The 113,876-nt window shown below is 62.8% G+C and carries 106 protein-coding genes, 1 pseudogene and 1 riboswitch (1 of these 108 running past the window's edge); of the genes and pseudogenes, 50 read left to right on the forward strand and 57 right to left on the reverse strand.

Going from position 1 to position 113,876, the window contains the following annotated elements; translation table 11 throughout:
• The first annotated feature begins 199 nt into the window (after positions 1-199).
• Positions 200-502, forward strand: coding sequence for a hypothetical protein (locus AC1RTB_RS15420; protein ID WP_492879936.1), 303 nt, complete (start codon positions 200-202; stop codon positions 500-502).
• Between the two features lie 129 nt (positions 503-631).
• Here the strand turns inward: AC1RTB_RS15420 and AC1RTB_RS15425 are convergent, their stop codons facing one another.
• Positions 632-1,630: a helix-turn-helix transcriptional regulator gene (locus AC1RTB_RS15425; RefSeq protein WP_492879935.1), complete on the reverse strand. Its 999-nt coding sequence runs from the start codon at positions 1,628-1,630 to the stop codon at positions 632-634.
• A gap of 122 nt (positions 1,631-1,752) precedes the next feature.
• Between AC1RTB_RS15425 and AC1RTB_RS15430 the strand changes: the two genes are divergently transcribed.
• The 3 genes from AC1RTB_RS15430 (at position 1,753) to AC1RTB_RS15440 (ending at position 7,579) form a co-directional block, all read left to right on the forward strand.
• Positions 1,753-2,664: an acid phosphatase gene (locus AC1RTB_RS15430; RefSeq protein WP_492879934.1), complete on the forward strand. Its 912-nt coding sequence runs from the start codon at positions 1,753-1,755 to the stop codon at positions 2,662-2,664.
• A 194-nt stretch (positions 2,665-2,858) separates the two neighbouring features.
• Positions 2,859-3,866, forward strand: coding sequence for a DUF1254 domain-containing protein (locus AC1RTB_RS15435; protein ID WP_492879933.1), 1,008 nt, complete (start codon positions 2,859-2,861; stop codon positions 3,864-3,866).
• A gap of 446 nt (positions 3,867-4,312) precedes the next feature.
• Positions 4,313-7,579 carry an autotransporter family protein gene (locus AC1RTB_RS15440; RefSeq protein ID WP_492879932.1) on the forward strand — a complete coding sequence of 1,089 codons (3,267 nt, stop codon included), beginning with the start codon at positions 4,313-4,315 and terminating at the stop codon, positions 7,577-7,579.
• 98 nt (positions 7,580-7,677) lie between these two features.
• On the opposite strand, the gene AC1RTB_RS15445 is transcribed toward AC1RTB_RS15440, so the two are convergent.
• From AC1RTB_RS15445 to AC1RTB_RS15455, 3 genes are all read right to left on the reverse strand, one after another.
• Positions 7,678-10,509 (reverse strand): autotransporter family protein, encoded by a 2,832-nt coding sequence (locus tag AC1RTB_RS15445; protein ID WP_492879931.1) that lies wholly within the window; start codon positions 10,507-10,509, stop codon positions 7,678-7,680.
• A 318-nt stretch (positions 10,510-10,827) separates the two neighbouring features.
• Complete coding sequence (locus AC1RTB_RS15450; protein ID WP_492879930.1) at positions 10,828-12,306, reverse strand: DUF1254 domain-containing protein; 1,479 nt, start codon at positions 12,304-12,306, stop codon at positions 10,828-10,830.
• Between the two features lie 11 nt (positions 12,307-12,317).
• The gene (locus AC1RTB_RS15455) at positions 12,318-13,718 is read right to left on the reverse strand and encodes a DUF1254 domain-containing protein (RefSeq protein ID WP_492879929.1); all 1,401 of its coding nucleotides are present in this window, start codon (positions 13,716-13,718) and stop codon (positions 12,318-12,320) included.
• A 344-nt stretch (positions 13,719-14,062) separates the two neighbouring features.
• Between AC1RTB_RS15455 and AC1RTB_RS15460 the strand changes: the two genes are divergently transcribed.
• From AC1RTB_RS15460 to AC1RTB_RS15490, 7 genes are all read left to right on the forward strand, one after another.
• Complete coding sequence (locus AC1RTB_RS15460; protein ID WP_492879928.1) at positions 14,063-15,169, forward strand: transporter substrate-binding protein; 1,107 nt, start codon at positions 14,063-14,065, stop codon at positions 15,167-15,169.
• Entirely contained in the window at positions 15,166-15,771 is a 606-nt protein-coding gene (locus tag AC1RTB_RS15465) for an ANTAR domain-containing response regulator (RefSeq protein WP_492879927.1), read from the forward strand. Before AC1RTB_RS15460 ends, AC1RTB_RS15465 begins: the two co-directional genes overlap by 4 nt.
• Position 15,772: 1 nt before the next feature.
• Positions 15,773-16,654, forward strand: coding sequence for an ABC transporter permease (locus tag AC1RTB_RS15470; RefSeq protein WP_492879955.1), 882 nt, complete (start codon positions 15,773-15,775; stop codon positions 16,652-16,654).
• Positions 16,651-17,571, forward strand: coding sequence for an ABC transporter permease (locus tag AC1RTB_RS15475; RefSeq protein ID WP_492879926.1), 921 nt, complete (start codon positions 16,651-16,653; stop codon positions 17,569-17,571). Before AC1RTB_RS15470 ends, AC1RTB_RS15475 begins: the two co-directional genes overlap by 4 nt.
• A gap of 101 nt (positions 17,572-17,672) precedes the next feature.
• Entirely contained in the window at positions 17,673-19,259 is a 1,587-nt protein-coding gene (locus tag AC1RTB_RS15480) for an ABC transporter substrate-binding protein (protein ID WP_492879954.1), read from the forward strand.
• Positions 19,249-20,193 carry an acetamidase/formamidase family protein gene (locus AC1RTB_RS15485; RefSeq protein ID WP_492879925.1) on the forward strand — a complete coding sequence of 315 codons (945 nt, stop codon included), beginning with the start codon at positions 19,249-19,251 and terminating at the stop codon, positions 20,191-20,193. Before AC1RTB_RS15480 ends, AC1RTB_RS15485 begins: the two co-directional genes overlap by 11 nt.
• Before the next feature lie 44 nt (positions 20,194-20,237).
• Positions 20,238-22,001 carry an ABC transporter ATP-binding protein gene (locus AC1RTB_RS15490; protein WP_492879924.1) on the forward strand — a complete coding sequence of 588 codons (1,764 nt, stop codon included), beginning with the start codon at positions 20,238-20,240 and terminating at the stop codon, positions 21,999-22,001.
• 212 nt (positions 22,002-22,213) lie between these two features.
• Here the strand turns inward: AC1RTB_RS15490 and AC1RTB_RS15495 are convergent, their stop codons facing one another.
• The 5 genes from AC1RTB_RS15495 to AC1RTB_RS15515 all read right to left on the reverse strand — a co-directional run bounded on the left by AC1RTB_RS15495 (position 22,214) and on the right by AC1RTB_RS15515 (position 28,245).
• Positions 22,214-22,963, reverse strand: coding sequence for a F0F1 ATP synthase subunit A (locus AC1RTB_RS15495; protein ID WP_476782007.1), 750 nt, complete (start codon positions 22,961-22,963; stop codon positions 22,214-22,216).
• Positions 22,964-23,251: 288 nt separating this feature from the next.
• Positions 23,252-24,649: a dihydrolipoyl dehydrogenase gene (gene lpdA, locus AC1RTB_RS15500; protein WP_492879923.1), complete on the reverse strand. Its 1,398-nt coding sequence runs from the start codon at positions 24,647-24,649 to the stop codon at positions 23,252-23,254.
• A 4-nt stretch (positions 24,650-24,653) separates the two neighbouring features.
• Entirely contained in the window at positions 24,654-25,991 is a 1,338-nt protein-coding gene (locus AC1RTB_RS15505; protein WP_492879922.1) for a dihydrolipoamide acetyltransferase family protein, read from the reverse strand.
• Between the two features lie 2 nt (positions 25,992-25,993).
• Positions 25,994-27,007, reverse strand: a complete 1,014-nt coding sequence (locus AC1RTB_RS15510) for an alpha-ketoacid dehydrogenase subunit beta (protein WP_492879921.1) — start codon at positions 27,005-27,007, stop codon at positions 25,994-25,996.
• A gap of 2 nt (positions 27,008-27,009) precedes the next feature.
• Positions 27,010-28,245, reverse strand: a complete 1,236-nt coding sequence (locus AC1RTB_RS15515; protein WP_492879920.1) for a 3-methyl-2-oxobutanoate dehydrogenase (2-methylpropanoyl-transferring) subunit alpha — start codon at positions 28,243-28,245, stop codon at positions 27,010-27,012.
• A gap of 184 nt (positions 28,246-28,429) precedes the next feature.
• Positions 28,430-28,546, forward strand: a riboswitch (TPP riboswitch).
• Positions 28,547-28,663: 117 nt separating this feature from the next.
• Between AC1RTB_RS15515 and thiC the strand changes: the two genes are divergently transcribed.
• The 6 genes from thiC to thiD all read left to right on the forward strand — a co-directional run bounded on the left by thiC (position 28,664) and on the right by thiD (position 33,980).
• Positions 28,664-30,481, forward strand: a complete 1,818-nt coding sequence (gene thiC, locus AC1RTB_RS15520; RefSeq protein ID WP_492879919.1) for a phosphomethylpyrimidine synthase ThiC — start codon at positions 28,664-28,666, stop codon at positions 30,479-30,481.
• Complete coding sequence (thiO, locus tag AC1RTB_RS15525; protein ID WP_492879918.1) at positions 30,478-31,467, forward strand: glycine oxidase ThiO; 990 nt, start codon at positions 30,478-30,480, stop codon at positions 31,465-31,467. The genes thiC and thiO overlap by 4 nt, the downstream gene beginning before the upstream one ends.
• On the forward strand, positions 31,451-31,648 hold the full coding sequence (gene thiS, locus AC1RTB_RS15530) for a sulfur carrier protein ThiS (RefSeq protein WP_492879917.1): 198 nt from the start codon (positions 31,451-31,453) through the stop codon (positions 31,646-31,648). Before thiO ends, thiS begins: the two co-directional genes overlap by 17 nt.
• Positions 31,649-31,861: 213 nt before the next feature.
• Complete coding sequence (locus AC1RTB_RS15535) at positions 31,862-32,635, forward strand: thiazole synthase (RefSeq protein ID WP_492879916.1); 774 nt, start codon at positions 31,862-31,864, stop codon at positions 32,633-32,635.
• On the forward strand, positions 32,632-33,237 hold the full coding sequence (locus AC1RTB_RS15540; protein ID WP_492879915.1) for a thiamine phosphate synthase: 606 nt from the start codon (positions 32,632-32,634) through the stop codon (positions 33,235-33,237). The genes AC1RTB_RS15535 and AC1RTB_RS15540 overlap by 4 nt, the downstream gene beginning before the upstream one ends.
• Complete coding sequence (gene thiD / locus AC1RTB_RS15545; RefSeq protein WP_492879914.1) at positions 33,207-33,980, forward strand: bifunctional hydroxymethylpyrimidine kinase/phosphomethylpyrimidine kinase; 774 nt, start codon at positions 33,207-33,209, stop codon at positions 33,978-33,980. Before AC1RTB_RS15540 ends, thiD begins: the two co-directional genes overlap by 31 nt.
• A gap of 6 nt (positions 33,981-33,986) precedes the next feature.
• Here the strand turns inward: thiD and fghA are convergent, their stop codons facing one another.
• On the reverse strand, positions 33,987-34,820 hold the full coding sequence (gene fghA / locus AC1RTB_RS15550; protein WP_492879913.1) for an S-formylglutathione hydrolase: 834 nt from the start codon (positions 34,818-34,820) through the stop codon (positions 33,987-33,989).
• 401 nt (positions 34,821-35,221) lie between these two features.
• Between fghA and AC1RTB_RS15555 the strand changes: the two genes are divergently transcribed.
• Positions 35,222-36,139: an ABC transporter permease gene (locus AC1RTB_RS15555; RefSeq protein WP_492879953.1), complete on the forward strand. Its 918-nt coding sequence runs from the start codon at positions 35,222-35,224 to the stop codon at positions 36,137-36,139.
• Positions 36,140-36,164: 25 nt separating this feature from the next.
• Here the strand turns inward: AC1RTB_RS15555 and AC1RTB_RS15560 are convergent, their stop codons facing one another.
• The 4 genes from AC1RTB_RS15560 to AC1RTB_RS15575 all read right to left on the reverse strand — a co-directional run bounded on the left by AC1RTB_RS15560 (position 36,165) and on the right by AC1RTB_RS15575 (position 40,701).
• Positions 36,165-37,637, reverse strand: a complete 1,473-nt coding sequence (locus tag AC1RTB_RS15560) for a M81 family metallopeptidase (protein WP_492879912.1) — start codon at positions 37,635-37,637, stop codon at positions 36,165-36,167.
• 53 nt (positions 37,638-37,690) lie between these two features.
• On the reverse strand, positions 37,691-38,518 hold the full coding sequence (locus AC1RTB_RS15565) for a carbohydrate ABC transporter permease (protein ID WP_492879911.1): 828 nt from the start codon (positions 38,516-38,518) through the stop codon (positions 37,691-37,693).
• A complete protein-coding gene (locus tag AC1RTB_RS15570) occupies positions 38,515-39,384 on the reverse strand; it encodes a carbohydrate ABC transporter permease (RefSeq protein ID WP_492879910.1) in 870 nt (289 codons plus the stop codon). The genes AC1RTB_RS15565 and AC1RTB_RS15570 overlap by 4 nt, the downstream gene beginning before the upstream one ends.
• 81 nt (positions 39,385-39,465) lie before the next feature.
• A complete protein-coding gene (locus AC1RTB_RS15575; RefSeq protein WP_492879909.1) occupies positions 39,466-40,701 on the reverse strand; it encodes an ABC transporter substrate-binding protein in 1,236 nt (411 codons plus the stop codon).
• 192 nt (positions 40,702-40,893) lie between these two features.
• Between AC1RTB_RS15575 and AC1RTB_RS15580 the strand changes: the two genes are divergently transcribed.
• The 9 genes from AC1RTB_RS15580 (at position 40,894) to AC1RTB_RS15620 (ending at position 49,802) form a co-directional block, all read left to right on the forward strand.
• On the forward strand, positions 40,894-41,661 hold the full coding sequence (locus tag AC1RTB_RS15580; RefSeq protein WP_492879908.1) for an SDR family oxidoreductase: 768 nt from the start codon (positions 40,894-40,896) through the stop codon (positions 41,659-41,661).
• Positions 41,662-41,665: 4 nt separating this feature from the next.
• Complete coding sequence (locus AC1RTB_RS15585; RefSeq protein ID WP_492879907.1) at positions 41,666-42,736, forward strand: ABC transporter ATP-binding protein; 1,071 nt, start codon at positions 41,666-41,668, stop codon at positions 42,734-42,736.
• A complete protein-coding gene (locus tag AC1RTB_RS15590; RefSeq protein WP_492879906.1) occupies positions 42,733-43,614 on the forward strand; it encodes a MurR/RpiR family transcriptional regulator in 882 nt (293 codons plus the stop codon). The genes AC1RTB_RS15585 and AC1RTB_RS15590 overlap by 4 nt, the downstream gene beginning before the upstream one ends.
• 1 nt (position 43,615) lies before the next feature.
• Entirely contained in the window at positions 43,616-44,089 is a 474-nt protein-coding gene (locus AC1RTB_RS15595) for a hypothetical protein (protein ID WP_492879905.1), read from the forward strand.
• Positions 44,090-44,266: 177 nt separating this feature from the next.
• On the forward strand, positions 44,267-45,103 hold the full coding sequence (locus tag AC1RTB_RS15600; protein WP_492879904.1) for a MurR/RpiR family transcriptional regulator: 837 nt from the start codon (positions 44,267-44,269) through the stop codon (positions 45,101-45,103).
• A gap of 31 nt (positions 45,104-45,134) precedes the next feature.
• Positions 45,135-46,244 carry an ABC transporter substrate-binding protein gene (locus AC1RTB_RS15605; RefSeq protein WP_492879952.1) on the forward strand — a complete coding sequence of 370 codons (1,110 nt, stop codon included), beginning with the start codon at positions 45,135-45,137 and terminating at the stop codon, positions 46,242-46,244.
• 113 nt (positions 46,245-46,357) lie between these two features.
• A complete protein-coding gene (locus AC1RTB_RS15610; RefSeq protein ID WP_492879903.1) occupies positions 46,358-48,103 on the forward strand; it encodes an ABC transporter permease in 1,746 nt (581 codons plus the stop codon).
• On the forward strand, positions 48,100-49,197 hold the full coding sequence (locus AC1RTB_RS15615; RefSeq protein ID WP_492879902.1) for an ABC transporter ATP-binding protein: 1,098 nt from the start codon (positions 48,100-48,102) through the stop codon (positions 49,195-49,197). Before AC1RTB_RS15610 ends, AC1RTB_RS15615 begins: the two co-directional genes overlap by 4 nt.
• Positions 49,197-49,802, forward strand: a complete 606-nt coding sequence (locus AC1RTB_RS15620) for a histidine phosphatase family protein (RefSeq protein WP_492879901.1) — start codon at positions 49,197-49,199, stop codon at positions 49,800-49,802. The genes AC1RTB_RS15615 and AC1RTB_RS15620 overlap by 1 nt, the downstream gene beginning before the upstream one ends.
• Before the next feature lie 345 nt (positions 49,803-50,147).
• Here the strand turns inward: AC1RTB_RS15620 and AC1RTB_RS15625 are convergent, their stop codons facing one another.
• Complete coding sequence (locus AC1RTB_RS15625; protein WP_492879900.1) at positions 50,148-50,543, reverse strand: c-type cytochrome; 396 nt, start codon at positions 50,541-50,543, stop codon at positions 50,148-50,150.
• 298 nt (positions 50,544-50,841) lie between these two features.
• Here AC1RTB_RS15625 and AC1RTB_RS15630 point away from each other — a divergent pair, with 298 nt between their 5' ends.
• Complete coding sequence (locus AC1RTB_RS15630) at positions 50,842-51,678, forward strand: DUF2189 domain-containing protein (RefSeq protein WP_492879899.1); 837 nt, start codon at positions 50,842-50,844, stop codon at positions 51,676-51,678.
• Positions 51,679-51,765: 87 nt separating this feature from the next.
• Here AC1RTB_RS15630 and AC1RTB_RS15635 read toward each other — a convergent pair whose 3' ends face one another.
• From AC1RTB_RS15635 to AC1RTB_RS15665, 7 genes are all read right to left on the reverse strand, one after another.
• The gene (locus tag AC1RTB_RS15635; RefSeq protein WP_492879898.1) at positions 51,766-52,236 is read right to left on the reverse strand and encodes an aminoacyl-tRNA deacylase; all 471 of its coding nucleotides are present in this window, start codon (positions 52,234-52,236) and stop codon (positions 51,766-51,768) included.
• A 119-nt stretch (positions 52,237-52,355) separates the two neighbouring features.
• Entirely contained in the window at positions 52,356-52,739 is a 384-nt protein-coding gene (locus AC1RTB_RS15640) for a cytochrome C oxidase subunit IV family protein (protein WP_492879897.1), read from the reverse strand.
• Positions 52,740-52,748: 9 nt separating this feature from the next.
• Positions 52,749-53,471, reverse strand: a complete 723-nt coding sequence (locus tag AC1RTB_RS15645; protein WP_492879896.1) for a heme-copper oxidase subunit III family protein — start codon at positions 53,469-53,471, stop codon at positions 52,749-52,751.
• A gap of 12 nt (positions 53,472-53,483) precedes the next feature.
• Positions 53,484-54,188 (reverse strand): cytochrome c oxidase subunit 3, encoded by a 705-nt coding sequence (locus AC1RTB_RS15650; RefSeq protein ID WP_492879895.1) that lies wholly within the window; start codon positions 54,186-54,188, stop codon positions 53,484-53,486.
• Entirely contained in the window at positions 54,185-55,957 is a 1,773-nt protein-coding gene (locus AC1RTB_RS15655) for a cbb3-type cytochrome c oxidase subunit I (protein WP_492879894.1), read from the reverse strand. Before AC1RTB_RS15655 ends, AC1RTB_RS15650 begins: the two co-directional genes overlap by 4 nt.
• A gap of 75 nt (positions 55,958-56,032) precedes the next feature.
• Entirely contained in the window at positions 56,033-56,878 is an 846-nt protein-coding gene (gene coxB / locus AC1RTB_RS15660; protein WP_492879893.1) for a cytochrome c oxidase subunit II, read from the reverse strand.
• Between the two features lie 246 nt (positions 56,879-57,124).
• On the reverse strand, positions 57,125-57,322 hold the full coding sequence (locus tag AC1RTB_RS15665; RefSeq protein ID WP_492879892.1) for a heavy-metal-associated domain-containing protein: 198 nt from the start codon (positions 57,320-57,322) through the stop codon (positions 57,125-57,127).
• 267 nt (positions 57,323-57,589) lie between these two features.
• Between AC1RTB_RS15665 and AC1RTB_RS15670 the strand changes: the two genes are divergently transcribed.
• From AC1RTB_RS15670 to AC1RTB_RS15700, 7 genes are all read left to right on the forward strand, one after another.
• Positions 57,590-60,124, forward strand: a complete 2,535-nt coding sequence (locus tag AC1RTB_RS15670; RefSeq protein WP_492879951.1) for a heavy metal translocating P-type ATPase — start codon at positions 57,590-57,592, stop codon at positions 60,122-60,124.
• Between the two features lie 60 nt (positions 60,125-60,184).
• Complete coding sequence (locus tag AC1RTB_RS15675; RefSeq protein ID WP_492879891.1) at positions 60,185-60,454, forward strand: glutaredoxin family protein; 270 nt, start codon at positions 60,185-60,187, stop codon at positions 60,452-60,454.
• Positions 60,455-60,462: 8 nt separating this feature from the next.
• Positions 60,463-61,476 (forward strand): 2Fe-2S iron-sulfur cluster-binding protein, encoded by a 1,014-nt coding sequence (locus AC1RTB_RS15680; RefSeq protein ID WP_492943830.1) that lies wholly within the window; start codon positions 60,463-60,465, stop codon positions 61,474-61,476.
• 123 nt (positions 61,477-61,599) lie between these two features.
• Positions 61,600-61,974, forward strand: a complete 375-nt coding sequence (locus AC1RTB_RS15685) for a hypothetical protein (protein WP_492879889.1) — start codon at positions 61,600-61,602, stop codon at positions 61,972-61,974.
• A gap of 72 nt (positions 61,975-62,046) precedes the next feature.
• A complete protein-coding gene (locus AC1RTB_RS15690) occupies positions 62,047-63,540 on the forward strand; it encodes a multicopper oxidase family protein (RefSeq protein WP_492879888.1) in 1,494 nt (497 codons plus the stop codon).
• 116 nt (positions 63,541-63,656) lie between these two features.
• Complete coding sequence (gene cueR / locus AC1RTB_RS15695; RefSeq protein ID WP_492879887.1) at positions 63,657-64,055, forward strand: Cu(I)-responsive transcriptional regulator; 399 nt, start codon at positions 63,657-63,659, stop codon at positions 64,053-64,055.
• 16 nt (positions 64,056-64,071) lie between these two features.
• On the forward strand, positions 64,072-64,509 hold the full coding sequence (locus AC1RTB_RS15700; protein ID WP_492879886.1) for a YqaA family protein: 438 nt from the start codon (positions 64,072-64,074) through the stop codon (positions 64,507-64,509).
• 3 nt (positions 64,510-64,512) lie between these two features.
• Here the strand turns inward: AC1RTB_RS15700 and AC1RTB_RS15705 are convergent, their stop codons facing one another.
• From AC1RTB_RS15705 to AC1RTB_RS15715, 3 genes are all read right to left on the reverse strand, one after another.
• Complete coding sequence (locus AC1RTB_RS15705) at positions 64,513-65,589, reverse strand: ABC transporter ATP-binding protein (protein WP_492879885.1); 1,077 nt, start codon at positions 65,587-65,589, stop codon at positions 64,513-64,515.
• Between the two features lie 205 nt (positions 65,590-65,794).
• A complete protein-coding gene (locus AC1RTB_RS15710) occupies positions 65,795-68,050 on the reverse strand; it encodes an ABC transporter permease (protein ID WP_492879884.1) in 2,256 nt (751 codons plus the stop codon).
• Positions 68,051-68,053: 3 nt separating this feature from the next.
• Positions 68,054-69,079, reverse strand: a complete 1,026-nt coding sequence (locus AC1RTB_RS15715) for an ABC transporter substrate-binding protein (protein WP_492879883.1) — start codon at positions 69,077-69,079, stop codon at positions 68,054-68,056.
• Between the two features lie 189 nt (positions 69,080-69,268).
• Between AC1RTB_RS15715 and AC1RTB_RS15720 the strand changes: the two genes are divergently transcribed.
• Positions 69,269-69,748, forward strand: a complete 480-nt coding sequence (locus tag AC1RTB_RS15720) for an NUDIX hydrolase (protein WP_492879882.1) — start codon at positions 69,269-69,271, stop codon at positions 69,746-69,748.
• A gap of 148 nt (positions 69,749-69,896) precedes the next feature.
• Positions 69,897-70,916: a LacI family DNA-binding transcriptional regulator gene (locus AC1RTB_RS15725; RefSeq protein WP_492879881.1), complete on the forward strand. Its 1,020-nt coding sequence runs from the start codon at positions 69,897-69,899 to the stop codon at positions 70,914-70,916.
• Here AC1RTB_RS15725 and AC1RTB_RS15730 read toward each other — a convergent pair.
• The 10 genes and pseudogenes from AC1RTB_RS15730 to AC1RTB_RS15775 form a co-directional block, all read right to left on the reverse strand.
• Positions 70,874-72,607: a metallophosphoesterase family protein gene (locus AC1RTB_RS15730; protein WP_492879880.1), complete on the reverse strand. Its 1,734-nt coding sequence runs from the start codon at positions 72,605-72,607 to the stop codon at positions 70,874-70,876. The two genes, AC1RTB_RS15725 and AC1RTB_RS15730, sit on opposite strands and share 43 nt — an antisense overlap.
• A gap of 31 nt (positions 72,608-72,638) precedes the next feature.
• Positions 72,639-73,292, reverse strand: a complete 654-nt coding sequence (locus AC1RTB_RS15735) for a dual specificity protein phosphatase family protein (RefSeq protein WP_492879879.1) — start codon at positions 73,290-73,292, stop codon at positions 72,639-72,641.
• Positions 73,293-73,337: 45 nt separating this feature from the next.
• On the reverse strand, positions 73,338-74,162 hold the full coding sequence (locus AC1RTB_RS15740; RefSeq protein WP_492879878.1) for an inositol monophosphatase family protein: 825 nt from the start codon (positions 74,160-74,162) through the stop codon (positions 73,338-73,340).
• 144 nt (positions 74,163-74,306) lie between these two features.
• Positions 74,307-75,161 (reverse strand): inositol monophosphatase family protein, encoded by an 855-nt coding sequence (locus AC1RTB_RS15745; protein ID WP_492879877.1) that lies wholly within the window; start codon positions 75,159-75,161, stop codon positions 74,307-74,309.
• On the reverse strand, positions 75,158-75,964 hold the full coding sequence (locus AC1RTB_RS15750; protein WP_492879876.1) for an HAD family hydrolase: 807 nt from the start codon (positions 75,962-75,964) through the stop codon (positions 75,158-75,160). Before AC1RTB_RS15750 ends, AC1RTB_RS15745 begins: the two co-directional genes overlap by 4 nt.
• 78 nt (positions 75,965-76,042) lie before the next feature.
• Positions 76,043-77,110: pseudogene (locus tag AC1RTB_RS15755) on the reverse strand (ABC transporter substrate-binding protein).
• Positions 77,111-77,258: 148 nt separating this feature from the next.
• Positions 77,259-78,395, reverse strand: coding sequence for an ABC transporter substrate-binding protein (locus tag AC1RTB_RS15760; RefSeq protein ID WP_492879875.1), 1,137 nt, complete (start codon positions 78,393-78,395; stop codon positions 77,259-77,261).
• 106 nt (positions 78,396-78,501) lie between these two features.
• Positions 78,502-79,632, reverse strand: a complete 1,131-nt coding sequence (locus AC1RTB_RS15765; protein WP_492879874.1) for an ABC transporter ATP-binding protein — start codon at positions 79,630-79,632, stop codon at positions 78,502-78,504.
• Between the two features lies 1 nt (position 79,633).
• Positions 79,634-81,457, reverse strand: coding sequence for an ABC transporter permease (locus AC1RTB_RS15770; RefSeq protein WP_492879950.1), 1,824 nt, complete (start codon positions 81,455-81,457; stop codon positions 79,634-79,636).
• Between the two features lie 572 nt (positions 81,458-82,029).
• Positions 82,030-82,491: a L,D-transpeptidase gene (locus AC1RTB_RS15775; protein ID WP_492879873.1), complete on the reverse strand. Its 462-nt coding sequence runs from the start codon at positions 82,489-82,491 to the stop codon at positions 82,030-82,032.
• Positions 82,492-83,144: 653 nt separating this feature from the next.
• Between AC1RTB_RS15775 and AC1RTB_RS15780 the strand changes: the two genes are divergently transcribed.
• Positions 83,145-83,309, forward strand: a complete 165-nt coding sequence (locus tag AC1RTB_RS15780; RefSeq protein WP_492879872.1) for a hypothetical protein — start codon at positions 83,145-83,147, stop codon at positions 83,307-83,309.
• 22 nt (positions 83,310-83,331) lie between these two features.
• Here the strand turns inward: AC1RTB_RS15780 and AC1RTB_RS15785 are convergent, their stop codons facing one another.
• Complete coding sequence (locus tag AC1RTB_RS15785; RefSeq protein WP_492879871.1) at positions 83,332-84,054, reverse strand: response regulator transcription factor; 723 nt, start codon at positions 84,052-84,054, stop codon at positions 83,332-83,334.
• Between the two features lie 199 nt (positions 84,055-84,253).
• Here AC1RTB_RS15785 and AC1RTB_RS15790 point away from each other — a divergent pair, with 199 nt between their 5' ends.
• On the forward strand, positions 84,254-85,033 hold the full coding sequence (locus AC1RTB_RS15790) for a response regulator transcription factor (protein WP_492879870.1): 780 nt from the start codon (positions 84,254-84,256) through the stop codon (positions 85,031-85,033).
• A gap of 26 nt (positions 85,034-85,059) precedes the next feature.
• Positions 85,060-87,144 carry a PAS domain S-box protein gene (locus tag AC1RTB_RS15795; RefSeq protein WP_492879869.1) on the forward strand — a complete coding sequence of 695 codons (2,085 nt, stop codon included), beginning with the start codon at positions 85,060-85,062 and terminating at the stop codon, positions 87,142-87,144.
• Between the two features lie 6 nt (positions 87,145-87,150).
• Here AC1RTB_RS15795 and AC1RTB_RS15800 read toward each other — a convergent pair whose 3' ends face one another.
• From AC1RTB_RS15800 to AC1RTB_RS15820, 5 genes are all read right to left on the reverse strand, one after another.
• Positions 87,151-87,924, reverse strand: coding sequence for a glucose 1-dehydrogenase (locus AC1RTB_RS15800; protein ID WP_492879868.1), 774 nt, complete (start codon positions 87,922-87,924; stop codon positions 87,151-87,153).
• Positions 87,925-88,091: 167 nt separating this feature from the next.
• On the reverse strand, positions 88,092-88,493 hold the full coding sequence (locus AC1RTB_RS15805) for a hypothetical protein (protein ID WP_492879867.1): 402 nt from the start codon (positions 88,491-88,493) through the stop codon (positions 88,092-88,094).
• A 335-nt stretch (positions 88,494-88,828) separates the two neighbouring features.
• A complete protein-coding gene (locus AC1RTB_RS15810; protein WP_492879866.1) occupies positions 88,829-89,128 on the reverse strand; it encodes a GNAT family N-acetyltransferase in 300 nt (99 codons plus the stop codon).
• Positions 89,125-89,751 carry an alpha/beta hydrolase gene (locus AC1RTB_RS15815; protein WP_492879865.1) on the reverse strand — a complete coding sequence of 209 codons (627 nt, stop codon included), beginning with the start codon at positions 89,749-89,751 and terminating at the stop codon, positions 89,125-89,127. Before AC1RTB_RS15815 ends, AC1RTB_RS15810 begins: the two co-directional genes overlap by 4 nt.
• A gap of 10 nt (positions 89,752-89,761) precedes the next feature.
• Positions 89,762-90,694: a VOC family protein gene (locus AC1RTB_RS15820; protein WP_492879864.1), complete on the reverse strand. Its 933-nt coding sequence runs from the start codon at positions 90,692-90,694 to the stop codon at positions 89,762-89,764.
• Between the two features lie 229 nt (positions 90,695-90,923).
• Here AC1RTB_RS15820 and AC1RTB_RS15825 point away from each other — a divergent pair, with 229 nt between their 5' ends.
• Positions 90,924-92,480: an alkaline phosphatase family protein gene (locus tag AC1RTB_RS15825; RefSeq protein ID WP_492879863.1), complete on the forward strand. Its 1,557-nt coding sequence runs from the start codon at positions 90,924-90,926 to the stop codon at positions 92,478-92,480.
• 51 nt (positions 92,481-92,531) lie between these two features.
• Here AC1RTB_RS15825 and AC1RTB_RS15830 read toward each other — a convergent pair whose 3' ends face one another.
• Positions 92,532-93,473: a PRC-barrel domain-containing protein gene (locus AC1RTB_RS15830; protein WP_492879862.1), complete on the reverse strand. Its 942-nt coding sequence runs from the start codon at positions 93,471-93,473 to the stop codon at positions 92,532-92,534.
• Positions 93,474-93,682: 209 nt separating this feature from the next.
• Positions 93,683-93,853, reverse strand: coding sequence for a hypothetical protein (locus tag AC1RTB_RS15835; RefSeq protein WP_492879861.1), 171 nt, complete (start codon positions 93,851-93,853; stop codon positions 93,683-93,685).
• Positions 93,854-93,976: 123 nt separating this feature from the next.
• On the opposite strand from AC1RTB_RS15835, the gene AC1RTB_RS15840 reads away from it, so the two are divergent.
• The gene (locus AC1RTB_RS15840) at positions 93,977-95,425 is read left to right on the forward strand and encodes a sensor histidine kinase (RefSeq protein WP_492879860.1); all 1,449 of its coding nucleotides are present in this window, start codon (positions 93,977-93,979) and stop codon (positions 95,423-95,425) included.
• Positions 95,426-95,439: 14 nt separating this feature from the next.
• Here the strand turns inward: AC1RTB_RS15840 and AC1RTB_RS15845 are convergent, their stop codons facing one another.
• Both AC1RTB_RS15845 and AC1RTB_RS15850 read right to left on the reverse strand, forming a co-directional pair.
• Positions 95,440-95,892: a hypothetical protein gene (locus AC1RTB_RS15845; RefSeq protein ID WP_492879859.1), complete on the reverse strand. Its 453-nt coding sequence runs from the start codon at positions 95,890-95,892 to the stop codon at positions 95,440-95,442.
• A gap of 19 nt (positions 95,893-95,911) precedes the next feature.
• Positions 95,912-96,238, reverse strand: a complete 327-nt coding sequence (locus tag AC1RTB_RS15850) for an ElaB/YgaM/YqjD family protein (RefSeq protein ID WP_492879858.1) — start codon at positions 96,236-96,238, stop codon at positions 95,912-95,914.
• A 122-nt stretch (positions 96,239-96,360) separates the two neighbouring features.
• On the opposite strand from AC1RTB_RS15850, the gene AC1RTB_RS15855 reads away from it, so the two are divergent.
• Positions 96,361-97,473, forward strand: coding sequence for an AI-2E family transporter (locus AC1RTB_RS15855; protein WP_492879857.1), 1,113 nt, complete (start codon positions 96,361-96,363; stop codon positions 97,471-97,473).
• A gap of 4 nt (positions 97,474-97,477) precedes the next feature.
• Here AC1RTB_RS15855 and AC1RTB_RS15860 read toward each other — a convergent pair whose 3' ends face one another.
• The gene (locus AC1RTB_RS15860) at positions 97,478-98,239 is read right to left on the reverse strand and encodes a Crp/Fnr family transcriptional regulator (protein ID WP_492879856.1); all 762 of its coding nucleotides are present in this window, start codon (positions 98,237-98,239) and stop codon (positions 97,478-97,480) included.
• A gap of 162 nt (positions 98,240-98,401) precedes the next feature.
• Between AC1RTB_RS15860 and AC1RTB_RS15865 the strand changes: the two genes are divergently transcribed.
• Positions 98,402-98,782 (forward strand): response regulator, encoded by a 381-nt coding sequence (locus tag AC1RTB_RS15865; RefSeq protein WP_492879855.1) that lies wholly within the window; start codon positions 98,402-98,404, stop codon positions 98,780-98,782.
• Here AC1RTB_RS15865 and AC1RTB_RS15870 read toward each other — a convergent pair.
• Together AC1RTB_RS15870 and AC1RTB_RS15875 are read right to left on the reverse strand one after the other, a co-directional pair.
• Positions 98,768-99,316, reverse strand: a complete 549-nt coding sequence (locus tag AC1RTB_RS15870) for a sigma-70 family RNA polymerase sigma factor (RefSeq protein ID WP_476799433.1) — start codon at positions 99,314-99,316, stop codon at positions 98,768-98,770. The two genes, AC1RTB_RS15865 and AC1RTB_RS15870, sit on opposite strands and share 15 nt — an antisense overlap.
• 6 nt (positions 99,317-99,322) lie before the next feature.
• Positions 99,323-99,520 (reverse strand): NepR family anti-sigma factor, encoded by a 198-nt coding sequence (locus tag AC1RTB_RS15875; protein WP_492879949.1) that lies wholly within the window; start codon positions 99,518-99,520, stop codon positions 99,323-99,325.
• Positions 99,521-99,723: 203 nt separating this feature from the next.
• Here AC1RTB_RS15875 and AC1RTB_RS15880 point away from each other — a divergent pair, with 203 nt between their 5' ends.
• The 5 genes from AC1RTB_RS15880 (at position 99,724) to AC1RTB_RS15900 (ending at position 102,795) form a co-directional block, all read left to right on the forward strand.
• Positions 99,724-100,518, forward strand: coding sequence for a response regulator (locus AC1RTB_RS15880; RefSeq protein ID WP_492879854.1), 795 nt, complete (start codon positions 99,724-99,726; stop codon positions 100,516-100,518).
• 75 nt (positions 100,519-100,593) lie between these two features.
• Positions 100,594-100,758 (forward strand): DUF1328 domain-containing protein, encoded by a 165-nt coding sequence (locus tag AC1RTB_RS15885; protein WP_018429836.1) that lies wholly within the window; start codon positions 100,594-100,596, stop codon positions 100,756-100,758.
• Between the two features lie 182 nt (positions 100,759-100,940).
• A complete protein-coding gene (locus AC1RTB_RS15890; protein WP_492879853.1) occupies positions 100,941-101,951 on the forward strand; it encodes a sensor histidine kinase in 1,011 nt (336 codons plus the stop codon).
• 127 nt (positions 101,952-102,078) lie between these two features.
• Positions 102,079-102,396, forward strand: coding sequence for a hypothetical protein (locus AC1RTB_RS15895; RefSeq protein ID WP_492879852.1), 318 nt, complete (start codon positions 102,079-102,081; stop codon positions 102,394-102,396).
• A gap of 153 nt (positions 102,397-102,549) precedes the next feature.
• A complete protein-coding gene (locus AC1RTB_RS15900) occupies positions 102,550-102,795 on the forward strand; it encodes a YMGG-like glycine zipper-containing protein (protein WP_492879851.1) in 246 nt (81 codons plus the stop codon).
• A 72-nt stretch (positions 102,796-102,867) separates the two neighbouring features.
• Here AC1RTB_RS15900 and AC1RTB_RS15905 read toward each other — a convergent pair whose 3' ends face one another.
• From AC1RTB_RS15905 to xylF, 4 genes are all read right to left on the reverse strand, one after another.
• Positions 102,868-104,475, reverse strand: coding sequence for a CHASE domain-containing protein (locus tag AC1RTB_RS15905; protein ID WP_492879850.1), 1,608 nt, complete (start codon positions 104,473-104,475; stop codon positions 102,868-102,870).
• 122 nt (positions 104,476-104,597) lie between these two features.
• Positions 104,598-105,386 carry an ATP-binding cassette domain-containing protein gene (locus AC1RTB_RS15910; protein WP_492879849.1) on the reverse strand — a complete coding sequence of 263 codons (789 nt, stop codon included), beginning with the start codon at positions 105,384-105,386 and terminating at the stop codon, positions 104,598-104,600.
• 20 nt (positions 105,387-105,406) lie between these two features.
• Positions 105,407-106,759: a sugar ABC transporter permease gene (locus tag AC1RTB_RS15915; protein ID WP_492879848.1), complete on the reverse strand. Its 1,353-nt coding sequence runs from the start codon at positions 106,757-106,759 to the stop codon at positions 105,407-105,409.
• A gap of 139 nt (positions 106,760-106,898) precedes the next feature.
• Positions 106,899-107,939 (reverse strand): D-xylose ABC transporter substrate-binding protein, encoded by a 1,041-nt coding sequence (gene xylF, locus AC1RTB_RS15920; protein ID WP_492879847.1) that lies wholly within the window; start codon positions 107,937-107,939, stop codon positions 106,899-106,901.
• 248 nt (positions 107,940-108,187) lie between these two features.
• On the opposite strand from xylF, the gene AC1RTB_RS15925 reads away from it, so the two are divergent.
• Positions 108,188-109,429, forward strand: a complete 1,242-nt coding sequence (locus tag AC1RTB_RS15925; protein WP_492879846.1) for an ROK family protein — start codon at positions 108,188-108,190, stop codon at positions 109,427-109,429.
• On the opposite strand, the gene phoB is transcribed toward AC1RTB_RS15925, so the two are convergent.
• The 5 genes in view from phoB to pstC are tightly spaced (at most 41 nt apart) and all read right to left on the reverse strand, a layout consistent with a single transcriptional unit that may run on beyond the window.
• Positions 109,426-110,115 carry a phosphate regulon transcriptional regulator PhoB gene (phoB, locus tag AC1RTB_RS15930; protein ID WP_476783089.1) on the reverse strand — a complete coding sequence of 230 codons (690 nt, stop codon included), beginning with the start codon at positions 110,113-110,115 and terminating at the stop codon, positions 109,426-109,428. The genes AC1RTB_RS15925 and phoB overlap by 4 nt on opposite strands.
• A gap of 22 nt (positions 110,116-110,137) precedes the next feature.
• On the reverse strand, positions 110,138-110,845 hold the full coding sequence (gene phoU / locus AC1RTB_RS15935) for a phosphate signaling complex protein PhoU (RefSeq protein WP_476783090.1): 708 nt from the start codon (positions 110,843-110,845) through the stop codon (positions 110,138-110,140).
• A gap of 41 nt (positions 110,846-110,886) precedes the next feature.
• Positions 110,887-111,708 carry a phosphate ABC transporter ATP-binding protein PstB gene (gene pstB / locus AC1RTB_RS15940; RefSeq protein ID WP_492879845.1) on the reverse strand — a complete coding sequence of 274 codons (822 nt, stop codon included), beginning with the start codon at positions 111,706-111,708 and terminating at the stop codon, positions 110,887-110,889.
• Between the two features lie 24 nt (positions 111,709-111,732).
• Entirely contained in the window at positions 111,733-113,049 is a 1,317-nt protein-coding gene (gene pstA / locus AC1RTB_RS15945) for a phosphate ABC transporter permease PstA (RefSeq protein WP_492879844.1), read from the reverse strand.
• Positions 113,046-113,876, reverse strand: the 3' portion of a protein-coding gene (gene pstC / locus AC1RTB_RS15950; RefSeq protein ID WP_492879843.1) for a phosphate ABC transporter permease subunit PstC. The gene runs 636 nt beyond the window's last position; only the last 831 of its 1,467 coding nucleotides appear in the window; its start codon lies beyond the right edge, outside the window; it ends in the stop codon at positions 113,046-113,048. The genes pstA and pstC overlap by 4 nt, the downstream gene beginning before the upstream one ends.

The raw sequence follows: 113,876 nt of genomic DNA on the forward strand, positions 1-113,876 counted from the left end.
GCCTCACGGCAGCCTAAAATCTAAAACACCAATAAGCAGACTCGGCCTGTCTGGGGACAACCTGTTGAGGCTCCACAGCTAGAGCACTCGACGATTGCGCTGACTATGGACACCTATTCGCACCTCTTCCCACGAACCGATGACGCCTCTGAATTGGCCGCTGCCGAAGCGGCATTGCTCGGCTAAGGTGGGGTATTACATGAGCCGGACAATCGTCGTGCTGCTCGTTGCGCTGGCCATCTCGCTGGCGGCAACGGCAGATGCAGTCTACTCGCGAAACATGGACGGCTGGTCTGCGGCTTGGTTCGCGCTCCTGGCCGCCCTTGCCGCCATCGTCACCATCATTGCGTTGCACAGTCTCATCCAGGCGTTCCGTCGATGCGAACTGCGGTCAACCTTTGATCAGTTCTATTGGCTCCTGCTCATTATCTTGCCGTTCTCGACATGGAGCTTCGTGTTGGCGGTATGGACGCTCTGCTGGCATTTCTTCGGATGGGACTAAGTGCAAACGCAACATGGACGCGACATGGAGAGCAACATGCTTGGCTCTGCAACGGTTTGACGAAGCTTCCTAATCTGCAGGTCACAGGTTCGATTCCTGTCGGGATCACCACTCAAGCAATTGATATTGCTAGCCGAGCCGCGATTGCTCGCGAAACTGGCGCGGCGTGACGCCTGTCATCCGGCGGAAGGCGCGGCTGAAATGCGCGGGGTCGGTGTAGCCGGAGGAAAAGGCGACATCGATGATCCTGCAATCGGTGTCGCGCAGAAGCCGGCTCGCATTCTCATATCTGGCCGTTTCGAGTATGTCCGAATAGGTAAGGCCGAGATGGGCGAGCTTGCGCTGAAGCGTCCGCGTGCTGACGCCTGCGATGTCGGCGACATCGGCCAGAGCCGTTGTTCCCTCGTCGAGATAGGCCGGCAGCATCAGCTTGAGCAATTCGACGATATCGTAGGCGGAAGGGCCGCCTTCGTTGTGCTGCGGCGGCGAAAACGAGGTGGCCGAACGGTTGGGTAGGCTGAGCAGCGCGATCGGCAGGCTGATCCAGGCGGCATGCTGACCTGACAGAAACCGCACATTCGGCCAGGAGGATCGCGTTGCCGGGCTCGGCGTATAAGACGATTCAAAGGCAATCGCCGTCGGCATCCAGTCGTGCCCTGCGAATTGCCGGACGATGTAGATCGGGAAAATATTCTGGATCCACTGCGAGTATTTCAGATGCAGGAGCCCTGTCCCGGCGAGCCTGCTGCAGACCCGTACGTGATCCGCGTCATGTTCGATCCACATGCTCAAAATGGTGTCTTCCCGTGACGCCTCATGGCAGGCGTGCCGGAGCGCGACGAGCAGTGTCGGTGAATGCGCGATCAGGGCCCGTGTCTTTTCCCGCATATGCGAGAAATGCAGGCGCTGGGCGGCGAGAAAGCCGAAATCCTCGATGCCCTGGGTTCTCTGGGCGGTCTCGACGAAACGCAGCGCCGGTAGGAGCGGCAAATAGAGCTCGCTCTTTTCGGCCAGGGACGATGGCAGCCGGGACTTCTCCAGGAGCGTCTCCGTCGGAGCGCCGATATCGTCGAGGATGCTGACGAAGGGCAGCAGGAACTGACCGCGCGTCAAAGGGATATCAGCCATCGGACCTCGCCGTAACCGGGTTGATGCTTTTCACAAAGCCGAATCACGGGGGAATCGCGACCGGCGGGGCAGAGCATAGCCGGTCGCGATTGGCGTGAAATGGCAAGACGGGCAAACTGCCCATGCACGAAATGCTCGCAACGGATTCGCCTGCCGAAGGGCGGGCGTTCATGCGTTTGGAAATGTCGAAAGGAATGGGAATGTCGATGACCGGGACTGCGGTACGAGCCGCACATGTTTCCCTGCTTGCGCTGCTCGCGCTCTGCGGGCAGGCCCTGGCGCAAGCGGGCGATGCCCAGCCCAAGGTCACCGACCCGCATTTCCAATTGGCTCCGGGTTATATCGAGCCAAAGGATTTGCCCGACAGCCTTGAACTGCTCGGACCGCCACCGGCAGAGGGAAGCGCGACGCTGGCGCGCGACGAAGAAGCGAGAAGCGCAACAATACCGCTGCGCGGCAAACCGCGCTGGGATTTGGCGCGCGCAGACGCAGATCTGCAGTTTCCGCAGCCGGCGAAAACCTTCTCTTGCGCGATGGGTATAGACATCGACGAAAAAGAGACCCCTCATCTCTATCGTTTGATGCAGAAGGTGCTAACCGACGCGGGCCTGTCAACCTATGGCGTAAAAAACGCTTTCAATCGTACCCGTCCTTTCGTGGTTCACAACGAAGGCACCTGCTATCCTGATCAAGAGCCACTCCTACGCAATGACGGCTCCTATCCTTCAGGTCATACAGCCGCAGGCTGGGCTTGGGCGCTGGTATTGAGCGAAGTCAACCCCGAGCGCGCCAATTTTCTCTTGAAACGTGGTCTGGAATTCGGCCAGAGCCGTGTGATTTGCAACGCGCATTGGCAAAGCGACGTCGATGCTGGACGGACCATGGGCGCGGCTACGGTAGCGAACCTTCATAGTAATGCGAACTTCCTCGCCGATCTGGAGGCCGCGAAAGCGGAGGTGAAGGCTGCGAAGGCGAAGCTGGTGCCCTCGGTCTCCGAATGCGCCGCGGAGGCTGCCGCACTGTCTTCGCAGTGACGGGGTGGCGCGCGCTGCGCGCCGCTTCCAGACATTGGCTCGCCGCCCAGACCGGACATTCCGAGCTGGGTGGATCACGGACATTTCTCGACCCAAGGCTGGCGATCAGCCGAAGCAAGGGCGCGGCCCCATCAGGTCTTGCCCCGATGAACAAATGGAAATCAAAGATGCCAATGAGGTACCGATCGATGCGAATGAAGTTGGTTTATGGCCTGAGTTTCTTGGTTCTCGCGACAAGCGCGGCGTCCGCACAGTCGGTTGCGGTCAACGTCGACAACTTCAAGCGAGCCGAGAGCGATTTCTATATGGCCAAGACGGCCGACGCGGGCGGCTTCGGCAAGTTCGCTCATACCAGGACGCCGACGCCGATCGACAACCAGCCTGTGGTCCGGATGAACCGGGACACGCTCTATTCCCAGGCGCTCTTTGACCTCGACGCCGGCCCGGTGACCATCACGCTTCCCGATGGCGGCAAGCGCTTCGTCTCGATGCAGGTCATCAGCGAAGACCACTACACCCCGATGGTGGTCTACCAGCCAGGCCCCACGACGCTCACCAAGGATAATGTCGGCACCCGCTATGTGTTCGTTGCGGTCCGTATCCTTGTCGATCCCAACGACCCCAAGGACCTCGCGCAGGTTCACGCTCTGCAAGATGCGCTGAAGGTGGAGCAGAAGTCGGCCGGTACGTTCGAGGCCCCGAATTGGGACCTGGCTCAACAAAAGAAGATCCGTGACGCGCTCGAAGCGCTGTCCGCCGCATCGGGCAGCTTCACCAACGCCTTCGGCCCGAAGGGAGAGGTCGATCCGGTCAAGCACCTGATCGGCACGGCAGCCGGCTGGGGCGGCAACCCCGACAAGGACGCATCCTACCCCTCTTTCACCCCGGCCAAAAACGACGGCACGACGGTTTACAAGCTCAAGGTCGGGGAGGTCCCCGTCGATGCGTTCTGGTCGATCAGCGTCTATAACGACAAGGGCTTCTTCCAGAAGAACGATTACGACGCCTATTCGGTCAACAGCATCACCGCCCAGAAGAGCGCTGATGGCGCGATCGACATCCAGTTCGGCGGCTGCGACGGCAAGATCGCCAATTGCCTGCCGATTACGAAAGGGTGGAATTACACATTCCGGCTCTACCGCCCTCGGGCCGAGTTCCTGAACGGCACGTGGACGATACCGGAGGCGCAGCCTGCATCATAGGAGGCATCAGCCTCGTCCGTTTGGCCCGGCAAGCAGCAGCGGTGAAGTGCCGGACATGGAGTAGCCCGATCCGAGTACAGGCAAGTAGCTGAAAGAGGCTACTTGCCTCGCGCAACAGACCAAAGCTCTCAGCGAGAGGCTCTGCTGGAACAGGGCAGAGTGCCCTCGTTGAAAGTCATTTCCTTCGAGACGGCGTGCCCATTTTGGTTAGCAATTGTTAGCAATTGCCCAAATGCCACATCCGTCCTTTTAAAAAGCTTCGCAGGGGCAGCTTGCTTGTGCGAAGCAATATATGCGCGCAATCTAATGTTGGGCAAAGGGGCGACGGAGGGGAATCCGTGCGCACTAGCTATTTGCTCAAAGACCCGGCTTCCGCGGACAATATATCCAAACCCGACTGCAACCGCCTCGTTTCGATTACCGGCCCACTGACCAGGGTTATGGTCTTGAGCCGTCCGTTGCTTTTGTTCGGGACAAGTGCCTTCGCGCTGGCTTTGTTCAGCTTGAATGAAGCCAACGCCCAGTCATGCTCGCCTCCAGCGCCTGGGCAAGTCGCGGCCAATGGCTGCGCGGCTACGGTGCCGGGCGGGACTTTCTCCACCACCGCGGTCGCAACACCAGTATTTCTGACGCAGAATATCGGTTCGATCACGGCGACGGCGCCGGTGACCCTGACCTCCACCGGCGATCTCTCCTATGGCGCGCAGGCGCTCACTGGTGCGACGATCACCATGAACGGAGGCTCCGTCACCACCAACGGCGCTGGCGCAAACAAGGGCACACCGACCCTGCGCGCCAATGGCACCGGATCGTCGATCACCGTCACGAACATGGCGCTGACCACGAATGGCGGCGGCTCCTACGCCGTCATCTCGGAGAACAATGCCGCCATCACCATCCATGGCGGCACTGTCGACACCACCAATTTGACCGTTCATGCCGCCGGTCTGCATACGATTGGCATTGGCGGCACGACCGTCGGCAGCGGCGCGACGATCACAGCCAATCAGGGCCTGGTGATCCGCGCCACCGATATCGGAGTCTTCGCAGCGGGCGGCACGATCAATCTCGACACCGTCACGGTCATCGAGCGCGTCGCCCCCGCCGGCAACACCTCGGGGCTTCGCGCAGACACCGATTCAACGCTGGGAACATCGCCCGGTCTCATCAACGCCAACAATGTCAGCATCACGATGACCAGCAATGGGTCGATCGGCGTGCTGGCCGTCGGCGGCGGCAAGGTCGTTTTGACCAACAGCACGGTTTCGACCACGGGCACTTCAGGCTATGGCTTGTCCTCAGCACAGATTGCGCCAACCTTTCCCACGATTCTGCCCGTCATCGACGCGACCAATGTCACCGTGACGACGTCGGGGTTGGCCGCTTTCGGCGCCTACGCCTTCAACGGTGCGATCATCAATCTCAACACCGTCGACATCAAGACTTCGGGCGACACCGCCTACGGACTGGCCTCCGAAGGCTTTCTGTTTGTGGGACCGCCGATCCTGACCGTGCTCAATGGAACCAACGTCACGGTCCACACCACAGGACCGAACGCCTATGGCACGGTAACCAACGAATCCGCCTTGATGAACCTGACCGACAGCACGATCTCTGCGACAGGCTCGAACGCCGGCGGCGTTTTCGTCGGCGATACCGGGTCGGTCACGACGCTGTTGCGCACGACGGTCACGAGTGCCCAATTCGACGGCGGCCGCGCCGCCGATTCCGGGCATCTCTTCGTCACCGACAGTTCGATAACCGGCGCGCGCCATGGTATCCGGTCGAATGGCGGCACGGCTGCCGATCCCAACATTGTTTCGGTCTCAGGCGGCGTGCTGACCGCCACCAGCGGCGACGCCTTCAACGCGCATGACACGGTCTCAAAAATCGACGTGCGGAACGGAACGAACATCACCGAAGGCAGCGGCAACCTGCTGAACGTGATCAGCAACGACCCTGCCACCGTGATCAGTAACGTGGACTTCACCACCGCAAACATCATCAACACAGGCAACATCATCGCGGATGCCACGAGCATCGCCAACGTCGCCATCACCTCCAGCAGCAAGATCACCGGCATCGAGCTGAACACATTCACGACGCTTGATGCTTCCAGCACCTGGATCATGAACGGCAACTCCGACATCTACCTCCTGTCCAATGCCGGCCTTGTCGACGTCACCCCGCCTGTCGGCGATCCGAACCTGCTTGCGAGCTACAAGACGCTGACGACCAATGACTATGTCGGGGTGAATGGCAGGCTGGCGCTGAACACCTTCCTCGGCACTGATGGCGCACCGTCGGATATTCTGGTGATCGATGGCGGGACGACCACCGGAAGCACCCTCCTCATCGTCAAAAAAACCCTTAGTCCAGGCGCGCTCACGCTTGCCGACGGCATCCTGGTGGTCAACACCATCAATGGCGCGACATCCGAACCCACGGCCTTCACGCTGGCCGGGGAGTTTGTCACAGCGGACGGCCAACAGGCCATCGTCGGCGGTGCCTTTGCCTACACGCTGCACTTCAACGGTGTCGGTGCCGACTCTGGCGACGAGAACTGGTATCTGCGCTCGGCAATTATCCCGCCTGGTCCGACACCTCCCGGCCCAACGCCACCGCCGCGCTATCAGCCCGGCGTGCCGCTCTATGAGGTCTATCCGCAGCATCTTCTGGCGTTGAACGGCGTGCCGACGCTGCAGCAGCGTGTCGGCAACCGCTACTGGACCGAGCCTGCCCCGGCCCCCGAGACGGTGTTCTGCAAGGACGCCTCACAGAACTTCCGCTGCGTGGTCTCCAACGAACAAGCGCAATATTATGCCGGCAACGCGGATGGCACCCGGGCGTTGATCGAAGACCAGCGGGCGATCTGGGGCCGCATCGAAGGCAGCCACAGCAAAATCGAGCCGGCCTTCACCACCTCCGGCACCGACTACGACACCAATGTGTGGAAGCTGCAGGCCGGTCTCGACGGGCTGCTGCACGAGGCCGAAGATGGCTCCAGGCTGATCGGCGGCATCACCGTGCATCTCGGCCAGGCGTCGAGCGATGTGACCTCGTTTTTCGGCGATGGCGGCATTAGCACCACAGGTGGTGGCTTCGGCGGCACGCTGACCTGGTACGACCAGAACGGCTTTTATGTCGACGGCCAGGCCCAGCTGACCTGGTTCAACAGCGACCTGACCTCGAAGGCCCGTGGCCTGCTGACGCCAAGCCTCATCGACGGCAATGGCGGTTTTGGGTACGCGCTGTCGCTCGAGACCGGCAAGAAGATCGACCTCAACAATAGCTGGACCGTGACCCCGCAAGCCCAGCTGATCTATTCGAATGTCCATTTCAGCCGCTTCACCGATGTCTTCGGTGCTGATGTCTCACTCGACAGCGGCGACTCCCTGCGCGGCCGGCTTGGCATCTCAGCCGACCACGACCAAAACTGGAAGGACGACGAGGGCAAGACCCGGCGCAGCCATCTCTACGGCATCGCCAACCTCTATTACGAGTTCCTCGACACCACCCAGGTCGATGTCTCCGGCACCAGGTTCGAGACGCGGCCCGACAGGCTGTGGGGCGGGGTTGGGCTCGGTGGTTCCTACAACTGGAACGACGACAAATATTCGGTCTATGGCGAGGTCTCGGTCAACAGCTCGCTGGAAAACTTCGGCGACAGCTACGCGCTGGCCGGCACCGCCGGCTTCAGGGTGAAGTGGTAGGAGCAAGTGGCCTGCCGGCACGCCTTTGTCTGAGCCTGTAGGGACGCCTCAAACGCAGAAGAAGCCCCGCCACCTCCAGGCAGCGGGGCGACATGGGCTCAAAGCCCCGCGGTAAAGCCGATGACGCCCTTGAACCCGTAGCCGCCGTCAAAGCTTGTCGTGGCAAGCGCTTCGCCGTGCAGGGCATATTTGCCGCGGGCCCATTTGTAGGTGCCGCCCAGGCCGATCTCGCCGCCGAAACGCTGCGGTTCGAAGGCGACGTTGACGCCCGACACCGCAACCGAGGTGCCGTCGAGGAATTCGTAGGTCAAATTGGCGATGCCATAGACATGGTTGCCTTTGGCGTCGGCGTCGTAGTTGACGGCGGCACCGAGGCGGCCCTTCAGGCTGTCGCCCTGGCGCAGCGCGACATTGGCGCCGAACGGATCGGTGAAGGCATCGAAGTCGACCGCGGCATAGGCAAGCTGTGCCTGCGGCGTCAGCGACCAGGTGGCGTCGAGCGCGATCTTGCGCCCGGCCTCGAGGCTGAACGCATAACCGCTGCCGTGGATGCCGTCGCCGATCGTGCCGATGCCGGAAGCGCTCATGTCGGAGCGCAAGGTCGCGACCTGCGCCTGGGCGTCGACATAAAAGCCAGTCGCGCCATACCAGGTCAAATTGGCGCCGATGCCATGGCTTTCGGTGGTGTTGGCACCGTCGCCGAGGCTGGAGAAGATGTCGGCTGTGGCGCGCGAATATTGCGCCGTCAGCCCGCCGACCACCATGCCGGCGGAACCTTCGTAAAGCTGGCCGTCGAAACCGACCTGCACCAAGGCGGTGTCGCTGTCATAGGTCGCATTGGCGGCCGAGGCATTGGCCTCGACATGGCCATGCGCTGCCTCGATGCGCGTCCAGATGGCGGCCTCGCGTGCCGTCGACGGGGTACCATTCACCGCATTGCGCACGCGGTCGCCGACACGCTGCTCGAGCGTCGGCAGGGCGACCATGCCAAGCAGCACCTGCGGATAGTTCTGGTAGACCGGCACGGTCGGGGCGAGGCCACCAGCGCGCAGATACCAGTCGCCGTCGGCGGGGTCGGCGATGCCGTGCTGGAACAGATTGTAGCGATAGGCACCGCCGATCGCCGGGCCGTTGAGCACGAAGGCGTCGGCCGCCGACGTGCCGTCGACCTGGACGATCCTGATGCCGTCGCCTATCGTTTCGGCACCCGCGCCGCCGACATTGATGACCCGCACCTTGGTCGCGCCGGTGCCCAAAATGGTGTCGCCGGTGACGACGAGAAGATCGCTCGGCGAATTGTCGGCGCCGAGCCTGGCTTCGATCTCCAGTCCGCCGCCATTGCTGGTGTAGTCGCCGCCAATCGTCAGCGTGCCGATCGAATTGCCCGGCGCAATGATGCCGCCGGCATTGTTGGTCGTTGTACCGACAGTGCCGGTGCCCTGCAGCCGCCCGCCAAGCACATCCATCGTGCCGCCGAGGATGCCGTTGACGGCGAGAATGCCGCCGAGCACGTTGGTCTTGCCAGTGAAATCGGTCTGATTGGCGGTCAGCACGGTCTTGCCGCTGCCGATCTGGTTGAGAGTGGCGTTGCCTTCGAGGCCCACGTCGAAGCCGTAGGCACTGTCGGTGTGGTTGAAGTTGACGACGCTGGTGCCCGAGCCGAACACAAGCTTGCCGGCGCTGAGCGTTCCCGCTGCCGTCGCTGCTTGGCCCTCGGAGCCGCCGATGTTTAGTACTGCGCGGGATGATGCGGATGTTGCCATATTGACGACGCCAGCGCCGCCCGCGACCGTCACCTTGCCGCCATTGGCGATGGTGAGCGAGGCTTCCTTGGCTCCGGTGCCAGCCCCGAGCTGGAACGCGTTGGCAGCAACGCTTGTCGTGATGAATTCCGATCCCGCTCCGGACACTCGAATACCGGCAGTCTGGGCAGCACTGCCCACGCTCGCCATGCGCATGATCGAGGTCTGCATCACGCCGCCATCGCGCACGTCCAGCGTGCCACGCATCAACGTGAAGGTGCCGCTGTTGTCCCAGCGCGACCCATCGCCCGAGACCAGGAATTGGGCCGTGCCCCCTTGATCCACGATAGCGGCCGAGCCACCGATAGTTGTGGCCGTGCTGTTAACGAGAGCGCCTTCGGTCACGTTGAGGATGCCCAGACCACGCGCGGTCTGCAAATTGCCTTGTAACAGCGAACCTTTGCCGCTCACGTTTACGGTCGCGATGCCTCCATCGGTGTACCCAACGCGCATTGACCCGTCATTTATGTAGTGCGCGCCCGCCAGGATGTTCAAAGTGGCCCCGTCAGCCGTGCCCATGCCCGTCGAACCAAGGTCGCGCACTAAAGTGCCCGCACCAGTCACCGTGACTGTCGACTTGCCAGTGCTCAGGGACACGGAAGAACCCGTGCGGCTATCAACCGTCACATTGGCGCCGTCCTTGATGACGATATCGCCGGTGTATGCCTGCATGTACCAGGCGTAGGTGCTGGGCCCGCCGGTGATGGTCAGCGTGCCTTCGCCGTCCTTCTGCAACCGCCCGCCGGTTGAAAACCCCGGCGCTCCAGTCAGTCGGAGCGACCCGTCGACTTTCAGTTCCGCACCGCCGGCGACGTTGAACACCGTGGGGCCTGCCGAGACCAGAACATTTGTACCGATGTTGATCGTCAGGTTCTTGGTGACCTCCGGCAGGGAATTGCCCGCGATGGAGAACGTGCCTGCCAGCGTGATGGTCGAGTTGGCATCGCCATCGCTATTAGCCGCTTTGATGGCGTTCACCAGTTCCGCCTGGGTGCTGGCCGTGTAGTTCGCCGCTTGGGCAGAAGTGCCGCCGGCAATCGCCAGGGTCAAAGCCAGTGCCGAATGCGACACGCCACTGCGAAGCAGGCGACCGAATGGGCGGTCGGCGGAATTTGTGGTGATGGGCATGGCTACTCCTGGCCGGGCCGCGTCCACGACGCCCCCGGTTCTTTGGTCTGATACGAGCCTTCCTTTCAGGGAGTGTGAATGCATGCAGCAAGCTGCCGCAGAGCCTGCCCCTCGTGATGCCCACCGCACGGGTAGCTTTACATAGAACTGGCTATGTCGAAGCAGCGCCCCGTCTCATTTGTCTATGCATTTTGTCTCAGTGCATCTCGCGGGTGCCCCATGAACCCAAAAATACGCGCCACCTTTCGGCTGCGGGGCAGTATGCAGACATGCATTTTGGTCAGGGCGGCGGCCGACCGGAGCAAACAAGGCGTCGGACTATTTGACCTCTTCAATATTGTCCGGTTTCCAGCTCTGGTCGAAGAACGCCTGCTTGGGACCGTAAAAACGCAGCAACGTGAACCAGCCCTTGCCCGGCACCGTCTTGATCCAGTTCTTCTCCTTGCCGGCCGGCGCGTCGGGACCGAAATACACGTCGATCGAGCCGTCGGCGTTGCTTTGAGGCCCGGTATACTGGCTGACATTCGGAAACGGCTGGCCGTTGCGCAGCTGCGAGCGGCTTGCTGAATCGTAGACGACGACCGACCAGAAATTCTCGACCGGAATGTTGGCCGGCAGGTGCAGGCGGTAATTCTTGGCGCCGTCGAGGAACCTGCCGTCACCGTCACGCGCGCCGGAAAGATATTGCGAGCCTTGCCCGACCACCTTGTCCACCATCGCCGGCGACATGCCAACGGCGATGTAGGCGAAGGCGGCGCGCCGGTCGGTGTTGACGTAACCTTGCGAATCCCAGCTCGCGCTGCCGCCGATGAATGCCCATTCCCATGTGCGGTCGCGATAGACGAGCCGTGCCGGATCGGTCGAGGCGAAGCTGTTGGTGCGCGCCATCGCCGAACCCAGCCGGGCCGCCTCGCCAAGCACCGCCTTCCCGTCCTCGTCGGGCGCGAACGGCTTGCCCTTCTCGATGCCGATCGAGGCAAGCTGGAAACGGTCGGCCGTGTCGATGATGTCGACAGGCTCGCGCGCAATCAGCGCCGCCAGATCCTCGAAATAGCCGAAATCGTCCGAAAACAGCGTGTCGATCTCCTTGCCCGATCCGTTGACGAACGCCATCGCGGGCGGACTGCCCGCCTGCGAAAGTGGGTAGATTTTGCTCGACTTCATCAGCGCCACCGCTGGGTCTGGCTTGCCGTCGACAAGGAAGCCGCGCACGCCGAACACCACGCCGAACGTCTTCGACTTGCCGACGAGATAGCCCTCGGGAACCGGACCGTCATAGCCCGGCGGCAAAAGCAGGAACTTGCCGCCCTTGCCCTTGTCTTCCCCGGTCGGGCCGATGCCGGCGATCGATCCTTGCCACATGTCGCTGAAGCCGCCGAGCATTTTGGGCGGCACCTCGACCACAACGGGGCCGTCGCGCTTTAGATCGATCGCCGCGAGACCGTAAACGGTCTCGGCGTTGCCGGTCAGGAGCAGGGTCTGGGCGTCCATCAGCGTTTCCCAGATGACCATCTGGCTAGGGGCCGCATTTCCTGCCTCGGCGATGCTTTTCCAGGTTCGGTACCAGGAGACCGCCGGCATCTGCGCCAGATACGCCTCGGTGGCGCGGTTCATCAGCAGAACGTCCCTGAGCTTCGCCGCTGCGGCATCCGTCGGATAGCCGTTCTTGAACGCGAAGTCGCCGAAGCGGGTCTTCACCGTCTCGGTGCCGATCCAGCCATGCGAGTCGGCCGTCTGCGCTTGCGCCCCGACCGACATTGCGAGGCCGAGAGCGGCGGATAGCATGATGGTCTTCATGAAAATGCTCCTCACTTCACCTTCTCGATGTCGGGCAGAACCCAGGTCTTGTCGAAGACCGGCTTTTCGGGACCATAAAAGCGGAACAGCACCTCGAACTTCCCCCCGGCAGCTGTCGGGACCCAATTGGCTTCCTTGCCTGCCGGCGCCTTGGGGCCGAAATAGACCTCCACCGAACCGTCGGCGCTCGTATGCAGACCCGGGCTGAGCGAGGAGCGGCTGACCGTTTTCTGATCGTGGATGAGCGTATGCGTCGCGCGATCGTAGACCGTCGCCGACCAGTATTGCTTGACCGGCACTTTTGCCGGCACAGTCAGCCGATAGGTGCTGGCGCCGTCGAAAGGTTCGCCAGACTTGTCCTTGGTGGTCATCAAATAATACTGGCCGATGCCCGAATGTTTGGTGCTGAAGAAGGCCATCGTGTAGGTGACGCCACGGCCATCGACAGGATAGCTGTCAGGGTCGGCGAACTGGCTCTGCAGGCCGCCGCTCACATCGGGCAAAATCGGAAACACCCATTGATGCCCTTCGTAATAGGGCGCAAACATCGTTTCGTATTGCCAGTCTAGCCAGGCGTGCGCCTCTGCGGCGGCCGTGTTCAGTATGCCCTCCGTCGTCGCGTCGGGATTGAACGGCTTGCCCTTCTCGATGCCGATCGATTTCAGCTGGTCGATCATCGCCTTGTCGCGCACAAGCCAGGGCTCGCTTTGCACAAAGCGGTCGAGCGACTGGTAGAAGCCCACGTCATAGGGGATCGTTGAATCGTAGAGTTTGCCGAGTGCGTCGACAAAGACGGTCGCGGGCGGGCTGGCCGCCCCGCTCAACGGATAGAGCTTGATCCGCTTGCCATAGTCGACGGCCACCTTGACGTCAGGCGCACTGCCGCTTTTCGGGATCGAGCGAAGCAGCGCATAGCCCTGATAATTGGCTGACGGCAGCGCGACATAGCCGTCCGGCACCTTGTCCTTGTAGCCGGGCGGCAGGATCAGATATTTGCCGCCTTTGCCCTTGTCGACGCCGGCGGGGCCGACATCTTCGAGCGCTGCCTGCCAAGGGTCCATGATGGAGCCGTTGATGACGCCGTTATCGGCCGGCGGGATTTCGATCACCACCGGCCCGTCCTTGGTGTTGAAGAAGGCCATGAGGTAGATGACGTCGGGGTTGGGCGTCAGCGTCTGGTTCTTCCAGTCGAACAGTCCGGACCAGTAGACGATCTGGTTGGGCTTGCCGCCGAGCTTGAGCATCTGCTGGTACATCAGCTCATAATTGACCGCCGGCACGCCCCAGATGACGGCCTCGACGGCGCGGCGCTCGACGGTGCGCCGCCATAGCTGCTCGGCCGAACGGTCCTGCGCCGAAACCGATCCGGCCGCCAATGTCAGGGCAAGTGCTGCAAGGGCTGTTCTAACCATGGCCTCCTCCAGTCCGATGATCATCTTTGCAGCAACACGGGCCACTCAGTCTGTCGAAATGGGAGAGGATCGCGCACCGCTCGCAGCGATTATTGCATCTAAACCAGCCTGCTGAAAGCGAATCACCCCGAATTGCCACCTCCAAGGTTGGCACTTCACGATGCCTGCCTGTTTGCAGGTTCGATCCCTGCCGGAATCACCATTTCTTTCACTCTTGACTGCCGAGCGGTTCAGGTTACCCTGAGGGAAATACCGGTCTCGATAGCCGGACGGCAAACATGCCTCGTGTGCCTCGCCTTGCGGCGGCGGCTGCGGGGCATTTTTTGCTTTTGGGGGGAAATTCTTTGAAGTCGCGCATCGAAATCGGCGTGCTGTATTCGCGCTCGGGCAGCTACAGGCTGGTCGCCGACGCTTGTTATGCCGGCGTCATGCGCGCCATCGCCGACATCAACGCCGATCCCGCAAGCGCGGTCGAGCTTATAGCCGTCGAGCGCGACCCGGGCGGCAACATCGACCGCTATGCGCCGCTTTGCGATGAGATCCTGCGCCAGAGCAGCGCGCGCCACGTCATTGGTTGCGTCACCTCCTGGAGCCGCAAGGAGGTCATCCCCGTCCTGGAGAAAGTCGGCGCAGCACTCTGGTATGCCTGCCCTTATGAAGGTTTCGAGGCAAACGAGCATGTGATCTACATGCATGCATGCCCGAACCAGCATCTGGTACCGCTGCTTGCGCATATAGTGCCGCGCTTCGGCACCGATGGCTTCCTGCTTGGTTCCAATTACATCTGGGGTTGGGAAACCAACCGCGTCGCCCGCGACCTCATCGCCGACGCCGGCGGCAGGGTGCTCGGCGAGCGCTATCTGCCGATCGGTGAAACAGATGTCGCGCGGCTGATCGAAGAGGTCAGGGCGACGCGGCCGGCCTTCATCCTCAACAATTTGATCGGCACCTCGTCCTACGCCTTCTTTGCGGCCTATGCCGAGCTGGCGCGCAACGACCCCCATTTCGGCCCGGAAAACTGCCCGATCCTGTCGTGCAACCTCACCGAAGCCGAGCTGCCGGCGATCGGCGAGGCAGGCCGTGGCCATCTTTCGGTCGGCCCCTATTTCCGCAACGAAGCGACAGCGCCCAGCGACGCGCCGGTCTCCTCCTTCGAGGCGTCGGCCTATGCCTCGGTCCAGGTGCTGGCAAAGGTCCTTTCGGCCAGGCCGGATGCCGGCTTCGCGGAACTGCCAGTATTGTTTGCGAAGAGCCGTTATCAGACGCCGTTCGGCGAGATCGCCATCGACCCGCAGACCCAGCATGCGACGCTGCCGGTCGAGATCGGCCGTATCGCAGGCCTGGGCTTCGAGCGCGTCAGCCATACCGTGCGCATGGCGCCGGACCCTTATCTCTCGCACTACGACCGGACCGAAACATTCGGGCGCCCGCGCCTCAAGGTCGTGTCATGAGCCGAAACGCGCACATCCCCAATCTCGGCGGCGCCAAGGCATTCGTGCTGCATCGGCCGCATGCGACGGTCAGCGCCATCACACGACAGCTCGTAGCCATCGGCCTTCAGGCCACCGATTGCTGGCCCGAGCTACCGGCTGACGCGCTGGCTGCGGATTTCGTGTTCTTCGACGTCGACCTTGGCTTCGACCAGCAATTTCCATGGCCGCGCGGCACGGCACCCATGCCGACCATCGCGCTGATCGGCTCGGAGGCGCCGGGCCGCATCGAATGGGCATTGTCACAAAAGGCCGATGCGCAATTGCTGAAGCCGGTCGGTAATTCCGGCGTCTACAGTGCGCTCCTCATTGCCCGCCAAAGCTTTGCCGCCCGCCGGCAACTGGCCGATGAGATCGCGACGCTGCAATCGCGGGTGGCCGAGCGCCAGACCATCGTGCGGGCGGTCACCGCGTTGATCAGCCAGGGAGCCGACGACGAACGCGCTTACGCGCAATTGCGCTCGCTCGCCATGAACTGGCAGGTCAGCCTCGAAGAGGCCGCCCGGCGCGTCGTCGCCATGACGGAAAAGGAGGGCGGCGTTGACCAGTCCCATCGCGCCTGAGATGCCTGCAATCGCATTGCCGGCGAAACGCCGCGCCGGTGTCTGGCGTCGCCTCGTCAAGAGGCCATTGGCCATGACCGGTCTGGCGATCATCGCCATCACCGTCTTGGGCGCGCTGTTTGCGCCCTACCTTACCGGCTATGATCCCAACGAACAGCTTTTCGACGGGCTGACGCTCGAGGGCGCGCCGCTGCCACCCAGCGCCACCTTCTGGCTGGGAACCGATCTTCTCGGCCGCGATCTGCTCACCCGTGTGCTTTATGGCGCGCGCACCTCGCTCATCATCGGCATCGTCGCCAATGGCACGGCACTATTGATCGGCACGCTCGTCGGCATCACCGCCGGCTATTTCCGTGGCTTCATCGGAGCGGCACTGATGCGCTTCACCGACCTGATGATGGCGTTTCCGGCCCTGCTGCTCGCCATCTGCCTTGCCGCCGTGTTCCAGCCCAGCCTGTGGATCGTCGCCATGGTGATCGCGCTGGTCAACTGGGTGCAGACGGCGCGCATCATCTTCACCGAAACGAGCTCGCTCGCCGAACGCGAATTCATCGACGCCGAGCGCACGATCGGCGCGAGCACGCCGCGCATCCTGTTCCGCCACATCCTGCCACATCTTTTGCCGACGATCATCGTGTGGGGCACGCTCGGCATTTCGACCACGGTGCTTTTGGAGGCGACCCTGTCTTATCTCGGCATCGGCGTGCAACCGCCCGCCGCGTCGTGGGGCAACATCATCTTCGAAAACCAGACCTATTTCCAGGCGGCACCTTGGCTGGTGTTCTTTCCGGGTGCCGCGATCCTGGCGCTGGCGCTCGCCTTCAACCTGGTTGGCGACGCGCTGCGCGATATTCTCGACCCCACCCAAAGGGGCCGGGCATGATCGCTTACCTCACCCGCCGCTTCATCCAGGCAGCGCTCATCCTGCTTGGCGTGTCGCTGATCACCTTTGCCTTGCTCTATCTTCTGCCCGCAGATCCGGTGCGCCAGATCGCGGGCCGCAGCGCGACACCGCAGACTGTCGAGAGCATCCGCCAGCAGCTCGGTCTCGACCAGCCCTTCGCCATTCAATACTGGCGCTATTTGACCAACCTGCTCAGCGGCGATCTCGGGCGCTCCTACATCCAGCGCTCGCAAGTCAGCGAGCTGATCGTCGCGCGCCTGCCGGCCAGCCTGCTGTTGATGGTCGGCGCGATCCTGTGCGAGCTGCTCATCGGATTGACCATGGGCCTTGTCGCCGCCGTTAAGCGCGGCACGGCCACCGACCAGGCCCTGATGGTCGGCTCGTTCATCGGCGTGTCGGCCCCGCAATTCGTCGTCGGCCTGCTTTTGCTCTACGTCTTCGCCGTCAAGCTCGGCTGGTTTCCGATCGGCGGCTACGGCACCTGGCGGCATATGGTGCTGCCTTCGCTGACGCTCGGCATCCTGGGTGCCGGCTGGTACTCGCGCATGATGCGCTCGTCGATGATCGACGTGCTGCGCCAGGACTACATCCGCACCGCCCGCGCCAAGGGCCTGGCCCAGCGCGCCGTCCTGTTTGGCCACGCGCTGCCCAACGCCATTTTGCCGGTCGTCGCCATGATCGGCATCGACATCGGCCTGTTCATGGGCGGCATCGTGGTGGTCGAAAGCGTGTTCGGCTGGCCAGGCATCGGCCAGCTCGCCTGGCAGGCGATCCAGCGCGTCGACATCCCGATCATCATGGGGGTCACGCTGGTGTCAGCCTGCGCCATCGTTCTGGGCAATTTGCTTGCCGACATCGTCGCCCCGTTCATCGACCCGCGCATCAAGCTGCGCTGATCCAAGGCCAACCAAAAGACTGCAAACCAAAAAGGGAACCTCGCATGAAACATTGGCTCACCACGACAGTCGCCACGTCAGCGCTCGCGCTGGCGCTCGGCATGGCTTCGGCCACGGCGCAGGAAACGCTCGACCCGAAAGCCAGGCAGGGCGGCGCCATCACCATCACCTACAAGGACGATGTCGCGACGCTTGACCCGGCGATCGGCTATGACTGGCAGAACTGGTCGATGATCAAGAGCCTGTTCGACGGGCTGATGGACTATGAGCCGGGCACGACCAAGCTCCGTCCGGAGCTCGCCGAAAGCTACGAGATCTCGCCCGACGGCAAGACCTTCACCTTCAAGCTGCGCAAGGGCGTCAAGTTCCACAACGGCCGCGAGATGACCGCGGAAGACGTCAAATATTCGCTCGACCGCGTCACCAACCCCAAGACCCAGAGCCCAGGTGCTGGCTTCTTCGCCTCGATCAACGGCTACGAAGATGTCGCCGGCGGCAAGTCGGAAAGCCTTTCAGGTGTGTCAGTGGTCGACCCCTCGACCGTCAAGATCGAGCTGTCGCGGCCCGACGCCACCTTCCTGCATGTCATGGCGATCAACTTCTCCCATGTCGTGCCGAAGGAAGAGGTCGAGAAATACGGCGCCGATTTCGGCAAGCATCCGGTCGGCACCGGCGCTTACAAGATGGCGGAATGGACGCTTGGCCAGCGTCTCGTCTTCGAGCGCAACGCCGACTACTGGCACAAGGGCCTGCCCTATATCGACAAGATCACTTTCGAGATCGGCCAGGAGCCGATCGTGGCGCTGCTGCGCCTGCAAAATGGCGAGGTCGACGTTCCCGGCGACGGCATTCCTCCGGCCAAGTTCCAGGAGGTGATGGCCGATCCCGAGCAGAAGGCCCGCGTCGTCGAAGGCGGCCAGTTGCAGACCGGCTATGTCACCATGAACACGCAGATCGCGCCGTTCGACAACGTCAAGGTTCGCCAGGCCGTCAACATGGCGATCAACAAGGACCGCATCGTCAAGCTGATCAACAACCGCGCCGTGCCGGCCAACCAGCCGCTGCCGCCGTCGATGCCGGGCTACGACAAGGACTTCAAGGGCTACGCCTTTGACATCGAAAAGGCCAAGGCACTGCTCGGCGAGGCCGGCCATCCCGATGGCTTTGAAACCGAACTGTTCGTCATGAACACCGATCCCAACCCGCGTATCGCCCAGGCGATCCAGCAGGACCTGTCGGCGATCGGCATCAAGGCTTCGATCCAGTCGCTCGCCCAGGCCAACGTGATTGCTGCCGGCGGCGAAAAGGACGGCGCTCCGATGATATGGTCTGGCGGGATGGCGTGGATCGCCGACTTCCCCGATCCGTCCAACTTCTACGGTCCGATCCTTGGCTGCGGTGGCGCTGTGCAGGGCGGCTGGAACTGGTCGTGGTACTGCAACAAGGACCTCGACGAAAAGGCGGCCGCCGCCGACTCGATCGTCGATCCGGCCAAGGCCGAAGAGCGCAACAAGATGTGGAGCGACATCTACGCCAAGGTCATGGCGGACGCGCCTTGGGCGCCGGTGTTCAACGAGCAGCGCTTCACCATGAAGTCGCCGCGCATGGGTGGCGACGACAAGCTTTATGTCGACCCGGTCCATATCCCGATCAACTACGACTATGTGTATGTAAACGATGTGCAATAACTGCAACTACACCATCCACGGACGCCACCATCACTTCGGCTGGGACAACTCGTTTGCCCCAGCCGAGCGGGTGGCGCCCGGCTCGACGATCGAATTCGAATGTCTGGATTCGTCGGGTGGTCAACTCAAGGCTGACAGCACCGTCGGCGACATCGCCAAGCTCGACTTCGGCCAGATCAATCCGGTGACGGGTCCGATCTATGTCGAGGGAGCGGAGCCCGGCGATGCGCTCAAGGTGACGATCGACACGTTCAAACCGTCTGGCTTCGGCTGGACGGCGAACATTCCAGGCTTCGGCCTGCTCGCCGACGACTTCAAGGAGCCGGCGCTGAACATCTGGAAGTACGACGCAACGTCGCTCGAGCCGGCCCTGTTTGGCAAGAACGGCCGCGTGCCGCTCAAGCCGTTTGCCGGCACCATCGGCAACACACCCGCCGAAAACGGACACCATTCGGTGGTGCCGCCACGGCGCGTCGGCGGCAATCTCGACATCCGCGATCTGGCGGCCGGCACCGTGCTCTACCTGCCGGTGGAGGTTGCCGGCGCGCTGTTTTCGGTCGGCGACACCCATGCCGCCCAAGGCGACGGCGAGGTCTGCGGCACGGCGATCGAAAGTCCGATGAACGTCGTTCTGACGCTCGACCTGGTCAAGGATGCACGGCTGAAGATGCCGCGCTTCACCACGCCGGGCCCAGTGACGCGCCACCTCGATGCCAAGGGCTACGAAGTGACCACCGGCATCGGGCCTGACCTGATGACGGGCGCCAAGGAAGCCGTCGCCCAGATGGTCGACCTGCTCTCCGCGCGCTACCAGCTAGACCCTGTCGACGCCTACATGCTGGTGTCGGTGTGCGGCGATCTCCGCATCAGCGAGATCGTCGACATGCCAAACTGGGTGGTGTCGTTCTACTTCCCGCGCTGCGTGTTCGAATGAGCGTTGCGGCAGACGCAAAACGCGACGTCGGGGCCCCTGCCCCGATGTCAGACAGGCCGGTGCTCGACGTCACCGGGCTGACTGTTTCCGTGCGCGGCGAAGACGGCGAGCGGCCGGTCGTCTCCGACCTCACATTCTCGCTGGCGCGCGGCGAAACCCTTTGCATCGCCGGCGAATCCGGCTCCGGCAAGTCGATGACGTCGCTGGCCATCATGGCGCTGCTGCCGCAGCCGGCGGCGCGGATCTCCGCCGGTTCGATCCGGCTCGGCGACACCGATCTCGCTACGCTCGATGAAGGGCATATGCGCCGCATCCGCGGCAATCGCATCGCCATGATCTTCCAGGAGCCGATGACCTCCCTCAACCCGGTGCTTTCGATCGGCCGGCAGCTGGTCGAAGCGATCGAGGCCCATACCGGTGTTTCGCGCGCTCAGTCGCGCAGGCTTGCCATCGAAGCGCTGACGGCGGTGCGCATTCCCGAAGCCGAGAACCGCCTCAACCAATATCCTCACGAGCTTTCCGGCGGCATGCGCCAGCGCGTCATGATCGCCATGGCACTGGCGCTGAAGCCAGACGTGCTGATCGCCGACGAACCGACCACCGCACTCGACGTCACAGTGCAGGGCGAAGTGCTCGAACTTTTGCGCGACCTGCAGCGCCAGCACGGCACCAGCGTCATTCTGATCACCCATGACATGGGCGTCGTCGCCGAAATGGCCGACCGCGTCATCATCATGCGCAACGGGCGCATGGTTGAGCAGGGCACGGTCGCCGACATCTTCGAGCGTCCACAAGTCGACTATACACGCGACCTTCTCGCCGCCGTGCCACGCATGGGCACAGGTGCTGCGCGCCACGGCTCCCGCGACAAGACCGAGCAAACAAAGCCGGCGGCGATCGCCGTGGCGCGCGATCTGCATGTACGCTTCGACCTGCATGGCGGCTTCTTCGGCCGGGTCAACCGTCGGGTGCATGCTGTTGAAGGCATAAACTTCTCCATCGCACCCAACGAGACGCTGTCGCTGGTCGGCGAATCCGGCTGCGGCAAGTCGACGACGGCCAAGGCCCTTGCCGGCCTGGTGCCTTACAGCGGCGAGCTTTCGATCGGCGGGCGCAATCTGTCCGGCCTCGACCGGCATGAGCGCAAGGCGGTGCGCCGCGATGTCCAGATGATCTTCCAGGACCCTTACGCCTCGCTCGATCCGCGCATGCGCGTTGGCGATCTGGTCGCCGAGCCGCTCCTGATCCACAACATCGGCACGCCGCGCGAGCGGACCGAGCGTGTGGCTGCCCTGTTCGAACGTGTCGGCTTGTCGGCCGACCAGATGGAACGCTATCCGCACGAGTTTTCCGGCGGCCAGCGCCAGCGGATTTGTATTGCCCGTGCATTGGCGCTGCGGCCGAAGCTGATCATCGCCGACGAGAGCGTGTCCGCGCTCGACGTGTCGGTTCAGGCGCGCGTGCTGGAATTGCTGAAGGAACTGCAACGCGAATTCGGCGTCGCCTATTTGTTCATCTCGCATGACATGGCGGTGGTCGAAAACATCTCCGACCGAGTGGCGGTGATGTATCTCGGCCAGATCGTCGAGATGGGCACGCGCGACCAGATTTTTGCCAACCCGCGCCATCCCTATACCAAGCGGCTGATCGAGGCGGTGCCGGTCCCCGATCCGGTCCAGCGCCGCGCCCGTTTCGCACGCATGGACAGGGAAATCCCAAGCCCGGTTCGCAAACTCGGCGACGAACCAAGGAAGCTTGTGCTCGAGGATATCGGCGGCGGCCATCTGGTTGCGGCATCGGATGCGTGACGGGCGCGCATATTCAATCATCCCGACCGCAACATCATCTGGCTGTTTGCAACTGACGGCGTCTATGCGCTGAAGACGCCGCTGCTGGGCGAGCCCAAGATGGGCATGAGCGACAAGGTCTGGCCGCCGCGCGACTGAGACCGGCCGATAGCCTTCAAATCATCAACCCCGGCCTTGCGCGGGGGTTTTTGTTTCAAGAGACTTGCGCCTGATCAATGGCCGGGGTGCAGCGCGTCGTTCAGATACATGCAGGTCAGCATGGTGAAGATGTAGGCCTGGATCACCGCCATCAAAAGCTCGAGCCCGGTGAGCGCGACCGTCATCGTCAGAGGCAGGATGGCGGCGAAGATGCCGAGGGTTCCCATGCTGCCGAGACTGACCACGAAGCCGGCGAAGACCTTGAGCGTGATGTGGCCGGCGAGCATGACGGCGAACAGACGCACCGAATGGCTGATCGGGCGTGAGATGTAGGAGACGATCTCGATCGGCACGATGATCGGCGACAGGAGCAGCGGCACACCGGACGGCATGAACAGGCGGAAGAAGCCGAGGCCGTTTTTCCAGATGCCGTAGATCGTGACCGTACCGAACACCAGCATGGCGAAAGCGAAGGTCACGATGATGTGGCTGGTCACCGTGAACGCGTAGGGGAACAAGCCCGCGAGATTTGCGATCAGGATGAAGACAAACAGCGAAAAGACGAGCGGAAAGAACTTCATGCCGCTCTCGCCCGCATTGTCGCGCAGCGTCTTGGATACGAACTCGTAGATCAGTTCGGTGATCGACTGCAGGCGGGAGGGCACCAGCGCTCGACCGCTCGTCGAAAGCATGAGGAACAACCCGCCGAACACCACTGCCCCAACCATGTAAGCGGCGGAGTTGGTGAAAGCGAATTCCTGCCCCGCAAACTCGAAGAGGGTGAAAATCGGCTTGATTTCAAATTGTTCTATTGGTCCGGCCACAGTGCCTCTCCGGTCGGTTCGATTTGTGATGCGAAAGCGCGCGCACCGGAACCAGGTCCGGAAGCCAAAACTGACCAAGCGTGCTTACGGTCCGCCAAACGCGGTTCCGCAACTTTTTCGCGATTTTTGAGATGAGTTTCGGTCGGAGTTGCAATTATCGGCGCCATCTTTTGGATGGGGCCGTCCCCGAGCGTTCAAGGCACTGGTCGTCCAGTGCGTGGGCTTGTTAGCCTAAGCTGCCTGCTTCGGCAAGACAGGAAGTGACGCGGCCCAAGGCCGCGTCACAGGTCAGATGTGCAACGCGTGACCGAGCGTGCGCAGCGAAGCCTCGAGGAAAGCCTCGCTCTGTGTCGGATGGGCATGGATGGTGCCGGCGATATCCTCCAGCCGCGCGCCCATCTCGATTGCCAGGCTGAAGGCAGCCGACAGCTCCGAAACGCCAGCGCCGACCGCCTGGATGCCGAGCACCAGATGGTTGTCGGCGCGGGCAACGATGCGCACGAAACCATCCTCGCTCGCCAGCGTCATCGCCCGGCCATTGGCCGAAAACGGGAACTGCGCCGACTTGATCTCGATACCGAGGTTCTTGGCTTCGTCGGGCGAAAGCCCAGCCGTGACGATCTCCGGATCGGTGAAGCAGACAGCGGGAATCGAGCGCTTGTCCCAGCTTCTCTTGTGACCGGCGACAATCTCGGCGACCATTTCGCCCTGCGCCATGGCACGGTGCGCCAGCATCGGCTCGCCCGTGACGTCGCCAATGGCATAGATGCCGCGCATCGAGGTGCGGCACTGTTCGTCGATGCGGATGAAACGGCCGTCGCGATCAAGGTCGATGTCTTCCAGCCCCCAGCCTTCGACAAGCGGCTTGCGGCCGACGGTGACCAGCACCTTGTCGGCAGCGATCTTCTGCTCGCTGCCGTCGGCGGCTTCGACCAGAAGCGCATCGCCCTTGACGCTGAGCCCCTTGGCCTTTGCACCTGATATCACCTTGACGCCGAGCGCTTCGAGGCGCTTGGCGACGGGCCGCGTCAGTTCGGCATCATATTGCGGCAGGATGCGCGGCAAGGCTTCCACGACGGTGACCTTGGAGCCCAGCTTGGCAAAGGCGGTGCCAAGCTCCAGCCCGATATAGCCACCGCCAACAACGGCAAGGGCTTGCGGCACCTGCTTGAGGGCAAGTGCCTCGGTCGAGGAGATGACAGATCCGCCGAAAGGCAGGAACGGCAGCTCGACCGGCACGGAACCGGTGGCGATGACAATGATTTCGGCGCGTATCACTTGCAAGCCGGTCTCGGTGTCGACCTCGACGGTCTTGCCGTCACGAAAGCGCGCCCAGCCTTGCACCGACTTGACCCTGGCCTTCTTGAGGAGCCCAGCGACGCCGCTGGTCAGGCGCCCAACGATACGGTCCTTCCAGGCGACGGTCTTGGCAAGATCGAGCACCGGCGCCGACAGGCTGATGCCAAATGGGCTGGTGCCCGCCGCCATCTCGGAGACCTTGAGATACTCGTCGGCAGCGTGGATCATCGCCTTGGAGGGGATGCAGCCGACATTGAGGCAGGTGCCGCCGGGCTTGGCTGCTTCGACAATCACCGTGTCGATGCCGAGCTGGCCAGCGCGGATGGCGCAGATGTAGCCGCCGGGGCCGGCGCCGATGACGAGAAGCTTGCAGGAAATTTCCTTCATCGCCTCAGCCCTCCATGAAGATCATTGCCGGCGCTTCAAGCAGCGCCTTGATGCGCTGGACGAAGACCGCAGCATCCCAGCCGTCGATGACGCGATGGTCGAAGCTAGAGGACAGGTTCATCATCTTGCGCGGGATGAACTGCGTGCCGTCCCACATCGGCCGCATCATGATCTTGTTGACGCCGACGATCGCCACCTCGGGGTAGTTGATAACGGGTGTGGTGGCGACGCCGCCCATCGCACCGAGCGAGGTGATGGTGATGGTCGATCCGGTCAGTTCCTCGCGCGTGGCTGTGCCTGCCTTGGCGGCATCGGCAAGGCGATTGACCTCGGCGGCGCAGTCCCACAGGTCGCGCGCTTCGGCATGCTTGATCACAGGAACGACCAGTCCGCCCGGCGTCTGCGCGGCCATGCCGATATGCACGCCGGCATGGCGCATGACGATACCGGCGTCGTCATCGAACAGCGCATTGAGCTGCGGCTGCTCGGCAACCGCCTTGACCAGCGCCCGCATCAGGAATGGCAGCAGCGTCAGCTTCGGCCTGTCCGGCTTTTTCGACGCGTTGAGCTTGGCGCGCAATTCCTCCAGTGCCGTGACGTCGATTTCCTCGACATAGGTGATGTGGGGAATACGCGACTTGGCGAGCGACATCTTCTCGGCGATGCGGCGGCGCAGGCCGACGATCTTGATCTCCTCGACCCCGGTCTTGGCCTGCAAGCCAGTTGCTGCCGGCTGTGCGCCGCGCGAGGCGAAAGCGTCGAGATCTTCATGCGTGACGCGTCCGGCAGGTCCGGTGCCAGGGACCTGGCGCAGATCGATACCGGCTTCCTTGGCACGCAGGCGGACAGCGGGCGAAGCCAAGGGCCGTTCGCCTTCCGGTCGCGGCAGGCCAACGGGCGAGCGTGCGGAAGCTGCACCCCCACCCCTAAGGGAGGGGGACCCGGCTTGCGCTTTTCCCGCAACGGTATCGGCCTTGGGTGTTTCAGCTATCGAGGCCGTGGTCGCCGCTTGTCCCCCTCCCCCCTGTTGGGAGGGGCTAGGGGTGGGGGTAGCTTGCGCGACCGGAGTGGAAGGCTTCTCGGCCGTCGCCTCCCCATCGCCGGCCACCTTGATCCGCACGATCGGCGAGCCGACCGCGACAGTGTCGCCGATCTCGGCACCGAGCCAGCTGATCTCGCCATCGACCGGCGATGGAATCTCCACCGTCGCCTTGTCGGTCATGACGGCGGCAAGCACCGCGTCTTCGCGGACAAGGTCGCCGACCTTGACGTGCCACTCGACAAGCTCGGCCTCGGCCACGCCTTCGCCGACGTCGGGAAGCTTGATGACATGTTCGCCCATGCTCAGGCCTCCATCGTTTCAATGAGTGCCTGCCCGACGCGTTTCGGACCGGGGAAATAATCCCACTCCTGCGCGTGCGGATAAGGCGTATCCCAGCCGGTGACCCGCGCAATCGGCGCTTCGAGGTGGTAGAAGCAGTGCTCCTGCACAAGTGCGGCAAGCTCGGCCCCGAAGCCCGAAGTCAGCGTCGCCTCATGCACGACGACGCAGCGCCGGGTCTTCTTGACCGAAGCAACGATGGTGTCGAGATCGAGCGGCAGAAGCGTGCGCAGGTCGATCACCTCGGCATCGATGCCGGTCTCCTCGGCCGCCGCCTGGGCGACATAGACCATGGTGCCATAAGCGAGCACGGTCACCGCTGAGCCCGGCCGGCGGATCTCCGCCTTGCCGAGCGGAGTCGTGTAGTGCCCGTCGGGCACCTCGCCCAGTTCATGCTTCGACCAGGCCGTGACCGGCCGATCATGGTGGCCGTCAAAGGGACCGTTATACAATCGTTTCGGCTCCAGAAAGATCACCGGATCCGGGTCCTCGATGGAAGCGATCAGCAGGCCTTTTGCGTCGAGCGGATTGGACGGCACCACCACCTTGAGGCCGGAAACATGCGTGAACAGCGCTTCCGGGCTCTGGCTATGGGTCTGGCCGCCAAAGATGCCACCACCTGTCGGCATGCGCACGACGATCGGGCAGGTGAACTCGCCATTGGAACGGTAGCGCAATCGTGCCGCTTCCGAAACGATCTGGTCATAGGCTGGATAGACATAGTCGGCGAACTGCACCTCGACGCACGGCTTGAGCCCGTAGGCGGCCATGCCGATGGCAGCACCGACGATGCCCAATTCGCTGATCGGGGCATCGAAACAGCGCGAACGGCCGTATTTCTGCTGCAGGCCTTGGGTGCAACGGAACACGCCGCCGAAATAGCCGACGTCCTCGCCGAACACGACGACATCGTCATCACGCCCCATGGCAACGTCCATGGCGCTGCGGATGGCTTCGATCATTGTCATGCGTGGCATCGCTATACCCCCGCCCTCTGGCGCTGGCGCCTGAGATGCGGCGGCATCTCGGCATAGACGCCCTCGAACATGTCGCGCGTCGACGGCTTGCCGCCGGCATGCAAGGTGCCGTGGCTTTCGGCTTCCTTTTGCGCAGTAATCACCGTCTCAAGGATTTCCGCCTCGGCCTGCTTGTGGCGCTCGTCCGACCATAGGCCGCGCTTGATGAGGTGGTTCTTGAGCCTGATCACCGGGTCGCCCAGCGGCCAGGCGTCGGACTCGGTCTTGGGCCGATAGGCGGACGGATCATCCGATGTCGAATGCGCGCCGACACGGTAGGTGACGTATTCGACCAGCGTCGGCCCGAGATTGCGGCGCGCGCGCTCTGTCGCCCATTTGGCCACGGCGTGGACTGCGAGATAGTCGTTGCCGTCGACACGCAAAGCCGGAATGCCGAAGCCGAGGCCACGCGCGGCGAAGGTGCCTGAACCGCCGCGAGCGATGCCCTGGAAGGTCGAGATCGCCCACTGGTTGTTGACGATGTTGAGCACGACTGGCGCCTTGTAGGTCGAGGCGAAGACCAGTGCTGCGTGAAAGTCGCTCTCGGCGGTCGCACCGTCGCCGACCCAGCCGACGGCGATCTTGCTGTCGCCCTTGATCGCCGACGCCATCGCCCAGCCGACAGCCTGGATGTACTGCGTCGTCAGGTTGCCGGAGATCGAAAAGAAGCCGTGCTCCTTCGAGGCATACATCACCGGCAGCTGCCGGCCCTTCAGCGGGTCGCGCTCGTTGGAATAGATCTGGTTCATCATCTCGACCATCGGATAGCCGCCCGCGATCAGCAGGCCGGCCTGGCGATAGGTCGGGAAATTCATGTCGCCTGGGTTGAGCGCCTTGCGGAAGGCGCAGCTCACCGCCTCCTCGCCCATATGCTGCATGTAGAACGACGTCTTGCCCTGGCGCTGCGCCATCTGCATGCGCGCATCGAAGGTGCGCAGCGTCACCATGTGGCGCAGGCCTTCGAGCTGTTCCTCGTCGGTCAGCGTACCAGCCCACGGCCCCACCGCGTCACCTTCGCGGTTGAGCACGCGGATGATCGAATAAGCGAGATCGCGGATGTTACGCGGGTCGACATCGACCTCGGGCCGCATGACCGATCCGGCCTTGGGAATCGGCACATTGGAAAAGTCGGGTGTCCCGCCGGGCCGAACCTCGGGCTCGGGCACGTGGAACTTGAGTGGCGAGGGATTGTCCGTCACGGATGTTCCTCCTGTCTCGCGCGCAGGCCTACTGGTCCTCCCTGCGCGGCAGACATTTATGTCAGTAACACTGACCTATTATCCCAACGCTTTGGAAACCGCAATGGCCCTCGGTGCGAGTTTGGCATTGTCGCGACAATATCGAAAGCCCGGTTGACAGGAAGCACATTCCGCGCTCATCCTTAGGGCTCACCAGGGGGGTCCCGACAAGGGGCTGAGATACTGCTAGCTCGCGCAGCGCAGTGACCCGTTGAACCTGATCCAGTTCACACTGGCGTAGGGACGGTGCGAGGCTTTGCGGGTCGGCTTCTTCCGGCTTAGGCATTCGGGCAAATCGCCCGGAGTCCCCAGGCAAAACCTCACCTCCTCCTTTCCGCACGAACTGGGTCTCCGTTGCACCAGAGCAAGGAGGCTCACCATGAATGCCCTGACCCCGACCGTCACGACAGGCGCACTGCCCGCCTCGAAGAAGGTCCACAAACCAGGTCTCATCCATCCCGGCATCCGCGTGCCGATGCGCGAAATCTCGGTGCACCCGACCGCCATGGAGCCGCCCGTCACGGTCTATGATTCGTCCGGTCCCTACACCGACGCGACTGTGACAACCAATATCGAGGGCGGCCTGGCAAGGCTGCGCGAGGATTGGATCGTCGCCCGCGGCGACGTCGAACGTTACGACGGCCGCACCGTGAAAGCCGCAGACAATGGCTTTGTCTCAGGCGAAAGGCTGACGCCGGAATTCCCAGTCCGCAACAAACCGCTGCGCGCCACCGGCGGACGCGCAGTCACCCAGATTGCATATGCCCGCGCCGGCATCATCACGCCGGAGATGGAGTTCGTCGCCATCCGCGAAAACCTCGGCCGCGAGCAGTTGCGCGAGAAGATGAAGCGCGACGGCGAGAGCTTTGGTGCTGTCATTCCCGACTTCGTCACGCCCGAATTCGTCCGCGAAGAGGTCGCGCGCGGCCGGGCGATCATCCCCTCCAACATCAACCATCCCGAGAGCGAGCCGATGGTCATCGGCCGCAATTTCCTGGTCAAGATCAACGCCAATATCGGCAACTCCGCCGTCACCTCGTCGATGGCCGAGGAGGTCGAAAAGATGGTCTGGTCGATCCGCTGGGGCGCCGACACCGTGATGGACCTGTCGACGGGCCGCAACATCCACAACATCCGCGACTGGATCATCCGCAATTCGCCGGTGCCGATCGGCACGGTGCCTCTCTACCAGGCGCTGGAGAAGGTCAGCGGCGTTGCCGAGGACCTGACCTGGGAGATCTACCGCGACACGCTGATCGAGCAGGCCGAGCAAGGCGTGGACTATTTCACCATCCATGCCGGCGTGCGCCTGCCCTATATCCATCTGACCGTCGACCGCGTCACCGGCATCGTTTCGCGCGGCGGCTCGATCATGGCCAAATGGTGCCTGCACCATCACAAGGAGAGCTTCCTCTACGAGCATTTCGAAGAGATCTGCGACATCTGCCGCACCTATGACGTTGCCTTCTCGCTCGGCGACGGTCTGCGTCCCGGCTCGATCGCGGACGCCAATGATGCCGCCCAGTTCGCCGAACTGGAAACGCTCGGCGAACTGACCCAGATCGCCTGGGCCAAGGACTGCCAGGTGATGATCGAGGGCCCCGGCCATGTGCCGATGCACAAGATCAAGGAGAACATGGACAAGCAGTTGGAGGTTTGCGGTGAGGCCCCGTTCTACACGCTCGGGCCTTTGACCACCGACATCGCGCCCGGCTACGACCACATCACGAGCGGAATCGGTGCGGCGATGATCGGCTGGTTCGGCACGGCCATGCTTTGCTACGTGACACCCAAGGAGCATCTCGGCCTGCCCGACCGCGACGACGTCAAGGTCGGCGTCATCACCTACAAGATCGCGGCCCATGCCGCCGATCTCGCCAAGGGTCATCCGGCGTCCAAGGTCAGGGATGACGCGCTGTCGCGGGCACGTTTCGAGTTCCGCTGGGAAGACCAGTTCAACCTGTCGCTCGACCCCGACACGGCCCGGTCCTTCCACGATGCGACCCTGCCCAAGGAAGCACACAAGGTGGCGCATTTCTGCTCGATGTGCGGGCCGAAATTCTGCTCGATGCGGATCTCGCACGACATCCGCAATGAGGCGCGCGCCGCCGGCATGGCGGCGATGGCGGAGAAATTCCGCGATGGCGGCGACCTCTATATGGCGGTCGAAGAAACGGAGGCGGCAGGCCAGCCATGAAAGTGTTGGTCAGGGGCGCGGGCGTCGCCGGTCTGACACTTGCGCACGAACTGGCATCGCGCGGCGCAAGCGTCAGCGTCGTCGACCGTCGCAGGCAGATCGCCGGCAATGCCTCATGGCAGGCCGGCGGCATGCTGGCGCCGTGGTGCGAGCGCGAGAGCGCCGAAGAAGCGGTGCTGACCTTGGGAAGGCAGGCGGCGGACTGGTGGGACAGCGCCCTGCCCGGCCATGTCGTCCGCAACGGAACGCTTGTGGTCGCACCCGCCCGAGACGTAGCCGAACTCGACCGTTTCGCCAGCCGCACCTCTGGTCTCCGCGCCCTCGACGCCGAGGCAATCGCGGCCCTCGAACCGGACCTCGAAGGCAGGTTCGGACGCGCCTTGTTCTTCGCGGAGGAGGCGCATCTCGACCCACGCCACGCGCTGCTCGGGCTCAGGGAAAAGCTGATCCAGATGGGCGTGCATTTCGAGTTCGGCTACGGGGCGGTGCAGATGCGTGGCACCGCTGATTTCGAGGCCGACTGCACCGGCATGGCAGGCGGGCAGCCAAGCCTTCGCGGCGTGCGCGGCGAGATGCTGTTGCTGCGCACATCTGATGTTTCGCTGTCACGGCCTGTCCGGCTGCTGCATCCGCGCATACCGGTCTACATCGTGCCGCGTGCTGACCATCTGTTCATGGTCGGCGCCACGATGATCGAAAGCGATGCGACCGGGCCGATCACCGCACGCTCGATGATGGAGCTGCTCAACGCGGCTTACGCATTGCACCCGGCTTTCGGCGAGGCCGAGATCGTGGAAACCGGCACAGGCGTGCGACCGGCATTTCAGGACAATCTTCCGCGCGTCGAGCGTGATGGCAACAGGCTCAGCATCAACGGCCTCTACCGCCACGGCTTCCTGCTCGCGCCTGCCATGGCGCGGCAAGCGGCCGACCTGATGCTCGGTTCGCAGACGACAAAGGAGCTTGCCGATGAAGCTCACCATTAACGGCGAAAGCCATGACGTTTCAGCCGCCACGCTCGCCGCCCTGTTGGCAGAACTCGACTACGAGGGCGGCTGGCTGGCGACGGCCTTGAATGGCGAAGTCGTGCCGGCGCGGGAACGCGACGACTGCGCGCTCTCCGAAGGTGACCGCATCGAAATCCTCGCACCAATGAAGGGCGGCTGAGATCATGGCGGCCTTACCCCCACCCCTAACCCCTCCCCACAAGGGGGAGGGGAACGCTGATCGCCAGCGCCCCAATCTGCGGTCAACGACATCTTGGTTGACGGAACGCGCGTGGCCTCTAGCAGGCCGGCCACGGCTCAAGCCCCCCTCGGAAGGGGCCAGGGGTGGCGGTACCCCAGCCTCCACCTCCCAATCGACATCGAGGAGCTGACCATGCTCAAACTCTACGACACCGAAATCTCCTCGCGCCTGCTTTTGGGCACCGCGCTCTACCCCTCGCCCGCTGTCATGGCCGAGGCGGTGAAAGCGTCGCGAACCGACATCGTCACTGTATCGCTGCGGCGCGAGACGTCTGGCGGCAAGACCGGCGGTCAGTTCTGGTCGTTGGTCCAGTCGCTCGGCGTGCGCGTCTTGCCCAACACCGCTGGCTGCCACTCGGTCAAGGAAGCGGTGACGACGGCGAAGATGGCGCGCGATGTTTTCGGCACCAACTGGATCAAGCTCGAAGTGATCGGCAACCACGACACGTTGCAGCCCGATGTGTTCGGTCTCGTTGAGGCGGCCAAAATCCTCGCGTCAGAAGGTTTCGAGGTCTTTCCCTACACGACCGACGACTTGGTCGTCGCCGAGCGTCTGCTTGATGCTGGCTGCAAGCTGTTGATGCCATGGTGTGCGCCGATCGGGTCCGCGCGTGGCCCGCAGAACCTTGATGCCCTACGCAGCCTGCGCGGCCATTTCCCCGGTGTGCCGCTGATCGTCGACGCCGGCATCGGCCGGCCATCGCATGCCGCAACGGTGATGGAACTCGGCTACGACGCCGTGCTGCTCAACACGGCGGTCGCCAAATCAGGCGATCCCGTCGCCATGGCGTCTGCTTTCGGCAAGGCCGTCGAGGCCGGGCGCGAGGCATACCTGGCAGGCCCGCTCGAACCGCGCGACATGGCCGTCCCCTCCACCCCCGTCATCGGCATGGCAGCGTTTTCATGAAGCTCGACCCGTTCTATCTCATCGTCGATTCCGCCGCCTGGATCGAGCGCCTGGTGCCGCTGGGCGTCAGGCTGGTGCAGCTGCGCGTCAAGGATATGGACGAGCCGGCGCTGCGCCGCGACATCCGCGCCGCGAAGGCCATTTGTGCGCAGCACGATTGCCAGCTCATCATCAACGACTACTGGCAGGCGGCAATCGAGGAAGGCTGTGACTTCGTCCATCTCGGACAGGAGGACCTCGCCGACGCCGACCTCAAGGCAATCCGCAAGGCCGGCTTGAAATTGGGCCTCAGCACCCATGACCACGCCGAGCTCGAAACAGCACTCGCCGCCAAACCCGACTATGTCGCGCTCGGGCCGATTTATCCGACCATCCTGAAAGCCATGAAATGGGCGCCGCAGGGACTCGACCGCATCGCCGAGTGGAAGGCACGCGTCGGCGACGTGCCGCTTGTCGCCATCGGCGGGCTCAACATCGAACGAATAGCAGGCGTCTTTGCCCAGGGCGCGGACAGCGCCGCCGTGGTCACAGACATAACCCGTAATGCCGACCCTGAAGGCCGGACCCGCCAATGGCTCGCCGCGACGGCGCAATGGCGATGACACCTCATGTGCTCATCGTCGCCGGCTCGGATTCGAGCGGCGGTGCCGGTATCGTCCGCGACGTCGAGACCGTGTCAGCATTCGGCTTGCGCAGCTGCGTTGCCATCACGGCAGTGACCGTCCAGACCCACGGTGCGGTCGAGCGTGTCGAACATATGCCACCCGAGCTGATCGCCGCCCAGATGCGCGCAGCGCTTGCCGCCAACCCCGTCGCGGCGATCAAGATCGGCATGTTGGGAACGGCTGAGGCCATCGCTGCGGTGTCGGCGGTGTTGGCGAGCAGCTTGCCCATTCCGGTCGTGCTCGATCCGGTTTTGGCGTCGACTTCGGGACGGGCGTTGCTGGCTGTGGAGGCCGTGGAAGAACTGAGGCGCAAGCTGTTGCCGCTTTGCAGTCTCGTCACGCCGAACCTGCCGGAGTTGGCGTTGCTCACAGGCGCATCGACCGCTCGTGATGAAGCCGAGGCGATCCGCCAAGGGCAGCAGTTGCTGGAAACAGGTGCGCCGGCACTGTTGATCAAGGGCGGTCATGCCACCGGAGAGCAGTCGACCGACCTGCTGCTCCGGCTGGGCCAAGCGCCTGTCCGATACGATGCGCCGCGTATCGCAGCCGAGATGCGTGGCACCGGCTGCATGCTGGCGAGTGCGATTTCCGCGCACCTCGCCCTCGGCGAGACGTTGGAGGCAAGCGTCGGCAAGGCGAAGCGCTACGTCTTCGCCAAGCTCCTGGCATCACGCCTCTGATGGCCCTCAGCCGAGCCGAGCGGCGTGCCACCTCAGATGGTCGTCCATGAAGGTCGAGATGAAGTTGTAGGAATGATCGTAACCCTCCTGCATGTGCAAGGTGAGTCCGATGCCCGATTTCTTGCAAGCTTCGTCGAGCAGCCACGGCCGCAGGCCATCGTTCAGAAATCCGTCTGCTGTGCCCTGATCGACGAGGAATTCCGGGAAACGCTTGCCGTCTTCAATCAAGAGCGTCGCATCATAAGCGCGCCATGCCTGTTCGTCGGTGCCGAGATATTTTTCCAGCGCCGGCTTTGACCAACCAGCCGTGCTGGGCTGGGCGATCGGTGCGAAGGCCGAGCAGCTCTTGAAGCGCTCGGGGTTCTTCAACGCGATGGTCAGCGCGCCATGGCCGCCCATTGAATGGCCCGTGATCGCCTGGCGCGACATGTTGGCCGGGAAGTTCGCTGCAATCAGCGCCGGCAACTCCTCGGTGATGTAGGAATACATGCGGTAATTCCTGGCGAACGGCTCCTGCGTGGCGTCGACATAAAAGCCGGCACCCGAGCCGAACTGCCAATTGTCCTTCTCGTCCGGAATGCCTTCGCCGCGCGGACTGGTGTCGGGGCAGACCACGATCAGGCCAAGTTCGGCCGCCAGACGCCGATACTCGCCCTTGTCCATGACATTGGCATGCGTGCAGGTCAGGCCCGAGAGATACCAAAGCACCGGCACCGGGCCATCCTTGGCCTGCGGCGGCACGAAGACCGCAAAGGTCATATCGCATGCACAAGTCTCGGAGGCGTGCGAATAAACGCCCTGGACGCCGCCATGCGACTTCGACGTGGAAATGGTCTTCATCAGCTCTGCCTTCTCGTAACAATGTCCCGACCGGCATAGCGTCGGGGTCTTGGACCTGCAACCTGCCCGCCGGTCAAAAAGATGCCGGCGGCGCGGTACAGCTGGAACACCCGACATGACACCATGGCCCTTGACGCGGTTCGCATGATCACGCCAACGCCGGATAGTCCTGTCTGGGGATACTGCCTTCTCGGACACATGATGCCATCGGCCGCCTCAACGCCTTCGGCATCGTGCTCGGTGGATTGTTGATGTCGCAGCTTTTCTTGGGCGGCGAAGCAGTGCAAATAAATCCTGGCCTGTGGCTGCGCTCACCCGCATCTTCCAGGGCATATTGCTGTTTTTTCCTGCCGCTGACTTTTCATTTTCGACCGGCTTCGCCGTATTCCGGAGCATGCATGATGGACTTGTTCATCGCCATTTTCACCGGCACCATCATTGCCGCGACCCCACTCATCTTTGCCGCTTTGGGCGAACTTGTCGTCGAAAAATCAGGCGTTCTCAATCTCGGCATCGAAGGCATGATGCTGATGGGCGCGGCCTTCGCCTTCTGGGCTGCAATCGGCGGGCTGCCGATGTCGGTCGCGATTGCCGCTGGCGCCCTTGGCGGAGCCGCGGCTTCGCTTTTGTTCGGTGTGCTGGCACTGACCTTCCGGACCAACCAAGTTGCCACGGGCCTGGCGCTGGCCATTTCCGGCTCCGGCGTTGCGGCATTCCTAGGTCGCGACTTCGGCTCGGCCCCCATCGACGGGCTCAAGAGGATGAACATTCCCTACCTGTCCGACCTTTCGGTGGTCGGGCCGATGTTGTTCCGCTTCGACCCGATGGTCTACTTCGCTATTGTCATGTTCTTCGTCGTCAGCTGGTTCCTGTATCGCACCAAGGGCGGGCTGGTGCTGCGCACCATCGGCGAGTCGCCCGAAACAGCCCATGCCATCGGCTACCCGGTGATCCGGATCCGCTATCTCGCCGTGCTGTTCGGCGGGCTGATGGCCGGTCTTGCCGGTGCCTATCTTTCGGTCGCCTACACCCAGACATGGGTCGAGAACATGACCGCCGGCAAGGGCTGGATCTCGCTGGCGCTGGTCGTCTTCGCCACCTGGCGGCCGCTGCGCGTGCTGCTCGGTGCCTGGCTGTTCGGCGGCATGACCATCCTGCAGCTGCAGGGCCAGGCGCTCGGCATCGCCGTTCCCTCCGAACTGCTCTCGGCCCTGCCCTATCTCGCAACGATCATTGTTCTGGTCATCTCGCAGAACCGCCAGATGCTGGCGCTGCATTTCCCGGCATCGCTGGCCAAACCGTTCCGGCCCGCGACCTGACAGGCAAATGGCGAGGCCTCGCCTCTTACGCCCAGGGATCGCTGACGCGCGGCCAGACCGGGCGCGTGAGCTTGGTGTAGTTGGTCACGCGCGGGTTGCTCGGATATGAGCTCGGCGCGTCGACATAGATGATCTCGGCTGCCACCGGCGCGAAGCCGGCATAGAAATGATTGGTCGACTTGATGAGCAGCATGTCCTTGCTCGCCAAGTCGATGCCAAGATTGGAAAAAATATCGGGCTCGAAGGTCTGCGTCCGGTTGGTGTTGAGGATGATGTCGACCTCCGTGCCCACAATGCGGACCAATGCGGTTGGCCCGAGCGTCACGCGGCTTGGCCCAAAACTCTGCCAGCCCTCGTCGGCGACCTTCAGCACCTGAATCTGGGCGTCGATTGGCTCGCCGGCCTGAGGCCCGGCCTTGCCGCCGAAGCGCAGGTCGATGACAGCCCCTTCGCCAGCCGCATGACAGAAGGTCACGGCGATCGGATCCCAGATGGTTGCGACGCCGACCTTCTCGATCCCTCGCTCCAGCATCCTGCGCAGGACAAACGTGCCGTCGCCAGCGACCCCGCCACCGGGATTGTCCCAGACGTCGGCAATGACGGCGGGCCTGGCCGGATTGGCCTTGCGCGCGGCAAGCGCCCGGTCGATGCCATCATCAGTGTTCATCATGTCCATCGCTGTCTTTTCGCGCATGGCATAAAGCTCCATGCCGAGCCGCTCGGCCAGCGCATCACCCTTCACCTTGTCGTTGTCGGTGACGACAACGATGCGCGTGCCCATCTCGGGCACATCCGCCGCCATGAAGCCGTGGATCACCGAGATCGACAATATGCCGTCCCTGCCCTGCATCGCCTTGATGCGGTCGACGAAGGAGCGCATCGGCTCGCGGCTTGTCGGCAGCACCGCGATCATGCGGCAGTCGAAGGTCGAGATGACTGGCTCGATCTCGCCTCTTGCGGCGGCAAGTCCGAGCTCGACCACATGCGCGCCGCGCTCGTAGAAATCGGTGTGCGGGAATTCGAGGAAGGCCGCGAGAACATTGCAGGCCTCGACACGTTTCGGCGTGAGATGGCTGTGCGGATCGAACTCGCAAGCGATCACGACGTCCGGCCCGACGATCTCGCGGACACGCGCCAGCAGATCGCCTTCGCAGTCGTCATAGCCCTGGGCCACCATGGCGCCATGCAGGCCCAGGATCACGGCGTCGACCGGCAGGGCGGCGCGGAGCTGGCCAAGGATCTCGTCGCGCAGCGCCTCGAAGGTCTTGCGCTGCAGCAGCCCGCCCGGCTCTGCCCAGGTGGCGGTGCCCTCGATAACAGTCAGCCCCTCGGCTGCTGCCCGCTTGCGCAGCACGACCATGGGCGACGAGCACAGCGTCGGCGTATCGGGATGCTGGCCGGGCCCGGCATAAAACGCCATCTCAAACGAAGCGCGGTCGGTCGGCACCGGCGAGAACGTATTGGTTTCGGTCGCCAGCGAGGCGGTGAAGATGCGCATGGTCAGTTCGTTTCTTTATGGTTGTGCTGCGCAGGCCTGTTGCCCTGCTCCATTCATTTGACCGCTCCGAGCGCAAGCCCACGGACGAGATAGCGCTGGAGCCAGACGAACAGGATGGCGACCGGTACGGTGGCGAGCAGCGTCGCTGCCATGACATAGTGCCACTCGACGGTGTAGCGGCCGGCAACCAGCGAAAACACCTGGATCGGCAACGTGTAGCTTTCCTGGCTGCGCAGCATGGTCAGCGCGACAACGAATTCGTTCCACGCATTGATGAAGGTGAAGATCGCCGTCACCGCGATCGCCGGCACGCACAGCGGCAGAAACACCTTGCGTAGCGTGAGCCAGCGGCTGCCGCCCTCCATCCATGAGGCCTCTTCAAGGTCGCGCGGAATGGTGTCGAAATAGCTTTGCAGCATCCACACGGTGAAGGCGATGTTGAAAGCCATGTAGACGCCGCCGACGGCGTTGAGGCTTTCGACCAGGCCAAATGAAGCAAGGAGGCGAAACAGGCCGAGCACCAGCACGATCGGCGAGATCATCTGCGAGATAAGGAGGAACTGACGGAACGCGCCATGGCCGGCGAAGCGGAAGCGCGACATGGCATAGGCCGCCGGGATCGAGACGATGAGGGCGCCGATGGTCGCGATTAGCGACACATGCAGCGAATTGAACAATGCCCGGCCGAAGCCCGCTGCCGCCCACATCTCCGAAAAATTGCTCCAGCGGAATTCGCTCGGCCACCAGTTCGGCGTCAGCACTTCCTGTGCCGGCTTGACAGCGGTCAAAAACATCACCGCGAAGGGAAACAGCGTGACCACGACCAGCGGCAGGAGCAGCCCCCAGGCGATGATGGTGCGCTTGATCTTGGCTGATATCATGCCCGTTCTCCCCGCATGGCGAGCCTGATGTAGATGGCGGTGAAGACAAGCAGGATCGCCAGCATGACCAACGACACCGCCGAGGCCTCGCCCAGTTTGCCGATGCGGAAGGCGAGCTTGTAGAGATAGGTGACCAGGATGTCGGTCGAGTTCGCCGGCCCGCCCTGCGTCATCACCCAGATGATCGGGAACGAGTTGAAGACGTAGATCGTGTTGAGCACGATGGCGATGTTGACGAAGGGCTTGAGCAACGGGAATGTGATGCGCCTGAACTGCTGTATGGGTCCAGCACCTTCAAGTGCCGCCGCCTCGTAGAGATCGTCGGGGATCGACGACAGCCCGCCCAAAAAGATGGTGGTGGTGAACGGTACCGTGACCAGGATGCCGATCATGATCTGCATCGGAAAGGCGGTCGCGGCACTCGCCAGCCACTGGATGTTCTGGTCGATCAGGCCGAACCCGCGCAGAGCCGAGTTGAGCATGCCGCTTTCGCCGTTCAGCGCCCAGCGCCAGACGATTGCCGTCATGGTCAGCGACACCGCCCAGGGCAGCATGACGATGACGCGCGCCACCGAGCGGCCGTAAAAATCCGTGTTCAGGATGATCGCCACCGGGATCGACACCAACAGCGCCCCGCCGACGACGGCAGCGGTCCACACGCCGGTGCGGAGCACCGCGCGCAGGAAATCCGGATCGGCCAGCAAGGCCCAAAAGTTCTCCGCCCCGCTGAAATCGCGCAGCTGGCCGAAGCGGCTGACGTCATGCGTCGCGATCTGGATCAGGTCGAGGACCGGCCAGAAGATCACCACCGCTGCCAGGATCAGGCTTGGCAGCGTCAGCAGATATGACAGTGCGCGGTTGTGCATGGGAGCCTTGGCGAAGTGCGCAAGATGGGAACCGGCGGCGCATCCTGAGCCTGGACGCGCCGCCGTTCGAAGCAGGCGAAGTTACTTCTTCAGGATGCCGTTGGCCTTGGCCGCTGCTTCCTTGAGGATGGCTTCGGGATCGCCTTCACCGAGATAGACCTTCTGGATCGCATCCGAGGTGATCTGCGCGACCTCTTCCCAGCCTGGAATGACCGGCGCAAAACGCGCGTCGGGCAACAGGGCGGTGAACGCAGCCAGGTCGGCATTGTTGACGTAATAGTCCATCTTGGCCTCTTCCTTGTTCACCGGAAGGAAGCCTTCGCCTTGCGTGAACTTGGCGCGCCAGTCGGTCTGGAACAGGAAGTCGAGCAGCTTCCATGCCTCGTCCTTGTTCTTCGAATTGGAGAACATGACGATCGAGTCGGTGACACCGTAAGTGCCGCGCGCGCCGGTCGGGCCGGCTGGAATGGCGGCGACGCCGTATTTCAGGTTCGGCGCTTCTTCCTTGATCTGGTTGGACAGGAAGGGAGCCGTGATCATCATGCCGACCTTGCCCTGCTTGAACAGGTTCTGGACGTCTTCACGCGCGTAGGAGGTGACGCCCGGCTGGGTCAGCCCCTCGTCGATCATCGACTTGTAGAGCTTGGCCGCTTCGATGGCGCCGGGGCTGTCGAGGCCCGACGTGCCGTCCTTGTTGAGGATTTCAGAACCTTGCGACCACATGCCGTAATAATAGTAGACGTCGGTCTCGATCTCCTTGCCCTGCAGACCAAAACCGTAGTTCTCGCCGCCCAGCGCCTTGATCTTGGCGGCGGCATCCTTGAGCTCGGCCCAGGTCGCCGGCGGGTTGGCGACGCCTGCCTTTGCGAGCAGATCCTTGTTGTAATACATGGCGCGCGCGGAAGCCGCGATCGGCAGGCCATAGGTCTTGCCGTTCATGACCGATGGCGACAGGAAGGTATCGATGAAGCGGCCCTTGAAATCGTCGGTGATGTAGCCGTCGAGCGGCTCGGCGATGCCCTGCTGGACAAAATCGATCATCCAGCGCGTGCCGATGATCGACAGATCGGCATTGGTGCCGGCGGTGATGTCGGTGGTCAGCTTCTGCAGCAGCACGTCCCACGGAACGATCTCGAACTTGACCTCGATGCCCGGATTGGCCGCCTCGAATGCCTTTTTCACCTCCTGGAAATAGGGGCCGGTCTTTGAGCTGTACTCGGCAACCGTCACCCGCACTTCGCCGGCATCCGCGTGCGCTGCCATCGCCAGCACGCTCAGTCCGGCCAGAAGGCCTGTCTTCCACTTTGCAATCGCCATGTCGGTGTTCCCTTGCTCCCACGGGTCAACGCCCGTTCCTCGGCGCTTTCGCACGCCATTTGATTAAGTGACTTTCTTACACTATCCGGCAATTGCGCTATTTCAAGCCAAATTTTTCTGTTGCTAAATTACATTTTCAACCATAGTCCTGAAGGTGGAAAGCGGCTGAGATCGCTTGGGAGCCTGCCGGCAATGCAAGACAGCGAATTCAACGGGAAATCCGTATTGATCACCGGTGCCGGCGGCGGCCTCGGGCGTGCGCTGGTCGCAATTTTTGCCGCACGCGGTGCCCGCGTCATCGGCTGCGACCAGACAATCGCGGCCATGTCAGGGCTCGATCTCGCCGCGCGTCGCGCCTTCGACCTGCTGGACAGGACGAGTATCGAACCTGCGGTGCAAGCGCTTGTCGAAGCTGACGGCGTGCCCGACATTGTCGTCAACAATGCCGGCTGGACACGCGCCGAGACCATGCCAGCGCTGACCCAGGCGTGCATCGAAACCGAGATCGACCTCAATCTGACCGGCGTCGCCGCCTTCACCAACGCCCTGCTCAAGCACATGGTCGTGCGCGGTTCCGGCGCATTCGTCTTCATCTCCTCGATCAACGCGCTGTCGCATCTGGGCAATCCGGCCTATGCCGCTGCCAAGGCGGGCATCAACGCCCTCGCCCGCGCCATCGCCGTCGAGCATGGCCGCCAGGGCATCCGCGCGAACGTCGTTTGCCCCGGCTCGATCCGTACGCCTGCCTGGGATCACCGCCTCGCCAAGGATTCGGCCATCCTCGGCAAGCTGCAGCGGCTCTACCCGCTCGGCCGCATCGTCGACACGCGCGAGGTATCCGAGGCAGTGGCCTTCCTCGCTTCCGACCGGGCGTCGGGCATCACCGGTGCCGTGCTGCCGGTCGACGCCGGGCTGACCGCAGGCTGCCTGCCTTTCATCGACGACATTCTGGGAGCGTGAAGACATGACCGGCGTTGCCTTCCGCAACCTCTCCAAGTCCTTCGGCCAGCACAAGGTGCTCGAAGACATCAATCTCGACATCGAAAGCGGCGAGTTCGTCGTGCTTGTCGGCCCCTCCGGCTGCGGCAAGTCCACGCTCTTGCGCATGCTGGCCGGGCTCGAACCAATCAGCAATGGCGACCTTTTGATCGGCGGCACACGCGCCAACGACCTGCCGCCGCAGAAGCGCAACATCGCCATGGTGTTCCAGTCCTATGCGCTGTTTCCGCATCTCACCGCATCCGAGAATATCGGCTTTGGCCCGAGGATTCGCGGCGAGTCGTCAGCCGCTGTTGAAGAGAAGGTCAAAAACGCCGCCGCGATCCTCAACCTTCACGACTATCTCGACCGCTATCCGCGCCAGCTTTCCGGCGGCCAGCGCCAGCGTGTCGCCATGGGCCGCGCCATCGTGCGCGAGCCCAAGGTGTTCCTGTTCGACGAACCGCTCAGCAATCTCGACGCGCAATTGCGCGTACAGATGCGCACCGAGATCAAGGCGCTGCATCAGCGCTTGAAATCGACGGTGGTTTACGTGACACACGACCAAATCGAGGCCATGACCATGGCCGATCGCATCGTTGTCATGAACCAGGGAAAGATCTTGCAGGTGGGCGCTCCGCTCGAACTCTATGACAGGCCGGCGACCAAGTTCGTCGCGAGCTTCATCGGCTCGCCGTCGATGAGCTTTGTCTCGGGCAGCCTTGGCAGCTCGGCATCGGGCGCGCATTTCGAGACGGCTACAGGCGAGAAACTGTCGTTGAACGGCGGCAGGTCTTCGTCTTTCACAGGACCTGTCGAGGCCGGCATCCGCCCGGAGCATTTCATCATCAACGGCGGCGCCAACGGCTTGCAGCTCAAGGTCGACGTCATCGAGCCGACCGGCTCTGAAACGCATATCTACGGCTCGATCGGCGGCGAACAGGTGCGCGCGGTGTTCCGCGACCGCGTATCGGTGCGGCCGGGCGATACGCTGCCGGTCACCGCCGAGCCAAAAAACATCCACCTTTTCGACAAGGCGACCGGCCTGCCCGTATGAGCAACATCGCCGACATTATCACCCGGCTTCAGGTCGCAGCGCAGGACGGGTCCAAGTCCGACCGACGCCTGGCGAGCCTGGTGCTGTCGGATCTCGACTTCGCATCCAAGGCCGCCATCTCGGAGATCGCCGCCCGCGCAGGCGTCAGCGAACCGACGGTGACGCGCTTCTGCCGCAACCTCGGCTGCGACGGCGTGCGCGACTTCAAGTTCTTCCTGGCACAGGCCATCGCCATCGGCGGCCAGTATCTCAAGCCCGAGCCGCTCAACCGCGACATCCGCGAGCAGCGCGTCGCCTTGGCCGTCACCGAAGCGGCCATCGCCGCGATCCAGCGCGCCTCCGACAATCTCGACATGGCAACGCTGATTGCTGTCGCCGAGCGGCTGTCGGCGTCACAGAACATTCTTTGCCTCGGTTCCGGGGGCATCTCCTCGATGATGGCGACCGAGATGCAAAACCGCCTGTTCCGTCTCGGCCTGTCAGTCGTTGCCCAGGTCGACGGCCAGCTGCAGCGCATGTATGCGGCGGTCGCAACGCCCGAGACCACTGTCGTTGCCTTTTCCGTTTCGGGCCATGCACGCTCGGTTGTCGATGCCGTCCAGGTCGCCCGGCAATATGGCGCCCGCACGGTGGCGATCACCGCCTCCGGTTCGGCACTCGCCAAGGTCGCCGACACTGTGATCCCGTTCCAGTTGATCGAAGACGGCAACATCTACAAGCCGACGTCGTCGCGCTTCGCCCTGCTTGCCATCCTCGACATGATCGCAACAGCCACCGCCGAGACCCGCGAAACCAAGGTTCTCGAAGGTCTGCGTCGCATCAAGCAAAGCCTCAACACGCTGAAGGTCGACGACCCCAGGCTGCCTCTAGGTGACTGACATGACAATTGCTGAAAATCCGTTCCTCAATGATGCCGACCGCGCCGCCATCTGGGAGATGCTGGTGCGCCGCGACATCGAAGCCTTCGTGACCCAGGATTGGACCATGGTTTCAGGCGATTTCGATGAACATCGCTTCCTCGGCATCCACGCGCACAACTCGGCCAATGCCGACGACTGGGATGCGGCTTTCCCCACCCTTTCCATCTATCGCGACGAATGGCTGCGCCAGGCTGCCGAGTCGGCTGCGACCGCCTATGCCGAGCCGTTGTCCCAAGGCATCCACCGCGCGACACGGCTGACTGAGATCGACATCACGGGCGATGTCGCTGTGGCGCACAAGAAATTCGACGGCACCATCAAGCGCGCCGACGGCAGCGACGACATACTCAACTGGCAGACACTCTATTTCTGCCGCAAGGCCGGCGAGCGCTGGAAGATCACCGGCTTCGTCGGCTACATGAAATACAAGTGAGATTTTCGGGTGCGATTGCACGCGTGCCCTGACTGAAACCAAGGCGCCCCTCGCGGGCGCCTTTTTCATTCTGCCCCACACCGTCTGCAAGATAGAAAACCTGATCTTGCACACGTTTGCACTTGACTGCAAGATATCTTGCATCTTATGAGTCAAATGCAACATGAGTGCAAGATCATGACATTGCTGGATCGCATCAAGAGCCATTCGACCCGCCTCACCGAGGCCGATCAGCGACTCGTCTCAGCACTTCTTGAAAACGCCGCCGAAGCCGCGTTTCTCTCAAGCGCACGACTCGCCGAACGCGCCAGCGTCCATGAAGCCGCGACAACCCGGCTAGCCCAAAAACTCGGTTTCAAGGGTTATCCCGAACTGCGCTCGCAGCTGCAGCGCGAACTTGTCGAAAGCCAGGACGCCGCCGAACGCATGCGCCGCTCCGTCGCCAAGGTCGAGCATGGTGACTTCCTGCTCGACCTGATCGGCAGCGAGATCGCAGCGCTTGAGCACCTCCGCCTCGCCGTTTCACAGGAGAGCATCAATCGCGCCGCCGACATGATCGTCGGCGCTGAGCGTATCTTCCTGTTCGGCCAAGGCCACGCCCAGTCGATCACCCAGTTCCTGCGCCGGCGCCTCGACCGCTTCGGCATGACAACCATCGTGCTTGAAGGCCGTGGCCGCGACATCGCCGAGCGCGTGGTTGGCATGCAAAAGGGCGATCTGGTGTTGGCGCTCGCCTTCCGCAAGCAGCCCACTAGCTACGCTCCGCTGATCGAGCATTGCCACGCTCAAGGCGCCAAGGCCGTCCTGGTCACCGACCTTGCAGGCACGATGATGCAACCCGAGGCCGATCTGGTGCTGGCAGCACCGCGTGGCCGCTCGGGCAGCGAGTTCCAGACCCCGACTGTGCCGTTCGCCATCGTCAACGCGATCCTGCTGACCATTGCCGGCCGGCACCAGAGCCGCGTCATGGGAGCGCTCGAGCGCCTGTCGGGCCTGTTCGACGAATTCGATTGAGAAACCTGGGAGGGAAAACATGCTCAAGTCGATGAAACTGACACTTTTCGCCGCCGTCGCCCTGCTGCCTCTGGCAGCCAGTGCCGCCGAACTCGACGCGATGAGCACGGCTGAATTGCTGCCGCTCGCGCAAAAGGAAGGCAAGGTCACGGTCTTTTCGCTCTCAAGCCGCATTGCCAAGGTCGAAAAGGCCTTTGAGGATGCCTATCCCGGCATCGACCTGGTCGGCATCGACATGAGCTCGGTCAAGCAGATCGCGCGTGTCGTCGCCGAGCAGACAGCCGGCGTCAACGCTGTCGACGTGCTCTACATCGCCGACACACCGGTGGTCTATGAGGACCTGGTCAAGACCAACCGCGTCGTTCCTTACGTGCCGCCACGCGTCGCCGGCGAGCTCGCCGACGAATACAAGACCCCGCTGTTGACCCAGCGCCTGTCGACCAAGGTGCTGATGTACAACGAAGCCGCCAATCCCAATGGCGCCCCGATCAAGAACCTCTGGCAGCTGACCACGCCCGAATGGAAAGGTCGCGTCCTGATGGTCGACCCGATGCAGCGCGGCGAACTGCTCGACCTGCTGGTCGAATTCTCGCTCAGGCCCGACGAGATGGCCAAGGCCTACGAGGCGCAGTTCGGCAAGCCGATATCAGTCGACAGCGATCTGCAAGGCGCGGGCGAGCAGTTCATCCACGACCTGTTCGCCAATGATCTGGTGCTGGTGCCCAATTCCGACGTCATCAACAAGGCCATTGGCGACAAGTCCTCGGCTAACCCGCCCGTCGGTTTCGCCACCTATTCCGATCGCCGCGACAATGAAAAGGAAGGCTGGGCGCTGCAGGTTGCCAACGACGTCGAGCCGACAAACGGCATCCTGTTCCCTGCCGTACTGGCGCTTGTCGACAAGGCACCAAGCCCGGCCGCAGCACGCCTGCTGATCGACTTCATGATGGGCGACAATTCGGCCACCGGCGGCCCGGCCTTCGAGCCGTTCAACGTCGCCGGGGACTACGCCGTGCGCCCCACCGTCAAGGACAATGCGGATTCGGTGCCGCTGAAGGACCTCAAGGCCTGGCGCATCGATCCGGTCAAGACGGCGGCCGCGCGCAAACGCATCGCCGACCTGGTTCTCACGCTGCAATAACTGCGGACGGAGCGGCGCCTCGAGGGGAGGCGCCGCTCCGCACCGTCGGCCTGCCGCATCGCCTAGCGGAAGCGACAGACCGCCCACTCTCTTATCCCGTGAGAAAGATCGTCATGTCCGCCGTCGCAACATCCGTGTTGTCGAGGAGAGGCTTTTTGCGCTCCGAAACGCTCGTGCCCATTGTCTTGATCCTGATCGTTTCCGTCCTTGTCATCGCGCCGCTGGTCAAGATCGTCCTGTCCACGCTAACCGTCGAAGGCCGCGACGCCTGGCAGGCCGTGCTGGCCTCGAAGATGTCCGAAAACCTGTGGTGGCGCCCGCTGTGGAACACCGTGCTTCTCGGTGTCGGCGTCGCTGCCGGCTGCGTCTTGATGGGCGGCTTCCTCGCCTGGCTGGTGATGCTCACCGACGTGCCCGCGCCCAGGACCCTCGGCCTGCTCGCCACCATGCCCTTCATGATCCCGAGCTTTGCCGCAGCACTTGCCTGGGGCGCGCTGTTCCGCAACAGCAGGCTTGGCGGCTCGGTCGGCTTTTTCGAAGCCAATGGCTACATCGTGCCGGACTGGCTCGCCTGGGGCCTGGTGCCAACGCTGGTCGTGCTCATCGCACACTACTACTCGCTCGCCTTCACCATCATATCAGCTGCCTTGAGCTCCATCGGCGCCGATCTCGTCGAAGCAGCCCAGGTGGCGGGTGCGAAACGCGCGCGCATCTTCTTTGGCATCATCTTGCCGGTCGTAACGCCCGCGCTGGTCGCCGCGGCTTCATTGACATTCGCCGGTGCGGTTTCCAATTTCGCCGCCCCTGCCCTGCTCGGCCTGCCGGTCCGCATGCAGACATTGTCGACCCGCCTGTTCGGCATGATCGAGACCGGCCAGACCGAGCGTGGCTTCGTCATAGCCCTGCTGCTGATCATCGTCTCCGCCTCATTCCTGTGGCTCGGCGAACGCCTCGTCGCCGGCCGCAAGAACTTCGTCACCGTCACCGGCAAGGGTGGCCGCACCAAGCGCTTTCCGCTCGGCAGATGGCGCTGGCCGCTGTTTGGCGTAGCCGTCGTGCTTTGCCTGCTCACCACCTTCCTGCCGGCGCTGATCCTCACGGCTTCCAGCTTCGCGCTGCAGAACGGCTCGCTTTTCTCCAACTGGACGACGCATTTCTGGATCGGCGAAGGCGGCACCGACATGGCCCAGGGCCAGGCAGGCATCTTCCGCAACCCCGTGCTGATCGAGGCTTTGTGGACGACGCTCAAGCTCGCGGTCACTGTGGCGCTGACCACCATGGCGCTCGGCCTGGCTCTTGCCCACACCATCGCCCGCAACAAGGGCACGGTCCTGGCAACCCTGCTCGGACAGGTGTCGTTCACCCCGATCCTCATCCCGAGCATCGCCTTCGCCGCCGCCTATATCGCGCTGTTCGGCGCGCCGATCGGGCCGCTACCGTCACTCTATGGCACCTTCCTGCTCCTGGTGCTCGCGGCTACCGCACACTTGTTGCCTTACGCCGTGCAGTCGGGCCGCTCGGTGCTCGGCCAGATCTCGGCCGACATCGAAGAAAGCGCGCGCCTCACCGGCGCCGGCTTCTTCCGCCGCATGGGCGCGATCATCATGCCGCTCGCCATTCGCGGCCTGCTCGCCGGCGCGCTGCTGGTCTTCGTCAAGATCGTGCGCGACCTGTCGCTGGTGGTGCTGCTCTTCACCTCGACCTCGCCGGTCCTCAGCATGCTCGCCTACCGCTATGCCGCCGAAGGCTTCATGCAATTCGCCAACGCCATCACCATGGTGATCCTTGTCCTTTGCGTCGTCGCCACGCTTTTGGCGCACCGCCTGCAGAACCGCGTCCAGAAGTGGAAATCCGCATGAGCAAGACAAATTCCACATCCGCCCCGGCAATCGCGATCCGCAACATCACCAAACGCTTCGGCAGCTTCACCGCCGTCGACAATGTCGACATCTCGGTACCTCAGGGCGCGTTCCTGGTGCTGGTAGGTCCGTCGGGCTGCGGCAAGTCCACGCTTCTCCGCATGCTGGCGGGACTTGAGACGCCGAGCGACGGCGAAATGGCCTTCATGGGTCGCACCGTCTCGGACGGCGCCCGCGGCCTGGTGGCCGATGCGGGCGCCCGCGACGCGGGGCTCGTCTTCCAAAGCTATGCGCTGTGGCCGCACATGACGGTTGCCGGCAACATCGAGTGGCCGCTCAAGGTCGCAAAATGGAGCAAGGCAGACCGCACCGCCCGCGTCGACGAAGTGCTGGGGCTGCTCGGCATCTCCGCGCTCAAGGAGCGCTATCCCGCCGAGATATCTGGCGGCCAGCAGCAGCGCGTGGCGATCGCCCGTACCATCGGCCCCAAGCCGAGTATCCTGTTGTTCGACGAGCCGCTCTCCAATCTCGACGCCAAGCTGCGTATCGAAATGCGCAGCGAACTGATGCGTATCCACCGCGCCACCGGCGCAACCTCCGTCTACGTCACGCACGACCAGGTCGAGGCGATGACCATGGCAAGCCACGTCGCTGTGCTCAACAACGGCAAGGTCGAGCAGTTCGGCGCACCGCTGGAGCTTCTGGAAAACCCGCGCACCACCTTCGTTGCCACCTTCCTCGGCACGCCGCCGGCCAACCTGATCGAGGTCAAGAAGAACGCAGACGGCCTCATTTATGAAGGGCTACGCCTGGCCGACGCCAGTCGGGCCCAAGCGCGGGACGATGTCCAGCTTCTCTACCGCGCTCACGATCTGATGGTTGGCGAGGTGCCGGGCCGCCCCGCAATCACGGCACGTTTCGAGGAGGCGGCCCCCATCGCCGGGCGCACCATGGTGACGGCCTTTTCGGGCGGGCGGCGGCTTACCGCCATGGCCGATGGATATTTCCGGGCCGCGATCGGCGATCAGATACGCCTCAGCTTCCTGGGCGAGCCGAGCGCGGTTTTTGCAATGACTGGTGAAAGGATTAGCTGATGAGATTGGTAATGGTGCGCCATGGCGAGACCACCTGGAATGCCGAACACAGGCTCCAGGGCCACGACAATGCGCCGCTGTCGCCGCGTGGCATCAGGCAGATCGAGCGTTTCGCCACCTTCGCCAGGGCCATGGCGCCTGATCAGGTTGTCGTCTCCGACCTTGGCCGCACGCGCCAGACGGCACAGCTGCTCGGCTATGGCGACGCCCCGCTCGACCCGCGCCTGCGCGAGATCGACATGGGCAACTGGACCGGTCGCATCAAGCACGAGCTCGAGGCGGAACGGCCGCACGAATATCTGGCCTGGCGCGCCGGCACCTTCACGCCCGACAGGGGCGAGCCATGGGCGGATTTCTGCGCCCGGATCGTCGAAGGATTGAGGGACTGCCTGAGGACGTGCAATGGCGACACGCTGGCCATCGTCCATGGCGGCGTCATCCGCGCGGCCTGCCACGCCTTTTTGGGTCTGCCGCCTTCACGCGTGGTGCCGGTGACACCGGGTACGGCAACGATCCTGAGTTTTGATGCAGCGGAAGCGCCGACGGCGCGGCTCGAAGCCTACAATATCGCGGCTGTTACACCCGATTTTGACGCGCCGGACTGAGGAAGAAAATCGCCAAAAGAAATAATGCGGCTGCCCAGCCCCCCAAGCAGGCCGCAATTTTTCCCCTCCAAGGGAAGGCAACAATAGCTAAGTGAATTAAAACAAATGCATGCAGTATGACCAATCGATACAGACTTCATACAACGTTAGCAAGATGAAATTTTCACGGCGACCCGCATACCCTGCCGGGGCAGGAAGTGTGGGAGCACGCGCAATTGCGGCTCGCGCGATGCACTGATCCACGGACACGCTGTGTCGGAATACAAAGGCGCTCCGGTCGCGCATCGCGACCGGGCAGGCAATCATCCAATCCGATGAAAGATGGTCGCGGCGGGCGCCGCTTCGCTACTTCGACACGTCTTCGATATAGGCGATCACATTGGCGATGTCGGCGTCGTCCTTGAGGCCGGGAAAAGCCATCTTGTTGCCGGGCACCTTGTCTTTCGGCGCCTTCATGTAGGCGGCGATATTGGCCTCGTCCCAGACCAGACCGCCAGCGCCTGCCTTTTTCATCGCGTCCGAATATTTGGCCTGGAAGCTTGGCAGCGTACCTGCCGTGCGGCCGATGACACCATGCAGCGATGGGCCGACCTTGTCCTTTTCGGTCGCCGCCTCATGGCAGGCCATGCACTTGGTGAAGACCTTTTTGCCGGCGGCCGCATCACCTGCCGCATGAACCGGATTGGTGGCTAGAACCGAAGCTGCAAGAAGGGCATGTGCGCCCCATGCGGTCAGTCTCATGGCTATCTCCTCACTCTGGCCGGCGCTTCCCGTCGACGCAAACGATACTAGCGCTGCGCTGGCAAACGCGCCATGCGCCATTGCGTTGCAGCTTCTGGAGCCAGCGCATCTCAAGGACGTATTCGAGGTACTACAGCCGCGCGTTAAAAGGGACGCTCTGCGCTGTAGGGGCGACAAGTGCCACGATGATTGCTATCATCCCACACGGTGCAGGTCGCGGTTTCGCGTGACCAGACACGCTGGACGGCAGCACCGCGAGCCGCGACCCGAACCGGACCCGATCCCGGAGGAATGGTTCATGGCAAATTTCCACGTCTACGCAGCAGGCACTGGCAGCAACGTCGAACATCCCGCCATACGTCGAATTGGCGTCTCGGACGTCTTTGACGCGCTCCGACGGGGATTTGAGGATTTTTGGGACAAACCCTCGCACTATGTCTTCTTGTGCCTGATCTATCCTGTCGTTGGCGTGTTCCTCATCACCTGGACATCCGGCGGCAACGCGCTCCAGCTGATCTATCCGCTGGTGACCGGCTTTGCGCTGCTTGGCCCATTCGCGGCAATCGGCCTCTATGAAATCAGCCGCAGGCGCGAGAAAAATCTCGACACCTCGTGGAAACACGCCTTCGAGGTCAGGCAATCGCCCGCCATGCCGGCCATCGCCGCCCTCGGCATCATGCTCATGGTGCTGTTCGTGGCCTGGCTTTTGACCGCGCATGCGCTTTACGCCTGGCTCTATGGCGACACTGTACCGGCAACTTTCACCGGCTTCGCCAACGACGTGCTGACAACCCAGCGTGGCTGGACCCTGGTCGTCCTCGGCAATCTGATCGGCTTCCTGTTCGCCCTCGTCGCGCTCAGCACCACGGTCATCGCCTTCCCGCTGCTGCTCGATCGCGACATCGGCGCCTATGCGGCGGTCGAGACCTCGGCGCGCGCGATCATGGCCAATCCAGTGCCGATGCTGCTCTGGGGCCTGATCGTGGCCGCAGCCCTCGTTGTCGGGTCGATACCGCTGCTCGTTGGTTTGGCGGTCGTCCTGCCGGTGCTTGGCCACTCGACCTGGCACCTCTACCGCAAGCTGATCGAGCCGGCGCCCGCCCCCGTCAAAAAATCGCGCAAGCGCACGACCTGACTTCGTTGCCGCCGGCGGCATTCAGCCGTCGGCTCTCCCATAAACCCAAGAACGGCATCCGCCCCTGTTATGGGGCGGACGCATGTTTCACGCCGGATGGCTGAAGCGGGCGACGCGCGCACCTTGAAGCAGGTTGCGGAAGTCGCCGCCCGTGACATGCACCAGCGTCTTGTGGTCGCCAGCCTCGAAATAGACATCGCCTTCCGCGCCGAAGCTTTCGTCGAGGATGACCGGCACGTTGTAGGCTGCCCCCACCGGCGGCACGGCGCCGATGTCGCAGTCGTTGAACAGCTGGCCGACTTCGTCTTCGGATGCCAATCCGAGACGCTTGTCGATGACGTCCTGCAGCGTATTGAGCTCGACCCGGTGGCTGCTTGGAACCACCGCCAGGGCGTAGCCCATTTCATGGTGGAGCAGCACCGATTTGGCGAGCCTGCGGCCTGGAACATGGGCCGCCTGCGCCGTCTGGCTGCTGGTCGACGTTCGGTGATGGGCAACGGTATCGTAGTGGATGCCCTTGCCGGCTAGGTAGTCCTGAAGTTTCCTTGCGATCGTCATCGTGGGCGCCCTTCTGTTGGAGGTGGTGACGCATCGGAGAACGAGATCGAACATTCTCCTCCCATCATTTTTCCTGTCAACGAAGAACGCGAACTCCCTTGCCGAAAGGCGCTGCAATCCTATTGCCCGGAGCCAAAGGAAAGCACGCGCGTGATTTCGGTATGGCGCGACTCCATCACCATGATGCCGACGAAGACGAGGATCAGCAGCGGCGGAACGATGATCGCATAAGCAAGCGTCAGCCGCTCCCAGGCCATGTGCATGAACACGGCAACGATCAGGCCTGCCTTGAGTATCATGAAAGTCAGGATCAGGCCCCATCTGAGGTAGCCCTGCAGGGCGAAATAATCGACCGCATAGGAGCAGGCGCTGAGGATGAACAGCCATCCCCAGACCACGAGATAGAGCTTGATCGGATGCTGCTGGCCCTCGGCATGCGCCACCGTATGGGCGGGAGCGACATGCCCATGCAGCCCGTGATCCTGCGCTTCGACCTGTACCATCGCTCCACCTCACCAAAGATAGAAGAACGCGAAGATGAACACCCACACCAGATCGACGAAGTGCCAGTAGAGCCCCATGATCTCGACGCTCTCATACTGGCCCCGCCTGCTGGTGAAGAAACCGCGCGCGCCGGTCTCGTAGTCGCCGCGCCACACCTTGCGCGCGACGATCAATAGGAAGATCACCCCGATCGTCACGTGGGTGCCGTGGAAGCCGGTGATCATGAAGAAGGATGAGCCGAACTGTGCCGCGCCCCACGGGTTGCCCCACGGCCGTACGCCCTCGGTGATCAGCTTGGTCCATTCGAACGCCTGCATGCCAACGAAGGTCGCGCCAAGGGCCGCGGTCATCAGCATCAGGATCGCCGTCTTCTTGCGGTCGCGGCGGTAGCCGAAATTGACAGCCATCGCCATCGTGCCGGAAGACGAGATCAAAACGAAGGTCATGATCGCGATCAGGATCAGCGGAACGTCGCGGCCGAACAGATGCAGCGCAAACACCTCGCTCGGGTTCGGCCATGGCACGACAGTCGACATGCGCGCGGTCATGTAAGACAGCAGGAAACATCCGAAGACGAAGGTGTCGCTGAGCAGGAAGATCCACATCATGGCCTTCCCCCAGGAGACGTTCTTGAACGCCCTCTGGTCGGACGACACGTCGGCGACGATGCCGCGCAGGCCCGGCGGTCGCGGCGCGGTGTGATCGGCATGTCCCAGCGTGGTTTCGGCCATCCGCTTTCCCTCCTAGGTCAGCAACCGGCGGCAGATGTCGATGAAGTCGGCGGCCCAGCCCATCAGCACGGCAAACAGCACCAGCCACACGATCAGCAGCACGTGCCAGTACATCGCGCACAGCTCGGTCGACAGCACGAGCTTCGGCGATCTGTCACCCCGCCACACCCGCACATTGGTCCTGCCGAGCGCTATCAGGCCGCCGATGACGTGCAGCCCATGCATCGCGGTGATCAGGTAAAAGAAGCTTACGGCCGGGTTTTCAGTCGCGAAATAGCCCGCCGCAGCCAAATCCCGCCACGCCAGCAACTGCCCGCCCAGGAACGCCACCGAAGTCAGCGCGCCGGCCGTCAAGGCCAGCCTGAGATTGTCGAACTGGCCCTTATGAGCGGCCACCACCGCGCATTGGAGGGCTACGCTTGCCAGCACCAGCATGCCGGTATTGAGCCACAAGAGCCGTGGCATCGGCGGCGCCTGCCAGTCGTCATAGACCATGCGCATGAAGTAGGCGCTGATGAACAGCGCAAACAGCGTGCCGACGACCGCAAGGAACACACCGAGCCCGATCTTTGCCGGATGCATGAGCGGCGCTTCAGTCTGGGGAAAGGCGTTGACCGGCCCCGCTTCCAGCCACGGCTTGGACATCAGCCGCTGCCGCGCCAGCCACCAAGTGGCGATACCGGTGATCAAGGCGAGGAAGATCAGGATAGCGCTCATGCCGGTCCACCTCGCGTCAGCGGGCCGGGATCGTTCTGCGGGATGAAGTCCTCCGGCGCGCCGGGCACCGAATAGTCATAGGCCCAGCGGTAGACAACAGGCAGTTCCTTGCCGAAATTGCCATGCGGCGGCGGGGTGCCGGCGGTCTGCCATTCCAGCGTCGTTGCCCGCCATGGATTGTCGCCGGCGTCCTTGCCGTGACGGATGCTCCAGATGAGATTGAACAGGAACACCATCTGGGCAAAGCCGACGGTGAGGGCCGCGATGGTGATGAACTCGTTGAGCGTATGCACCGACGGCGGGATGAAGGCGGTGTCGCCGAGTTCGGGATAGCGCCGGGGGACGCCGACCAGCCCGACATAATGCATCGGGAAGAAGATCAGATAAGCGCCGACGAAGGTGACCCAGAAGTGGAAGCGGCCGAGCCACTCATTGAGCATCCGGCCAGTGATCTTGGGGTACCAGTGATAGATTGCGCCGAAGACGACCATGATCGGCGCCACGCCCATCACCATGTGGAAATGGGCAACCACGAACATCGTGTCCGACAGCGGCACGTCGACCACCACATTGCCGAGGAACAGGCCGGTCAGCCCGCCATTGACGAAGGTGACGATGAAAGCCAGCGCAAACAGCATCGGGATCGTCAGGTGAATGTCGCCACGCCATAGCGTCAGCACCCAATTATAGACTTTAAGCGCGGTGGGAACGGCGATGATCAGCGTGGTGGTGGCGAAGAAGAAGCCGAAATACGGGTGCATGCCCGAGACATACATATGGTGCGCCCAGACCACGAAGGAGAGCGCGCCGATGCCGATGATCGCCCAGACCATCATGCGGTAGCCGAAGATGTTCTTGCGCGCATGCGTGCTGATCAGGTCGGAGACGATGCCGAAGGCAGGCAGCGCGACGATGTAGACCTCGGGGTGGCCGAAGAACCAGAACAGGTGCTGGAACATGATCGGGCTGCCGCCATTATGCGGCAGTTGCTCGCCCATCTCGACGATCGCCGGCATGAAGAAGCTCGAGCCGATGACGCGGTCGAACAGCATCATCACGCAGGCGACGAACAGTGCCGGGAAAGCCAGCAACGCCATGACGGTTGCGGTGAAGATACCCCACACCGTCAGCGGCAGGCGCATCAGCGTCATGCCGCGCGTGCGCCCCTGCAGCACGGTCACCACATAGTTCAGCCCGCCCATGGTGAAGCCGATGATGAACAGGATCAGCGATACGAGCATCAGGATGATGCCCCAATCCTGCCCGCCCGGCGTGCCCGACAGGATCGCTTGCGGCGGATAGAGCGTCCACCCGGCCCCCGTCGGCCCGCCCGGGGCAAAGAAGCTGCCGACCAGCACCAGAACGGCCAGCAGGTAGATCCAGTAGCTCAGCATGTTGACATAGGGAAACACCATGTCGCGCGCGCCGACCATCAGCGGGATCAGGTAGTTGCCGAAGCCGCCGAGGAACAATGCGGTGAGCAGGTAGATGACCATGATCATGCCGTGCATGGTCATGAACTGGTAGTAGGCGTCGGGCGTGATGAAGGAGAATGTGTCGGGGAAGGCGAGCTTCAGCCGCATCAGCCAGGACAGCACGAGCGCCACGAGCCCGATGCCGATCGCCGTGCCGGCATACTGGATGGCGATGACCTTGGCGTCCTGCGAAAAGACGTATCGCGTCCACCAGCTGTGCGGATGGTAAAGCTCGGCCTCCGCCACTTCGGCGGGAGGGATGAAGTCTGCTCCATGAGGCGTGACATCGACCATCGGTACAGCTCTTCGCGTTCGTCGTTCCTGTTTTCGCTGGCGAGACCGCCATACGGCCGCTCGCCAAATGCTGCTCTATTGCACCTTCGCCTTGTTCGTTGCCGGCGCGGTAAGCGCGCCCACCTTCGCCGGCTGCGACAGCTGCGCGAAGGTCGACTGCTGTTGCAGCCAGGTTTGATAGTCCTGTTCGGAGTCGACCAGAACGGTGCCGCGCATGAAGGCATGGCCGACGCCGCATAGCTCGGCGCACAGCACCTCAAAGGTTCCCGTCCGCGTCGGGGTGAACCAGAAATAGGTGATCATGCCCGGCACCATGTCCATCTTGGCGCGGAACTCCGGCACGTAGAAATCGTGCAGCACATCGATCGAGCGCAGCACCATCTTGACCGGCTTGTCGATCGGCAGATGCAGGTCGGCAGCCTGGACAACGACATCGTCCTTGCTGTTGGGATCGTCCGGGTTGATGCCAAGTGGATTGTCGCCAGTGATCAGCCGCGCATTCGACGTGCCGAGTTTGCCGTCGGCGCCGGGCAGGCGGAAGCTCCATTGCCATTGCTGGGCGACGACCTCGACCTCGGTCGCATCCTTCGGAACAGTGATGAACTGGCCCCACACGAACAGGCCGGGCGCCAGCATCGCCGCAACGCCTACAGCGGTCACGACCGTCAGCCAGGATTCGAGTTTCCGGCTCTCCGGTTCGTAGGCCGCCTTCTGCCCTTCCTTGTGGCGGAAGCGGAAGATGCAATAGGCCATGAACAGCACGACGGCGGAAAAGACAGCGCCGGTGATCCAGAAAGTCATGACGAGAGTGCTGTCGATGTAGCCCCAGTTGGAGGCTATCGGCGTCCACCACCAAGGGCTCAGCACATGGAAGAGCACCGAGCCGACGACAATCAGAACGAGTACGAGCGCAATGGCCATCCTCTGTTCCTCCCGGCATTCCGAGGGACACAATCCCCTGAGGAAGGCCAGCCGCATCATAGCTTGATTTGGCGCGGAAATACTAGGGGAGGAAGGCAGCGGGAGGCCGCGTCATATTTGCAAGGCCTCATGTGGCAGCGGAAACTCTTCCGCAACCGGGCCTGTCTTCTTGGCAGCCAAGTTAAACGAGAAGGGCGGCGCGCCGGGATTGCTCCTTGCGCACCGCCCTTGGGCCAGTTCGGCTGATCAGACCGCCTGCGCTGGATAGCCGGCGGCGTCGAGCGCCTGGACAACCTTGGTCTCATCGGCGCTGGTGTGGACGGAAATGGTCTGCGACTTCAGATCGATGTCGATGCGCGCGCCAGCGTCAACGCTCTGCACAGCCTTGGTCACCATGCCTGCGCAATGGCCGCAGGTCATGTCGGGAACATTCATCTTCAGCATTTCAAATCCTCTTTCGGGCCGGCAACGCGCCGTGTCTGTAATGTGGTGCTTCCAGCAACTAGAAGGTCAAACGGTTTTCGATCACGGATTTGTTACCGCAGCTTTGCCCTGGCCGGCAAATTCGCAGAATGCGGAATGGCGACATATTATCAAATATTTTCAGTCAGTTACGATCCACATGAAAAACATGCGAGAAAGCTGTTGACCTTCCCAACACTGGAAGCATTAGACCTCGGTTAGAAATCGATGAAATAGAGGTCCATGACCATGAATGCTCCCTTGAACCTGCCGGTCCTGGCGACCGCGACCATCCGGCAAAACTTTCCTATCGAAGGCATGACCTGCGCTTCCTGCGTGCGCCGTGTCGAGATTGCCATCGCCAAGGTGCCGGGCGTGACGGCGGCAGCCGTCAACCTCGCGACGGAAAGCGCTGACGTCACCTTCGGCGGTGCCATCGATTCTGACGGGATCATCGCTGCAATTCGCGGTGCCGGCTACGACGTGCCCGTCGAGAAGATTGAAGTCGACATCGAAGGCATGACCTGCGCTTCCTGTGTGCGCCGCGTCGAGCTGGCAATCGCCGCCGTACCGGGCGTGAAGACTGCCACGGTCAACCTCGCCACCGAGCGCGCCACCGTCGAGACCTTCGCCGGTGCGGCCCCTCGTGCCGCCATCGACGCCGCCATCCGCAAGGCCGGCTACGAGCCGCGCCGCAGCGACGAGGCGGGCATGGAAGGCGACAGCCGTGAGGACGCCCGCAACCGCGAGTTCTCCAACCTCAAGCGCGACTTCGCCATCGCAGCTACACTCACGCTGCCGATCTTCGTGCTCGAAATGGGCTCGCACGCCATCCCCGCCATGCACCACTGGCTGTTGATGAATGTCGGCCAGCAGCCGCTTTACATCGCCTACTTCGTGCTCGCGACAATCGTTCAGTTCGGCCCAGGCCTGCGCTTCTACAAGAAGGGCGTGCCGGCTCTGCTGCGCCTGGCACCCGACATGAACTCGCTTGTCGTGCTCGGTTCGACCGCCGCCTGGACCTATTCGGTGGTCGCCACCTTTGCATCAGGCGTGCTGCCAGCTGGCACAGCCAATGTCTATTTCGAAGCCTCGGCGGTCATCATCACGCTGATCCTGCTTGGCCGCGTGCTCGAGGCCAAGGCCAAGGGCCGCACCAGCGAAGCGATCAAGCGGCTGATGGGCCTGCAGGCAAAGTCGGCGCGCGTCCAGCGCAATGGCGAGTTCGTCGACGTCGCGCTTGAAGATGTCGCTGCCGGCGACGTCATCCAGGTGCGTCCGGGCGACAAGGTGCCGGTCGATGGCATGGTGCTTTCGGGCTCGTCCTTCATCGACGAATCCATGATCTCGGGCGAGCCAATTCCGGTCAGCAAGGGCGAAGGTGCCGAAGTCGTCGGCGGCACCATCAACAAGACCGGCAGCTTCACCTACCGCGCCACCAAGGTCGGCGCCGACACGCTGCTGGCCCAGATCATCCGCATGGTCGAAACCGCGCAAGGCTCGAAGCTGCCGATCCAGGCGATGGTCGACAAGGTCACCTCCTGGTTCGTGCCCGCCGTCATGGCTGCCGCCGCGCTGACCTTTGCCGTGTGGCTGTTCTTCGGTCCCGAGCCGGCCATAAGCTTCGCGCTGGTCAATGCGGTCGCCGTGCTGATCATTGCTTGCCCGTGTGCGATGGGCCTTGCCACGCCGACCTCGATCATGGTCGGAACCGGCCGTGCCGCAGAACTCGGCGTGCTGTTCCGCAATGGCGAAGCCCTGCAGTTGCTCAAGGCAACCCAGGTCGTGGCCCTCGACAAGACAGGCACGCTGACCGCAGGCAAGCCCGTCATGACCGACCTCGAAGTCGCAAGGGGTTTTGAACGCACCAAGGTCCTGTCGCTGGTCGCCACCGTGGAGGCCCAGTCCGAGCATCCAGTGGCGTCGGCCATCGTCGCTGCCGCGAAGGAAGAAGGCCTGGCACCAGGTGAAACCAGCGCATTCGAAGCCATCCCCGGCTTCGGTGTCGGCGCCAGCGTCGGCAAGCATCGCGTCGATGTCGGTGCCGACCGCTACATGGCCAAGCTCGGTATCTCCGTGCAGGAGTTCGCCGAGACCGCTATCCGCATGGGCTACAAGGCCAAGACCCCGCTCTATGCGGCCATCGACGGCAAGCTCGCCGCAATCATCGCGGTGTCCGACCCGATCAAGCCGACGACGCCGCAGGCGATCCGTGCCCTGCACGACATGGGTCTCAAGGTGGCGATGATCACCGGCGACAACCGCCGCACCGCCGACGCCATCGCTGCCCAGCTTGGCATCGACGAGGTGGTTGCCGAGGTGCTGCCCGACGGCAAGGTCGACGCGATCAAGCGCCTGCGCGCTGGCGGTCGAGCCGTGACCTTCGTCGGCGACGGCATCAACGACGCACCGGCTTTGGCCGAGGCCGATGTCGGCATCGCGATCGGCACGGGCACCGACGTTGCCATCGAAAGTGCCGACGTGGTGCTGATGTCGGGCGACCTGCTCGGCGTGACCAACGCGATCGCGCTGTCGAAGGCGACCATCGCCAACATCCGCCAGAACCTGTTCTGGGCCTTCGCCTACAATGCCGCGCTCATCCCGGTTGCGGCGGGCGTGCTCTATCCGGTCAGTGGCACGCTGTTGTCACCGATGCTGGCTGCCGGTGCGATGGCGATGTCGAGCGTGTTTGTGCTCGGCAACGCCATGCGGCTCAAGCGCTTCCAGGCGCCAGTGCGGGCGACGGCGACATCAGGCACCCCGGCACTCGCGCAAGCGGCGTGACGTTTCCCCGGCCCGCCATCCAGGCGGGCCGCCCCTCTCCTCATTTCAAAGGCTAGGCACATGTCGACCAAAGTCGCCCCCTGGATCGAGATATTCACCACGCCGACCTGCCCGGATTGCCTCGCTCTCAAGCGTTGGCTGAACGCGCAGAAGCTACCTTTCGTCGAGCGTGACCTGCGCGACCCCGAGATCGCCGAGGAGGCCAAGCGTCGCACCGGCGTTCGCGTGGCCCCCATCACCATCATCGACGGCAAGCATGTTTTCTTCGGCACCTTTGCCGTGCAGCGCCCCGAAATCGAGGCCCTGATCGACCTGACCAGAGCCGCATGAGCAAGACGATGCCCCATCTCACCCTACCCCAACTCGGACGCCGCATCCCCGTTGCTGCCGAGCAGACCATCCTGCAAGCAGCAATCCATGCCGGCGTTGCCTATCCGCATGGCTGCCGTTCCGGCCGCTGCGGTTCCTGCAAATCGCGCCTGATCAGTGGAGATGTCGAACTCGGCAAGCACTCGCCTTTCGCCCTCACCGAGGAAGATCGGGCCAGCGGCCAGATCCTCGCCTGCCGGTCGGTGCCGACAACTGACGTGACCGTCGAATGGCTGGACGAAGCCTATGTCGCCAGGTCCGCTGTCATCCAGGACGCCGAGGTTACCGCCATCGAGCGCATGACCCACGACATCCTCGCTCTGCGCCTGCGGCTTTCCGATCGCCCAGCCTTCCGCTTCGCCGCCGGGCAATATCTGACCCTGACCGTTCCCGGCGCGCCGCCACGGCAATATTCGATGGCCAATCGCCCCGACGAGGAGCTTGTCGAACTGCACGTGCGGGCCATCCCCGGCGGGAAGACAAGCGCCCATATCCATGCCGCGCTCAAGCCAGGCGACAATGTCCAAATCGAGGGCCCCGCAGGTGCGGCCTATCTGCGCGAAGCGCATCCGGGACCGATCGTGGCCATTGCCGGCGGCAGCGGTCTGGCGCCGATCAAGTCGATCGTCGAGACAGCGTTGCGTGACGGCTTCGATGCGCCGATCCATCTTTATTTCGGTGCCCGCACCGAGCGCGACCTCTACCTTGTCGATCAGTTTCACGCGCTGGAAAGGCAGTTTGCCAATCTGGCTTTCGTGCCGGTGCTTTCGCAAGGTGGCGACCCCGGCTGGCGCAAAGGCTTTGTTTCGGATGCCCTGGCCGAGGATCATCTCACCTTGGCTGGCGCAAAGGCTTACGTCGCCGGCCCGCCGGCCATGGTCGATGCCGCAGGCACAGTGCTTGCCGCACGCGGGGTGCCGGCGTTGGACATTCATGCCGACGTATTCTTTACCCCGGTGGACAGCGACAACATCGTGACTTGACCTTCCAGCAGGTGGAAGCACCACAATGCCAGCATGCATTCGAAGCATACGCATCCCGCTCCACGACGCCCCGGCGCCGCGCTGGCACTCAGCGCGCGCTCGGTTACGCATGGAGCAGCTGCAATGACCGGACGGATGTCGCCGCTTGCCTTCGTCCGTTCGACCCTGCACTTGCTGCTACCAGCACTGCTGCTGCTTCTGGTTGCCTTCGGCCAGGCCGCATCCGCGCACCCTGCTGGCGGCCAGCATCAGTCCCATGTCAGCCAGGCGGTCTCACATCACGCAACGGCCGACATCACCTGTTGCGGCGATCTCTCGCAGGACGAGAATAGCAAGGCCTGCCTTGCGCAATGTCTCGCTTCTTGCGGCTATTGCGCGCCGTTGCCGCTGCCAACGGACTTCCCGGTCGAGACCGACAGGCTTCCAGCACCTCGCGCCGCCGAGCCTATGTACGGCGCCATCGCTGCGCCGCATCTCCGACCACCGTCGATATCCTGAGCCGAGGCGCGGCAACGCGCTCGATCCGGCTCGACAAGGGCCGGAACCGTTTCAGATTTGGAGAACATCGTAATGAACACCCTTTCACGCCGCGGTTTCCTCGCGGTATCCGCCGCAACGCTCTCAGCAGCGGCGGCTCCCTCACTCCTGCTTCCGGTACGCCAGGCCCGTGCCGACAGCCACAAGGTCATCACTGCCGCCAAGCGCGTCATTGAGGTCAAGGGCCGCTCCGCCAACGTTTTGGGCCTGACCCAGGCCGACGGCAGCCACGGCCTTGTCATGAATGCCGGCGAGCGCTTCCGTGTCCGGCTCGAAAACCGCATCGGCGAGCCGACCGCCATACACTGGCACGGCCTCACCCCGCCCTGGCAGCAGGACGGTGTCGCCGGCATCTCGCAGGACCCGATCGCCGATGGCGAAGGCCACGATTATGACTTCCCCGTCGCGCGGCCAGGCACCTTCTGGATGCATTCGCATGTCGGCCTGCAAGAGCAGCACCTGCTCGCCGCTCCGCTGATCGTCCGCGATCCGACCGAAGCCGGCGCCGATGTGCAGGAGGTCGTCGTGCTATTCCACGACTTCACCTTCCGCGACCCCAAGGAGATCCTGGCCGAGCTCAAGGCCGGTGGCCACGATATGAGCGCCATGCAGGCGCCAGCAGCGTCGGGGCACGAAGGCCACAACATGCCTGGCATGTCAGCTGGCCAGATGGACCATGGCAGCATGAACATGGGTGGCATGCCGATGGGGGGAATGGCTCACCTGCAGGACGTGCAATATGATGCCCTGCTTGCCAATGACCGCACGCTCGACGACCCGGAGGTCTTCGCCGTTGAAACAGGCGGGCGGGTGCGCCTGCGCCTGATCAACGGTGCGGCGAGCACCAACATGTGGATCGATCTCGGCCAGCTTTCAGGCAAGCTGATCGCAGTCGACGGCATGCCGGTCGAACCGATCGACGGCTCGCGCTTCGAGTTTGCCGTGGCGCAGCGCCTCGACATCATCCTCGAGCTGCCGAGAGAAGCTTCGGCCTGGCCAATTTTCGCCGTGCAGGAAGGCGGGCGCATGCGCTCTGGTGCGGTCCTCGCGGCAAAGGGCGCCACTGTCGCCAAGTTCGCCGACATGGCGGATACGGACTTCCCCGCCGTCGGCGCCGAGCTGGAACAGCGGCTCCGCGCCACAAAGCCGCTGACTGAAAAGGCGGCCACGCGCGAGCACACCATGATGCTGGGCGAAGGACCAAATTATGTCTGGACGCTCGATGGCGCCATGCATGGCCAGGACAAGCCGTTGGCAGTGACGAACGGCGACCGCTTCGAACTCACCTTCATGAACCACACCACCATGTCGCACCCGATGCACCTGCACGGCCACCACTTCCAGGTGGTCGCGGTCAACGGCAAGCGTTTTGCCGGTGCCATGCGCGACACGGTGCTGGTGCCGGCCAATATGGGCATGGTGACCATCGCCTTCGACGCCGACAATGCCGGCAAATGGGCGCTGCACTGCCACCATCTCTACCACATGGTGGGTGGCATGATGACCTCGCTGGCCTACGACGCCTGAGCCTCACCAGTCGGGCCGGCTCACGCTGGCCCGGCTGCCATCACAATTTCGCCAGCCCCTTGAACTTCTAGCTACTGGAAGCTTTATATGGGTGAAAGTTCGCTCAAGGAGTGACCATGAACATTGGTACCGCATCGGGAAAGTCGGGCCTGCCGGCCAAGACCATCCGCTATTACGAAGAGATCGGCCTGTTGAGTCCCGACCGGGCCGACAACGGTTATCGCGACTATTCCATGTCCGACGTGCACCGCCTGCGCTTCCTGCAGCGCTCGCGCAGCCTCGGCTTCTCGGTCGAGGAATGCCGCCAGCTGCTGTCGCTTTACGGCGACAAGGAGCGCGAGAGTTCTGACGTCAAGGCCCTCGCCGAGACCAAGCTTGCCGAGATCGACCGCAAGCTCGCCGAGCTGACCGAGTTGCGCAACACGCTGCGCCATCTCGTTCACAATTGCCATGGCGACAGCCGTCCCGACTGCCCGATCATCGACGGCCTTTCCGGCCGGGCACAGGCGCAATAGACCGCGTGAATTCGCGGTGACCAGCCTCGCCGCCTATGGCGGCCTCTTCGTCGCGGCCTTCGTTGCCGCGACACTTTTGCCGGCACAGTCCGAAGCCCTGCTTGCCGGGCTCATCCTCAACGGCGGCTATTCGCTTGCCTTGCTGATCATCATTGCCACGATCGGCAACGTATTGGGCTCATGGGTCAACTGGCTGCTCGGCCGACAGGTCGATCGCTTCAAGGACCGCCGTTGGTTTCCAGCCAGCCCCGCCGCACTGGCACGCGCCGAAGGCTGGTATCGCCGCTATGGCCGTTGGAGCCTGCTGCTGTCTTGGGTGCCCATCATCGGCGACCCGCTGACACTCATTGCCGGTACGCTAAAGGAGCCGCTGTGGAGCTTTCTGGCTCTCGTCGGCTCGGCCAAGCTGGTGCGTTATCTTGCGGTTGCAGCGGCCGCCCAGCGTTTCATGTGAATCCTATGCCCTGATCAGCACCGGCCCGCGCGCGGCAAAACCGATGCCGACCTCCTGCCCCGGCCTGAACGGCGCATCGACATCCGGCGACACGGCGAAGACCTCGCCGAACTCGGTACCGACCATGAACTCGAGGTCGCTGCCGACATAGGTCACCTTGTCAAGCCGGCCCGGAATGGTGCGCGGGCTTCCAACTGGACGGATCTCGATGCGGCTCGGCCGCACCGCGAGCTTTGCCGCCCCTGGCTTCATGCCGCGCGCGTCGAGCTTGGTTTCAAAACTACCCAGCCGCACATGCGCCAGCCCATCGTCGACCGCAGCGATCTCGCAGTCGAAGATATTGGCCTCGCCGATGAAGTCGGCAACGAAGGCATCCGCCGGCGCGTCATAGAGTTCGCGTGGCGTGCCATCCTGCGCGATGACGGCATTGTTCATGACGATGATGCGGTCGGAGACGGCCAGCGCCTCCTCCTGGTCGTGCGTGACGTAAACCACTGTCAGGCCAAGCTTGGTCTGGATGTCGCGGATCTCCTCGCGCACCCGCCGCCTGAGCTTGGCGTCGAGATTGGACAGCGGCTCGTCGAACAACAGCACCTGCGGCTCGAGCACCAACGCGCGCGCCACGGCAACGCGCTGCTGCTGCCCTCCTGATAGCTCACTCGGCAGGCGGTTGCCATAGCCGGAGAGCCCAACCAGTTCCAGCCCGGCACGGGCGCGCTCGCCGATCTCCTTCTTGGCGAAACCGGAGAACTTGAGCCCGTATTCGACATTCTCGTTGACGCTCATATGCGGAAACAGCGCATAGGACTGGAACACCATCGACACGTCGCGGTCCGTCGCCGGCAGCGTGGTCACGTCGGTACCGCCGATCAGGATTTTACCGCGCGTCGCCATTTCGAGCCCGGCGATCATGCGAAGCGTGGTGGTCTTTCCGCAGCCCGACGGTCCAAGCAGCGTCACGAGTTTGCCGGCCTCGACAAACAGAGAGACGTTGTTGACCGCCGCTGTCGGGCTCTTGCCATAGATCTTGGTGACCTCGCGGAACTCCACCGAGGCGGCGTTGCTCTTGATCTCGGCCATCAGCGGCTCCTTGAGGTTGTCGGCTGGTGGTCGGCTGTACCCCCACCCCTAACCCCTCCCAACAAGGGGGAGGGGGATTGGTGGCGCGTTCCCATCACATCAGGGATGCGACTGGGAGGGACGGCGGAAGGATCCCCCTCCCCCTTGTGGGGAGGGGTTAGGGGTGGGGGTAACAAGGTCGCGGATGCGGCCAGCAACAAGTCCATCAGCTACCTCCCGAAAATGCCGGTTGGCTCACATTCGTACGCGACTGCGACAACTCATGCCCGCGCCGGCCGATATTGCGCCGCCCGACCAACAGCTGCATCAGCCCGACGACCGCCAGCATGACGCCGATCAGCACCGCCGAATAGGCGATCGCGATGCCGTATTCGTTGTTTTCGACACGGCCGACGATGTAGCTCGTCGACATGTCGTAGCGGGCGCTGACAAGGAAGATGATGGCACTGATCGCCGTCATCGCGCGGACGAAGGAATAGACCAAAGCCGCAAGGATCGCCGGCCTCAGCAGCGGCAGCACCACCTTGCGGAAGGTCTGCCAGGAATTGGCACCAAGCGTCAGCGACGACTCGTCCAGGCTCTTGTCGATCTGCGACATCGACGCCACCCCTGCCCGCACGCCCACAGGCATGTTGCGGAAGATGAAGGCCAGCACCAGGATGATGCCTGTGCCGGTCAGTTCGATCGGCGGCACGTTGAAGGCGATCACGTAACTCACGCCGATCACCGTGCCGGGAATGGCGAAGGACAACATGGTGCCGAACTCGAAGGCGTTCTTGCCGGCAAAGTTCTGCCGCACCAGAAGATAGGCGGTGAGCAGGCCGATGGCGGCGGTCAGCGGAGCCGAGATCAGCGCGATCATCATCGTTGTCCAGAACGAACTCCAGGCCGAGCCCTTCCAGTGGATGCCGAACTCGTTCCAGCCGACAGCGAACGCCTTGATATAGTGGGCGAAGGTCAGGCTGTGATCGACGCCCCAGAGCTTGACGAAGCTGCCGTAGAAGATCGTCCCATAAATGACGATGGTGAAGATCGCCCAGAAGCCGGCGATGCCATAGACGGTGCGCCGGAGCCCGGTCGGCAATTGCGGATGCACGCCTGAGTCACCCTTGCCCGACAGCGTCGTGTAGGACTTCTTGCCGAGCCAGAAGCGTTGCGCGTAAAAGGCGACCAGCGTGAAGGCGAGCAGAACCATTGCCAGGATCGCCGCTTGCGCCTCGTCATTCTGCGCACCGACGATGGCGAAGAAAATCTCGGTCGACAGCACATCGAAATTGCCGCCCAGCACCAGCGGATTGCCAAAATCGGCCATGCTTTCGATGAAGCCAAGCAGGAAGGCATTGGCGAGGCCGGGTCGCATCAACGGCAGCGATATCGTCCAGAAGGTCTGCCAGCGATTGGCGCGCAGCGTCTGCGCCGCCTCCTCCATCGACGGGCTGACGCCCTCGACGACACCGATCAGCACAAGGAAAGCGATCGGCGTGAAGGCCAAAAGCTGGGCGATGAGCAGGCCCGGCAGGCCATAGACCCAGCGCGTCGGCTGGATGCCGAAGACCTCGGCAACTGACTGGTTGATCACGCCGGAGAGGCCAAACAGAAGAACAATGGCAAGGCCGATGACAAAGGGCGGCGTGATGATGGGCAGCACCGTCAGTGCGCGCAGCAGCTTGCCATAGCGAAAGCCGGTGCGGGTCACCACCAGCGCGAAGACAAGCCCAAGGACCGTGGTCAGAACGCCGACGAGAACAGCCAGGAACAGCGAATTCCAGGCAACGCCGCAACGGCTGCCACCGGTGAGGCAATCGAGCCCCCACAGCCGGGCGCTGAACAGCTTGCCGAGGAACGCGCTGAGCGAATAGGTGCCGTCTGCGGTGATCAGCGCATTGGCCAGCATCTGCAGGATCGGCATGAAGATGAAAAGCCCGACCGCCGCCACCACAAAGGCGATGGTCGAAACCACAAACACGTCGCCGCCGACCGCGCCACGTGCCGCAAGGCCGAGCGAAAACAAAAACAGGAAGGCAAGGCCCACCAGCAGCGCGCCGTAGCCCATGCCGAACTGGCGGTCGCCGAGATCGCCGAACAGGCTTTGCAGCCAGCCGAACTGCCAGCCGCGCAGGCCGATGGCAAAACCCTGGAACATCATCCAGGCAAAACCGGCAGCACCTATGGCAATCAGCAATTTGCCGAACAGAGGATCGGATTTCCTGCGCCCCCACAACAACAGCGGCGCGGCCAGCGCCACGCCAAGCGGCGCCAGCCACAGCTTCTCGCCCTTGAGGTTGAGGATCAGCGCGGGCGCGAACTCGCTGTCGAGCGGATAACCCCCAAACAGCCATGAAAGGCCGAAGAACCCATCTTCGACACCGAACCAGGGGAGCACGGCAAAGCCAAGCCAACCGACCGCCATCCACAGGACGACGGCCGGGTGCAGGCGGCCGCTGAAATCGCGGGAGCGCATGGCTTACTGCGGCAGCGTCGAGACCTCCGTGTCCCATTTCGACAGCAGACGCTTGCGCTCGTCGCTTGAGCCGTACTTCGCGAAGTCGTAGTCGATCAGCTTGATGGTCGAGAGGTCGGGCGTCAGCTCCGACACGGTCGCCGACTTGTTCGACGGCAGCTGGAACGACTTCACGTCCTTGGCCTTGCTTTGCATCTCGGCCGAAAGCGCCCAGTCGTAGAACTTCTTGGCCGCCTCGGGATGGCGCGCGCCCTTGATGATCGACATCGAGCCGATCTCGTAGCCGGTGCCCTCGCACGGCGCAACAGTCACGATCGGGAAGCCGGCGGCTGTCTGCGCCACCGCGTCGTGCATGAACACGATGCCGATGGTGGTTTCGCCCAAGCCCGCCGCCTTGATCGGCGCCGAACCCGACTTGGTGTACTGGTTGATGTTCTTGTGTAGGGCCTTCATGTAGTCGAAGCCCTTGTCCTCGCCAAACAGCTGCACCATCGTTGCCAGCGTCGTGTAGGCGGTACCCGATGAATTCGGATTGGCGATCTGGATCTGGCCCTTATATTCGGCCTTGGTCAGGTCTTCCCAGCACTTCGGCTCGGGCAGGCCGTTCTTGGCCAGCAGATCCTTGTTGTAGCCGAAGCCGAGCGCCCCGGAATAGACGCCTATGGTCTTGTTGCCGGCGGCTTCCGCCTGCTTGATCGCCCAGTCGTGCAGCTCGCCACGCATCGGCGACATATATGCCTCGGTGAGGTCTTCCTGGGCCGCCTGCAGATGCGGGTCGCCGGTACCGCCCCACCAGACATCGCCCTTCGGATTGCCGGCCTCGGCGCGCAGCTGGGCATAGGTTTCGCCCGAGCTCTTGCGCGTCATGTCGACGGTGATGCCGGTCTTTTCTTCAAAACCGGTCTTGATCTGCTGGCACAGTGCCTCATCGGCGGCACAATAAAGTGTCAGGCTCTCGGCCTGCGCCGCCGTACCACCGGCGAAAAGAACAGCGGCCAAAGCGGCCGAACGCAAATAGGCAGATTTCATGTTTTGGTTCCCTCCGATTTATTTTTCGCCGTCTAACGATCTTATGTCGTTTTAGCCTGTTGCAGAGTGAGTGCTTTTTACGCATTTTGCAATCGTGTTCATCACACTATCTTAAGCGTCATGAAGCTGAACCGGCCGCAGTGCTACAGCACCTGAAGTGGTCGCATCGAAAGGAATGATTGGGCGAAAATGCCAAAGGACAAGAAGACCCTGCGCAAGGCGACCAAGGGCGAGATCATCGCCCAGGTTGCTGCCATTCCGTTCCGGCTGAACGGGGGCGGCGAGCTTGAGGTCATGCTTGTGACGTCGCGCGGCACCCGCCGTTTCATCGTGCCCAAGGGTTGGCCGATGAAAGGCAAAAGTGCCCGCCAAGCCGCCCTTGTCGAGGCCCGCGAGGAAGCCGGCGTGCGCGGAAAGGCGCTGAAAACGCCAGCCGGCAGCTATTGCTACTGGAAACGGCTGTCGACCAGTTTCGTCAATGTCGTGGTCACCGCTTACCTGATCGAGGTGTCGGAGGAGTTGCAGGAATGGCAGGAGGCCGGGGCGCGGCAGCGCGCATGGCTGGCACCCGCCGATGCTGCGGTACTGATCGACGAGCCGGAGCTCGCAACCCTCATCCGCAACCTGACCGTCGCTGACCTCGCAGCCCCGGTTGAAGCAACCGCCTGAACAGGTTTTCCAAGCGACAGCTGATCGCTGCAAGATTGCAGCCAAAGGATTGCAGAGGCGGCAATCCGATTGTATCAGGAATGGCGCGTTGCACATTTGTGCAACGCTTGCGAAGCGGTTCGCCGCGTGGCCAAACTGGAGCTGTGCAATGTCCGAACTGAAGCCGGGCAGGTCATTCGTCAGCGCACAGCAGGTCGCTGAACTGGCCGGCGTTTCGCGCTCGGCGGTATCGCGTACCTTCACAGATGGGGCGAGCGTCTCGGAGACGACACGCAAGAAGGTGCTGGAGGCAGCCGAGCAGCTCGGCTACCACGTCAACCACCTTGCGCGTAGCCTGATCCACGAAAACAGCGGCATCGTTTGCCTGATCGGCGCCGACATCAACACGCCCTATCATTCGCGCCTGCTCGACGCGATCACCCGGCGCCTGCAGGCGATCAACCGCGTCGCCATGGTCATCAACACCTCGGGCGACAGCGACAGCGTCGAGGCAGCCCTGCGCCAGACGCTGAACTACCGCGCCAATGCCACTGTGGTGCTGTCAGGCACGCCGCCGGCATCGCTGATCAACACCTGCATCAACAGCGGCCAGCACGTCATCCTGATCAACCGCGACGATCATCTCGACGGCCCCGAAAGCATCACCGTCGACAACGCTGTTGCCGCGCGCGAAGCCTTCCACATGCTGCACCGCGCCGGCTGCAGCCGCATCGCGGTGGTCTCCTCGCAAGCCGGCACGCCCAGCCTGGTCGCCCGCGAGCGCGGTTTCCAACAAGCAGCCAAAGAGGCTGGCCTCGACGTCACCATCACCCGCGCCGGCCCGACCGGCTACGGCGCTGGCTTCGAGGCAGGGCGCCTGCTGCTCAGCGGCTCGGAACGGCCCGAGGCGGCGTTTTGCGTCACCGACCTTCTGGCCTGCGGCTTCATGGATGCGGCGCGTGTTGAGTTCGGTATGAACGTGCCGGCGGACCTCTGCGTCGTCGGCTTCGACGATATCGAGCAGGCCAGTTGGGCGTCCTATCAGCTGACCACCTTCCGCCAACCGATCGCCCAGATCGCCGAACACATCACCACGCTTCTGGAAAGCGACGATCCCGGCGCCTTGAGCGGCGGGCGCGTGTGCTTTCACGCCGCTCCGGTCTGGCGCCGCACGGTGCGACCCAAATGATCGTTGCGCTCGACCTTTCCGGTGGCGAGGTCGACGGAAAAATCGCGCGAGGGCTGACTGTCGAGCCAGTCCATCATCATGCGCATGAACGAGGCCAGCCGGTCCTGCAGACTGCCCTGCGGCCATGATCCAACGGCATATCGCTGCGCTGTCAGACGGTAGGCTGCGATGCGCTCGGCATCGATGAAATCGAGCGCGATCTCCCTGCCCTTGCGCAGCCGATACCAGTCGACGATCACCTCGAAGAAAGGGAGTCCGCGCCAAGCCTCCATGCCCGTCTCTGTCTTGCGCACAGCAGCCAAAACCAACGGCACGTCACTGACCGCAAGCGGCTCGCGAATACCGGCGAGCGCGTCGAGGTCGCCAAGGCTGAGCTGGGGTACAAGCCCGGCCAGATCCTGCGGCCACTCCTTGGGCAGATAGCGGTGGCGCACCATCTCAGTGAGATGACGGCTGAGGAAATCGGCATGGTTTTTTGCGTCCGTCACCGCAGCCGAAAGCCCCTCCCTTGCCGCCTCGACACGATAATACGGGAATGCCGCGTCATAGCCGGGCACATCGGCGATGGTCACAGTCTCGACGTCGAGGCTTGCGCTACCGACATCGACGACCTTGTAGGCCGGCGGGAAGCCGACCATCGAGGGGACCGCGATGTTGACGAGGAAATCGTCGCCATCGCGGAAAAGCGCCGTGTCGTTGATATGCAGGTGGCCGCTGAAATGCACCTTGATACCAGTAGACGCTGCGGCGCGAGAAACTTCCGCACCTGGCGTGCGCCTGAGAAAACTCGTGTCGTTCAAGATCTTCGCTTCGTCGGCCGAGGTGCCGTTGAGCGGATCGATGACAGGATAGTGCGAAAAGGCGATCAGCTTCTTGCCCGCCACCTTGGCCCTCGCGGCGACATCCTTCATCCAGGCGAAGACGAACGGCTTGTTGCGCAGCATAGAGTTCCAGCCGGCATCGGTGCTGTCGAGGTAGCTTTTCTCCAATGTCGGATCGAGATCGCCATTGCGCGGCTCGAACACATTGGCGTCGATCGACAACAGCCACAGCCCTTCGACAGGCTCGACCAGGAAGGAGGCATCAACGATACGCCGCGTGGTCAGGCTATCGGCCGAGGCGATCTTGAACGTGCGCGCCTCAAGCGCATCCTCGGCGCCGAACGGGCATTCCCAATGCAGGTCGCCGTCACGTCGGAAGAAGCCATAGGCGCCCATTGCCGCAATGGCCGTGTCATAGCCGCCGCAATACATCTCGGCGATGACGATCCGCTCGACGGAGTCACCTTGGCTGACATTCGCGTCGCTGGTCACCAGCGTGTGCGAGCCGTCGGTATTGAGAAAACGCTTGCTCTGGTGGCGGCCATGGATGGCGTAGAGATCATGATTGCCAGGTGTTGCCACGAAGCGCAGGCCGAAGCGTCTGGAATAGTCGTCCAGCAGCGCGGTCGCCGCGGTCATTGTCGATTGCTGGCCGTCGTCGGTCAGGTCGCCGGCAACAACCACCAGCGAAATGCCCCTGCGCACGATGTCGTCGAGCAGCGCGCGGGTCGCATGAAAGCTTTCGTTGAACACCCGCGTCGACGCTGCTGTGTCGGCGAGAGTCCGGATCGCCGCCCCTTCACCCGACCACCCGCCCTGGCGATGGCTGATGTCGTGGAAATGCGGGTCGGCGATGACGGCTATCTTCATTTCATTCTCACTCGTGGATGGCACGCGCCATTCAGTCGGCCGTGGCGAGGACGCCTGCTGCGCGACCGGCTGGCAGTTCCGGCAGCCCCTTGTCGATCATGGCGATCCATTGCGCTGCCTTGCGCGCGGCGGCGATCAGCATCGGCTTCGGCGCCTCGTGCCATTCGTCCGGGCGAAGCTCTCGCTGCACACGCACATGCTGCAAGGCGTCCTCCAGCGTCGGAAACCTGTCCGGCATCTCGACATGCAGGAAGAGTGCGACAAGCGTCACCGAACGGCTACGGCCGCCACGGCAATTGACCAGCACATTGCCCTTCTCGCGCCGGCGATAGGTACTTTTTTCAGGCAGTTGCTGGGAGAAGGCGCCGCGCAGCAGATAGTAGCCTGCGAGCATCATCGTCTCCGGATTGCCATGGCCGTCGATCAGGCCAAGCTTGTAGTAGCGCACGGCACCGACACCGTAGATGGCATCATCCGCCTCGCCCTCGCCGAACGGCTCGGTCGCGTAGTTGAAGTCGAGATTGACGGCGCAATTCACCACTGTCGTGATGTTGTTTTCCCTAAGCAGCGCGAGGTCGCCTGCCCCGTCCATGCCGCTGACATAAACATCGACGCCATAGCCGGTGATATTGCGTTCGATCAGGCTGAGCGCCGGACGCTCATATCGCGGGCTATTGGTGTCCATGGGCGTTCGGCCTTGATGCTTGCTCTGATGCTTCTGTGGAAGAATTCAGTGCCCGGCTTCGAGCTTTATGCCAGTCGCTTCGCTCATGCCCGACGCCACGCCGGGCGCAGCAGCCAGCACCGCCCCGCCCTTGGTCAGCCCGCCGAGCGAAAGGAAGGGAGCGACGACACCGCCGGCTTCCTTGACCATCAACAGCCCGGCCAGACAGTCCCAGGCATGCATGTGCAACTCGGCGTAGGCGTCCGAGCGGCCATCGGCGACATAGGCGAGGCCGAGTGCGCCCGATGCACCGCGCCGCACATTGGCGCCGCGCTCGAGGATGTTGGACAGGACTTCCAGGTAGCGCTTGTTGGTCTTGCGGTTCGACCAGCCAAACTCGACGCAAGCCGCATCGAAATCGCTTGTCCTGGCGGCCGACAATGCCTTGGCGTTGCGTGTTCCACCTTGCCCGCGCCGCGCGAAATACAATTCGTCCAGGACTGGATTGTAGATCGCGCCGATCTCGGTCTCGCCATTGCTGACGAAGGCGATCGAGATGCAGAAATGCGGAATGTCGCGGGCAAAATTCGCCGTGCCGTCGATCGGATCAACGACCCAGATATCGGATTTGATGGCTCCGCCGCCTTCCTCGCCGAGAAACCCGTCTTCGGGGAATTCTTCGGCGATGCGCGCCTTGAGATGACGCTCCACGGCGGCATCCGTCTCGGTCAGGAAATCCTGCGGCCCCTTCATGCCGAAGCCGGCGACGCGATTGGTGAAACCGTCAAGCGCCACCGCACCCGCCGAACGGGCGATGTCGCGGCAAAAGGCGGCACGCCGGTCGAGCCCGGTTTGCATTGTCGCGTCGGTGGCCGTTGTATGAACTGTCATTTCGATGCCGCCCGTGGGTCGTTGTTGATCTCAAATTGCACAGGTGTGCAAAATCGTCAACGCCTTAAGTTGAATAATGATTCTGCGTTGGAATGAACTTGCGACATCCACTGATGCCGAGGCGATGCACACGCGTTCTTCCGGTCATGCCGCATCTCGCGCCCGCGCCGCGTCACGGCCGTCGGAGATACGCCGCGCCACCTGCATCAGCGTCGGATAGTCGCCCCCCTCGCCCAATGCCACGTAGCCCGGACACATGAAGTCGGGGGTGTCCGCGCTGACCTTGCCAAGCGTCAATGGATGGTAGCTGCCCCCGGCCTGCTTGAGGATGAGAACCGCCGCTGCAACATCCCAAGGATTGGAGCCGAAGCCTGCGGAGGCATCGACCCAGCCGGCTGCGACATGGCAGAGACTGAGCGCGCCGCTGCCGGGCCGGCGCAACGTCGAAAAGGTCTCGGCCAACTCGCCAAAATTTTCGAGCGCCTGTTCACGCCCGTCGAGGCGCAGGTCGCGCGCAACCGGATAACCCGTGATCAGCGTCGCATGGCGCTCGTCGGCGATGGCCCGCGAGCGCAGCGGCTCGCCATTCAGCCAGGCACCTGACATGTCAGCCGAAAACAGCATGCTGGCGACAGGGTCGTAGACCGCGCCGGCAACAATCTCGCCGTCGATCACCGCCCCTACCGACACGCACCAGAACGCAAAACCGCGGGCGAAATTCGATGTGCCGTCGATCGGATCGACATACCATTTCACCCGGCCCTCGCCGCTGGCTCCATCTTCCTCGCCGAGCACGGTTGAATCGGGCACCTCACCAAGGATGAAGGCGCGGATCGCCACTTCCGAGTCCTTGTCGTGCTTGGTTACCACGTCATGCAGGTCGACCTTGTAGTCGACATCAATGTTCGAGCGGAACGCCGCCAGAAGCTGCTCGCGCATCAGCTGCGACGCCTGCTCGGCGATCACCCGCAAGCGCTTGGACTCTTCGACGCTTGTCATGCTGCAATCCCGCGCGTGGCTTCTTGGAAGAGACCGAGTAGGCCAACCGGATCGGCAACGATGGCGGCCGGCTTGAGCTTCAGCTCATAGGGCAGATCGTAGGTACCCTTGGCCTCCATCAGGATGTTGCCGCCAATGCCGGCTCGCTTGCCGCACAAAACATCGCGGTCGAAATTGTCGCCGACATACCAGGCCGCGGACGGTTCGACGCCAAGCGCTCGCGTTGCCAGGAAAATCATCTCAGGGTTCGGCTTCCTGACCTTCACCTCGTCGCTGTGGATCGCCACGGCGAAACGGTCGGTCAGCCCGTGTGCATCGAGAAAGTCGAGATGGACCCGGCCGCACAGCGCATTGGAGACGATGCCGACAGGAACACCGGCAGCGTCGGCCGCATCGAGCAGGTCGAGCATCCCGGTACGTAGGACGCGTTCGCTCTTCCAGTTGCCCATCTTGCGGCACAGATCGTAAGCCTCAGCCACGACCACGTCGTTTGCACCCTTCGGCCAGTCGCCAGCGACGAAGTCGCCCCAGAATTCCTCGTGCCGCAATTCGCGCGGTGCGAAGGGCCGCGACATCGCATCCTTCCAATGCGAGTCGGCGATACCGGCTGCCTTGATGTCGTCGGTGATCTGGTCGACCGAAAGCTCTGGTGCCGCCACGCCGGCCCTGTCGAGCAGGCCGCGCACATGCCCGGCCAACCGCGCCTGCCAGCCCGGCAGATGCGCCGTCGACACGATGACGCCGCCGAAATCGAGCAGCAGCGCTTTGGGAGCCGCGAGTTTCCTCGCCGAGGTTCCGGTCATTCAAAAACTCCATGTCATCAGGTGGAAAAAAGTGGACGGAGCCGAAGGAGAAGGGCCCCGTCCCAGTCCACCGGAAAGCTATTTCTTGTAGGCGACGCGCCAGAGGTCCTGCCAATCCTGGCGCGCGTCCCAATCGTCGAGCGCCGTCGAGGCGTCGTATTACTGCAGCTTGTCGAGCACCTTGCCGATTCCCGAGGGCTCGTCAGCGGGAAGACCGATGTCAGGGTTGGTTGGCAGCTTGCCATCCTTCACCTGTGGCGCGATGCCCTCCTCGGTCAGGATGTAGTGGATGAACAGCTTGGCAGCGTTCGGGCTCTTGGTTCCGGTGGCGATCAGGCCGAGCTTCACATAGGTCCAACCCGGCCAGGGATCGAGGCCTTCACAAAGCCCAAGCTTGAAGCCCTTGTCGGCGTTATCGCGGAACTTGGCCGAGCTCATCAGGCCGAAGAACGGCTCCTTCTGTCCGGGTGCGCCCACGGCTTCCGAGATCGCATCGTCGGCGTCCGCAAGCAGCGGCGAATTGCCGGCAAAGCCCTTGACCCAGGCAGCCGTCGCGCTGTCTTCGCCAACATCGATGTCCTTGCCAAAATGCGCCTTGTAGGCAGCCTTCATCTTGTCATCGTCATGGGTTGCGGTCTGGTTGAACCAGTCCGGGTAGGTACCCTTCGACAGCGGATCGTAGAAGGCGACCTTGCCCTTCCATTTCGGGTCGGTCAGCTCCCAGATGTTCTTCACCGGGCATGCGTCATATGCCTCGGTGTTGTAGGCCCAGACCGCGGCGTTGGTGGTGATGGCGAGCGGATTTTGGAACTTGGCCGGGATCTTGTCGGCCATATCAGGCGGCAGATAGCTCTCGACGAATTTCTGCGGCAGCAGCTGCGCCAGGCCTGCCGGCGCGTCGGTGATCAGCACGACGTCGCCCTTGACGTTCTTGGCCTGCCCCTCGCGGATGATCATCTCCAGTTGGGCGTTCGCCGATACTTTGACACCCGTCGCCTGCACGCCGTACTTCTTGGTGAAGTTCTCGGCCATCTCGACGATCTTGCCAGTGCTGTCATAGATGTTGATCGGCGCTTCCTTTTTCGCCGCCTCCACCAGCGCATTGAGGTCAAAGGTCTCGGCCCGTGCCGGAGCCGCACCTAACATTGCGGCTGCAAATACCGCCGCAAGCGCGGTCGACGCCAAAGCTCTGTTTGTCCTGCTGCTCATGTCAAACGCCGGTTTCATGGTTTCCTCCCGTTTAAATCCGGCCAGACGCGCCCGGCATCATGCCGGGCGCCGCAGTTGCGTCAGTCTATTTCTGGTAGTTGACGCGCCAGAGGTCCTGCCAGTCCTGGCGCGCATCCCAGTCACTCTGGGCGGTCGCTGAATCGTAGGGGAATATCTGGTCGAGCGCCTTGCCGATGCCCGAAGGCTCGTCGTCAGGCAGCTTGGCGTCGCTGTTGGTCGACATCTTGCCGTCGGCTGCCTGCGGCGCGATGCCTTCTTCGGTCATCAGATAGTGGATGAACAGCTTCGCCGCATTGGGGCTGTCGGTGCCCTTGGCGATGAAGCCGAGGCTCGGATACATCCAGCCGGCGAAAGGCTTGAGCCCCGTGCACAGGCCGAGCTTGGAACCGACATCCTGATTGTTGCGGAACTTGGCCGAACTGACGAGCCCGACGAACTGCTCCTTCTGGTCCGGTGCGCCGACAGCCTGCGCGGCTCCTTCGTCAGCGTCGGTCAACAGCGGGCCGTTGGCGGCCAGCGCCTTCACCCACGCGGCGGTGGCACCAGACTCGTCGGTCACCAGGTCCTTGCCGTAATATTCCTTGTAGGCCGCAGCCACCTTGTCATCGGCTTTGGTCGCCATCTGGTTGAACCAGTCGACATAGGACGCCTTGTTGAGCGGGTCCTGCATGGCGAGCTTGCCCTTCCACTTGGCTTCCGTCAGCTCCCAGATGTTCTTGACCGGGCAGCTTTGGTTGAGCTGGGTGTTGTAGGCAAAGACGTTGGCCTCATTGGAAACGGTCAGCGGGTTCTGGTACTGCGCCGGGATCTTGTCGGCGAGATCCGGCGGCAGCCAGCTGTCGACGAAGCCCTGGGGCACCAGCTGTGCCACGCCGGCCGGCACGTCGCTGATCTGGATCACGTCGCCCTGCACGTTCTTGGCCTGGCCCTCGCGGATCACCATTTCGAGCTGCGCTGCGGCATTGGCCTTGGTGCCTGTCGCCTGCACGCCGTACTTCTTGGTGAAGGCCTCGGCCTGCTTCACGATCTTGCCGGTGCTCGAATAGACGTTGATCGGCGGCTCCTTCTTCGCCGCCTCGATCAGTGCGTTGAGGTCGAATTTTTCCTGGGCCTGCGCGGCCGTCGCGAGCATTCCGGCTGCAACTGCCAGCGCGGACGCCGACAAAAGCCTTGTCACTCTGGTGTTGAAAAATTGGGTCATGTTTTCCTCCCTCTGATGAGCCGCGTTGCATCCCGCGGCCCGAATGGTTTCCCGTCTATTTTCTGCATTCCCAGCGCACGGCACCTCCCGCCATGCGCCGTTTCCTTCAATGCACCTTCGCTGGCCGAAGCAGCCGATCGGCCTCCTCCAACCGATCGCCCTCCGCGTCGAACACGTGCAGCGCCTTGGGCTTGACCCAGAAAATCGCCTTCTCGCCGACCTCGATTTCTGGCGACTGATGCGTCGTCAAAAACAGCTTTTCGCCCGACGAGGTCAGCTCGATGATCCAGCTGCCGCCGGTCGGAAGGATGCCGGTCACTTGCGCCTGGCCGGAGAATGCGCCCTCAGGCACCTCGCCCGCTTCGCTTGCCAGCCGGATTGACTCCGGGCGTATGCCGATGGAACCGGCGTCGCGCAGTTCGGCATAATTTTCGCCGAAGAATTTGTTGGCTCTGGCAGAAACCTCTGATTTCGCATTGCCAAGCTCGACGATGTTAATCGGCGGGTTGCCGACGAACTGCGCCACGAAGCGGTTGGCCGGCCGGTCGTAAATGTCGTTGGGCGTGCCGACCTGCTGCAGCTGCCCTTCGCTCATCACCGCAATCGTGGTCGCCAGCGTCATCGCCTCCCACTGGTCGTGGGTAACGAACACGATCGTCGTCTTGAACTCGGCGTGCAGGCGCTTGAGTTCGGCGCGCATCTCGAGGCGGAGGGCTGCGTCGAGATTGGACAGCGGCTCGTCGAGCAACAGCACTTCCGGATTGACCGCCAGCATGCGGGCCAGCGCCACGCGCTGCTGCTGCCCGCCCGACAGCTGCGAAGGATAGCGGTCGCGGTATTTTTCGATGCCGAGCGTCTTCATCACGCGGTCGACGCGCTGCTCGCGCTCGGCCTTGGGCATCTTGCGCAACCTCAGACCGAAATCGGTGTTGCGCTCGATGGTCAGATGCGGCCACAGCGCATAGCTCTGGAACACCAGCCCCATTTCGCGCTTTTCCGGCGGAATGAACACGCCCTCGATGACCGAGTCGACGACGCGCGGCCCGACCCTGATCTCGCCGGCGGTCAGATGCTCCAGCCCCGCGATCATGCGCAGCGTCGTCGTCTTGCCGCAGCCGGAGGGGCCGAGCAGGCACATGAATTCGCCGTCGCCGATTTCAAGGTCGAGGTCGGCCACCGCATTGGCGGAATTGGCCCCGTAATTCTTCTCGACGCCGCGCAGATTGATTTTCGGCATGTCAGTTCCCCAGTCCTTGGGCGAGATTGGTCTTGGTCAGCTTCTGGCCGAGCAGCGCGCCGAAATAGGCAAGGCCGGCTATGATCAGGACCACCGCGTTGGCAGCCTGCGTGTAGTGATAGTCGACAAGCCGCAGCGAATAGGTGGTCAGCACGTCGGTGGAGGGCACCGCCAGCACCACGAACAGGCTGAGACCCTTGATGCCGGAAATGAAGGGCAACAGGATGCCGGTCGTCAGCGATCCCTTCTGGATCGGGATGACGATCGAGATCATGCGGCGGAACCAGCCGGCGCCGGCGATCTGGGCCGCTTCTTCAGGATCCTTGCCGAGCTGCATCATGGCCGCGATGCCGGCGCGCGAAGCGTAAGGCATCTGGTCGGCGATCAGCGCCAGCATCAGGATCATCGTGGTGCCGTAGAGCGCGGGGATCGGTCCACGCGCCACGGCAAACAGCGACAGATAGGCGGCGGCAAACGCGATGCCCGGCACCAGATATGGCAGGAACGTCACCTGGCGCAGGAAGGTGCCGAGCGGCTTGACCGGCGTGCGCACCACGACATAGCCGACAAGCAGGCCGAGGATACCCGACGTGATCGAGGCAACGCCAACGATGCGCAGGCTGTTCCAGGCGGCATTCCAAAGGTCGGGGCTGAGCAGGATGCCGGTCTGCAGCGCCACCGTGTTGAGATTGGTGCCGATCCAGTAGTCGAGCGTGAAATTGTCGAGATTGAACTGTGCTGGCACCCGCATGATCGTCGACAGGAACAGTGTCGCGATCGGCAGGCCGACGCTGAGCAGAAACATCAGCACGGCAAAGCCGGTTGCAGGCAGGCGCATGATGCCAAGCGGGCTCAGCCTGTTCATCGAGCCCTTGGAGCCGATGGTGACGAAGCGGCGCGCTTCCTTCATCAGCTTGGCATCGATGGTGATAGTGATGATGCCGATCAGCATGATCGAGCCGGCGAGCACGGCACCAACGCCAACCTGGCGCGAGGCGATGTTCTGGTAGAGCGAAGTCGCCAGCACATCGAAATTGACCGGCAGGCCAAGCACATAAGGCACACCGAACTCGCCGAGGCATTTGGCGAAGATCAGCACCATCGCCGAGATCAGCGACGGACGCATCAGGGGCATGATGATCTTGCAGGCAACCGTCAGCCGGCTCGCCCCAAGGATGCGCGCCGAATCCTCAAGCTGCGAGTCGAAGCGGCGCAGCGCATTGCCGAACAACAGGATGACAAAGGGCGAGTAGTGCAGCGCCAGGATGATCGTCACCGGCAGCTGGCCATAAGACAGCCAGTCGGGCGGCGAGAAGCCGAGCGACTCCATCCAGCCGGGCTGGCCGCCGACCGTGCGGTTCTTGAACAGCGTCGTCCAGGCCAGCGCGAAGGTCCACGCCGGCAGCATGTAGGGCACGATCAGCGCGGTCGAAAACCAACGCCGGCCGAACATGTCGGTACGGCTGAGCAGCCAGGCAAGCGTGCCGCCGACAAGCATGGAGAGCGCGATGGCGCCGACCGCCACGCTCAGCGTGTTGACCAGCGGCTCCCAGAACAGGTCGTGCGAGACCCGCGAGGTGAACACACGCTCCATGTAGTACCAGGTGAGTTCGCCGACATCCTGCTTGATGCGGCGTTCGTCGCCGAACTGGACACGCGCTGCGTCCGACAGCATCGAGATGATCGGCACGACGATGAGATAGGTGAACAGCGCCGCGGCGAGGAAGCCGATTGTCGTCGTCGGCTCACGCAGCGCGACCTTCAGCCGGTAGCGCAACCGCTGGCCACGTGTTGGCGCGGCAATCGAAGCCTTCAGGGGGCGGATAACTGCCGCCTTGGCAGATGTCTGGGACGATGAACCGGTCACGAGACGTAGCCCCGCACATGCCTGCCGGCCCGGACTACGCCTCGCGCGCCCATCTCATGTGGATGCACAGCACGGTTTTCATGCAATGGCACGAACATGAACCCTCCTCCCTTGGGCGCCTTGAAGCGGAACTTGTGTCGTTGCGAACTTTGCCGCCCGACACTCCTCGCCGTCCCTGCTTCCGACGCCACCGCCACCTCCAGGCGGTGCGGCACATTCCCGTGCCTGTTGGCATATTCATTCCATTGCCGGTACGTTCATGTCAATCCGGATTCCGCATAATTTTGCACAGGCGTGCAAAATGTACGAAATCACCATATCTTTGGCCATTTCGATGGCAATCCCATCATGAAATAGGTAGTCGGCTGAAATTTGTGCACTGCCGTGCAATTCTCAGAATCAGTCCAATCCGACTGGTCGCAGATCCGCCGAAGCGACGCTAAAAAACGTCAGTGCCCGCCCAGGATCAGCCTTGGCTGGTTCTGGGGCGAGCACACGGAAGCGGCACCACATTGGCGTCGGCGGAGCACTTACTTCACGATCTGGATGCTGGTGTTCTTGGGGCCGTAGGCCTGGACCAACTCGTAGAAATCAGCGGCATTGTCAGGGTGCAGCCGAACGCAGCCATGCGACGCCGGACGGCCCAACCGGCTGACCTGGTTGGTGGCATGCACGGCATAGCCGCCATTGAAGAACACCGAATGCGGCATCGGCGCGTTGTCGTATTTCTTCGAGTACCACATCTCGTGCATGCGCGTCGGCTTGTACGAGCCCTTCGGCGTCACATACCCCCTGCGGGCCGTGGAGACCTTCCACACAAAGGCCGAGCGGCCATCGATGAGCACCTGCATGCGCTGCTGGCTGATCGACACCTTGGCGACGATCTTGCTCGCCGCATCAGCGTTGCCTTGGCCGGCGGCCAGCAACAGTGCCGCGCCGGTCATGGCGGTGGCAGCGACATTGATCAGCTTTCTCTTGAATTCGGTCTTCATAGCGTCCCCTCAGCCGGCCACGCCGGCGAAAATGCGTTTCGGAATGGAACGCCTTTTGCCCTTCTCCTGTTTCGAAATGATTTCGTTTAAATTTTCTTTATGTTTCATGTTCGTTTCTAATGGGGCCCATTTCACGCTCAAAGTCGGCACATGCGAGGACACTTTGGGGCGCGCGGCTACGCAACAAACCTGAAACATTTGGCGGCACTAAAGCGCGCCCGGCGGCATCTTCCCGATACAGCGGGCCTGCACATTCAGCCTCGACGAAACGAACGTTGCGAAAGTTGGATGGGCGCGAAACGGTTGGCAACAAGATGGTTCCTGCGGGTGGGTGTCGCTACGGCGATTCTGGCAGGGATCGGCATTCTGGCTGACCCTGATAACGCCATGGCAGCGGAATTGCGGCCGGTTCAGGAACCGGCAGCCCACGCCATTCTCGCCTTCGCAACAGCATTGTTCGTCGCAACTCTGCGCATCCGCCGGGTCCATGGGCGTGGGTGCCTGGCTTCGTGCCGGGCGGCGGTGAACAGAAACCTCGCGCGTCTTTCGCAGCGAGGACAGAGTGCCCGCGCCGTCCACGGCAGGTCAGGCGGCGCGGGCATCTCGGTAGTCGGCTTGACTGAACCCCAGGAACCGAAACGGGGCCAACGGCGATGAAGAGACAATTCGCAGCGTCAGTGCTTTCGGCACTGCTTTATGCCCAGGGGCTTCTCGGCTTCGCGGGCCTTGCAAGCGTGCTGCTCAAGGACAGGGCACATGCCGAAACAGTGTCCGTCGTCGAGACGGCCGCGCCGGCCGCAGCCGCTTCGGCGCGCTGAAATCTTGGTCGCGCAAGCGAGATCATATCTGGTTTTCGGTTGGAGCAGCGCCGGCCTCCTGGCCGGCTGCCTTTGTCGGTGGGTCGAAGCGATAGCCCGACCCGCGGATCGTCGTGATGCTTTCGGTGTCGAGCTTGCGGCGCAGGCGCACGATGCGCGAGTCGATCGAGCGGTCGAAGGCGTCGGCACTTTCGGCAGGTGCCGCAGCCATGATGTCGTCGCGCGTCAGTACCCGTCGGGGCTTCGACAAAAACAGCTTGAGCAAGGCGATCTGGCCAGGCGAAAGCTGCTCTTCCTCGCCCGAACGATGCATCACCAGCGCCGAGCGCAGGTCGACGGTCGAATTCTCCAGCACCACCAATTCCTGCGTGCCGCGTCCCCGGCGCGCGAGGAGGCCGCCGATGCGCGCGGCGAGTTCCCTCACATTGAGCGGGCTCTCCACGACGTCGGCGGCGCCGAGTTCCAGCGCCAGCACCTTGTCGACAAGTTCGCCCGGCCGGCAGATCAGCACGAAGGCCGGCCCGCTTTCGCCGCCGAAGCTGCGCAACAGATCGCGCCCTTCAGCCGGCGTCAGCCCGTCGCCCACCACCACCACGTCTATGCCTTTTGCCGACAGCAGCGACTCGGCCTCCCACAGCCGCTTGGCTGTGCGTACGTCATGACCGCGCCGGTCGAGGTGATCGCTGAGATCGGAGACAACGACCTCCGCTATGGCGACAAGTGCTACGACCGATCTTCCAGCCACGTTTCACCCCGCAACATCAGCCTCATCGCGATCATTGCCTGCCGTGGCGGCCGCGTCGGCGCCTACAGGGGCAAGAAGATGCCGCGAGATGCACTTGGCCGGGGATGGGTTCCCTGTCCACGCTGCCCGAAGCCTCTTTCGCCCCTAACGAGGCACAACACCCTTAGCAACTGCCCACGCCAAATGATCACTGGACATCATGTTTATACCCAATCTACTTTCCGCCGGTAGCGGAGGCGAGACTAAACTGCGCGCTCGCATTGTCATCGTCGAAGATGAGCCCGACCTGAGGGACGCCGTCGCCGAATATCTCGGCGCGAACGGCTTCGACGTGACTGCCCTCGAAAGCGCCGCTGCCTTGCGCGCACTGATCGAAACCGAACAGTTCCAGCTTGCCATTCTCGACATCGCCATGCCCGGTGAAGACGGACTGTCGCTCGGCCGCTGGCTGCGCTCGAGGATGCCGATCGGCATCATCTACGCCACGGCCGCGGGCACAGCGCTCGACCGCATCGTCGGCCTCGAGATCGGCGCCGACGACTATATGGTCAAGCCTTATGAGCTGCGCGAGCTTCTGGCGCGCGTACGTAGTGTCATCCGCCGCGTACCGCAGCCAGAAAACTTCATGCGGTCATTGCTTGCCGCCCAGCCGCCGCGCCGCACCATCGCCTTCGGTCCCTTCCAGGCCGACCTCGACGGCCGGCTTGTCACCGGCAATAGCGGCGCCATCATCGACCTGGCCAAGAGTGAATTCGATCTGCTCGAGGTCTTCCTGACCAGGCCGAACCGGCTGCTCAGCCGCGCCACCATCTCGGAGGCCATCGGCTTTGCCGAAGACCCCGAATCCTCGCGCGCCGTCGACATCCGCATCATGCGGCTCAGGAAGAAGATCGAGGACGACCCGGCGACCCCCAAATTTCTGCGCACCGTGCGCGGGGAAGGCTATATCTTCTCCCTGCCCGGCAGCGAAGGCTACTAAAGCCCCCGGCCCCGCCAGGAACCGCGATGACCTTGTTGACCGCCTCACGCACCGACAATTCGTCGGGTATGCCGAGCCCCACCGTCGTGGCGGGGCAGATCGTGCGCCGGCTGCGCCAGGCCCAGGATTGGCAGATCGAGATCGACAATATCCTGGAGAGCTTTGCACACGGCTTCGGCGGCCATCGCACCATCCTGTTCAGACTGCGCGACCTGCCCGACCAGGGCTTCGCGCAGTCGATCGCCGCCTTTTGGGTCGATCCGAAGATCGACGCCTTCGCCGCGCCACCAACGACGATCAATCAGGCGCTGGTCGACTCCGACCCCTTGCTTGAACGCCTCGCCGAAGAAGTCCGCCAGGGCAAGATTTTCGCTGGGCTGACACGCGACCTGACCGGCTTCCTGCGCACCGATTTCGAGCAACAGCACATCAAGTCGTTCCTGTCGGTATCGGTTTCGGCGCATGGCCATCTCTGGGGCACGCTTGCCATCAATGACTGCGTCGTCGAACGCAACTGGACCGACGACGAGATCGCAGCACTCGAAATCATTGCCGCAGCCCTAGGCGACGCCATCGAGCGCTCGCTGTCGGAATATCACGTCAGCGAAATCATCCGCCGCACCATGCTGCAGTCCTCGCTCGACGCCATCATGGTGGTCGACGAGACCGGCTCGATCATCGAGTTCAATCCGGCGGCGGAGAAGATGTTCGGCTGGACCCGCGACGAGATCCTCGGCAAGGACCTGCTCGACACAGTCATCCCTTCCTATTACCGTAAGGGTTTCAACAACGGCGCCGAATATTTGGCCGGCCGCGGTGCACCGATGGTCGGCCAGCGCATGGAGACGGTGACCCAGAACGCCGCCGGCGAGATCATCCCGATCGAGCTTACGGCCAACGAGATGCGGCTTGCCGACCGCCGGCTGATCTTCGGGTCGATCCGTGACCTGCGTGAAAAACATCGCGCCGAAGAAGAGATCAACCGCCAGCGCGAAAAGCTGCACCAAAACGAGAAGATGGCGGCGATGGGCTCGCTGCTCGCCGGCGTTTCGCACGAGCTCAACAATCCGCTTGCCGTTGTCGTCGCCCAGTCGACCCTGCTGCACGAATTCGCTCCCGACCCCCAGACCAAGATACGCGCAGAAAAGGTGCGTGCCGCAGCCGAACGTTGCGGCCGCATCGTCAAGAGCTTCCTTGGCATGGTACGCCTGCACCCGACCTCGCGGGCCGAGACCGATCTCAACCAGGTGATCCGCGCCGCACTCGAAGTCACCGCCTATGGCGCACGATCGAGCGGCATCAGCATCGACACCGATCTGGCCGAGGGCACGCTGAGCGTGATGGCGGACGCCGACCACATGACCCAGGTGGCGGCCAACTTCCTGGTCAACAGCCAGCATGCGCTTGCCGCCGCAACTGGCGAGCGCACCATCCGCGTCAAGACCTTCCGCAATGCCGATGGCAGCGCTGGCTTTTCGGTCGAAGACTCAGGCCCCGGCGTCGCCGAGGCGATTCGCGACCGCATCTTCGAATCCTATTTCACCACCAAGCCGGTCGGCGTCGGCACCGGCATCGGCCTGTCGATCTCAAAAGCCATCGTCGACCGCCACAACGGCAAGGTCTGGTTCGAACCGGTGGAGCCAACCGGTGCGCGCTTCGTCGTTGAGCTGCCACCCATGGGCATCGGCCACAGCGCGGTGCTGGAAACCATCCCCAAGTCCAGCGGCTTGCGCCATGCCGTCATCATCGACGACGAACCCGACGTCGCCGGCTCGCTGTCCGACATCCTCGAGCTGATGGGCGTCAAGTCGCGCATTGTTTCGACCTGGGATTCGGTTGCCGAAGCGCTGGCCGACCAGCCCGACATCATCTTCTCCGATCTGCGCATGCCCGACCGCAGCGGCATTGCCATCTTCCGCGAGATTGTCGACCAACAACCTGACATGGCCCAGCGCTTCGTGCTGGTTACCGGCGACCTGATCGGCGCCAAGGCGGAGCTTGAACAGCTGCCGCCAAACCTCAAGCCGCACATTCTGGAAAAGCCGTTCAGCACCTTCGACGTGCGCAGCGCGCTGAGTGCGGTCAGCGACCAGGTCGCCGACAGCGCCTGAACCGCCTCATTGCGCCGTGTAGCCACCGTCGATGACAAGCTCCGTGCCAGTGACGAAGCCAGCCTCGTCGGAGGCGAGATAGAGCACGCCATAGGCCACATCATCCGGCTCGCCGACCCGGCCGAGCGGCGTCAGTTCGAGCGCCTTGTTGCCGGCCCCGCTCTCGGCGAGCTTGTCGAGTGCCGCCGACGACATCGGCGTGCGGATCCAGCCCGGGTGCACGGAATTGACGCGAATGCCGTAGCGCTCCTTGGCGCAATGAAGTGCCGCCGACTTGGTGAACAGCCGCACGCCGCCCTTGCTTGCCACATAGGCTGCCGTCGAAGGGCTGCCAACGATGCCCATGGTCGAGGAGAAATTGACGATCGACCCGCCCTCGCTAGTCTTTCGCATCGCCTCGATGCCGTATTTCGTGCCGAGGAACACACCTTCCATGTTGACGGCCATCACCTTGCGCCAGTCGTCGAGGCTCAGATCCTCGACACTACCGAAAGGCGCACCGACGCCAGCATTGTTGACCAGGATGTGGAGCCCGCCGAACGTCTCAAGCGTCAAGGCAACCGCCGCTTTCCATGAGCTTTCCGAAGTGACGTCATGCTCGACAAAGCGGCTGCGTCCGCCAGCCGCCTGGATGGCTTCCGCAACCTGTCGGCCCTTCTCCGCCTGCAGGTCGCTGACCACCACGGCCGCGCCTTCGCGGGCCAGAAGCCGCGCGGTGGCCTCGCCCATGCCCGAGGCAGCACCGGTGACGATCGCAATTTTTCCCTCGACGCGGCCCATCGCTGATCCTCCTGTTTGAGGAGTTCACCGTCGCGCAACAACGGTCATGACGGCATCGTCCTGAGGGACTATCGCCGCACAACCGGCAGAACAAAAAAAGCCCCCGCAGCCGAAGCCGCGGGGGAGGTACGCGCTGGAGGATCTATGAGCGCGGCAGGCCCCTACGCCTAGAAGATATTGGGTGTGGTGCGGATAGGCTCGGCACTGGCGATGAGCCGGATCTTGCGGACATCAAGCGCGCGGGTTTCCCTGGCGATGGTCTCGACGCAGAGTTCATTCTCCGCACCCCAGGCCTGCCCATGGCAGGCAATCTCGGTCTCCGACAGCGCCAGCCGGCCAGTCTTGGCGGTGGTGCGGGCGCCATCTGGCGCCGAGCCCATCGAGGCAAAGGCCGGGCCGCTGGACGGCGCCAGCGCCATCGACGACAGGGACGCAATCACCAAAACCGAAAACATGGCCATCGGATGCTCATTGGCACGCTGGCGGATGGCAAGGCGCGGGCGGCGATTGATACGCGAGCGCGGCTGGAACTGGCGATCGAATTCGGAAACCTGCTTGGAACCGGACATTGGATTACCTTTTCGGTAAATTTCATTCCCCTGTTGATCTGAATGTAACCGCGCATTGTATCTCGCCGATGCCGATCAGCAACATCTAATGAAACAATCTCAAAGCCTCAAAAACAGTCAGTATTACTGCCAAATCGGGCGCAATACGTTCATAAATCAGTCATTTCCGTTGAACTGCTGGACAACCCCAACAATTGGCCGGGCTTCGCTTTGTAACAGCCCGCCTCTCCTGAGGACAAAATACGAAAATAACGAAAGGGCCGACGCAGTTGCCTGCATCGGCCCTTCGAGTTGGTCTGAACGCGCCGGATCAGCCCGGCAGACGCGATACCGTGTCAAGTCTTGAGAACGTCGGCCCATTCAGGGTGACGGCGGAACTGGGCTGCGGCAAACGGGCAAAGCGGAATGATTTTCTTGCCCGCCGCGCGCGCGTCTTCCACGGCCCGCGTCACCAACCTCAAGCCCGCACCCTGGCCCCGAAAGGAATCCGGCACGCCGGTATGGTCGATGATCAGCTGATGCTCGCCGATCGTGGTGAAGGTCATCTCGGCCTCGTCGCCGTTTGGCGCACGAATGACGTAGCGCCCCTTGGTGCCATGATCTTCAAGCTCGATCGCCGCCAGTTCTTCGTTCATTGGTCCCGCTCCTTGGTTGCTGTGGCGAAAAGGCTTTTCACCGCCTCGATTTCGTTGGGGCGCACCTCGTGACCGCCCTCATGCCATTCAAGTCTGACATCCGCTCCAGCGGCGCGCAAATAGGCGTCCAGCCGGCTGGTGATCTCAGGCGGACAGAGCGGATCGCGCCGGCCCGCCGTGATCAGCACGTGCCGGCCAGCAAGACTGCCCTTCACCACGGGCTCGAACGGGATCAAGGGGTGCATCAGTGCCACCGCGTCGAACAGTCCGGGTTCGGCAAACAGCACCGAGGCCAAGATGTTGGCACCATTGGAATAACCGAGCGCCAAAACCCGCGAGGGCTTTGCCGCCTCGACATGGGCCTTGACGAAGCCCGCCATCTTGCCGGTCGCTCGGGCAAAATCGTCCATGTCGTAGACACCCTCGCCGGTGCGGCGAAAGAACCGGGCAGCACCCATTTCGGAGACATCACCGCGCGGCGAAACGATCGTCGCGCCGGGCGCAAGTTCCCGGGCGAAGCCCAGCAGCTGGTTTTCATCGCCGCCCGTGCCATGGAAGGCAAAGACCAGCGAGCTACCCGGATCCCCAGGCAGCAGCTTGTGGATGTAGCTTTCCTTGCTCATCATTTCCTCCTCAGTCGCCCAGCGGCTGCAGGTTCTTTTCCAGATAATCGCGCAGATGCGCGTGCTGTGTCGGCAGCTTCAGCGCCTCGCCGAGATGGGCAGTGTCCTCGTCACGGTCGAAGCCAGGCTCGTTTGTCGCCACCTCGAACAACACGCCGCCTGGCGTACGGAAATAGATCGCCCAGAAATAGTCGCGGTCGATCACCGGCGTCACCTGGTAGCCTGTGTCCATTAGCGCCTTGCGCACCTCGAGTTGCTTGGCCCGGTTCTCGACCGCAAAAGCGATGTGGTGCACCGAACCCGCGCCGAGACCGGCGGAGGATGCGCCCGGCAGCGTCTCGATGTCGATGAAGTCGGCGCCGTTGCCGCCTTTCACCGCAAGCCGCTTGATGTTGCCTGATGTGTCGACGTCCTCATAGCCCATGAACTTCAACAGCTCTTCGGTGGCGCCACCATCGCGCAACCTGAGCGTCGCCGAATGGAAACCTCGGATCGCCTCGTCGGCGGCAACGCCACCCTTGATCCAGGGCGCACGCTTGTCGCCCTTGGCCTCGACAAGCGCAAAGCCGTCGCCATCGGGACCGGCAAAGCCGAGGCGCTTTTCGCCGAACTTCTCGTCACGGACGAGCCCGCTTACACCCTGATCGGCGAAGCGCTTTTCCCAGAAAGGCAGCGTGCCCTCAGGAACCGAAAACACCGTGGTGCCGACCTCGCCGACGCCCGGCCGGCCCTGGCCGATGTCAGGGAACGGAAAATAAGTCATCACCGAACCAGGCGTGCCCAGCTCGTCGGCATAATAAAGATGGTAGACGTCGGGCGCGTCGAAATTGACGGTTTTCTTGACCCGGCGCAGGCCGAGCTTGTGGGTGAAGAACTGGTTATTCTGCGCCGCATCCTTGGCCATCGAGGTGACGTGATGCAAACCCTTGATCTGGTCGAGCATGCTTTTTTGCTCCCTTTTGCGCTGCGGCCCCTGCCGCGTTGTTGCAATGAATATGGTCGCATCGGCGGGCGTGGCAAAGTGGGCAGGCACAGAATGGACTGTCGCCAAGATGTGAACAACAAACCAAAAATCGTTCACCGATTCTGGTATGAGCTGAGCAAGGACAATGGCGCTTGCACCCACAGGTGAATCCGGCTTCCTTGGCCGCGATTGAATTTTGGGGGCGAGCTTGGCAAACACGAGCGGACGGAAAAACATCCTACTCATCACCTGCGACCAGTGGCGCGGCGACTCGCTCTCGGCCGTCGGCCACCCCGTGGTGAAAACGCCCAATGCCGATGCGCTGGCCCGCGAAGGTGTCCTGTTCAGGCGTCATTATGCCGGAGCTGCACCCTGCTCGCCGGCGCGCGCGTGCCTGTACACCGGGCTTTACCAGATGAACAACCGCGTCTGCCGCAATGGCACGCCGCTCGACGACCGCCACGACAACATCGCCCGCGCCGTGCGCCGCGTCGGCTACGACCCGACGCTGTTCGGCTACACCGACGTCTCGCCCGACCCACGCAACCGTGCACCGGGCGATCCGTTCCTGCGCACTTACGAAGGCGTGCTCCCAGGCTTCACCACGCGCCAGCTCCTACCCGAGCACCAGAAAGCGTGGTTGTCATGGCTCGCGGCGCGCGGCATCGATTCAAGCGCCGGCTTTCCCGACATCCACCGCCCGGTGGACAAATCCGCACCCGAAGTCAGCCCGGCTGTGCCAGTCTATTCCAAGGACGAGACGCCCGCCGCCTTCCTCACCGGCGAGTTCCTGCGCTGGCTGAGCGAACAGGATGAAGGCGAGCCATGGTTCGCGCATGTCTCCTTCCTCAGCCCGCATCCGCCCTTCATCGTGCCCGAGCCGTTCAACACCATGTACGACCCGGCGGAGGGCCCGGCCTTTGCGGTTGCGGAAAACTGGCAGGCGGAAGCGGCAAGCCATCCCTTCCTCGCCTATCACCTCGCCCGTCACCAGAAGAAGTCGAGCTTCATTCCCGGCGCATCCGGCAATGTCGGCGACTGGAGCGAAGACGAGTTCCGCAAGATCCGCGCGCTCTATTACGGCATGATCTCGGAGGTCGATTCCCAGCTCGGCCGTATCTGGCAAGGCATCAAGGCCGCCGGCTCCTGGGACGACACCATCGTCATCTTGACCTCCGACCACGCCGAGATGATGGGCGACCATTTCATGCTCGGCAAAGGCGGCTGGTTCGACGGCAGCTACCACATTCCGCTGATCGTGCGCGACCCCGGCAGCACAAAAGCCACCGGCACCACGATCGACCGTTTCACAGCCGCCGTCGACATCATGCCGACATTGCTCGAACTCATCGGCGGCACCCCGCAACCGCATCTCGACGGCCAGTCGCTGAGGCCGTTCCTCGACGGTGGCGAACCAGTCGCCTGGCGCGATGCCGCCCATTGGGAATATGATTTTCGCTCGGTCGCGGATGGAACGACCGAGGCTTATTTCGGCACCGGCTCGCGTTCGCTCAACCTGTCGGTCATCCGCACCGAGGCGGTCAAATACGTGCATTTCAACGGCGGCCTGCCGCCGCTGCTCTATGACCTCACAAACGATCCCGGCGAAACACGTAATCTCGCCGACGACCCTGCATGGCTTCCGACACGGCTTGAATTCGCCGAGAGGCTGCTCGTCTGGCGCGCCCAGCACCTCGACCAGTCGCTGGCATTGTCGGAACTGGCGGAAGGTGGAGCAACAGGCCACTTCGCCCGCCTCCCCTGACACGCAAAAGGCCCGCGCCGAAGCGCGGGCCTTTTGCTCGTGCCGCCACATCTACTGAGCGATGATGCGCTGCTCGTCGCGCTTGGCGCTCCAGCTGGCCGCATCATAGGCCGGCTGCGCTTCGAGCTGTTGCTTGGTGAGGGTCGTGTACAGGTACTTGGTGCCCTGGGTGTCGACCATGAAGGCGAGATTGTCGCTGCCAACGGCAACCTTCTTCTCACCCATGCCAAGGAAGCCGCCGACATCGACGACATAAGCGTCGACCTTGCCGTCAGCCGTCATCAATATATCGCCGATCTTGCCGATATTGGCGTCATCGGCACCATAGACGGTGGTGCCCATCAGCTCTTCGGCGCGCAGATTGGTGTTCGGCAATTGCGTGAGCGTCGACTTGTCGATCGAAGCCGTCTTGGTTTCGTCGGTCGTTGCCGCATCAGGGGTTGCCGGCGCCTGGGCCGACTGTTCGGTTGCCGGCGGCTTCACGTCAGGCGTTGCCGGAGCGGCGGGCATCTGCGCCGTCTGGTCCGCTGTCGGTGACGCGGGGTCGGTCGAAGCGACCGGTGCCGGTGCCGGATCATAGGCGCGGCGGTCGAAATCAGGCAGCGCCTGCAGCTGCTCCTTGGTCGTTGCCATGACCAGCCAACGGCTGCCGTTCTTCTCGGCCCAGTCGAACTTGTCGAAAGCGACGGCGACATTCTTTGCGCCGATACCCAGGAAACCGCCAACGCCGATCACCAGCTGGTCGGCCTTGCCGTCAGGCGTCATGACGATGTCGTTGATGTTTCCGATGTGCTCGGCATCGTCGGCGGAGCCGTTATAGACCTTCGTACCGATGATGTTGGCGGCAAGGAAACCGTCGGCATGCGGGATCGGTGTCGCGGGTGCTGCTTCCATGGGCGCAGGAGCCGGCGCTGGCGCGGTGGTGTCCTGAGCGTATACGCCGGTGGCAAGCAGTGCCGCAAAGGCGGTCGTGGCCAAAAGGTTGCGGATCATGATATTCTCTCCTCGTGCGTGTTTTCATGCATGCCGCGCTTCGACCAGTCTTTTGCGGGAAGGGTCCGGCGCGGCCCCTTTACAGGTTCACAACGTCGTGACCCGGCCATAGTTCCGAAATTCCGCCTGACTGTTACGGCGTCTGATGGCCTCATGGCTGCCGCTCACAGCGCCGCAGCAAATTCAAAAACGCCTTTCCTTATAGTCGCTTAGCCTGGCGCAACGGTGGTTTGGTTGGCATTCTTGCCGATCATCTCGCCATAGAATTCCACCCCGCCCCACGCGGCCAAAGCCAGCAGCAGCCCCACCAGAAGCACAAGCAAGACGCGACGGCCACGCCTTCCCTGCCGCGCTTTTCGAGCTGAAATGATCTTGGTCATCTGCTTGCTCCCATATGTTTCCGGGAGGCTAACGGCAGTTTGGCGGCATGGTTCCCGGCCCTTGCGAGGCTTTTCAACTGCGCCTTGCCCGTCTAGTTTCATGAAGCCGAGAGGGATGGCCGGGTGCAGGACAACAAAATCATCGACCCAGACAGCGCCGAAGGCGGCGATACCGGTGCGCCATCGAACGCACCCGCCGATGCGGATTTCGACCGCCTGACCAGCCTTGCGGCAGCGCTCATGCAAACGCCCGCTGCCTTGCTGACGCTGGCTAATGCCGAAGGGCAGCAGGTCGTCCAGTCGCATTTCGGCATCGACCCCGCGCAAGCTGCTGAGTCTCTCCGCATCGCCAATGGCATCCTCGCCGGCCACGCCTCCATCCAAGCCGGTGCTTACCTGTTCCATGCCGGCGTACCGATCATCGCCATGGGCTCCCTGGTGGGTGTCCTGCTGGTGCTTGACCGAGAGGAGCGACCGAGGCCAGAGCCGGCAAGGCTCAAACAGATGGAGGCGCTGGCATCGCTGGCCGCGAGCCTGGTCATGTTGCGCGACCGCTCCCAGGCTGGCGCGCGGGCGGAAGCCGCCTTGGTCCATGCCGAAACCCGCCGCGCTGTAGCGCTCGAAGCCGCAGCCCTTGCCAGCTGGGTCTGGGATCCGCGCACCGGCGTCGTTGAATGCGATACGCTTTTGCCCGAGCTGTTCAACAAGCCGCCGGCGACACGAATGCGGGCGCGCGACATCGTCGTCGCCATCGACAGGCGCGACATCGGCAAAACGCGCAAGATGTTCCAGGAAGCGCTTGAAGGCAGCGACGATTATTCCGGCGAATACCGCATCAGGGGGTTTGATCCGCCACGATGGCTGGCCGCACGCGGGCGCGTCGTCGAGCGTGACGCCGATGGCAGGCCAACACTGGTCTTCGGCGTCAACTACGACATCACCGAGCGCCGCACTGTTGAAGAACGCCAGCGCTTTTTGCTGCGCGAGATCAACCATCGGGTCAAGAACACCCTTGCGACCGTCCAGGCACTCGCCACACAGACCGTGCGCCATGCGCGCGAACCGCGCGAGTTCCTCGAAGCCTTCAGCCAGCGCCTGCGCGCGCTCGGGCTCGCCCATGGCCTTTTGTCGGAATATGAGTGGCGCGGCATCGGCATTCGCGACCTTGCCAAAACCGAACTCAGCCCGTTCGACGATGCCGAAGCGCCGCGCATCTCGATCGTTGGTCAGGATGCCTTGTTGACGCCCGACCAGGCGCTCGGCCTGGCGCTCATCCTCCACGAGCTCGCCAGCAATGCACTCAAATATGGAGCGCTTTCGGTGCCAGAGGGCGAAGTCGCCCTCTCGTGGACTGTCACAGGCAGCAAGGGCCAGAAACGGTTGCAGCTCGAATGGATCGAAAGCGGCGGGCCCAAGGTCACTCCGCCCACGCATCATGGCTTCGGCTCGATCCTCATTCGCCGCAGCCTGGCGAAAGTGATCTCAAGCGAGGTGAGCCACGAATATCTACCAGACGGCGTGCGGGCGCAGATATCGATGCCGCTGGGCGAACAGGCCGAAACCGACTCCTAGGGCATAAGGCGGAACTATTCTCCCGCCACCTCGTCGCTATCGTCCGCCTTGTGGTTCTCGCGGTAGATCGCATAGGCGGCAAGCGCCACCACCGGCCCCAGCAGCGCGCCGATGCCACCCTTGCTGCGCAGCAATGTCGGCAACACGGCCATCACGGCGGTCGTGCCGAATGCCGCAATGTCGGCGCGCCGCCGCCGCTGGTCCTCACGCGCCCGCGACCCGGCCATCAGCCGGTGAAACAGCAGGATCAGCCCGGCAAGCACCAGAAAGCCAAGACCAAAGCCAAGCGACGCCTCGATGTGGCCAAATCTTTGCGCGGCCCAGACATAGGCAGCGCCAATGAGAAACCCAACCCCGCAGAGCCCGGCGATTGCGGCCGCCAGATAGGCGACCGCCGCACGGCGTGTGCGCCTAAGCGCAAGTGTCGTCTCGCCGGTGGCGAAACTCGCAATCAGTGATGCCAGCATATGTCCCCCGGCCTGATTACTAGCGCCGCGCCAAAAGCGCGATGAGGAAGCCGACACCGGCTGCGATGGCAAGCGACGTGACCGGCTTTTCGCGCACGGTCGTCATGAACTGTTCCTCGATATCCTTGGCGTTGGCGCGCAAGGCTTCGACGGCCGCGTCGCTTTGCGCCTTCAACTGGCCTGCACCTTGTGCCGCAGCCCTACGAGCAGCGCCGTAGCCATGCTCGCCCGTTGCAGCCAGTTGCTTGGCGAGCGCTTCGATATCGGCCTTCAACAGCTTGATGTCGGCCTCGAGGTCCGGCACCGTCTTGCTGCCATTGCCGGTCTTGCCTGCGGTTGTCGCCATGTCATTGCTCCTTGCGTTCGATGGGGCCGAAACGCCTCATCTGCCTGTCGGTTCCGTCGTCGGAGGAACCATCGCCGACCGCCGGACGTTTTGCCAGCCTCAATCAGCTGGAAAAATTATCGATGCCCAACCGCACTGTGAAAAAGGCGCCAACAGTGCGCCTGCCGCCAAAATCCAACTTCGAGCTTCTGCTCGTGCGCGGCGCACAAGTATCGATGATTTTTGTCGGCATCATCGTCACCGTCTTCGCCCTCCATGCCGGCGAATTCATCCTCACGCCGATCGGCCTTGGCATCGTTGTCGGCCTGATGCTCGGCCCGCTTGCCTCACGGCTTGAGCGTTTCAAGGTGCCGCCAGCGCTCTCGGCGGCCATCGTTGTTTTGCTCTTCATCGTCTCGGTCTGCGTCTTCGCGCTTCTGATCAGCTCGCCGCTCAGCTTCTGGCTACAGCGCCTACCCCAGATATGGGCACAACTTGCCACCCAGCTATCCGACCTCAAGGGTCCGCTCGACACATTCAAAAGCATGCGCGACCAGCTGCGCCAGGTGACCGGCGGTGAAGGCGTTGCAGTATCGATCGACGAGGGCACGGGCGTCGAGACGATAGCGACGCTGGCTCCCGCCGTCATCGCCCAGGTGCTGCTGTTCTTCGCCAGCCTCTATTTCTTCGTCGCGACACGCTACCAAACGCGAACCGCCATTTTGCGGGTCTGCTTCAACCGTCGCCTGCGCTGGCGCGTCGCCCATATCTTCCGCGACGTCGAACAGCTCGTCTCGCAATATCTGCTGTCGATCACCGCCATCAACTTCGCCGAAGGCCTGACCGTCGGCATCGGCCTTTACCTTCTCGGCGTGCCTTCGGCACCGCTTTGGGGTGCGCTGGCGATCGTCAGCAATTTCGTGCCCTTCGTCGGCCCGTTGCTGATGGTGGCGATCCTGTTCGCCGTCGGCCTGACCGAGTTCGACACGCTCGGCACGAGCCTGCTGCCCGTCATCCTGTATCTCGGTGTAAACACGGTCGAAGGCCAGTTCGTCACCCCCTACGTCATCGGCAAGACGATGACGCTCAACCCCTTCGTCGTCCTGCTGGCGCTCGCCTTCTGGATTTGGCTGTGGGGGGCAATCGGCGGCTTCATCGCCATTCCGGCCCTGCTGATCGGCTACGCTATCATCCGCAACGTGCTGCCGGGCGTGAACTGGGGCGTCGACGATCTTGATCGGCAATACAACCGCTAGGGCCTCACAGCAGGGGACGCACGCTTTCGTCGAGGCCGCTCCAGTCGGCGAGCGACATCAGCCCTTCGATGTCGAGCACCTTGCAGCCGCCATCGCGCCACTGCACGAGCTTGCGGTCCATCAGTTTCCTGATCGTCTTGTTGGTGTGGACAAGCGAAAGCCCGAGCGTGTCGGCGAGATGCTGCTGGGTGATCGGAATCTCCACCTTGCCGGTACCATCCATACCGACCTTGCGCGCCCTGCTGGCAATGAAAGCCAGCAGATAGGCTGCGCGTTCAAGCGCTGAACGGCGCCCGACGCTCAACAAATTCTCGTCGAGCATCCGCTCTTCGCGCGCCGCAATCCATGTGATGTCGTAGCCGAGACCCGGATAACCGCGATACAGTTCCATCAGCCTGTCGCGCTCGAACATGCACAAAAGCATCGGCGACAACGCCTCTACCGAGTGCTGCATCTCGCCCATCAGGCTGCCCTGCAATCCGATCATGTCGCCCGGCAGCACGTAGTTCAGGATCTGGCGGCGGCCGTCCTCGAGCAGCTTGTAGCGAAAGCCCCATCCGCCAAGCACGGTATACAGATGTGCGCTGTTGCTGCCCTCCGAAAGCAATGTCGCTCCCTTGTCGACGGACAGTTCTCCCCGCTTGAAGCTGCTGACAAAAGCCAGTTCTTCAATGTCGAAGGCCCTGAAGGTCGGCAACGACCGCAGCGGGCAATTTTCGCACGAAACCTGCCGCGCCATCTCCGTCGAAATGCTCTGCCCAGCCATGCAACTCTCCAAGGAATGTGATCGGCAACGCCGTCAGGCCGGCGAAAGTTCCTCGCCCCACCGGGATCGAGAACCGCTTCCCTGCCGGGCATGTCTTTTTTAAATGACAGCGGACGCGACTACCGCCATGTTCAGCTTCGATTCCATGGAGTGCCCCTCGACGTGCCAACCCCGCTTTCAGGATTGCGTATCCTTGTGCTTGAAGACGAAGCTTTGATCGCGCTCGATGTCGAGCAGCTTTGCAAGGACCATGGCGCCGGGGACGTCGTCATCGCCAGCAATCTCCGCGAGGCACAAGAAGCCTCGTTGCCTTATGATGCGGCCATCATCGATATCATGCTGAATGGCGAGCCGACGCTCGACTTCGCACGCGGCCTTGAAGCCGCAGGCGTGCCGTTCATCTTCGCCTCGGGCTACGACCAGCTGGACGAAATCTTCACCGGCTTCCCCGAAGTTACCTTGGTCAGCAAGCCCTATGCGGGAGACGACCTCGTCGAGGCCGTTGCCGAAAGCGTCAGGAAGACCCGCTCAGCCGACCGTTGATCCCATGACCTGGGCTGCGATCGCGTCGGGGCCATAATCGGCCTCGCCCGAGATATCGAGTATCTCTTGCAGCCTGTTGCGGGCGCGGCTCACGCGGCTCTTGATGGTGCCCACCGCGCAGCCGCAGATTTCCGCGGCCTCTTCATAAGAAAAGCCCGATGCGCCGATCAGGACGATCGCCTCGCGCTGGTCTTCGGGGAGCTGCTCGAGCGCCTTGCGGAAATCGTCGAGATCAAGCCTGCCGGGCTGGCTCGGATGCACGGCCAGACGCGCGGTCAAAAGGCCGTCGCTGTCTTGCACCTCGCGTCCGCGCTTGCGCATCTGCGAATAGAATTCGTTGCGCAGGATGGTGAACAGCCAGGCCTTCAAATTGGTGCCTGGCTGAAAGCTCGTCTGTTTGTCCCACGCCTTGACCAGCGTTTCCTGGACCAGGTCGTCGGCTCTATCGGCATTTTGCGAAAGCGACATGGCGAAAGCGCGCAGGCCAGGGATCGCCGCGAGCAAGTCGCCCTTGAAACCGAGGGAAGCTGCCATGCGTGGTCAGTCCTTCTGCTGCGCGGGTTCGACTTCTTCCAGTTGGCTAAGCAACTGGGCGAAACGATCCGGCACCTCGTCGGACACCAGTTCATCGTAGTATTGTTTCAATTTTCGGCCGATTTCGGAGTTTGCTCCAAGAGGCTCGCCGTCGCGGCGGCGATTCGGCGCGGCGTTGCCTGCACCACTTGTCTGCTTAGTCATATGCTTGCTTTGCCCTTGTGCACTGCCAGAGGTCCCCGCTCCCGAAATGACGGCGCGCAACAACCTTGTCGGGTTTTCCGAATTTTGCATCAAACTCCCCAAATGTGGATAGGTTCCACAAAAGAGGAACTTTTGCACAGACAATGCGTTGAGTGCTCGCTTCAAAGCAGATTTGACAACGTCACATGAGGGAGACGTCGACTATGACTCTATCCACGAGAATCGCCCCGCACCTGCCCTATCTCCGCCGTTTCTCGCGCGCGGTGTCGGGTTCTCAGGAAAGCGGCGATGCGCTGGTGGCCGCGATGCTCGAAGCGCTCATCGACGACATCGATGTATTCCCGTCCGCATCCAACGACCGCATCGCTCTTTACAAGGTATTTGCCCGCCTGTTCACTTCGGTTTCGTTTCGAGTACCGCAGGAATCCTCGTCACTGGCCTGGGAAAAGCGCGCCGCAGCCAATCTCGCAGCACTTTCTCCACGCCCGCGCCAAGCCTTCCTGTTGGTCGCCGTCGAAGGGTTCAATGACGTTGAAGCCGCTGAGGTGCTCGATGCCGACCAGGAGGAATTTGCCCAGCTGCTGCAGGAAGCGAGCGGCGACATATCGCGCCAGGTGGCAACCGATATCCTGATCATCGAGGACGAGCCGCTGATCGCCATGGATATCGAAGAAATGGTGGAAAGCCTCGGCCATCGCGTCGTCGGCACGGCACGCACCCATGCCGAGGCGACAGCCCTGTTCAAGAAGACGCGGCCCAAGATGATCCTGGCCGATATCCAGCTCGCCGACGGCAGCTCCGGCATCGAAGCCGTCAACGAGATGCTGTCTTCTGCCCCGCTGCCGGTGATCTTCATCACCGCCTTCCCCGAGCGCCTTTTGACCGGCGAACGCCCGGAGCCGGCGTTCCTGGTCACCAAACCGTTCAATCCCGAAATGGTCAAGGCGCTGATAAGTCAGGCTTTGTTCTTTGACAGGCAGGCGAAAGCTGCGGCATAGGCCTTTTTAGCATCGCCTCAGGGAACCAACCTTGGGGCGGTACGTTTTTCATTCGTCATTTGAAGGAGATAGACCATGCTTTATTGGGCGCTCGTATTCCTCGTCGTCGCGATCATCGCCGGCGCCCTCGGCTTCGGTGGCATCGCTGGCACATCCGCTGGCATCGCGCAGATCTTGTTCTTCATCTTCCTGGCGTTCCTGGTCATTTCGTTGATCGCTGGCCTTTTCAGGCGCGCATGATCGCGCCGGCAAAATGAAGAACGAACTCGAGACTGGAAGCCGGCCCCCTCAGTCGGACTCCAGCGCCGCCGGGTAGCGCTCCTATTCTGAGAGTTACCCGGCGGTCCCATTTCGGTGCAGCCCGGCACCTTCGGCAGCTACCGAAGAATTCGCTAAGCAGAGCAAAGGCAGGCTCTCGTCGCATGGCCAACCCCACCACCTCCCCAACGGGACAGAGTTCACGGGTTGACGCGGCACTCTTGCATGCTTCCCGCAATGCCGGCATCGCCGTGCTCTACCAGGACCGCAAGCTGCGCACGATGTGGTCGCATAATCTGCAGCCACCTTGGGCTGACGTGCTGGAGGACCAGGCCGGCGACAGCAATTTTCTGCCGCAGCAGCAAGCCGAGCGCCTCGTCGCAGCCAAGAAGAACGTCATCGCAACCGGCAATTCCGACGGACTTGAGATCAGCGTTGCCGACAACGCCGCCGGCATGCGCTGGTTCGAGGTCTGCATCGATGCCGACGTCTCGGATCGCGGCCAGGTCCAGGGCGTGGTGGTGACCGTCATTGAGACTACCGAGCAGAAGCGGCGCGAGCAGACGCTGAAGGCGCTTTTGCGCGAGGTCAGCCATCGCTCCAAGAACCTGCTGGCCATCATCCAGAGCATCGCCAGCCAGACCGGGCATTATTCCAGCTCCATCGACGGCTTCCTCGAACGGTTCCGCGGCCGGCTCCAGTCCATCGCCTCGTCGCAGGACCTCGTAACCTCCTCCAACTGGCGTGGCGCAGGCTTCCGCGAACTGGTCGTCGGCCAGGTCGGCCGCTACAGCATCGACACGAAACACACAGTGCGCTTTTCCGGCGACGATCCCTACCTCAACCCCAACGCCGCCCTGCATATCGGCCTTGCCGTCCATGAGCTGGCAGTCAATTCGGTGAGCTATGGCGCGCTTTCCCGCGCCGACGGCTATGTCGAGGTCAACGCCGCCAGAACGACGGCTGGACCCGACGGCGAAGAACATATGACGGTGCACTGGTCCGAGGCGATAGGCCCAGTGGCCGACAGCGCGATGCGCAAGAAGCGTTTTGGCAGCGTAGCACTGGAGCGCGTGGTGCCGACTGCGCTCAACGGCTCCGCGGAACTCGATATCGGCACCGATACGCTGGAATATCGGCTCGTCATGCCCAAGGCCAATTTCGAGATGGAGTAGGTGCCGGAAGCCTGCCGGCTCCGTCATGCCCCAAAGGTTCAAGCGCCAGCACGTTCAAAAGAATGAGTCGCCGACGCCACGGAACTTTTAGCCACGCATCGCCGTTTCTTGGCCGAGGTGGTTTGCCATGGAACACATCGCAGCACTCTTGTTGGTCGTTTCCTGCTCGCAGGATTTGTCAGGTTGCCGTGAGGTTCGTCCGCCCACGGCTGTTTTTGAAGTCTTTGAGGACTGCCAGACCGAAATGCCCAATGCCTTGCGTGCCCTCACGCCACAGTATCCGCGTATCTTCGCCAAATGTCTGGAGGTCGACCCCGCTCTTGAGGACGACTACGATCAATTGACTTGGAACGTCCTGCCCAATGGCACACTCGACGCAACACTTTCTGTTTCCAACGTGGTGGTTGCTTCGGGAAGCCATGCCAAGCCGGCTTATGTTCACTAGCGGGCCGCCGTATCCTGTCTGCGTGCCGCATCGACATATGGCGGATACGCTAAGCCGTTGAATTGATGTGCCAGCCCGAAAAACGGATTCCGCTTCTTGGGCTGATGCGCTAAGTGTTGAAAGGGACGATGTTAAAGTGAGAGGACTGACCGCATGAAGAAAATTATCATTGCCCTTGTGGCCGTCGTTGCAATTTCGGGCTGCACGACCACCGAGCGCGATCTCGCTGTCGGCACCGGCGTCGGTGCAGTGGCTGGCGGGCTGATCGGCGGCGGCAGGGGTGCGTTGATCGGCGGTGCCGTCGGCGCTGCATCCGGCCTGCTGGTGCGCAACCTGCGCAACGGCTACTGCGAATATCGCAACAGCCGCGGCCAGATCTACACCGCGCGCTGCCGTTAAACGCGACGAATTGGAAACCCGGCGTCGACACTGTCGGCGCCGGGTTTTGTTTGTCCGGCAACAAGAAGAACCTCAGCCGCGATAGGGTATGTCGATCTCGACCCTGAGCCCGTCATCCGCATAGTGCCGCATGATCCGGCCATCCAGTTCGCGGGTAATGTTCATGTCGATCAGCTTGGTGCCAAAGCCGGTCTTCTCCGGCTTTGAAACGCCCTTGCCGTTGCGCTCCACCCAGTTGAGCACCAACCGCCGCCCTTTGCCCCGACCATCCAGGTGCCAATCCACCTTCAGCCCGCCGACAGAGTTGTCGGCATCGCCATATTTCAGCGCATTGGTCGCCAGTTCATGGAAGGTCAAGCCGAGCGCCTGCGTCGTGGTCTCGTCGAGTTCGACAACGGGACCAGTCGTCATACCCTCAGGCAGCTCCTTTCCGAACACCTGGCCGAGTTCGATGCGCAGCAACTCGCTGAGATCGGCCTTTTGCCAGCGCGAGCGCGTCAGCATGTCCTGGGAGGCGGCCATCGCCTGCAGCCGCGCCGAAAACGACGCCGAGAATTCATCGACGTCCTTGGAGCCGGCAGCTGTCTGCCGCGCCATCGCCAGCACGCGCGCGATCGAGTTCTTGATGCGGTGCTTCATCTCCTGAAGCATCAGGTCCTTTTCGAGAAGGCTCTTCTCGGTCGTCTCGTGCAGCAGGCTCGCCGCCTCATAGGCGCGCTGCTGGTAGCGGGCAACCAGTGCGATCGAGCCAGCAAGCACAAGCCCGAACAGGCCCAGCATCAACGGTGCCGTGCGTGGCGATGGCGGTACAAAAGCGGTGCTCGGTCGAAAATTGATCGTCCACTTGCGGCCTGCGACATTGGTCTCGCGCGTCACCGAGAAAGTGTCGCCATAGCTGGAGTCGGGCGGCGCCTCCGAACGAAACAGCAATGTGTCTTCGCCTCTCGTCCCGTCAAACACTTCCACCGACACCGGCAGCAACGGCGCCTTGCCGAGTGCCGCCTGGAACAGCTCGGCCGTGCGGAACGCGACATAAAGGAAACCGGCAGGTTCCGAACCCCCGTCATCCGGCCTGTCGACACGCGAAAACACCAGGATACCCGGCTGACGTGCCTCATTGTCGTTGCCTTGGCCGAGCAGCACGCGCCCGGTTGCCCTGGATTCACCCTGCCCTGCCATCGCCGCCTCGATAGCTGTTTTCCGCAACGGGTCGGTCGCCATGTCGAAGCCCATGGCATCGAGACTGTCCTTGCTCATAGGCTCAAACAGCACGATTGGCGTACGCCATTGCAGGTTGGTGTCCGGGAATGGCTTACGGTCGATGCCGTAGCCGCCCTTCAACTCACGCGTGATTACGTCTTCCTGGCCGGTTTCGATGAATCGCAGGAAACCGATGCCGCGCAAACCGGCAAAGTTCTTGGCGACATCGAGCGAATCGAAGAAGGCGCGAAACTGGTCACGCGAGATGTCGCCCTTCTGGGCCGCAAACATTGCCTGCGTCGCGTGCAGCAGGGCGAGATCGAACTCCACCCTGCCCTCGATGCGGTTGAGCGCATCATCGGCCACCGACTGGAATTTGATGCGGGCTGCCTCGACCGTCGCCAGATAGACGAGCGCCGCCATCGTCAGGCTGACCAGCGTGACGGCAACAAAAATCAGACTGGGGAAGTATTTTCTCAATTCTGGCTGGCCCGCATCTCCGCTCGTTCATTAAAGCATGATCGCGAAAAGTGGGAACAGCTTTTCGCGATCATGGTTCAATGGTTCACCAGCCGGCTTGGCCAGATCGATACATACGCCCTTCAGGCGGCGATCTGCATCGCTCCAGGTCCTGGGATGGCTCCGGGCGGGCATTTGCCAAGAATGATCATGCCGAGCACCTCGTCCTTGGTCACGTCCTGGGTGCGCGCCGTGCCCACCACCTGGCCGTTCTTCATCACGCAGACGCGGTCGGCGAGATCGAAGACGTCATGGATGTCATGGCTGATCAGGAAGATGCCGATGCCATCGGCCTTGAGCTGCTTGACCAGTTCACCGACCTGCGCAGTCTCTTGCGGCCCAAGTGCCGCTGTCGGCTCGTCCATGATCAGGATGCGGGCGTTGAACAGGATGGCGCGCGCGATCGCCACCGACTGCCTTTGGCCACCCGACAGCTTGCTCACCGGCTCCTTGAAGCGCTGGAAGCGCGGATTGAGCCGGCCCATCACCTTGCGCGCCTCGGCTTCCATGGCGACGTCGTCCAACGTGCCATAGGCGGTCATGATTTCACGGCCGAGGAAAAGGTTCGCGGCGGCATCGACGTTATCGGCCAGCGCCAGCGTCTGGTAGATCGTCTCGATGCCATATTTCTTGGCGTCGCGCGGATTGGCGATCTGGGCCTCGCTGCCATTGACGAAGATGGTGCCGCTGTCGCGCTTGTAGGCGCCCGACAGGATCTTGATCAGCGTCGACTTGCCAGCACCATTGTGGCCCAGCAGGGCCATGACTTCGCCGGGATAGAGATCGACCGAAGCATCGTCGACGGCGCGGATGCCGCCGAAGGCAATCGAGATGTTCTTCAGGTCGACGAGCGGGATACGGGTCTGTTCCATGATCTTGGCTCCCGATTTCGTTAGACGCGCTTGCGGTAGAGCGTGTCGAGCCAGACGGCCACGACCAGCACCATGCCAACGACGATGTTCTGCAGTGGCGTGTCGAGGCCGAGCAGCACCATGCCCGACTGCAGCGACTGCATCAAAAGCGCGCCGAGCATCGCACCTGCCACCGTGCCGGAACCGCCGGCCAGCGACGTGCCGCCAATGACAGCTGCTGCGATGACGAGCAGCTCGTCGAGCGTGCCGAGCGAATTGGTGGCTGAGTTCAGGCGGGCAGAGGAGATAGCGGCGCTGATCGCGGCCAGGGCGCCCACGATCATGAATACCTTCATGGTGATCCAGCGCGTGTTGATGCCTGCGAGATTGGCTGCCTCGGGATTGCCGCCGATGGCGAAGACATAGCGGCCGAAACGGGTGCGGTTGGTGACGAAGGTCATGATGATGCCCACGGCCACCGCGATGAGGACGGGAATGGCAATGCCATGGGCGATGAACAGCCCGCCTTCGGGAACGGTGATGCCATTGGTCTCAGCGTATTTACGCACGATGCCGATCGGCCAGGGATAAGAATTGGCAATCCACACCGCGCCAAGGATCACACCGCAGGTGATGATGCCGAGAAATGCCTCGGCCCAGAGCGGCCGCAGCGGGAACTTGAAGCGCTTGCGTTGCCGGCGGCCATTCAGCAGCATGAGGACAACCGCAAGGCACGCGACAAGACCGACGATCCAGCTCCACGTCGCCCCGATGGATCCCTGCGGACCACCGCCCATGAGCTGGAAGTTCGCGTCGAGCGGCGCGATCGTCTGGCCTGATGTGACCCACCAGGCCGCGCCGCGCCAGATCAGCAGTCCGCCCAAAGTCACGATGAAGGCAGGGACCTCCATATAGGCAATGATGAAGCCTTGCAGCGCGCCGATCACCAGGCCGAGCGCGATGCCGATGACGAGCGCCAGCGCCCAGATCCATGGATTGCCGAGTTCGAGTCCGACCGCCTTGACCAGGAAATGCACCTGGGCGAAGCCCATCACCATGCCGATCAGGCCTTCGGCCGAGCCGACCGAGAGATCGATGTTGCGCATGACGATGACCAGAACCATGCCGGTGGCCATGATGGCCACGGCGGAAGCCTGCACCGACAGGTTCCAAAGGTTGCGGAAGGTCAGGAAGGTGCGACTGTCGAAATCGAACGGATTGACGCCGAGGCGCAGGCTCGAAATCACCTGCAGTCCGACCCAGATCAGCAGCAGTGCGCCGACCATGCCAAGCATGCGTGTGTCGATCTCCGTATCACGGAGGAAGCGTCCGCCGAGACTGAGCTCGGTCGTTCGCGCTCGGTCGGCCGGCGCGTTGGAAGTCGTTTCTGCCATTGTTACCTCCCAACCGGGTGGCCGTCTCCGCGGCAGCCGGTATGCGCATGATAGGGGCAATCCGCCTGGTCATGAAGCGGGCGCTTTTGAAAAACGCCGCGGACGAGCCGCGGCGTTCTGCGATCGGATCGATCCGGTCTTAGTTGCAGGCAGCGACCGAACCGGCAGCGACGCCCTGGCAGACCACGTCCTTGCCAACCCAGCCGGCGTCGATGACGAGGTTGAGGTTGTCCTTGGTGATCGGAACCGGGGTCAGGAAGACCGAGTTCAGCTCCAGGCCGCCCGGCGTCTTGAACTTGGTGACGTTGGCGATCTCTTCCATCTTCTTGCCGTCGGCGAGCTGCGAGGCGATTTCAGCCGCGTTCTTGCCGAGTTCGCGCGCGTCCTTCCACACCGAGACGGTCTGGGTGCCGAGCGCGATGCGGTTCAGCGCGGCATGGTCGCCGTCCTGGCCCGAAACCGGCACCGAGCCGGCAAGGCCCTGCGCCTGGAGTGCCGCGATCGCGCCACCGGCGGTGCCGTCGTTCGATGCCACCACCGCGTCGACCTTGTTGTCGTTGGCGGTCAGGAACTGCTCCATGTTCTTCTGCGCGTTGGCGGGCAGCCAACCGTCGGTGTAGGCTTCGCCGACATTCTTGATCTTGCCGCCGTCGATGGCTGCCTTGAGCACCTCCATCTGGCCGGCAAACAGGAAATCGGCGTTCGGATCGGCACCGCTGCCCTTGATGAAGACGTAGTTGCCCTCAGGCTTCGCGGCCAACACGCCCTTGGCCTGCATGCGGCCAACTTCCTTGTTGTCGAAGGTCAGGTAGAAGGCGTCCTTGTTTTCGATCAGGCGGTCATAGCCGACGACCGGAATGCCCTCGGCGACAGCCTTGTCGACGGCCGGGCCGATGGCCGATGCGTCCTGCGCCAGGATGATCAAGGCGTTGGCGCCCTGCGAGATCAGGCTTTCGACGTCGGTCAGCTGCTTGGCAGGCGACGACTGCGCGTCAGCCGAGATGTACTTGTCGCCAGCAGCCTCGATAGCGGCCTTCATGGCGGCTTCGTCGGTCTTCCAGCGTTCTTCCTGGAAGTTCGACCACGACACGCCGATGACCTTATCCTTTGCCGAAGCCACTGCCGAAAGCGACAGCGTCATGGCAACACCCGCCAGGATGGCGGTGGTAAACTTTTTCATTATTTCCTCCCTGCGCCCAACGGGCGCGCCTACTTCGCGATAGCCCATGGAGAAGCTCTTTTTTTCGAGCCTCGAAAAAATAGTGACTCAACGGCCAGCCGCTGTCAACATGGTTTCGCAAGGCCTTCCTAATTTTTTCGGAGCTCGAAATAAATAAAGACTTTTGGTGTCGGCTCTGCCAAAATGGCTAGGCGCGTAAGGGACTGCCGCTTAAGAAGGCAGCGCTTCGCCGGGAGGAAGACAAGCACATGTCGGTCGGCATACGTCACGACGATCTGAGGCGGCGCAACCGCGCCATGGTCATATCGGCAGTTCGTCGCGCCAGCCAGCCTTCGCGCACCGAAATTGCCGCCACAACGGGCCTCAGCCACTCCACCATATCGACGATTTCCTCCGATCTCATCGCCGAGGGCATCCTTGCCGAAGCCAAGGGCAATGAACAGACCGCAATGAAGCGCGGCCGGCCGCAGGTCGCCCTCGCCGTCGACCCCAAGGCTGCGTCGATCGTCGCCGTCGTGCTGTCCCTCAACAGCCTGTCGGCTGCCATCATCGATTATGCCGGCAACACCATCGTCGAAGACAGCCGCCGTCTCGTCACCCAGCGGATGCCGGCGCACGCATTGATCGACGAATGCGTCACCATGATCCGGGGCCTGATGGATCGCATCGAAACAACCTACGGCCCGGTGCTGCGCATCGCGCTCGCCGTCCAGGGCATCACCGATTCCGGCTCGCGCAAGCTGCTATGGTCGCCGATCACCCCGCATGACGACATTCCCTTCGCCGACCGGCTCGAACAGGAGTTCGGCGTGCCGGTGACGGTCGAAAACGACTGCAACATGATCGCCGAGGCCTTGCGCTGGCGCGACCCGGTCCGCTACCGCGACGACTTCATCGCCATCCTGCTTTCCCATGGCATTGGCATGGGACTGGTGCTGAAGGGTGAATTGTTCACCGGCACGCATTCATCCGGCGGCGAGTTCGGCCACATGATCCACCGCCCCGACGGCGCGCTCTGCCGCTGCGGCCGGCGCGGCTGTGTCGAGGCCTATGCCGGCAACTATGCGATCTGGCGCAATGCCCGTTTGGGCGATGAAAATGCCGAGCCGCTCGCCGATCTCTCCGACGAGGACATCACCGCCCTCGCCGACGCCGCCCGCGACCATGACGGTCCCGAGCGCGAAGCGTTCCGCAAGGCCGGCGAAGCCATCGGCTTCGGCCTGGGCTCGATGTTCGCGCTGATCGACCCGGCACCGCTCGCCTTCGTCGGTGTCGGCGCTGCCGCCTTCGACCTGATGGAGCCACACGTTCGCGCCGCCATCGCCAAGACGGCGGGCGGGCTGCATTCGAAGGCGATTTCCTTCGACACCGAGCCGAACGAAATCCCGCTCATCCGCCTGGGCTGCATGATGCGCGCGCTGCTTTACGTCGATCAGGAGATCTTCGCCGCCGGCACGACCCCGCGCAGTGCCGGGGCGGATGTCGCCTAATCCTCGCGGATGGCGTAGCCGGCGCCGCGGATGGTGCGGATCACGTCGGGCATGCGGCCGGTGTTGACCGCCTTGCGCAGGCGCCCGACATGCACGTCCACTGTGCGTTCGTCGATGTAGATCGTCTCGCCCCAGACATTGTCGAGCAACTGGCTGCGCGAAAACACCCGGCCGGGATGCCGCATCATGAACTCAAGCAGCCTAAATTCGGTCGGCCCGAGCTTGATCTCGCTCTTCTTGCGGTAGACGCGGTGCGACTCGCGGTCGAGCATGATGTCGCCGACCTTGAGGATCGACGACAGCACTTCGGGCTTGGCCCGGCGCAGCAAAGCCTTGACCCGCGCCATGAACTCCGGCGTCGAGAACGGCTTGACCAGATAGTCGTCGGCACCGGTCGAAAGCCCACGCACGCGGTCGCTCTCTTCGCCACGCGCCGTCAGCATGATGATCGGCAGGCGTTCGGTGTCGGGCCGCATCCTCAGCCTGCGGCATAGTTCGATGCCGGAGAGGGCCGGCACCATCCAGTCGAGCACCAGAAGGTCCGGCACGTTTTCCTGGAGCCGTATTTCGGCCTCGTCGCCACGCGTGACGACTTCGACCTGATAGCCTTCGGACTCGAGGTTGTAGCGAAGCAGCACGCCCAGCGGCTCTTCGTCCTCGACGACCATGATCTTGGGGGCGATCATCGGCTGTCCTTCATGTTGGAGTTCAGGTGGCCGAAACCGGCGACGTGGTTTCTTCAACCTTCGGCCGGTGGAGCGGCAGCTGCGTGCCGGTGACCACGAAATAGGCGTTCTCGGCGATATTGGTGACATGGTCTCCAATGCGCTCCAGGTTCTTGGCGCAGAACAGCAGATGCGTGCAGGCAGTGATGTTGCGCGGATCTTCCATCATGTAGGTCAAAAGCTCGCGGAACACGGCGTTGTACTGGATGTCGATCTTCTGGTCGTCGGCGCGCAGGTTCTTCAGGCCCTCGGCCTGGCGCGCGACATAAAGATCGACGACGCCCCGCACCTGGTCGAGCACCAGCTGTGCCATGGCATCGATCGAATGCGAAAGATTGCGTGGCGTCGGCGACTGGCCGACGGCGCCGACACGCTTGGCGATGTTCTTGGCAAGATCGCCGATGCGTTCGAGATCGCCCGCCATGCGGATGGCGCCGACCACGGCGCGCAGATCCTGGGCCATCGGCTGGCGCTTGGCGATCAGCGTAATCGCGCTGTTGTCGAGTTCGCGCTGCTTGGCGTCCATGATCGTGTCGTCGGCGACAACGCTTTGCGCCAGCGCCTGGTCGGACGACAACAGTGCGCGGATGGCACCGGCAACCATCGAGCCGCCGAGATCGCCCATGTCACGGATGAGCTGGTCGACATGCTGGAGTTCTTCGTCGAAGGACCGGACTGTATGTTCGCCCATGATTTATTCCTCGTCTCGTATACGGCGGCGAAAACGTCCACTCAGCCGAAGCGGCCGGTGATGTAGTCCTGCGTCCGCTTGTCGTCGGGATTGGTGAACATCTTGTCGGTAGCGCCTTCCTCGACGAGATAGCCGAGGTGGAACATCGCCGTGCGCTGCGACACACGTGCCGCCTGCTGCATCGAGTGGGTCACGATCACGATCGTGTAGTTCTCGCGCAACTCGTCGATCAGCTCCTCGACCTTGGCGGTGGCGATCGGATCGAGCGCCGAGCACGGCTCGTCCATCAGGATCACTTCAGGTGCGACCGCAATGGCGCGGGCGATGCACAGGCGCTGCTGCTGGCCGCCCGACAGGCCGGTGCCCGGCTCGTTGAGACGGTCCTTGGCTTCGTTCCACAAGGCCGCCTTCTGCAGGCTTTTTTCGACGATCACGTCGAGCTCGGCCTTGTTCTTGGCAAGGCCATGGATGCGCGGGCCGTAAGCGACGTTTTCGTAGATCGACTTGGGGAACGGATTCGGCTTCTGGAACACCATGCCGACACGCGCGCGCAGTTCGACGACGTCGATCTTGGGATCGTAGATGTCTTCGTTGTCGAGCGTGATCTTGCCGCCGACACGGGCTGTGTCGATGGTGTCGTTCATGCGGTTGAGGCAGCGCAGGAAGGTCGACTTGCCGCAGCCCGAAGGGCCGATCAGCGCCGTCACCTGGTTCTGGCGGACGTCGAGATTGACCCCGAACAACGCCTGCTTGTCGCCATAGTGCACGGTGACCTGGTCGCCGCGCATCTTGATGATTTCATTGGGTCTGTTCATCTCGGCATTCACCGCGTCTTCGAGTTTTTTCTCGGTCATGATGTTCATAGCAGGATACTCCTTGTCCATGCCCTACCAGCGGCGCTCGAAGCGGCGGCGCAGGACGATGGCGACGATGTTCATGGCCATGAGGAAGATCAAAAGGATGATGATGGCGCCCGACATGCGCTCGACAAAGGCGCGTTCGGCCTCGTTCGCCCACATGTAGATCTGCACCGGCAAAGCCGTCGCCGGATCGAAAGGCGTCTTGGGATAATCGGCAACGAAGGCGACCATGCCAATCAGCAGAAGCGGCGCCGTCTCGCCGAGCGCACGCGCCAGCCCGATGATCGTGCCGGTCAGGATGCCGGGGGCGGCCAGCGGCAGGATGTGCTGGAACACCATCTGCATCTTGGATGCCCCAAGGCCGAGGGCGGCCGAGCGGATCGACGGCGGCACGGCGGCAAGTGCCGCGCGCGTCGCGATGATGATCGTCGGCAGCGTCATCAGCGTCAGCACCAGACCGCCGACGAAGGATGCCGATCGCGGCAGGCCGAGGAAATTGATGAACACCGCAAGACCCAGCAGACCAAAGACGATCGACGGCACGGCGGCGAGGTTGTTGATGTTGACCTCGATGAGGTCGGTGAAGCGGCTCTTCTTGGCGAACTCCTCGAGATAGATCGAGGCGGCAACGCCGATCGGCAGCGCCAGCAGCAGCACGATCACCATCATATAGACCGAGCCGATGAGGGCGACGCCGACGCCTGACGTTTCCGGCCGGCTCGACGCGCCATAGCTGAACAGCCCGGTGTTGAAGTGCTCGGCCATCACGCCTTCGGCCTTGAGCTTGTTCATCCACGCGACCTGCTGGTCCGACACCTTGCGGCGGCTTTCCGGCACGTCGAGGTCGATCTGGCCCTTGAAGGCCGAGTCGAGATTGGCGGCGGCAAGGATGTCGACATTGCGTGTGGTGCCGATGACGGCCGGGTCGGCTGCAACGATGGCCCTGAGCTGGACACGCGAGCTGTCGGACAAGAAGCCCTTGAGCTTGCGCACCTCGGCCTTGTCGTTCGGGTCGATACCGAGCTTTTCGATCAGCGCCGCCTCGGCGAGTTTGGGATAGTTCGCCATGATCAGGACGTTCGGATCGGTCGCCCGCTTGTTGGCAGGGTCGATGATCTTTTCGTCGAAGTTGATCGGCAGCGTCACCGTCGTCTGCCAGAAGGCGGTGTAGCCCTTGGAGACGATCGAGGTCAGCATGATCCCCAGGAACGCCAGGCCGACGGCAATGGCCAGCACGCCATAGAGGCGGAACCGCCGCTCGGCGGCATAGCGCTTCTTGATGCCGATGTCGCGGCGCGGACGGGCTGCTGAATTGGTCAGCGTGTCGAGCGAAATATCGGTCATTCGTATTGCTCCCGGTACTTCCGGACGATGTAAAGTGCCACGATGTTCATCACCAGGGTCAGCGCGAAGAGCGTGATGCCGAGCGAGAAGGCAACAAGCGTCTGAGGCGTGTTGAACTCAAGGTCGCCGGTCAGCTGGTTGACGATCTTGACGGTGATGGTGGTCATCGCCTCGAACGGATTGAGCGTCAGGTTGGCGGCGACGCCGGCTGCCAGCACAACGATCATCGTTTCGCCGATGGCGCGCGATGCGGTGAGCAGGATGGCGCCGACGATGCCGGGCAAGGCGGCGGGGAGGATGACGCGCTTGATCGTTTCGGAGCGCGTGGCGCCAAGCCCGAGCGAACCGTCGCGCATGGAGCGCGGAACGGCGGTGATGATGTCGTCGGAAAGCGAAGAGACCACCGGGATCAGCATCACGCCCATCACCAGGCCGGCGGTCAGGATGCTCTGCGCCTGGATGAATGGCGTGCCGCCGGTCAGCGCTGCGCTGATGTCGCGCAGGAAGGGCCCGAGCGTGACCAGCGCGAAGATACCGTAGACGATGGTCGGGATGCCGGCGAGCAGTTCGAGCGCCGGCTTGACCACCGCGCGCACCTTGGGGGCCGCATATTCCGACATGTAGACCGCCGACATCAGGCCGACGGGCACGGCCACCAGCAGCGCGACGAAGGCGATGTAGAGCGTGCCGGCCAGAAGCGGGATCAGGCCGAACTGGCCTTCCGCGCCGCCCGAACCGGCAGCGGCGAAACGCGGGTCCCATACTGTGCCGAAGAAGAAGTTGGTCAGCGGGATCTTTTCGAAGAAGGCGATGGTCTGGAACAGCAT

The organism is Aminobacter sp. GW821-FHT11F06, assembly GCF_058808215.1.

Bases quoted from the DNA above. Each gene is read 5' to 3' on its own strand.
- AC1RTB_RS15420 (WP_492879936.1), top strand. From the start codon at position 200: ATGAGCCGGACAATCGTCGTGCTGCTCGTTGCGCTGGCCATCTCGCTG.
- AC1RTB_RS15425 (WP_492879935.1), bottom strand. From the start codon at position 1,630: ATGGCTGATATCCCTTTGACGCGCGGTCAGTTCCTGCTGCCCTTCGTC.
- AC1RTB_RS15430 (WP_492879934.1), top strand. From the start codon at position 1,753: ATGCACGAAATGCTCGCAACGGATTCGCCTGCCGAAGGGCGGGCGTTC.
- AC1RTB_RS15435 (WP_492879933.1), top strand. From the start codon at position 2,859: ATGAAGTTGGTTTATGGCCTGAGTTTCTTGGTTCTCGCGACAAGCGCG.
- AC1RTB_RS15445 (WP_492879931.1), bottom strand. From the start codon at position 10,509: ATGCCCATCACCACAAATTCCGCCGACCGCCCATTCGGTCGCCTGCTT.
- AC1RTB_RS15450 (WP_492879930.1), bottom strand. From the start codon at position 12,306: ATGAAGACCATCATGCTATCCGCCGCTCTCGGCCTCGCAATGTCGGTC.
- AC1RTB_RS15455 (WP_492879929.1), bottom strand. From the start codon at position 13,718: ATGGTTAGAACAGCCCTTGCAGCACTTGCCCTGACATTGGCGGCCGGA.
- AC1RTB_RS15465 (WP_492879927.1), top strand. From the start codon at position 15,166: ATGAGCCGAAACGCGCACATCCCCAATCTCGGCGGCGCCAAGGCATTC.
- AC1RTB_RS15470 (WP_492879955.1), top strand. From the start codon at position 15,773: ATGCCTGCAATCGCATTGCCGGCGAAACGCCGCGCCGGTGTCTGGCGT.
- AC1RTB_RS15475 (WP_492879926.1), top strand. From the start codon at position 16,651: ATGATCGCTTACCTCACCCGCCGCTTCATCCAGGCAGCGCTCATCCTG.
- AC1RTB_RS15480 (WP_492879954.1), top strand. From the start codon at position 17,673: ATGGCTTCGGCCACGGCGCAGGAAACGCTCGACCCGAAAGCCAGGCAG.
- AC1RTB_RS15485 (WP_492879925.1), top strand. From the start codon at position 19,249: ATGTGCAATAACTGCAACTACACCATCCACGGACGCCACCATCACTTC.
- AC1RTB_RS15490 (WP_492879924.1), top strand. From the start codon at position 20,238: ATGTCAGACAGGCCGGTGCTCGACGTCACCGGGCTGACTGTTTCCGTG.
- lpdA (WP_492879923.1), bottom strand. From the start codon at position 24,649: ATGAAGGAAATTTCCTGCAAGCTTCTCGTCATCGGCGCCGGCCCCGGC.
- AC1RTB_RS15505 (WP_492879922.1), bottom strand. From the start codon at position 25,991: ATGGGCGAACATGTCATCAAGCTTCCCGACGTCGGCGAAGGCGTGGCC.
- AC1RTB_RS15510 (WP_492879921.1), bottom strand. From the start codon at position 27,007: ATGCCACGCATGACAATGATCGAAGCCATCCGCAGCGCCATGGACGTT.
- thiC (WP_492879919.1), top strand. From the start codon at position 28,664: ATGAATGCCCTGACCCCGACCGTCACGACAGGCGCACTGCCCGCCTCG.
- thiO (WP_492879918.1), top strand. From the start codon at position 30,478: ATGAAAGTGTTGGTCAGGGGCGCGGGCGTCGCCGGTCTGACACTTGCG.
- thiS (WP_492879917.1), top strand. From the start codon at position 31,451: ATGAAGCTCACCATTAACGGCGAAAGCCATGACGTTTCAGCCGCCACG.
- AC1RTB_RS15535 (WP_492879916.1), top strand. From the start codon at position 31,862: ATGCTCAAACTCTACGACACCGAAATCTCCTCGCGCCTGCTTTTGGGC.
- AC1RTB_RS15540 (WP_492879915.1), top strand. From the start codon at position 32,632: ATGAAGCTCGACCCGTTCTATCTCATCGTCGATTCCGCCGCCTGGATC.
- thiD (WP_492879914.1), top strand. From the start codon at position 33,207: ATGGCTCGCCGCGACGGCGCAATGGCGATGACACCTCATGTGCTCATC.
- fghA (WP_492879913.1), bottom strand. From the start codon at position 34,820: ATGAAGACCATTTCCACGTCGAAGTCGCATGGCGGCGTCCAGGGCGTT.
- AC1RTB_RS15555 (WP_492879953.1), top strand. From the start codon at position 35,222: ATGGACTTGTTCATCGCCATTTTCACCGGCACCATCATTGCCGCGACC.
- AC1RTB_RS15560 (WP_492879912.1), bottom strand. From the start codon at position 37,637: ATGCGCATCTTCACCGCCTCGCTGGCGACCGAAACCAATACGTTCTCG.
- AC1RTB_RS15565 (WP_492879911.1), bottom strand. From the start codon at position 38,518: ATGATATCAGCCAAGATCAAGCGCACCATCATCGCCTGGGGGCTGCTC.
- AC1RTB_RS15570 (WP_492879910.1), bottom strand. From the start codon at position 39,384: ATGCACAACCGCGCACTGTCATATCTGCTGACGCTGCCAAGCCTGATC.
- AC1RTB_RS15575 (WP_492879909.1), bottom strand. From the start codon at position 40,701: ATGGCGATTGCAAAGTGGAAGACAGGCCTTCTGGCCGGACTGAGCGTG.
- AC1RTB_RS15580 (WP_492879908.1), top strand. From the start codon at position 40,894: ATGCAAGACAGCGAATTCAACGGGAAATCCGTATTGATCACCGGTGCC.
- AC1RTB_RS15585 (WP_492879907.1), top strand. From the start codon at position 41,666: ATGACCGGCGTTGCCTTCCGCAACCTCTCCAAGTCCTTCGGCCAGCAC.
- AC1RTB_RS15590 (WP_492879906.1), top strand. From the start codon at position 42,733: ATGAGCAACATCGCCGACATTATCACCCGGCTTCAGGTCGCAGCGCAG.
- AC1RTB_RS15595 (WP_492879905.1), top strand. From the start codon at position 43,616: ATGACAATTGCTGAAAATCCGTTCCTCAATGATGCCGACCGCGCCGCC.
- AC1RTB_RS15600 (WP_492879904.1), top strand. From the start codon at position 44,267: ATGACATTGCTGGATCGCATCAAGAGCCATTCGACCCGCCTCACCGAG.
- AC1RTB_RS15605 (WP_492879952.1), top strand. From the start codon at position 45,135: ATGAAACTGACACTTTTCGCCGCCGTCGCCCTGCTGCCTCTGGCAGCC.
- AC1RTB_RS15610 (WP_492879903.1), top strand. From the start codon at position 46,358: ATGTCCGCCGTCGCAACATCCGTGTTGTCGAGGAGAGGCTTTTTGCGC.
- AC1RTB_RS15615 (WP_492879902.1), top strand. From the start codon at position 48,100: ATGAGCAAGACAAATTCCACATCCGCCCCGGCAATCGCGATCCGCAAC.
- AC1RTB_RS15620 (WP_492879901.1), top strand. From the start codon at position 49,197: ATGAGATTGGTAATGGTGCGCCATGGCGAGACCACCTGGAATGCCGAA.
- AC1RTB_RS15625 (WP_492879900.1), bottom strand. From the start codon at position 50,543: ATGAGACTGACCGCATGGGGCGCACATGCCCTTCTTGCAGCTTCGGTT.
- AC1RTB_RS15630 (WP_492879899.1), top strand. From the start codon at position 50,842: ATGGCAAATTTCCACGTCTACGCAGCAGGCACTGGCAGCAACGTCGAA.
- AC1RTB_RS15635 (WP_492879898.1), bottom strand. From the start codon at position 52,236: ATGACGATCGCAAGGAAACTTCAGGACTACCTAGCCGGCAAGGGCATC.
- AC1RTB_RS15640 (WP_492879897.1), bottom strand. From the start codon at position 52,739: ATGGTACAGGTCGAAGCGCAGGATCACGGGCTGCATGGGCATGTCGCT.
- AC1RTB_RS15645 (WP_492879896.1), bottom strand. From the start codon at position 53,471: ATGGCCGAAACCACGCTGGGACATGCCGATCACACCGCGCCGCGACCG.
- AC1RTB_RS15650 (WP_492879895.1), bottom strand. From the start codon at position 54,188: ATGAGCGCTATCCTGATCTTCCTCGCCTTGATCACCGGTATCGCCACT.
- AC1RTB_RS15655 (WP_492879894.1), bottom strand. From the start codon at position 55,957: ATGGTCGATGTCACGCCTCATGGAGCAGACTTCATCCCTCCCGCCGAA.
- coxB (WP_492879893.1), bottom strand. From the start codon at position 56,878: ATGGCCATTGCGCTCGTACTCGTTCTGATTGTCGTCGGCTCGGTGCTC.
- AC1RTB_RS15665 (WP_492879892.1), bottom strand. From the start codon at position 57,322: ATGCTGAAGATGAATGTTCCCGACATGACCTGCGGCCATTGCGCAGGC.
- AC1RTB_RS15670 (WP_492879951.1), top strand. From the start codon at position 57,590: ATGAATGCTCCCTTGAACCTGCCGGTCCTGGCGACCGCGACCATCCGG.
- AC1RTB_RS15675 (WP_492879891.1), top strand. From the start codon at position 60,185: ATGTCGACCAAAGTCGCCCCCTGGATCGAGATATTCACCACGCCGACC.
- AC1RTB_RS15680 (WP_492943830.1), top strand. From the start codon at position 60,463: ATGCCCCATCTCACCCTACCCCAACTCGGACGCCGCATCCCCGTTGCT.
- AC1RTB_RS15685 (WP_492879889.1), top strand. From the start codon at position 61,600: ATGACCGGACGGATGTCGCCGCTTGCCTTCGTCCGTTCGACCCTGCAC.
- AC1RTB_RS15690 (WP_492879888.1), top strand. From the start codon at position 62,047: ATGAACACCCTTTCACGCCGCGGTTTCCTCGCGGTATCCGCCGCAACG.
- cueR (WP_492879887.1), top strand. From the start codon at position 63,657: ATGAACATTGGTACCGCATCGGGAAAGTCGGGCCTGCCGGCCAAGACC.
- AC1RTB_RS15705 (WP_492879885.1), bottom strand. From the start codon at position 65,589: ATGGCCGAGATCAAGAGCAACGCCGCCTCGGTGGAGTTCCGCGAGGTC.
- AC1RTB_RS15710 (WP_492879884.1), bottom strand. From the start codon at position 68,050: ATGCGCTCCCGCGATTTCAGCGGCCGCCTGCACCCGGCCGTCGTCCTG.
- AC1RTB_RS15715 (WP_492879883.1), bottom strand. From the start codon at position 69,079: ATGAAATCTGCCTATTTGCGTTCGGCCGCTTTGGCCGCTGTTCTTTTC.
- AC1RTB_RS15720 (WP_492879882.1), top strand. From the start codon at position 69,269: ATGCCAAAGGACAAGAAGACCCTGCGCAAGGCGACCAAGGGCGAGATC.
- AC1RTB_RS15725 (WP_492879881.1), top strand. From the start codon at position 69,897: ATGTCCGAACTGAAGCCGGGCAGGTCATTCGTCAGCGCACAGCAGGTC.
- AC1RTB_RS15730 (WP_492879880.1), bottom strand. From the start codon at position 72,607: ATGAAGATAGCCGTCATCGCCGACCCGCATTTCCACGACATCAGCCAT.
- AC1RTB_RS15735 (WP_492879879.1), bottom strand. From the start codon at position 73,292: ATGGACACCAATAGCCCGCGATATGAGCGTCCGGCGCTCAGCCTGATC.
- AC1RTB_RS15740 (WP_492879878.1), bottom strand. From the start codon at position 74,162: ATGACAGTTCATACAACGGCCACCGACGCGACAATGCAAACCGGGCTC.
- AC1RTB_RS15745 (WP_492879877.1), bottom strand. From the start codon at position 75,161: ATGACAAGCGTCGAAGAGTCCAAGCGCTTGCGGGTGATCGCCGAGCAG.
- AC1RTB_RS15750 (WP_492879876.1), bottom strand. From the start codon at position 75,964: ATGACCGGAACCTCGGCGAGGAAACTCGCGGCTCCCAAAGCGCTGCTG.
- AC1RTB_RS15760 (WP_492879875.1), bottom strand. From the start codon at position 78,395: ATGACCCAATTTTTCAACACCAGAGTGACAAGGCTTTTGTCGGCGTCC.
- AC1RTB_RS15765 (WP_492879874.1), bottom strand. From the start codon at position 79,632: ATGCCGAAAATCAATCTGCGCGGCGTCGAGAAGAATTACGGGGCCAAT.
- AC1RTB_RS15775 (WP_492879873.1), bottom strand. From the start codon at position 82,491: ATGAAGACCGAATTCAAGAGAAAGCTGATCAATGTCGCTGCCACCGCC.
- AC1RTB_RS15780 (WP_492879872.1), top strand. From the start codon at position 83,145: ATGAAGAGACAATTCGCAGCGTCAGTGCTTTCGGCACTGCTTTATGCC.
- AC1RTB_RS15790 (WP_492879870.1), top strand. From the start codon at position 84,254: ATGTTTATACCCAATCTACTTTCCGCCGGTAGCGGAGGCGAGACTAAA.
- AC1RTB_RS15795 (WP_492879869.1), top strand. From the start codon at position 85,060: ATGACCTTGTTGACCGCCTCACGCACCGACAATTCGTCGGGTATGCCG.
- AC1RTB_RS15800 (WP_492879868.1), bottom strand. From the start codon at position 87,924: ATGGGCCGCGTCGAGGGAAAAATTGCGATCGTCACCGGTGCTGCCTCG.
- AC1RTB_RS15805 (WP_492879867.1), bottom strand. From the start codon at position 88,493: ATGTCCGGTTCCAAGCAGGTTTCCGAATTCGATCGCCAGTTCCAGCCG.
- AC1RTB_RS15810 (WP_492879866.1), bottom strand. From the start codon at position 89,128: ATGAACGAAGAACTGGCGGCGATCGAGCTTGAAGATCATGGCACCAAG.
- AC1RTB_RS15815 (WP_492879865.1), bottom strand. From the start codon at position 89,751: ATGAGCAAGGAAAGCTACATCCACAAGCTGCTGCCTGGGGATCCGGGT.
- AC1RTB_RS15820 (WP_492879864.1), bottom strand. From the start codon at position 90,694: ATGCTCGACCAGATCAAGGGTTTGCATCACGTCACCTCGATGGCCAAG.
- AC1RTB_RS15830 (WP_492879862.1), bottom strand. From the start codon at position 93,473: ATGATCCGCAACCTTTTGGCCACGACCGCCTTTGCGGCACTGCTTGCC.
- AC1RTB_RS15835 (WP_492879861.1), bottom strand. From the start codon at position 93,853: ATGACCAAGATCATTTCAGCTCGAAAAGCGCGGCAGGGAAGGCGTGGC.
- AC1RTB_RS15845 (WP_492879859.1), bottom strand. From the start codon at position 95,892: ATGCTGGCATCACTGATTGCGAGTTTCGCCACCGGCGAGACGACACTT.
- AC1RTB_RS15850 (WP_492879858.1), bottom strand. From the start codon at position 96,238: ATGGCGACAACCGCAGGCAAGACCGGCAATGGCAGCAAGACGGTGCCG.
- AC1RTB_RS15855 (WP_492879857.1), top strand. From the start codon at position 96,361: ATGCCCAACCGCACTGTGAAAAAGGCGCCAACAGTGCGCCTGCCGCCA.
- AC1RTB_RS15860 (WP_492879856.1), bottom strand. From the start codon at position 98,239: ATGGCTGGGCAGAGCATTTCGACGGAGATGGCGCGGCAGGTTTCGTGC.
- AC1RTB_RS15870 (WP_476799433.1), bottom strand. From the start codon at position 99,316: ATGGCAGCTTCCCTCGGTTTCAAGGGCGACTTGCTCGCGGCGATCCCT.
- AC1RTB_RS15875 (WP_492879949.1), bottom strand. From the start codon at position 99,520: ATGACTAAGCAGACAAGTGGTGCAGGCAACGCCGCGCCGAATCGCCGC.
- AC1RTB_RS15880 (WP_492879854.1), top strand. From the start codon at position 99,724: ATGACTCTATCCACGAGAATCGCCCCGCACCTGCCCTATCTCCGCCGT.
- AC1RTB_RS15885 (WP_018429836.1), top strand. From the start codon at position 100,594: ATGCTTTATTGGGCGCTCGTATTCCTCGTCGTCGCGATCATCGCCGGC.
- AC1RTB_RS15890 (WP_492879853.1), top strand. From the start codon at position 100,941: ATGGCCAACCCCACCACCTCCCCAACGGGACAGAGTTCACGGGTTGAC.
- AC1RTB_RS15895 (WP_492879852.1), top strand. From the start codon at position 102,079: ATGGAACACATCGCAGCACTCTTGTTGGTCGTTTCCTGCTCGCAGGAT.
- AC1RTB_RS15900 (WP_492879851.1), top strand. From the start codon at position 102,550: ATGAAGAAAATTATCATTGCCCTTGTGGCCGTCGTTGCAATTTCGGGC.
- AC1RTB_RS15910 (WP_492879849.1), bottom strand. From the start codon at position 105,386: ATGGAACAGACCCGTATCCCGCTCGTCGACCTGAAGAACATCTCGATT.
- AC1RTB_RS15915 (WP_492879848.1), bottom strand. From the start codon at position 106,759: ATGGCAGAAACGACTTCCAACGCGCCGGCCGACCGAGCGCGAACGACC.
- xylF (WP_492879847.1), bottom strand. From the start codon at position 107,939: ATGAAAAAGTTTACCACCGCCATCCTGGCGGGTGTTGCCATGACGCTG.
- AC1RTB_RS15925 (WP_492879846.1), top strand. From the start codon at position 108,188: ATGTCGGTCGGCATACGTCACGACGATCTGAGGCGGCGCAACCGCGCC.
- phoB (WP_476783089.1), bottom strand. From the start codon at position 110,115: ATGATCGCCCCCAAGATCATGGTCGTCGAGGACGAAGAGCCGCTGGGC.
- phoU (WP_476783090.1), bottom strand. From the start codon at position 110,845: ATGGGCGAACATACAGTCCGGTCCTTCGACGAAGAACTCCAGCATGTC.
- pstB (WP_492879845.1), bottom strand. From the start codon at position 111,708: ATGAACATCATGACCGAGAAAAAACTCGAAGACGCGGTGAATGCCGAG.
- pstA (WP_492879844.1), bottom strand. From the start codon at position 113,049: ATGACCGATATTTCGCTCGACACGCTGACCAATTCAGCAGCCCGTCCG.